Consider the following 109,737-nt stretch of genomic DNA (forward strand, 5'->3'; position numbering starts at 1 on the left):
CCGGCAACACCGCCCGCCGAGGGTGCCGCGCCGGCAACACCGCCAGCCGCAGGCGCCCCGGCAACACCGCCCGCCGAGGGTGCCGCGCCGGCAACACCGCCAGCCGCAGGCGCCGCGCCGGCGGCACCGACCGACGCTGCAGCGACTCCGCCGGCGCCAGCTGCCGCCGCCCCGACGACGCCGGCAGCGGCACCTGCCGAGACCTCACTGCCGGTCGGCCAGAAGGCAATCTTCTATGAAGAGCGCACCAGCACGGCCCAGGGTTCGGCCGAGCCCGGCAGCATCGTCTGGTCGCTGGTGCAGGAATCGCCCGGCGGTGACCTGCCGCCGGAACCGGCGATCCGTGCCGAAGCGACCATCCCCGGCAAGGACATCCAGTTGCGCATGACCATCCGCCGCAACACCGATCAGACGCTGCCGGCCAGCCACATCATCGAGATGATCTTCCTGACGCCGGATGGTTTTGAAGGCGGTGGCGTCGACAACATCCTGCGCGTCGCCATGAAGAGCTCGGAACAGGATGCCGGCAGCCCGCTGATCGGCATTCCGGCCAAGATCGCCGACGGCTTCTTCCTGGTGGCGCTCAACGACACGAAGGCGGACGAAGACGCCAATCTGACCTTGCTCAGGGGCCAGGACTGGATCGACGTGCCGGTGGTCTACAAGACCGGGCGGCGGGCGCTGCTGACCATGGAAAAAGGCATTCCCGGCGAGAAGGTGTTCGACGAGGCGATCAAGGCCTGGCAGGCGAAGACGGCGGGCTGAGGAACGAGTGTCTCGCCCTGGCTGTTGCCTTCGTTCAGAAGCCCTGGAACAGCATGTCGAGCGCGGCGACAATGTCGTCGTGATGTCTGGAAAGGTTTCCCTCTGGGTCCCTCAATTCGGAAGCGCTGAAGGCCGACATAAACTGTGTGACCATCACATGGTCTTTGCCGTTTACAACGAAGGTCGGGTTTAGTCGGCGGCCAGGAAGCGGGGCAATCCTGGGCTGCATCAAAGGAACGACGACCCTCGTGTTCAGTCCTTCAAGAATGTCTGACTGCACATCGAGAAGATAGCCGTCGCTCTCGGTATTTCGATAGAAATCGTAACGTGCCATCAGAACGGCCGGTGTTTAGCCAATGGCAGTCCGTTCCTTGTGACATATTCGTTGGAGCTTTCGATGGCGCCCTTGTTTTCTTCCTGCCATCGACGCGTCTTTTCCGCTGCAATCGCTTTCGCGATACCGGCCTCGGCAGCTCGGGAGATGTTGATACCCAACGCTTTGGCGTCTTTGATCAACTGGGAGTCAATGGACGTGTTGACGGACGTCCTCTGAGTTTTTGGCGTCGATTGAAGCATGGAGGCAACCTCATTTATGCGCATAATATACGCGCATAAATGAGGGCATGCAATCGTCTACCCCTCCATCTCCTCGCGCAGCATCTCCAGCTCCAGCCATTCTTCCTCGAGCGCCGCCAGCGTGGCGCGCTCCTTGTCGAGGGCGGCGATGGTCTTCTGGAACGAGGCCGGATCGCGCTCGTAATAGGCCGGATCGGCGATGTTGTTCTCCAGCCTGGAGATTGAAGCCATCACAGCTTCGATTTTCTTGGGCAGGGATTCCAGCGCGAATTTCTGCTTGAACGACAGCTTTTTCGCCGGCCCCTTTGGCACAGAGGCTTCATTTTTGGTCGTTGCCGACGCGTCACCGGTTTCGGCCTTCGCTCGCGCCTTGCGATCGTCGAGCTTGGTGCCGCCACGCTGCGCCAGCATGTCGGAATAGCCGCCGGCATATTCGATCCAGTGGCCGTCACCGTCCGGTGCAATCAGGCTGGTCACGGTGCGGTCGAGGAAATCGCGATCATGGCTGACCAGGATGACGGTGCCGGCAAAACCGGCGACCAGTTCCTGCAACAGTTCCAGCGTCTCCATGTCGAGGTCGTTGGTCGGCTCATCAAGCACCAGAAGGTTTGCCGGCCGCGCCAAAACGCGGGCCAGCAGCAGACGCGCCCGCTCGCCGCCGGAGAGCTCACGCACCGGGGTGCGCGCCTGTTCCGGCTTGAACAGGAAATCCTTCATGTAGGAAACGACATGGCGCTGCTCGCCATTGATGACAAGGTTTTCACCGCGCCCGTCGGTGAGATATTGCGCCAGCGTTTCTTGCGGATCGACGGCTTCGCGCTTCTGGTCGAGCGTGGCGATTTCCAGATTGGTGCCGAGCCGCACCGAGCCGACATCCGGCTTCATCTCGCCGGTCAGCATCTTGAGCAGCGTCGTCTTGCCGGCGCCGTTCGGCCCGACCAGGCCGACGCGGTCGCCGCGCTGGATGCGGGTCGAAAAGCCCTTGACCACGGTGAGGTCGCCAAAGCTCTTCTCGATGTTTTTCGCCTCGATCACCAGCTTGCCGGATTCGGCGGCGTCGCTGGCCACCATGTTTGCCGCGCCCTCGGCGCCGCGATGGCCGCGAAAGCGCTGGCGCATGGTCTGCAATTCGCCGAGCCGGCGCATGTTGCGCTTGCGCCGCGCCGTCACGCCATAGCGCAGCCAGTGCTCTTCGCGCACGATCTGGCGGCCGAGCTTGTGCTGCTCGCGCTCTTCCTCTTCCAGAACCACGTCGCGCCATTCCTCGAAATGGCCAAAGCCCTTGTCGAGACGGCGGGTCTGGCCGCGGTCGAGCCAGATGGTGGCGCGCGACACGCGCTCGAGAAAGCGGCGATCGTGCGAAATGACCACCAGTGCCGAGGAGGTGCGGGCGAGCTCCTCTTCCAGCCATTCGATCACCGAGAGATCGAGATGGTTGGTCGGCTCATCAAGCAGCAGGATATCAGGCTCCGGCGCCATCACGCGGGCAAGGGCGGCGCGCCTTGCCTCGCCGCCGGAAAGGTCGTTCGGTCGCTCCTCGCCGGACAGACCGAGATGCTCCATCAGATAGGTGGCGCGATAGGGATCGTCGGCGGGTCCCAATCCTGCCTCGACATAGGCGCGGACGCTGGCGAAATCGTCCATGTCAGGCACTTGTGGAAGGTAGCGCACGGTCGCCGACGGTTGGCGGAACACTTCGCCGTCCTGCGGTTCGATCAACCCGGCGGCAATCTTCAAGAGCGTCGACTTGCCGGAGCCGTTGCGGCCGACCAGCGCGATCTTGTCGCCGGCCGATGCCGTCAGCGCAGCGCCGTCGAGCAACGGCGTGCCGCCAAAAGTCAGTTTAATCCCGTCGAGATTGAGAAGCGGCGGCGCCATGTCAGCTTTCTGGAAGAGGGTAGGGGTGAGCAAGCAACAGTGCGCGGCCACCACCCAGTGCAATTTCGAGCCGGCCCTTGACCTCGTTGGAAATGGTCAGCGAGGAGCCGAAGGCAACCTCGACATGGGCGAGCGGCCATTTGGCGCCAGTGACGGTCAGGCCGGACAGATCGGAAAAGCCAAGGATCGAAAACAGCGTGCCGTCGGCATAGTCGAAACCGGCCGTGCCCGGCAGCAACGGGATGCCCTCCTGCGCGCCACTGGTCAGAAGCACCTGCGTACCGGTTTCGGCCAGGTGGATGCTGAGCGCCAGATGCAGGAAAGCATGGTCGGCGCGTTTGCCGCCAAAGGCGCCGGCCAGCACCAGGCTGGTTGCCCCGCGTTCGAGCGCGGCGGCGATGGCCAATTCGCCGTCGGTCTTGTCTTTTTCCGGCGGAAACACCTGGCGGGGCACCGACGCCAGATCGTCCGGCAGATCGGCCGGCACGGAATCGAAATCGCCGACCCAGAGTTCCGGCATCACGCCCAGCATCCTGGCATGGCCGATGCCGGCATCGGCGGCAATGACGCGCGTGCCTTCGACCTGGCGGTCGAGCAGCGGCGTGCGGATGAGATCGCCGCCAAGCAGGATGGTGAATGTGCTCATATCCGGTGGCCCTTACCAGCCCGGCACGAGAAACGGAAGGCGGCAAACTCCCACTTGCGCGGTCGATCGGCCGGGCCTATGTGTCGAAACGCTCTAACGGGGTGCCGGACGCAATCTTCGCGGACCGGCTGAGAGGCAGATTTGCCAACCCGCTGAACCTGATCCGGTTTGTACCGGCGGAGGGATTAGACGTTTCGGATAGCCCGACGCCTCAATTCCTTTCAACGCGAACGAAGGAGGCGCCGATGCGCACGCTTTTTTACTCTCTTGTCTCAGCAACAGTTTTTGCGGCATCTGTTTTTGCCACGTCCGAGCCGGTATCGGCCCAGGAAAAGCTCACCGTCTACACCTATGAGAGCTTTACCGCCGACTGGGGTCCGGGCCCCGCGGTGAAGAAGGAATTCGAGGCCGAATGCGCGTGCATCCTCGACTTCGTCTCGGTCGCCGACGGCGTGGCGCTGCTCAACCGCGTCAAGCTGGAAGGCGCCGCGACCAAGGCCGATATCGTGCTCGGCCTCGACACCAATCTCACCGCCGAGGCCAAGGCCTCCGGCCTGTTTGCGCCGCATGGCGCGGTGTCGGATGTCAACGTGCCCGGCGGCTGGAGCGACGACACTTTCGTGCCGTTCGACTATGGCTATTTCGCCGTCGTCTACGACACCGAAAAGCTAAAAGTCCCGCCCAAGAGCCTGAAGGAATTGGTCGAAGGCAGTGCCGACGAGAAGATCGTCATCCAGGATCCGCGCACCTCGACGCCGGGTCTCGGCCTGCTTTTGTGGGTGAAGTCGGTCTATGGCGACAAGGCGCCGGAAGCCTGGGCCAAGCTCAGGGCAAAGGTGCTGACCGTGACGCCGGGCTGGAGCGAGGCCTATGGCCTGTTCACCAAGGGCGAGGCGCCGATGGTGCTGTCCTACACCACCTCGCCGGCCTACCACGTGGTCGCTGAAAACACCGAGCGCTACCAGGCGGCTTCCTTCGAAGAGGGCGAGTATCTGCAGATCGAGGTTGCCGGCATCACCACGACAGGTGCGAAGAATCCGCTGGCGGAAAAGTTCATCGCCTTCATGACCGGGCCGAAATTCCAGGATGTCATCCCCGAGACCAACTGGATGTTCCCGGCCGGAAAGACCGACAAGCCGCTCAACCCTGCCTTTGACAAACTGGTCAAGCCGGCCAAGACCTTGCTGTTCAGTCCCGAGGAGGTCGCGGCCAACCGCAAGGCCTGGGTGGATGAGTGGCTGGCGGTGATGAGCAAATAGCTTTGTGGCAAGCTGATCGAAGATGATCGCTCTATGGCGCCCCCGTCTGTCCTGCCGGACATCTCCCCCACGAGGGGGGAGATCGGCCGTCATGGCGGCCTTCGCCAATTGCCGAGGTCGCAGGAGTAAGCGGAGCGGTGGAATAGCCAATCTCCCCCCTCGTGGGGGAGATGTCCGGCAGGACAGAGGGGGGCGCGAAGGAACGCAATCCTTTGTAAGTGCCGCAATCCGAAGATTGGCGGTCCAGCGTGCAACGCGCGTCTGATCCCCGCATGATCGCCGGCATCGTCGCGCTCGCCGCAATCGCGCTGCTGATCGGCGGTGCATTTGCCGGGCTGCTCATCGAAGGCGCTCACGATTTCTCGGGCGCATGGGCAGCCTTCGATCCCTATCTCCTGCGTGTCGCCCGCTTCACGCTGTGGCAGGCGGCGCTCTCGACGCTGCTTTCCGTAGTGCCGGCGCTGTTTGTGGCACGCGCGCTGTCGCGGCATCCGCACTTCCTAGGGCGTGGCTTCATCCTGCAGTTGTTCGCCGTGCCGCTGGCGCTGCCGGCCATCGTCGCTGCACTTGGCATTCTCGCCCTTTATGGCCGCGCCGGCTATTTCGCTGGCGTGCTCGGTGCGATCAGCGGCCAAAGCTGGCCCGGGATATATGGCCTGTCCGGCATCTTGGTCGCCCATGTGTTCTTCAACCTGCCGCTCAGCGTGCGGTTGTTCCTCGAGGCGCTGGGGACGGTACCGGCCGACCAGTGGCGGCTGGCCAGCCAGCTTGGCATGGGCGCGGCGCCGGCCTTCCGGCTGATCGAGTGGCCGACATTGCGCGCGGCCCTGCCGGGCGTCGCCGGGCTCGTCTTCATGCTCTGCATCACCTCCTTCACCATCGTGCTGATCCTGGGTGGCGGGCCGGCCGCGACGACGCTGGAGGTCGCCATCTACCAGGCGCTGCGCTTCGATTTCGATCCCGCGCGTGCCGTCACGCTAACGCTGCTGCAGATCGCGCTGACCTTTGCCGTGGTGCTGGCCCTGACGCGGCTTGGCGCCAACATCGTCGGCGACGCCAATCTGCCGGTGGCATCGCGCCGCTATCTTTCGGCTGGTGTGACGGAGACCATGCTAAATGCCACGTTGATCGTCGTTGCTCTGCTGTTCGTCGCCGGACCGATGGCGGCGACAGTGATGTCGGGCCTCGACGCCGATCTCGGCCGTCTCGCCGGCGAAAGTGCGGTGCGGCAGGCGACGCTGACCAGCGCTGTGCTGGCCTTCCTGTCGGCGCTGCTTTCGGTGGCGCTGGCGCTGTCGCTGATCATGGCGCGGCGGGCGTTGTCACTGAGCCGACGCGTTGGCGCCAGAACGCTGCTCGAACACGCCGCCGACACCGGCGCCGGCTTTGTTCTTGTGGTGCCGCCGATCGTCATCGGCGCGGGTTGGTTTTTGGCCCTGCGCACGGTCAGCGATGTCTTTGCCATTGCTCCGATCATGGTCGTGACCGTCAACGCGGTGATGGCGATGCCGTTTGCCCTTCGCGCCGTCCGCCCCGCCTATGATGCGGCGAGCGAACGCCATGAGCGGCTTTGTTTACTGCTCGGCATTTCCGGCTGGAACCGGCTGCGGCTGATCGACTGGCCGTCGCTGCGGCGGCCGCTCGCCACCGGCTTTGCCTTTGCCATGGCGCTGTCGCTTGGCGATCTCGGCGTCATTGCGCTGTTCGGCAGCGATTCCGTGCAGACGCTGCCCTATCTGTTGTTGTCGCGCATGGGCAGCTACCGCACGGCCGACGGCGCTGGCCTGGCGCTGCTGCTTGGCGTGGTTTGTTTGGCGCTGGTGCTGGCGGCAGAGTGGCTCGGACGGGGAGAAAAATCATGACGTCCGCGAACCAGGGCGCCGGCGACGAAAAAGGCGCGGCCGTGCGGTTGGACCAGGTCACGTTCAGCTACGCTGAAGTGCCGTTCTTATTCGACGTCGAGTTCGCGACGTCAAAAATCACCGCCATCATGGGAGCGAGCGGCTCGGGAAAGTCGACACTGCTCAATCTGGTCGCCGGCTTCGAGACACCGCAGTCGGGCCGGGTGCTGATCGGCGGCGCCGATGTCAGCGCCGAACCGCCCTCGGCGCGGCCGGTGTCGATGGTGTTCCAGGAAAACAATCTCTTTGCCCATCTTTCGGTGGAACGCAATGTCGGGCTCGGCCGCTCGCCTTCGCTCAGCCTGACCGAGGCCGACCGCGCCGCAATTGCCGAGGCGCTCAAGCGCGTCGGCCTTGCCGGCAAGGAGAGACGCCTGCCACGCGAACTCTCCGGCGGCGAGCGCCAGCGCGTCGCGCTCGCCCGCGTTTTGGTGCGCGACCGGCCGGTGCTCTTGCTCGACGAGCCTTTCGCCTCGCTCGGCCCGGCGCTGCGCGACGACATGCTCGACCTGGTTGTGGGCGTTCATGCGGAACGGCAGATGACGGTGCTGTTCGTGACCCACCAGCCTGAAGACGCGCGCCGGGTCGGCCAGAACATGGTGTTCCTGGACAATGGTACGGTTGCGGCAACCGGAGCTGCAGCTGATTTCTTTGCCGGGGCTGGCCCCGACGCCTTTCGGCGCTATATCGGCACGGGTCCGGGCGGATCACGAGATGTTGCCCGGAAGCGGACATAATTTACGGCCAAACCGGGTTAAGGCGAAGTGGCGCTTGCTTGCCATGGTCAAGGTAGTGTGGCTAGGTCCGCCCAGTACTGGTCCGGCACAGGCCGTGATTTGCCCCTACAGCGTCGTGTCCATTCGAACGACAAGGATGCTGTAGGTTTTTGATTTTGTGCGTGATCTCCAAGCCGCCGGCGCGAACCTTCGGTTCGGGATCATGTGTTGAGAGCCGAAAGGAAGCCGTTCTGCCGACCGGCACAGACACAGTACGACGCAGTCTGCTGGCGCGCTTTCTCACGCTGGCCGGCTTGGCCGTGGCGCTGGCAAGCTGCCAGATGTTCACGCCTCCGGACGTGCAGGAATCCGGCTTCCAGCCGTCCGACAAGCCGATCACGGTCGACAATGTTGCCGCCAACAGCAAGCTCGCCGAGCTGGCGAAGGCGCAGCACCCGCGCATCCTCGCCACCTATGGTGGTGAATATTCCGATGCCAAACTCGAGCGCATGGTCGCCAAGGTCGTCGGCAGGCTGACGGTGGTGTCGGCCAATCCGACACAGACCTATCGCATCACCATCCTCAATTCGCCCAACGTCAACGCCTTCGCACTGCCGGGCGGCTATCTCTACGTCACCCGTGGCCTGTTGGCGCTGGCCAATGATTCGGCCGAGCTTGCCGCGGTCATCGCTCATGAGATGGGCCACGTCACCGCCAACCATGGCCTGCAGCGCCAGCAGCTGGAGGCCGAGGAAGGGTTGGCAACCAAGGTCGTCTCCGACGTGCTCGGCGACAGTCCGACCGCCAAGGCGGCGCTGATCCGTGGCAAGTTGAAGCTCGCCCAGTTCTCGCGCAACCAAGAGCTGGAGGCCGACGCGATCGGCATCAAGTCGATCGGCGAGGCGGGTTTCGATCCGTTTGCCGCCGGCCGCTTCCTGCAGTCGATGTCGGCCTATACCGATTTCCGTTCGATCAGCGGCGCCACCGACGCCAGCCTCGACTTCCTGGCGACGCACCCCAACACGCCGCAGCGCATCGATCTGGCGCAGCGCCATGCCCGCCAGTTCGGCGCGCCCGGTGTCGGCACGCGTGACCGCGACTCCTTCCTTGCCGGCATAGACGGCCTGCTCTACGGCGACACGCCGGAGGAAGGCTATGTGCGCGGCCAGACCTTCATGCATCCGGGGCTCGGCGTGTCCTTCTCGGTGCCGGACGGTTTCATCATCGACAATTCAGCCGCGGCGGTGACTGCCACCGGCCCCGGCGACATGGCGATCCGCTTCGACGGTGTCGCGATCGACAAGAACCGGCCGCTGACCGACTACATCCGCAGTGGCTGGGTGGCCGGTCTCGTCGACAGCAGCGTCAAGCAGGAGACGATCAACGGCAATGAAGCGGCGACCGCGCATGCTGGTGCCGAAGGCTGGCAGTTCGATATTGCGGTGATCCGTGCCGGCGGCCAGGTCTACCGGCTGCTGACGGCGGCACCATCGGCCAGCACCGCGCTGGACCCGGTGGCGCGCTCGGTCAGCGGCTCGTTCCGCATCCTGAGTGCTGCCGAGAAGGCGGCGCTGAAGCCGTTGCATATCCGCGTCGTCACGGTGCAGCCGGGGCAGACCATGGGATCGCTGTCGGCGCAGATGGTCGGCGTCGATCGCAAGCTCGACCTGTTCCGCGTGCTCAACGCGCTATCACCAGGGGCCGCCGTTTCGGCCGGCGACAAGGTCAAGATCGTCACCGACAAGTAAGAATCGGACGGGCAGGCGGTGCTTTGGCTCGCCAGCGGGTGGTGGCGAAGGTGATTCCACTCACATCGTCTGGTCAGCCGCCAACGACCGCCGCGGTCAGCCAGGGCTGCCGCCGCCGCGTTGTCCGCCACTGCCGTCACCACTGCCACGCCAGGGCACAATGAATGGACCGGGTTCGCTCGGTACCGGTCCGAGAAGTTTCGGGAGGGGCTCCCTTTTGGGCTTGGCGACCTTGGGCGGTTTCGTGCGAATGACCTTTATCTTCGTGATTGTTTTCGTTTCGGGCGTGCAGGCGGCGATCGCCAGGGCATTGCGCCCGGCAGGACCGAGAATGCTCATCGCATAGATGTTCTGCCGTTCGATGCCGGCCCTGAGGAAGGCGACGGCACGGGCCGAGTCGGCGGGCACGCCATTGCGGCCGTCCTTGAAGATCACGGCGAGGTCGTTCATGGCATTGCTATGCCCCATCGCCGCCGCCTTGAGCAGCAGGTCCAATCCCTTGCCGATATCGCGCTTCACGCCGAGGCCATTGAACAAGGACCGTCCCCACGCCGTCATCGCGTAAGGGTCTCCCTTGGCGGACGCTTCTGAGTAGAGGCCATTGGCTTTCGTGGCATCCGCAGGCGTCCCTATTCCGGACGAGGCGATGCGGCCGAGTTCGAAGACGGCCCGGACATGTCCCCGGTCGGCAGCCTCCTGGATCGCCTTGCTGGCTTCGTCGACCTTGCCTGACGCCAGCAAGGCACGGCCCAGTTCGTAGTGGAAGCGGGCGATGTCGGGGTAGGCCTTGACCGCCGCCTGGCAAAGCTCGACCGCGTTGCCGCCGATCTCGTTGGGCAGCAGTCCTGGGACCACACCTTGCAGGTCGAGGGGTTCGCCTGCCGCCTGGTCGCAAGGGTCGACGCTTGGCGACAGCGTCATCGTCGCCCGCTTCGACGAATTGTTGGCTCGGATTTCGAAGCCGATCTCGACGGCAGCTGTCGAACCGACCTGCGGCTCATAACGCAAATCACTGACTTCATTGGCCATCAGGCTCGATTGAGGTGACAGGATGCGGTCCGGCAGCGACAGCGTTCCCGTTGCCGGATAGCTGGCGAGCTTAAGGCTGATGCCTGGATCCTTTGCCGGCAGATCCAGCTTCAGCGGCACCGGGCCTATTCCGACCGGAACCTTGACATCGCGATCCCCGATCGCCTCGGCGGCCCCGGAGACATGGATGCCGCGCTCAAGCACCCGCTGCTTCTGCTCATTCTTGAGCGAGGCGATGATCTGCTTGCCGTCAGCGCCCTCGCCGCTCATGACCCGCAGCACCAGAACGCCTTTGGATTCGCCGCCCCAATCGTCATGCGTGGCGTAGGCCACCGTGTCCACTTGTTCCTGCGCGCCGACGCCCTTGGGAACCTCCATCTTCAGACGCGGCAGATCCTTGCCCTGGATTGGCTGGCCCACTTCGACGGGTTTGCCATCCAGCGTCAGCCGGCCGAGCGTCGGCGGGCTTTCAATGCTGACGGTGACCGCGCCGCCGTCGACGTCGACAGGCTGCGGCAGGTCCAGCGCGACAGGACCGGCGCCGGACGGCACGACCTTCTCCAGCACTGGCGGCAGCGAGGGCCGGGTCACGCGACGCATCAGCACGACGTCGTCGATCAGCGAGGAGTTTTCCCACGGAACCTGCTTGCCATCCGTGGCCTTGACGACATCACGGCGCACCGCGGCCATGACCGTGCGTATCTCCTGGTTCGGCGCCAGTGCCCGGCGCGAGAATGCCGACGAGAAGGGGCTGAGATCGCCGGTTCCGTCATAGGCGATTGCTCCCGGTTCCGTGGCAAAGGCGATCAACGTGTTCTGCGAGCTTTTGACTTGCGCGAGGCCGGTGCCGCCGGTGATGATCAGCTGGTCGCGCAGCCAATAGTCCTTGCGTGGGAACGGATTGTTGCGGCAGGCATCGAGAATGATCACCTGGATCTTGGATTTCGAGCGCAGCTGCTCAAGCACATCATCCAGCTTGACAGCCTGGACCTCGATGTCGGCTGCATCCTTGAGCGAGGCATCGACCGGGATCAGGAAATTCTCGCCGCCGATCTGGAAGCCGTGGCCGGAGTAGTAGACGACGGCCAGATCGGCGCCGTCCGCGGCCGCGAGATAGTTGCGGAACTGCTCCTCGAACTGAAGCCTGGTGACGTCCTTGGCAAGGAACACATCGAAGCCAGCCTGCCGAAAAGTGTTCGACACATCGTCGGCGTCCTTGTCCGGATTGTTGAGAGCGGGAATGTCCCGGTACTCGGAATTGCCGATGACAAAGGCAACCCGCCGATCGGCTCGCGCATCGAATGTCGTGAGGCCCACAAGGACCAAGGCTGCAAGGATCGCGTAGCATCGCAACATGGCAAATCCCCATCCGCTATGACCTGTTCGGTCGCAAGAACGCAATTTGCAGCGGCCGGGTCTGTAAAAGGGGTCACAATCCACAAATATAGAGGAATGCCGCCATGGCGGCGATATATTCTTATTTAATTAAAGTCTTACGTTGACCCTCAGAGACTCCACAGGTGCGTTCAGGCGGCCGTCGCCAGGAACTCCGGGTTCTGCCGCACCAGCGCTATTTTCAGCTTTTCCATGGCGCGCGCCTCGATTTGGCGGACCCGTTCCTTGGAGATGCCGAGCGTCTCGCCGAGCGCTTCGAGCGTCGCGCCCTCGTCGCTCAGCCGGCGTTCCTCGATGATCCTGAGTTCGCGAGCGTTGAGCGCGCCGAGCGCCGTCTTCAGCCAGCCGGACCTGCGTTCGACATCGATGGTGTCGCCAGCGATCTCGTCGGGCAAGGGGTCGTCCGAGATCAGGAAATCCATCCGCTCGGTCGCGCCGGCGTCGTCGGCGAGCGGCGCATTGAGCGAACTATCGGGCGCCGAAAGGCGCGAATCCATCATCGCCACATCGGCTTCGGAAACGCCAAGCGCCACCGACACTTCGCGGTAGAGCGTGGCGTTGGAGATCGGCTCGGCGCCTTGCGCCAGCCGGGCGCGCAACCGCCGCAGGTTGAAGAACAATGCCTTCTGCGCCGAACTGGTGCCGCCGCGCACGATCGACCAGTTGCGCAGGATGTAATCCTGCATCGAAGCGCGGATCCACCAGGTCGCATAGGTCGAAAACCTGACTTCGCGCTCCGGCTCGAAACGCGCCGCCGCTTCCAGCAGGCCGACATGGCCTTCCTGGATCAGGTCGCCGAGCGGCAGGCCATAGTGACGGAATTTGGAGGCCATGGAGATGACCAGCCGCATATGCGCGACGGTGATCTGGTGCAGCGCGTGCTGGTCCTGGTTCTCCTTCCAGCGCAGCGCCAATATGTGCTCCTCGTCGCGCTCGAGATAGGGAGCTTTCATCGCCGTGCGGACCATGGTCCGTCCTGCCGTGTCTTCCATCATGCGCCGCGCTCCCTGTTACGGGCATTGCGGACGGCTTGGCGACCGCGATCCCTGGTCTGGCGTCGGGTGGTTGAAATGGTGACGCCGTGCCCTACAACAGCCAAGAACGTGCCATGCGCGGGATTGGTTCCGCCGCTCATGTCGCGTGGGTTGTGCTGCCGGTAACAAGGTTGCAGCGACCCGAAGCGCGGCTGGTTGGCGCCAGCCGGCATGGTTTTGAGAATTCGGTTCCGGGCGCGGCCGATTTTTGAAATCTGGTTCCTTATTTTGCGGCTCGGCATCTGTCAGTTTCCGGCTCTCACAATGCGCCGGACACCGGCCAAGGACGGGATCACAGAAAAATGAAATGGCTCAACTCACTTGTCATCGCCGGAACGCTGCAGGTTCTGGCTGTCACAACCGGCCACGCCGGTGCCAATCTCGACCAGATCAAGCAGGCCGGCACCATCAAGGTCGGCACGGAAGGCACCTATCCGCCCTTCACCTATCACAATGATGCCGGCGCGCTGGTCGGCTTCGACGTCGAGATCGCCAAGGCGATCGGCGACAAGCTCGGCGTGAAAGTCGAGTTCCTCGAGGGCAAATGGGACGGGTTGATCGCCGGCCTCGACGCCAACCGTTATGACACCGTCATCAACGAAGTCGGCATCACCGACGCCCGCAAGGCGAAGTACGACTTTTCCGATCCCTACATCGCCTCCAAGGCGGTGCTGATCGTGCGCGGCGACGACACCGCCATCAAGGCGTTCCCCGATCTCAAGGGCAAGAAGGTGGCGTCGTCGCTGACCTCGAATTTCGGCAAACTCGCCGAGGCCAACGGCGCCGAACTCGTCGGCACGGACGGCTTCGACCAGTCGATCCAGCTGCTGCTCACCGGCCGTGCCGATGCCACGATCAATGACAGCCTGTCCTTCCTCGACTTCAAGAAGCACAAGCCGGACGCCAATGTGAAGATCTCCGCGCGGCAGGAAAACGCCGAGTATTCCGGCGTCATCGTGCGCAAGGGCGATCCGGAACTGGTGGCAGCGATCAATAAGGCGCTGGCCGACATCAAGGCCGACGGCACCTATAAGAAGATCGCCGACACCTATTTCGGCCAGGACGTGTCGCAGTAACGGCATTCCCGGAGCGGGTTGCTTGCCCGGCCCGATCACAAATAGCGGCGGGCCGTCTTTGATGGCTCGCCGTTTTTCGCTTGATATGACAACCGCATAGTCGCACTGCCAGACTGGGAACGGCAGTTGTGTGAGGGGAGGCGCCGTTCGTGCCGCACTGGCTGCAACTGATGCTGGACTCGTTGCCGACGCTGTTGTGGGCGGCGCTCATCTTCACCGTACCGCTAACGTTGCTGTCTTTCGTCCTCGGCTTGGCTGTCGGCCTGGGCGCAGCACTTGCCAGGCTGTTCGGATCAAGGCCGTTGGTCGCGCTTGTGCGCTTCTACGTCTGGATCTTCCGCGGCACGCCGCTCCTGGTGCAGCTGTTCCTGATCTTCTACGGCCTGCCGTCAGTCGGCATTCTGCTTGATGCCTTCACCGCGGCGCTGATCGGCTTCACGCTCAACATCGGCGCCTACACCTCGGAAATCATCCGCGCGGCCATCGGCTCGGTGCCGAAAGGCCAGTGGGAAGCCGCCTATTCAATGGGCATGACCTGGAGCCAGGCGATGCGGCGCACCATCCTGCCGCAAGCCGGCCGCGTCGCGGTGCCGCCGCTCTCCAACACCTTCATCTCGCTGGTAAAGGATACGTCGCTGGCCGCGGCCATTACTGTGCCGGAAATGTTCCAGGCGGCGCAGCGCATCGTCGCCACCACCTACGAGCCGCTGATCCTCTATGTCGAGGCGGCGATCCTGTATCTGGCGCTGAGCTCGGTTCTCTCAGCCCTGCAGACGCGACTGGAAACCCGGCTTAACCGCTATGGCGGCTTTCTGGAGGCGCGCTCATGATTGGTCTCACCAGCATCGAGAAGCGGTTTGGCGACAACCTTGTGCTAAAGAGCGTCAGCGTCGCCATCGAGGAGGGCAGCGTCACCGCGCTTGTGGGTCCCTCGGGTGGCGGCAAGAGCACGCTTCTGCGCTGCATCAACCTCTTGGAAATCCCGACCTCGGGTACGGTGCGCATCGGTGATGAGACGCTGGAGTTTCGTCCGGGCGTCAAGGTCTCCACGCGGGATATTCAGCGGTTGCGGCTGCAGACCGGCATGGTGTTCCAGAATTTTCAGCTGTTCCCGCATCGCACCGCGATCGAGAATGTCATGGAGGGGCTGGTGACGGTGCTGAAATGGCCGACTGCCAAGGCGCGCGAGCGGGCGCTCGCGCTGCTCGAAAAGGTCGGCATGGCGCACAAGGCCGATGCGTGGCCGGCAACGCTATCAGGCGGCCAGCAACAGCGCGTGGCGATCGCCCGGGCGCTGGCGCCGTCACCGAAAGTGCTGCTCTGCGACGAGCCGACCTCGGCGCTCGATCCGGAACTGGCGCAGGAAGTGGTCGACGTGCTCGGTCAGCTCGCCAGCGAAGGCACGACCATGGTGATGGCGACGCATGATCTGAGGCTCGCCTCCAAGATCGCGCAGGAAGTGGTGTTTCTCGATGCCGGCGTCGTTGTCGAAAAAGGTCCGGCAGCCGTGCTGTTCAGCAATCCGGAACAGCAGCGGACCAAGCGTTTTATCGCGACGCTGAAGCAAGAGGCGGGCGAGGCGTAGGCAATCGCAGGGCCTTCTACCCCCCCCTTGTGGGGAGGTCCGGGTCGGGGGCTGCGCTGCACCCCCACCCCGCTGCTTCGCAGCGACCCTCCCCACAAGGGAGAGGGTTTACCCCAGAAACAAAAAACCCGGCGCCAGGCCGGGTTTTTCATGAATTCTGGGACGAAAGCGATCAGGCAGCTTCTTCCTGTTCGGATTCTTCGTTGTCGGCCTTGGCGCCGCGCTTCGGACCCTTGTTGAGGTTCACCTCGATGAGGCGCACCGCTTCGGTCTCCGACATGCGGTTGACGGCCGCGATCTCGCGCGCCATGCGGTCGAGCGCCGCCTCATAGAGCTGACGCTCGGAATAGGACTGCTCCGGCTGGTTGTCGGCGCGGTAGAGGTCGCGCACCACTTCCGAGATCGAGATCAGGTCGCCGGAATTGATCTTGGCATCATATTCCTGGGCGCGGCGCGACCACATGGTGCGCTTGACGCGGGCGCGGCCCTGAACGACCTTCAGCGCGCGCTCGACATAATCCTCTTCCGACAGCTTGCGCATGCCGATGGAGGTCGCCTTGGCGACCGGCACCTTGAGGCGCATCTTGTCCTTCTGGAAGTCGATGACGAAGAGTTCCAGCTTGTGGCCCGCAACTTCCTGCTCGTCGATCGAGACGATCTGGCCAACGCCGTGCGCCGGATAGACGATGTACTCGCCGGTTTTGAAACCGTGACGCGCCGCGGTGGACTTCTTCTGCGGGGTGATCGTTGCCATTACGCCCTGAACTCCTTCGTTGTGGTACCGGCGTCCTGCCGGCCCGAACTCGCCCGACCGGGATTACCGACCGTTAGCCGCACAACAGGTGAGCCCACCGGAAAAGCCGGGACCGGCAAACCGCACAGAATGCGACCGCCCGCCCCAGATCGCTCTGGTCCGGATTGAGAAACTCACCTTTCAGTGATTTGGGGCGTTTGCGCCATAAATCGACGTTGTGTCACCGGCATGTTGGGCTGATGTAACACAAAAAGTCGGAAGAATCAAGGTTTTGCTGCATTCGCGAAGGCCAAGCACAATCGCTGCCTGTCAAGGCAGTTGATGTGTCACGCCCGTTACGCGGCGTTATGCCGGCCAAACCTGCACTCTCGTCAGTCGCCTTCGCCGGGCTCGGCGGAGAAATACTTCTCGAATTTTCCGGCCTCGCCATCGAAGGATTTGGCGTCTGCCGGCGGCTCCTTCTTGGCGGTGATGTTGGGCCATTTCTCGGCGTATTCGGTGTTGACCTGCAGCCACTTTTCCAGGCCCGGCTCGGTGTCGGGCTTGATCGCGTCGGCCGGGCATTCCGGTTCACAGACGCCACAGTCGATGCACTCGTCGGGATGAATGACGAGCATGTTCTCGCCTTCGTAGAAACAGTCGACCGGACATACCTCGATGCAGTCCATGTACTTGCATTTGATGCAGTTGTCGGTCACGACATAGGTCATCGGTCGGCTCCGGGACGTCCCATTTTTGCTGGGCTTTTTTGGTGAGGTAACGCCTTTGTCCGCCGCTGGCAAGGGCAGCCATTCCTGGCGGCATCAGCGCGCCCGGAATGGAATTCCACAACGTCGCTGCGGCGAAAGCCGGTTGTGGCTCAATCCTCGCCGATCAGCCAGTCAGTCTGGCGGCGTTGCTTCTTGGTTGGACGGCCGCTGCCTGCCTCGCGCAATGCCGGGATCGCGTCCGGCACGGCCTCGTCTTTCGGCACCGGCGGTGGAGACATGTCTTCGTAAAGCAGGCGCGCCTCCTCGGCAGGGCCGCGCCGCGTACCGGTGTTCAGCACCTTCCAGACGAAGATGCGCCGCTCCAGCGTGATGGTCAGGACGTCACCGGGTTTGACCATATCCGATGCCTGCGCTGCTTTGTCGCGATTGATGCGGACGCGTCCGGCGACCACCAGCTTGGCCGCCAGCGAGCGCGATTTCACCGCGCGCGAAAAGAACAGCCATTTGTCGATGCGCTGTCGGTCTCTGGCGACCACTGGGGCAACCATCGGAGCGGACCGAGCCTACTTCTTCAGCTGGTCGCGCAAGGCGGCGAGCTTGGCGAAGGGCGAGTCCGGGTCAAAGCGCACCGGGCGCTCTTCGCGCGGCTTGGGCTGGAAGGCGGGCTTTGCGCCCGGCGCGCCACCCTTGCCCTCCGGTCTGCCACCCTTCCAGTCGGACCTGTTATCGCGGCGATCGGGACGCTCGCCCTGCGGCTTGCCATCGCGGCGCTCTGCGCCTTCGCCTTGCGGCTTCGGCTTGAACTTCGAGCGGTCGAAGCGCGGCTTGCCGGCACCGTCGCGCTGATCGCGGCGTCCCGGATGGGCCGGCCGATCGCCCGGCGCGCCTGCCGGCTGCCCGCCCGCGGCGTCCGCCGGCGCATCATTGCGCGCGGCCTGGCCGTTGCGCGGACGGCCGCGGTTTTCGTGCTGACGATTGCGCGGGCGCTGGTCGAAGCGACCCTGGCGCCACAACAGGATGGGTTTTGGCGCTTCGGCCTCCGGCACAGGCTCGCCGGCGGCGGCTTCCGCCACCACGGCTGGCTCAGCCGCTGTATCTTCGCTCGCGGCCGAAGCCTCGGTTACCGGTTCTGCCGATGCTGCTTCCGCTTCGACGACTTCGACTTCCGCCTCGGGCTCTGCCGGTGCGGCTTCAACCTCGACAGCTTCGGCCTCAGCCGCTGGTTCCGCAGGGGCTTCTGCTGCGGCTTCGGCTACCGGCGGCGCGTCTTCCGCGACCGCAACCGGAGTTTCCGGCTGGGCGTCCGCAACGGCCTCCGCTGCTGCTTCGGCAACAGGCTCCGCGACAGCCTCGGCTGCAACCTCGGTAGCGGCAGCCGCATCAGGCTCCGAACCTTCAGCTGGCGCCTCGACAGCCGTATCGGCAGTCGCGGCTTCTGCCGCCTTGGCCTGCTCGGCGCGGGCAGCCTCTTCCGCCGCCAACTTGGCTGCGGCGGCTTCACGCGCGGCATTGTCCTGCGCTTCGAGCCGCGCCTTCACTTCGGCCGCCGGCTTGGGCTCGGCGCGATAGCCGAGGCCTTTGAGGATCTCTTCCATGTCGTCGGCGGTGGCGCCGAGGATCGACATCATCGGCGGCGTCACCATGAAGGCCTGGCCGTCATAGGCGCCGTCGGGGCGCTGGCCGAGACCGGGCTTCCAGTTGGTCGCCGGACGGATCAGGTCGGCCAGCCGCTCCAGAATGTCGATGCGCACGGCGCGACGGCCGAGATTGCGGTAGCCGGCGAGCTTGTAGAAGGTCTTGTCGAAAGCTGGGTCGATGACCACCGAGGTGCGGCCGGAAGCCAGCGCGTGGACCACGTCGCCAAACCCCGGCTTGTCCTTGCCGTCATTCTTCAGCGCCCACAAAAGCGTCACCAGACCGGCCGGAGCCGGCTTGATCAACGCCGGCACGAAGACATGGTAGGCGCCAAAGCGCACGCCGAGGCGGCGGAGCGCGGCGCGTCCCTCCTGGTCGAGCGACTTCATCTCCTCGGCGATGTCGCGGCGGTTGATGAGGCCGAAATGCTCGACGAGCTGGAAGGCGATGCCGCGGCCGATGCCGGTGATCTGCTCGGCGTTCTTGAGGTCGACCAGCGGCTTCAGCAGGGATTCGATCTGGAAATTGACGAAGCGCTCGGCGCGCGCCGCGACCTTGTCGCGGGCGGGGCCGGTGAGCTGCTCGTCGGCCAGCAGCACGAGGCGCGGCTTCAGGGCTTCGTCGCCCGAAACCAGCGTGCCGATCGGCGCGCCAATCCAGCGCAGCGTGCCGTCCGAGCCGAGCGCGATATCACCATTGGACGAGGCACCGAAGCGTTCGGCGCGCGCCTCGAACTCGGCGGCAAGCGCCTTCTGGGCTGCCGCACGCACGGCCTTGGCGTCTTCGCCGCCGGCGCTCTGGTCGGCGGTGAAGCGGAATCCTTGCAACTCGCCGACATGGTGGCCTTCGACAAGGACGGTTCCGGTTGGGCTGATTTCGGCTTCAGGCATGGTATTTTCTCTAAGGCGCCGCATGAGGACGGAAGTCCTGCGGTCTACGAAGCGTTTCGTCAACCGCTCATGCAGCGCATCCGACAATCTGTCTTCGATTTCGCGCGTCTTTTCCTGCCAGTGTGCCTGATCGGCCAGCCAGCCGGGTCGGTTGGACACGAATGTCCAGGTGCGGATCTCGGCAATACGGTGCGACAGCGTGTCGATGTCGCCCTCGGTGGTGTCGGCGCGGCGCACCTGCTCGGCCATGTAGTTCTCGTCGACATGACCGTGCCTGGCCAGGTCCATGTAGATCGAGGCGATGAGGTCCGAATGCTGGGCCGGCGCGATCTTCCGGTAGTCGGGCAGGGCGCAGGCTTCCCACAGAAGCGCAACGCGTTTGGGGTCGGTGGCCAGCGCCTTTATGTCCTCGTCGCGGGACAAATACTCGAGCGCCTGAGCGTCGACCGCCGGCAGCGCCCGCGTCAGGCCTTCGACCGGCGCGTTGGTCTCGATCGAGCGCTTCAGCGCATCGAGGCTGGCAAAGTCGAAACGGGCAGAGCGCCATTGCAGCACTTTCACCGGATCGAACTCATGTCCTTCGATCCGCTTGACCAGTTCCTCGTCGAGCGGATCGACCTGGCCGGTGACGCCAAAGGTTCCGTCGCGCAGATGCCGGCCGGCACGACCGGCGATCTGGCCGAGTTCGGCCGCCGTCAAATTGCGGTACTGGTAGCCGTCGAATTTGCGGTTCTGGGCGAAGGCGACGTGATCAAGATCGAGGTTGAGGCCCATCCCGATGGCGTCGGTGGCGATCAAGTAGTCGACATCGCCCGACTGGAACAGCGCCACCTGCGCGTTGCGGGTGCGGGGTGACAGAGCGCCGAGCACGACGGCAGCACCGCCCTGCTGGCGGCGGATCAGTTCGGCAATGGCATAGACCTCGTCGGCGGAGAAGGCGACGATCGCCGTGCGCCGGGGCAAACGGGTCAGCTTCTTCGATCCGGCATAGGCGAGATGCGACAGCCGCGGCCGCGTCACCACCGAGACGCCCTTCAGCAGGCGCTGCAGGATGCCATGCATGGTGGCTGCACCGAGCAGCAGCGTCTCCTGGCGGCCGCGCAGATGCAGGATGCGGTCGGTGAAGATGTGGCCGCGTTCGAGATCGCCGGCCAGCTGCACCTCGTCGATGGCAACGAAGGCGGCGTCGGTCTCGCGCGGCATGGCTTCGACGGTACAGACGGAATATCTGGCGCCTGCCGGTTGGATCTTCTCCTCGCCGGTGATGAGCGCCACCTTGTGGGCGCCGACCTTCTCGCAGACGCGGGCATAGACTTCGCGGGCAAGCAGCCTGAGCGGCAGGCCGATAATGCCGCTTTCATGCGCCACCATGCGCTCGATGGCGAGATGGGTTTTGCCGGTGTTGGTCGGGCCGAGCACAGCGGTCACGTCGCGGCCCGACAAGATCAGCGGCTCAGTGTGTTTCGGCTGAATGTTCATCGACCTGGAAATAAGGCTTTCTGCCGTGTTGTCGGGAGCGCGCCTCAATGTGGCGCGTGTGACAGGCGACACATAGGGATTTCACGCGCGAAGCGAAAGCGGAATGTTCCTGCCTGCTGTCCGAAGGTCGCGTTCGAGGGCCGAATCCGTCCGCGGTTAACAGTTGGAACGAGTCTGGAACGAATCGGCGACGAATCAGTGACTCCTGCAGGTTCAGCTTTTGTTCACGGCTACATGTGGATTTTTGACCGGCGAGTCTCACCACATGCTGAATCGCTGGAACTGGCCCGATTCATGCAGGCGAACGCTGATGTTAACCTTTGCCGGGGAAGGATCGGATCCTGGCGGCGGACCTCGCCCAAGATTATGAAATTGTTGATCTTTCCTAACGCGCTTTAATCATTTGGAGGGTGGTTTCAGACTTCGCCGTTAACGTTCCGGTCAAAGCCGGAACGAATCGGCGACGAATCAGCGATGGCCCGATTTTCCCGGTTTGTTCACTCCAATATCTTGTGTTGTGAACAGGTTTTCCACCGAGAATCCACAGGCTTGCTAACAGGTTTCGCACAGGCGGCGCTGTTGCCGTTAACATCTGCGTACCGGAGTGGCACAGATCGGCATCACGTGCTTTGGCCGGTGCAGTCGCTGCACGACGGCCTGACCCGACCAACAATGGTTCTCAGCGTCGGTTTAGGGTGCGTCCTCTCCCGTTGCATAGCGCTGCAATGTCGGGCCGACGTTCAGGATGATTTCGTCGTGGGACAAGGCGACGACGGGCGGAAGCCGCAGCAAGTATCGACACATCGCCAAACCCAGCAGCTGGCTCGAAACGAGCCCGGCCCGTCGACCCGCATCGGCGGCGGCTCCGGCCGACCCAACCACTGGCCACACCTGGTTGGCAAACACCTCGCGCAATTTCTCGGCGGCAAATTCGTTCGAGGTTGCCGAACGCAGCAGAATTGCCATGCCGGGACCGCTGGTCGGACCTTCCCAGATTTCGAGGAAACGTCTGATCAGGGCTTCGCCGACGGCGCTGCGGTCGATCACCTGCAATTCCGGCAATTGCAGATCGACGACCGCTGCCCTGGCGAACAGTTCGTCCTTGCTGCGGAAATAGCGGATCACCATGGCCGGATCGATAGCGGCCTGCGCGGCGACGTCGCGAATGGAGGCGCCCTCATAACCCTGCTCGGCGAACAGGAGCCGTGCGGCTTCGAGGATATGGGTCCGCGTGCGGTCCGACTTGCTGATTTTCATAGGCTGATTCTCGATCATGAACCTCATATGCCAACGACTGTTGACAAATGCAATGGCGTCGATTAAAAAGTCAACACTCGTTGATAAATGGAGAGAGAAATGCTACCCGATACAACAGAAGTGATGATCATTGGCGCCGGCCCGACCGGCATGGCGCTGTCCATCGTGTTGCACCAGGCCGGTGTCGACCACGTTCTGATCGACAGGCTGGAGCAGGGCCTTCAGAGCTCGCGCGCCGGCGTCATTCACGCGCAGACGCTGGAAACGCTGGAGCCTCTCGGCGTGACGCCGCGGCTGGGCGAACTTGCCCTGAAGCTGCAGAAATTTGCCTTCCGCGACCGCAACCGGGCGCTGCTCAACCTCGCTTTCGGCACGCTTCCGTCAAAGCATCCCTATTTGATGATGCTGCCGCAGAACCTGACCGAGCAGGTGTTCGCCGAACGGATCGCCGCCCTGGGCGGAGTCATTCACCGCGCAGTCGAGGCCAAGGCAGTCTTTCAGGACGTTGACGGTGCGCATGTGACGGTGGTTGAGAACGGCCGCGAGAGACTGATATCGGCACGCTACGTCGTTGGCGCCGATGGTATGAACAGCCTGGTGCGCAAGTCCGCCGGCATCGAGTTCGACGGTGCGGCCTATGACGCGTCGTTCGTACTCGCCGACGTTCGTCTCGACTGGCCCGTTGGGCCGACCGAAGTGTCGCTGTTCTTTGCGCCAGCCGGGCTGGTCGTGGTGGCGCCGCTTCCGGACGGGTCGTACCGCATCGTCGCAACAATGGACAACGCACCGGAAAAGCCTGAGGTCGCCGACATCCAGGCGCTGCTCGACAGCCGTGGGCCGACCGGGAAACAGGCCCGGGTGCTTGGCCTGACCTGGAGCTCGCGTTTTCGCGTCCATCACCGCCTGGTCCGCTCGTACCGCAAGGACCGGTTGTTCCTGATGGGCGATGCCGCGCATGTGCACAGCCCGGCTGGCGGGCAAGGCATGAACACCGGCATCGTTGACGCGGTCGTGCTTGGCCAACTGCTAGCCGATGTGGTGAACGGGGTGCGCGCGGAGGTCGAGCTCGACGTCTATGAAACGCTGCGGCGTCCGGCAGCCCAGGAGGTGCTTGGTCTGGCTGGCAGGATGACCGAGATGGCGCTTGCCCGCAGCCCGGTGAAGCGGTTCGTCCGCAACCTGGCGCTTTCGCTGCTGAACCTCAATCCATTCCTGAAGCGTCGCATTGCCTTGAAGCTGTCAGGTCTCAGCCGGGCGCCGCTTGCCCGGCTGCCGGCGCCTTCCCGCCGGCCGGATCTGATCGCCCAGACTAAGCCTGCAGCCAAGCCAGGGCTGAAGCTCGCTGCCTGACGGCTATTGTCAGGCTCGCTGCCTCGTCGCGGGTACCGGCCGTTGGGCCGGTACATCGGTTGTCAGCGAGGGACGCCAAAGCCTCAGGCGAAGTATTGGCCGCCATTGGCAGAAATGGTCGAACCGGTGATGAAGCCGGCCTCGTCGGAGGCGAGGAAGACGACGCAGCGCGCGATCTCCTCGGGTTCACCGAGGCGGCCGACCGGTATCTGCGGGATGATGCGTTCGTTGAGCACTTTTTCGTCGATCGCCTTGACCATCTCGGTTGCGATGTAGCCGGGGCAGATGACGTTGACGGTGATGCCGGCCCGTGCGCCTTCTTGGGCCAGCGCCTTCGAGAAGCCGATGTCGCCGGCCTTGGCGGCGGAATAGTTGACCTGACCGGCCTGGCCCTTCTGGCCGTTGATCGAGGAGATGGTGATGACGCGGCCGAACTTGCGGTCGCGCATGCCGCCCCACAGCGGATGCGTCATGTTGAAGACGCCGGACAAATTGGTGTCGATGACCTCTTTCCACTGTTCGCGTGTCATCTTGTGGAACATGCCATCACGGGTGATGCCGGCATTGTTGACCAGCACGGAAACCGGACCAAGGTCGGCTTCGATCTGCTTGATGCCGGCGCTGCAGGCATCGTAGTCGGCGACCGACCATTTATAGGTCTTGATGCCGGTCTCCGCGCTGAACTTCGCCGCTGCTTCGTCATTGCCGGCATAATTGGCGGCAACGGAATAGCCGGCGTTTTTCAGCGCGATCGATATCGCCGCACCAATGCCGCGCGACCCACCAGTGACGATTGCAACCTTGCTCATGCGCTTCCCCTTTTTGATATCGCCCTGTTGTCGGGCTTTTCAGGCACTGGATAAGGAACGGGCGGCTTGCGCCGCCCGGATAATGCTACAGGGCTTCGATGCACATGGCGACACCCATGCCGCCGCCAATGCACAGTGTGGCAAGGCCCTTCTTGGCGCCGCGGCGACGCATTTCGAAGACCAGCGTGTTGAAAACGCGGGCGCCGGACGCGCCGATCGGGTGGCCGATGGCGATGGCGCCGCCATTGACGTTGACGATCGAGGTATCCCAGCCCATGCCCTTGTTGACGGCACAGGCCTGGGCCGCGAACGCTTCGTTGGCCTCCACAAGGTCGAGGTCCTTGACCGACCAACCGGCCTTCTCCAGCGCCCTCTTCGAGGCGGGAATAGGTCCGGTGCCCATGATCGCCGGATCGACCCCTGCGGTGGCCCAGGACACAATGCGCGCCAGCGGGGCGATGCCGCGCCTGACAGCTTCCGCTTCACTCATCAGCAGGGCGCCGGCAGCGCCGTCATTGATGCCCGACGCGTTGGCGGCGGTCACCGTGCCGTCCTTGTCGAAGGCCGGCTTCAGCTTGGTCATGGCGTCGATCGTGGCGCCGTGGCGGATGTACTCGTCCTGGTCGACAATGGTGTCGCCCTTCTTGCCCTTGATGGTGACGGCGACGATCTCGTCCTGGAACTTGCCGGCCTTCTGCGCGGCCTCGGCCTTGTTCTGGGAGGCCAGTGCGAACTGGTCCTGGTCGTCGCGGGTGATCTGGAACTGGCGAGCGACGTTTTCGGCGGTGTTGCCCATGTGATAGCCGTTGAAGGCGTCCCACAGTCCGTCCTTGATCATGGTGTCGATCAGCTTGAAGTCGCCCATCTTGACGCCGGCGCGCAGGTGCTGGGCATGCGCCGAAAGCGACATCGATTCCTGTCCACCCGCGATGACCAGCTTGGCGTCGCCGGCGGCGATCTGCTGCATGCCGAGCGCAATGGCGCGCAGGCCCGAACCGCAAACCTGATTGAGGCCCCAGGCGGTGGTCTCTATGGGCAGGCCGGCATTGATCGATGCCTGGCGGGCCGGGTTCTGGCCTTGCGCGGCGGTCAGCACCTGTCCGAGGATGACTTCGTCGACCTCGCCCGGTTCGACACCGGCTCGCGACAGCAGCTCCCGGATGACGACGGCACCGAGCTCATGCGCCGGCGTGTTGGCGAAGGCGCCGTTGAAGGAGCCGACGGGGGTGCGCGCCGCACTGGCGACAACGATGGCATTGGCAGCGGACATTTTCTTCTCCAGACTTCGAGCTTGTTTTTTGGCTATGGTTGGAGACTTTTCTTGCCCTTTCCATGATCCAAGTCAAACCGGAAATGGGCATGCCGGCCATGCGCCGCAAGCATGCCGCACGTGCTCACGGCAACGGCACCGCCTTTGCTGCGCAGCATATTGTGCCTGCCATGCAGCATTAATTGATGCCGCACTGCACAAACCACTTGGAATTGTGACGCTTTTGCGCATATCCTCGAAAGAGGCGCAATCGTCACCGGCTGCTTACTCAGGCCAGCCGGGGTCCCGGGGAGGATACTGATGGCCGCGAAAGACGATCCGATCATTATCAAGAAATATGCCAACCGCCGTCTCTACAACACCGGCACCAGCACCTATGTGACGCTCGAGGACCTGGCCGACATGGTCAAGAAGGGCCAGGAGTTCACCGTCCAGGACGCCAAGACCGGCGATGACATCACCCATCCGGTGCTGACCCAGATCATCTTCGAACTGGAGAACAAGGATGGGCAGAACATGCTGCCGATCCCGTTCCTGCGCCAGCTCATCGCCTTTTACGGCGACCAGATGCAGATGATCGTGCCGAGCTTCCTCGAACAGTCGATGATGGCCTTCTCCAAGGAGCAGGAGCGCTTTCGCGAGCAGATGAAGGGCGCGCTGGTCAAATCGCCGCTCGACATGATGAAAATCGCCACGCCGATCAAGGCGCTGGAGGAACAGACGCGGCGCAACATGGAAATGTTCCAGAACGCCATGCGCCTGTTCACGCCATTCCCGCCCGTCGGCTCAAATGGCCCGGCTCCGGCTCCGGCGCCGATCGAGCCGGCTAGGAAGGAAGCGCCGGAAAAATCCGACGACCTTCAGGAGCTGAAGGAACAGATCGCCGCCATGCAGCGCAAGCTCGACACCATGTCGTGAGGTCAAAGCTCGCGGACCGAATGATTTTGCGAGTGATCGAGAATCCCGCAACCCGGAAAGCTATGGCAACTGTCCCTCGTAGCGGGCGCGTGGCCTGATCAGGCTGTTGCTGGTGACCTGTTCGACGGCGTGCGCGGTCCAGCCGATGCTGCGGCCGAGCGCGAACAGGCGGAACGGCGCATCGGGCGGCAGGCGCAGGCTGCGGGTCAACGCCGCCAGGGCGAAATCGATGTTCGGGTGCAAGCCCGTTGCGGCAAAGGCCGCGTCGCGCAGCCGTGAGAACCCACGATCGACCTTGGAGACAGCCAGCAAGGCTTCAGCCCTGGGATCGCCTTCGGGGTAAAGCGGATGGCCAAAGCCAGGCATTGGCCTGTCATGACCAAGCCAGCGCTCGACAGCCGTGTCCGGTCCCAGCCTTTGAGCATCCTCCGCGAGGATCATGACCGCCTCGCCCGCGCCGCCATGGCGCGGTCCCGAAAGCGTGGCGAGGCCGGCCAGCAGGCAAGCGGCAACTGGCGACCCGGTGGACGCGGCGACACGCGCTGCGAAGGTCGATGCATTCAATTCATGATCGGCCAACAGGACGAGCGCCCGGCGGATCAGGGCTGCGCCTGCGGTGTCAACGGACCAGCCCCGCGCCAGTCTTATGTGGAGGGCAGCCGTTCCGGCAACCGCGCCCAACGCTTGCGCGATAACTCCGATGGCGCCAGCCGCATCCTGATGCAGCGAAGCCGGCATGCGTCCGAGCGAAGGCCGGCCCTCGGCTGCCAGCAAAGCCAGTTTGGCGAAGGCAGCCGGCCGGCCGCGTTCCTGGCCGCTGTGAGGGGCCGGCGAAGCGAACGACACAGGGCCATCGGATGCCCATAGCAGCCTTGCCGTGTCCTCCAGCGAGGCCTTCTCGGAGAGCGCAACCGCATCCTGGCCGCGATAGACGAGGCGGCCGTGAACGATGGTCGATATCCCGGTGGCAATCGCCGGCTCACCCCAGGCGATGGCGCTTTCGGCGATGGCCTGGGGCGTTCGCCCGCGCGCCCGGCGGGTCGCCAGCGACGCGATGTCGTCGGCGCGATACTGGCTTCGGCGCGGATCGGCCTGGTCCGGCCGCATGCCGATGCGGCCACGGCTGACATAGGCGTAGAGTGTCTGCGGGCGCACTTTCAGGCGCTCCATCGCCTCTTCCCGGGTCAACCACTCCGACATGTTGACGCTCCGACATATTGATTCACTTGATCAAGATTGATGATTCGATCGCTCACCATTATCTCCAATACGAAATTGGTCAAGGAGACAGCCATGGCAAACGGGCTCGATGACGTGGTGGCGGCGGAGACAGTGCTTTCCGACGTCGATGGTCTTGGCGGTCGTCTCACCATCCGCGGCCATTCGCTGCCGGAACTGGCCAGCCGCTGGCGCTACGCACAGGTGGTTCGCCTGTTGCTCGACGGCTTCTTCGAGGATCTTCCGGGCGATGCGGAACTGGCGGAGAGGATCGGCGAGGCGCGCGTTAACGTCCTCGCGCGGCTTCACCCGATGCTTGCCTCGCTGGCGCCGCTCGACATCTACAGCGCCATGCGCGCCGGCATTGCGATGCTGCCGGACGGCGACACATTGATGGATGCGCTGCGGCTGATCGCGGCACCTGCGGTGCTGACGCCGGCCCTGTTGCGCGCCAAGCTTGGGGCGCCGGCGATCGCCCCCGACCCGCACGCCGATCATGCCGGCGACATGCTGAGGATGCTGACCGGCACTGCCGCGTCACCGGCGCTGGCCACGGCGCTCGACACCTATCTGGTGACCGTCTGCGATCACGGCCTCAACGCATCGACCTTCGCGACGCGCGTGGTGGCATCGACGCAGGCCGGCCTGACATCGTCGGTGCTGGCAGGGCTCGGTGCCCTCAAAGGTCCACTGCATGGCGGGGCGCCTGGACCGGTGATCGAGATGCTGGATGCGATCGATGCGCATGGCGATGCCGCCGGCTGGCTGCGCGCCGAAATTGCGCGCGGCGAACGCATCATGGGTTTCGGTCACCGCATCTACCGGGTGCGTGATCCACGCGCCGACGTGCTGAAAGCGGTTGTGCGGCAACTCGGCGGCCAGGGCGAAACCGGTCGCCGGTTGGCCTTCGCCGAGAAAGTGGAGCAGGCCGCGCTCGACGTGCTCCGGGTCGCCAAGCCGTCGCGCTCGCTGCAGACCAATGTCGAGTTCTACACCGCGCTGCTGCTGGAGGCGGCGGGCTTTCCGAAAGAGGCGTTCAGCAATGTCTTTGCCGCCGGGCGGATGGCCGGCTGGATCGCCCACGCGCGTGAGCAACAGGCGACCGGACGGTTGATCCGGCCGCAGTCGCGCTATGTCGGCCCGGTGCCGGATTTGGTGGCCTGAGCTTCCCAGCGTTCGAAGCCAGCTCTCCGCTTCGAAGTGGAGAGGCTTTTTCTTCATGACCGAAATTTCATGTGATCACGCGACCGTGTTCGTGTTCTTGCCTTGGTCGGGACTTATATGCTGCACTGCAACATTAGTCCGCTGCAGCCGAGCCGCTCCGATTCCCGGACGCAATGAGGTACGCAGCAACCAAATCGACAGGAACGCCATGACGAAGAACGGCAAGGCGGAGGAAACCAAGAAGATCAACATCGCGCTGCAGGGCGGAGGCTCGCACGGCGCTTTTTCCTGGGGCGTGCTCGACCGGCTGCTGGAGGATGGCAGGCTCGACATTTCAGCGGTTTCCGGCACCAGCGCCGGCGCCATGAACGCGGTGGCGCTGGCCGACGGCTTTGTGCGCGGCGGCGTCGAAGGCGCGCGGCAAAAGCTCGACGATTTCTGGCGCGCGGTGGCGGCCAAGGGCCGCTTCAGCCCGGTGCAGCGCATGCCGTGGGATGTCGCCTGGGGCAACTGGTCGATCGAGAACACGCCGGGCTATTTCTTCTTCGACACCATGTCGCGGGTGTTCTCGCCCTATGTCGCCAACCCACTCGGCCTCAACCCGCTGCGCGACGTGGTCGAACAGGAGATCGATTTCGGCAATGTGCGCGCGTGCAAATCGATGGAGTTGTTCATCTCCGCGACCAATGTCGAGACCGGGCAGTTGCGCGTCTTCTCGGACGGCGAGATCGACCTCGACACGGTGATGGCCTCGGCCTGCCTGCCGCAGCTGTTCCAGGCGGTCGAGATCAGGGGCGTGCCCTATTGGGACGGCGGCTATGGCGGCAATCCGGCGCTTTATCCGTTCTTCAAAACGGCGGCGACCGAGGATGTGCTTCTGGTGCAGATCAATCCGGTGGTGCGCGAAGGGACGCCGAAGAGCGCCAACGAAATCCAGAACCGCATCGACGAGATCACCTTCAATGCCGGGCTGCTGCGCGAATTCCGCTCGATCGCCTTCGTCAAGGAACTGATCGCCGCCGGCCGCTTGCCGCATGGCGAATACCGCGACATTCGCATGCACCGCATCGATGCCGACGAGGCGTTCAAGGACCTGTCGGCATCGTCAAAGGTCAATGCCGAATGGGCCTTCCTGGCCTATCTGCGCGACCTCGGCCGCACCGCCGCCAGCGACTGGCTGGAGGAGAATTACGACGCCGTCGGCAAGCGGCCGACGCTCGATCTCTCCGGCGAACTCGATGACGGTTTCAAGCCGGTGCGTGGTCCCGCACCTGGCCGGCGGGTCAAGGAATTTCTGGCGGCGCGCAAAAGGCCCGAGCAGGTACGCCGTCAGGCATAGATCAGTCCGTCAGGACCGGTGTGGCGCAGTGCTTCCCCAGGGGAACCGGGGAAGTGCTGGATTCGGCCCATGGCGCGTTGTAGCTTACCTAGACGTAAACGGGAGGTTGCGATGTTGCAGACCAGACAGGATGCCCTCGGCGCATTGTTCGAGCTGCAGTGCAGGGCATTCGAGAAAGAGCCCTTTCCAGGCTTCGACGTCCGCAAGGATCGCCTCAAGCGCCTGCTGGCGCTCACCGAGCAGCATGAGGCCGAGATATGCTCCGCCATCGACGCCGATTTTGGCGGCCGGTCGGCCGAGGAGACGCGGCTGGCGGAACTGTTCGTCGTCCGCGCCGGGATACGGCATGCACTGGCGCATTTGCGCGGATGGATGCGGGAGCGCCGCGTTGCCACCAGCCTGCCGTTTCTGCCGGGGCGCAACCGCCTTCTCCCACAGCCGGTCGGTGTCGTCGGCATCGTGTCGCCCTGGAACTATCCTTTCCAGCTCGCCATCGCGCCGGCCACTGCCGCATTGGCCGCGGGAAATCGCGTTCTGCTCAAGCCGTCCGAACTGACGCCGCAATTCTCCGCGCTGCTCGACCAACTGGTCGGCAAGCATTTTTCGCCTGACGAGATGAGCGTCGTCATCGGCGATGCCGACGTCGGAAAGACATTCGTATCGATGCCGTTCGATCATTTGCTGTTCACCGGCTCGACCGCAATCGGCCGTCAGGTAGCGCTGGCGGCGGCGGCCAATCTGACGCCGGTCACGCTCGAACTCGGCGGCAAGTCGCCGGCCATCTTCGACGCGTCCTGCGATCTCGATGCGGCGGTGGCCAGTGTCGCCTATGGCAAGCTTCTGAACGCCGGACAGACCTGCATCGCGCCCGACTATCTGCTCGTGCCGCAAGGGCAGAGCGAGGCGGTCGCCGCAAAACTTGCCGCGGCCATGACGCGGCTCTACCCGAGCCTGCGCGACAACCCCGACTATTCGGCCATCATCAGCGAGCGGCATCGTCAGCGCCTTGGCGATATGATCGCCGAGGCCCGCGAGAGCGGCGCCGAAATCATCGAGATCAACCCGGCCGGCGAAGAACTCGGCGCCACCAACCGCAAGATGGCGCCGACCCTGGTCAGAAACGCAGGCGAAAATCTGCGGCTGATGCGCGAAGAGATCTTTGGGCCGGTGCTGCCGATCATCGAATACGGCACGGTCGATGACGCCATCGATCACGTGAACCGGGCGGAGCGTCCGCTGGCGCTGTATTGGTTTGGACGCGATCATGGCAACCGCCAACGGGTCCTGCGGGAAACGATCGCCGGCGGCGTCACGATCAACGATTGCATGCTGCATCTGGTGCAGGAAAGACAGCCCTTCGGCGGTGTTGGCGCCAGTGGCATGGGCGCCTACCACGGCGAATGGGGCTTTCGCACCTTCAGCAAGGAGAAGCCGGTTTTCCTGCAGTCCAAGCTGAGTGCTGGTGGCTTGTTGCGTCCACCCTATGGCAAGACATTCGAGAGGCTTTTCCGTCTGTTGAGGCTGATTACCTGACGGATTCGCCCTTGGTTACTTCACATAGTTGAGAGGTTGCACATCATCCTGACGCCTACTGCCACGAGCATGAAGACCAGAGAAAGCGGGCTGGCAGGCGGCCAGAAGCCTGGGAATGGCGGGTGCGCCTGCCCGGTGGCACCATAACCCATCAACTTTTCTGACTATTTTGCGGTGCAACTTTGATGTAGAAGCGCGCTTCGCCGTTCACGGCAAATTGAACACGGCCTTGCGCGCACCCATATCGGCAGCGCGCCCGAGTAGAAGACGCGGCCTGGCCATGCCCCGCACAGTGGAAAAACGATGATGAAGATCAGGTTTCACAAGCTTGCAGCCGTTGTCGTGCTTGTTGGCTTCGCGGCGTGGGTTGGGACGGGCGTGTTCTCGTCCGTCGGCAGCGCCTCCGTCGACAACAAGCCCAAGGCAGCGGAAGTCGAACAGCCAAAGCCGCCGGTTCGCACCGTCGCCGTGGTGACGCCGCCGCGCGCCACCTATGCCCGCGCCATCCGCATTTCGGGATTGACCGAAGCCGACAAGCGCGCCGTGCTGGCGACGCGGGTGGCTGGCGTCATTGCCGAGTTGCCGGTCAAGCAGGGCCAGCACGTCAAGGCCGGAGATCTGGTGCTGATGCTGGCTGCCGAGGAGAAGATCTCGGCTGTCGACAATGCCAAGCAGCTTCTGGTGCAGCGCCAGGCCGAGCTCGAAGCGGCCTTGCGGCTGATGAAAACCGGCAATCTGCCCAAGCTGCAGCTCGATACCGCCCGCTCCAATTTGACGTTGGCGCAATCACAGCTGGAAGCCATGCAAGCCGAGCTTGACCGCAACGAGGTGAAGGCGCCGTTCGATGGCATCATCGACCGCGTGCCGGTGGAGCTTGGCAGCGCCGTCATGCAGGGCGGCGAGGTCGCCACCATTCTAAGCCTCGATCCCATTGTCGCCCGGGGCGAGGTCAGCGAAAGCGATCTCGGATATTTGAAGATTGGCGATAAGGCGAATGTGCGACTGGTCAGTGGCCAGATCGTCGACGGCACGGTGCGCTATATCAGCCGCGATGCGTCGTCGGCCACCCGTACCTTCCGTATCGAGGTCGCCATCCCCAATGCCGACGGCGCTCTGCCGGCGGGCATGACGGCGGAAATTTCGCTCAGCGCGCAGCCGACCGATGCGGTCATGCTGCCGCGTTCGGTGGTAACGCTCGGCGACAAGGGCGATCTCGGCATCCGCGCCGTCGACAAGAACAACAAGGTCGTCTTTTACCCGATCGATCTTGTTGACGATTCGCCAAAGGGCCTGGTGCTCGGCGGCATTCCCAAGGATGCCCGCATCATTGTGCAGGGACAGGACCTGGTGACCGAAGGCGATACAGTCAACGCCGTCGAAGCCGATCCGGCGATGATCAAGAAGCTGATCGGCGAAGCCACCGGCGCGACCCAGTAAGCGGCGCAACACAACAGGCAACGGGAAACTTTGCGAATGGGTATCGTTGGTTTTGCGATCCGCAATGCGCGGCTCACGCTGTCCTTCATGATCTTCTTCATCGTGGCCGGCGCGCTGTCCTATATGTCCATCCCGAAGGAAGCAGAGCCGGACGTCCAGATTCCGATCATCTATGTCAGCCTGAGCCTGCAGGGAATCTCGCCCGAGGATTCGGAGCGGTTGCTGCTGCGTCCGGTCGAGACGCGCATGAAGAGCCTTTCCAACGTCAAGGAAATGCGCTCGGCCGCCTTCCAGGGCGGCGGCTACGTGCTGGTCGAATTCAACCCCGGCGCCAATCTGTCGACGGCGCTGGAGGATGTCCGCGCCAAGGTTTCGGACGCCAAGCGCGACCTGCCGCAATCGGCCGACGAGCCCACCATCAACGAGGTCAACCTTTCGGAGTTCCCGGTTCTGGTTGTGACTTTGGCGGGCAACGTGCCGGAAAGGGCGCTGACGGCGGCGGCGCGCGACCTGCGTGACCGCATCGAAGAGGTTCCGGGCGTGCTCGAAGCCGATCTCGAAGGCGCGCGCGACGATCTCGTCGAGGTCATCGTCGATCCTGTGAAGCTGTCATCCTATGGACTGCAGCTCGACCAGCTCATCGCCGGTGTCGGCGCCTCCAACAGCCTGGTTGCGGCCGGCAACATCGAGGGCGCCGAAGGAAAATATGCGGTCAAGGTGCCGTCGCTGATCGAGACGCCGGAAGATGTCGCCAACCTGCCGGTGATCGCCGGCCCGAACGCCGTGGTACGCGCCCGCGACATCGCCACCATCCGCTCGACCTACAAGGATGCCGAGACGATCACCCGGCTCAACGGCAAGCCGGCCATCGCCATCGAAGTCAAGAAGCGCATCGGCGCCAACCTCGTCGAAACCGTCGACGCGGTGAAGGCGATCGCCGACGAGTATGCCAAGAAGCTGCCCGAAGGCAGCATCGTTTCCTACAGCCAGGACAAGTCGACATCGATCCGGCAGCTGCTCGGCGACCTGCAGAACCATGTGATGATCGCCGTCATCCTGGTGTTCATCGTCATTCTCTATGCACTGTCCGGCCGTGCCTCGCTGTTGATCGGGCTGGCGATCCCGTCATCGTTCCTGCTCGGCATATTGATGCTGTCGCTGCTCGGCTTCACGGTGAACATCGTCGTGCTGTTCAGCTTGATCCTGGCCGTCGGCATGCTGGTCGACGACGCCATCATCGTCACCGAATTCGCCGAACGGCGAATGACCGAGGGCATGGACAAGAAGGAGGCCTATGCGCTGGCCGCCAACCGCATGGCCGGACCGGTCATCGCCGCGACCATGACGCGCATTGCCGCCTTCTCGCCACTGCTGTTCTGGCCGGGCATCGTCGGCGAGTTCATGAAATACATGCCGATCACGCTGATCGTGACGCTCGGCGCCTCGATGCTCTACGCGCTGGTCTTCACACCGACGCTGGGCGCCATCTTCGGCAAGGCGCACAAGGAGCCGGAACACAAGGACGGCCTGTATATGGGCACTGTCAAGCTTGCCGTGCGCCATCCGATCATAACGCTGCTGCTGACGGTCGCGCTGCTGGTCGGCTCGGTCTACACCTATGTCCAGAAGGGCAATGGCGTCGAATTCTTTCCCAACGTCGAGCCGGACTACGGCCTGCTCTATGTTCATGCGCGCGGCAACCTCTCGCTGGACGAGATGGACGCGGCCGTCGGCCAGGCGGAAAAGCGCATCCTCGGCTGGCCGGGCATCAAGTCCGTCTACACACGCGCCGGCAAGGCGCAGGGATCGGCCAACAACGACGTCGCCGAGGATGTCATCGGCGTCATCCAGTACGAATTCGTCGACTGGCGCCAGCGCAAGCCCGCCAATGACGTGCTTTCCGACCTGCGCGTCGCCATGGCCGGCATTCCCGGCGTCGACGTCGAAGTCAGGGTGCCGGATGCCGGTCCGCCGACCGGCAAGCCGATCCAGGTCCGCCTGTCGGCGACCGACCCTGCCGGCTTGAACGACAAGGCCCGCGAAGTGGCCAAAATGCTGAAGACGGTGCCCGGTGTCATAGACATTTCGGACGGGCTGCCGCCGCCCGGCATCGACTGGGCGCTGAAGGTGGACCGCGCCAAGGCCGCACAATACGGCATCAGCCCGGCCTCGGTCGGCACGGTCGTGCAACTGGTGACAACCGGGCTGAAGCTGTCGGAGTATCGTCCGGCAGGGGCCGACGATGCCGTCGACATCAGACTGCGCCTGCCCGAGGATCGCCGCACGCTGGCGACGCTGGACCAATTGCGGGTGCAAACGGCGCAAGGGTCGGTGCCGATCTCCAATTTCGTCAGCCGCGAACCCGAACTGACGACCGGCATCCTCAACCGCATCGATGCGCAGCGAACGGTCATCGTTCAGGCGAATCTGGCGACCGGCACCCAGCCGGCGGAGGCACAGGCCGAGGTCAAGAAGAAGATGGCCGAGATGGAGCTTCCGGGCATACGCTGGAAGCTCGCCGGCCAGGACGAGGAGTCGGCAAAAGCCTCAGCCTTCCTTGGCAAGGCCTTCGGCGCCGCGATCTTCATGATCTGCATCGTGCTGCTCATGCAGTTCAACAAGTTCACCAGCGTGCTGATGGTGCTGTCCTGCGTGGTCATGTCGACGATCGGCGTGCTGCTCGGGCTGCTGATCACCGGCCAGCCGTTCGGCATCGTCATGTCGGGCATCGGCGTCATCGCCTTGGCCGGCGTGGTGGTGAACAACAACATCGTGCTGATCGACACTTATGACCGGCTGCGCCAAGAAGGCTGGGACAAGATGGACGCCGTGCTGCAGACCTGCCGCGAGCGTGCGCGGCCGGTGGTGCTGACCGCCATGTCGGCCATCCTCGGCGTGCTGCCGATCGCCTTCGGCCTCGGCCTCGAAATCTTCCACCACGAGACGACGATCAACGCCCCGTCGACCCAGTGGTGGATTTCGCTGTCGTCGGCGATCGTCTTCGGCTTGTCCTTCGCCACCATCCTGACGCTGGTGGTGACACCAGCAATGCTGATGGTGTTCACACGCAGCAAGAACAGCCGCTTCTATGCGTTTTTCCGCCGGTTGTTCCGGCGCGACAAGAAGCCCGATGCGGTCGCAGGGCCAAGACCAGGTCCGCTTGACGAACCGGCAATCGCCTTCCCGAAGGCCGCCGAATAGCTGCATTCGATCAGCCAGACAAAAAAGGCCGTCCGGAACAACCGGGCGGCCTTTTGCATTGTCCCCAGGAGCAACGCAAAGCGTTGTCTCCGAGCAGCACGCAAAGCGGGAGCTTCCGATGCCGATCAGCACCATCCTCATCATCGTCCTTGTTCTCGTCCTGATCGGCGCCGTGCCGAGCTGGCCGTACTCGCGATCCTGGGGCTACGGCCCCTCCGGCATCGTCGGCGTCGTCCTGGTGGTGCTTTTGATACTGCTGCTGATGGGCAGGATCTGAGCCCGGACCAACGCAACGACAAGGCCACGCAAGCCGTTGGGCTTGCATGGCCTTGTTCATCAGACGATCCGTCAGGCGGTCTTGCGTCTGTCGACGGTCGCAATGCCGATGTCGTTCAGGGCCTGCGAGACGGCTTCGTCCAGCGGGGTGTGCGGGATTTCGCCGATGATGTCTTCCAGCCGGTCGGAAACCAGCCGGTGCGGTTCGAAGCGCAGATACGACATCGAGACGATTTCGTGCCACATGGCCACGAAGGGGCTGCCGGCGCGCAGCACCCACCAGGGCATGAAAGTCAGTTTCAGCGGACGGCCCAGCGCCTTCTCGGCGGCGGCCTTGATATCGAGATCGGTGACGGCGTGGCCGGGGAAGTTGAGCGCCTCGTAGACGCCAAGCTTGTCGAGATTGCGCGCCAGCCCGACGAAACCCACGGCGAAGTCCGGCAGATAGGCCCATTCATGTACGAGGTTGGCTGGACCGGGCGCCGTATAGAGGCCCTTGTTCATCTTGGCGGCGACGACCAGATCGAACCACGATCCGCTGCCGGTGCCGCCGAAGAAATCGCCGGCGCGCAGAATGATGGTGCGCACCCGGCCGCCATCGGCCTCGCGGCGAAACAGCGCCTCCATGGCGCAGCGGATGCGGCCCTTCTCGGTCGTCGGGTGGAACGGCGTGTCCTCGGTCACCACCTGAGGCATCGGCGAGCCATAGTTGTAGACGGTGCCGGGGAAGAGGTGCAGCGCGCCATTCGCATGACAGGCGGCCATGACGTTTTCGGCCATCGGCAGGCATTTGCCCCAGTCGGTGTAGATCGGATTGAGGCCGTTGAAGATGATGTCGACACCTTGCGTGGCGCGGATCAGCGCCTCACGGTCGAGCGCATCGCCGGCGACGGCGGTGGCGCCCTCGAGTTCGGCTGGCACCTTACCGCTGCGGGTAATAGTGCGGACGTCGAAGCCGGCATCGATGAAGGCTTTGGCGACAACGCGGCCGAGCCGGCCATTGGCACCCAGAATTGCGATCTTGGTCATTGCAAGTACTCCTGATCTGGAATTTTCGTGGACGGCTCGGCAGGCGCGATCAGCGGTTGCCGAAGAGGTCGCCGTTGCTGCTCTGGGCGACCGGCTCGCGGACGTCCGACGTCTCGATCGACGTGGTGACCGTGTTGTCGGTGCTGGCGACCGCCGGCTGGCTGGCACCGTTCGAGCCGAACTTGTCGCTACCGGCAAAAGCGGCATTGGCAGCGATGAGGATGGCGGCGGCGGTGAGAGCGATCTTGGTCATTTCATGTATCTCCTGGTTGGTGTTTGCAGTCCGTTCTGGTGTCTGCATCCGGAATATGATCGCCTCGAATGCGAATGGAAATTGACTGCGAATGGCGTTTTGATATTCATAAATGAATGAGCGACATCGACTGGAACCTGATCAAGAGCTTCGTCACCGTGGCGGAAACCGGCAGCCTGTCGGCTGCCGCGCGAAAGCTGGCGGCTAGCCAGCCGACGCTCGGCCGTCACATCGGTGAGCTCGAACAGGCGCTGGGCGTCACGCTGTTCCGGCGCGGGCGCCGCGGCTATGCGCTGACGGAGGCGGGCAGCACGCTGTTCGAGCGCGGCAAGGCGGTGAGCGAGCAGGCGAGCGCCTTTTCACTGTTGGCGCTGGGTTCGGTCGAGGCGATCGAGGGCACGGTGCGCATTGCCGCCAGCGAGGTGGTGGCGGCCTATGTGCTACCGGAGATGACGGCACGGTTGGGCGTCGAGGAGCCCGGCATCGAGGTCGAGATCGTCGCGTCGAACCAGGTCGAGAACCTGTTGCGCCGCGATGCCGATATCGCCATTCGCATGGTCAAGCCGGCGCAAAACGAGCTGGTGGCGCGCAAGGTCAGCGACATTGCGCTCTGCGCCTGTGCGGCGAAATCCTATCTAGAAAGGGTTGGTCGTCCGCTCAAGCCAGCCGACCTTGTCGGCCACGCCTTGATCGGCTTCGACCGCAGCGACGAGATTATCAGAGGCTTTGCCGAATTCGGCGTCTCGCTCAGCCGCAGCGCCTTCCGCTTCAGGGCCGACAACCAGATCGTGCTGTGGGAAGCGGTGCGGGCCGGGAACGGCATCGGTTTCGGCCAGGAGCCGCTCATCGACCGCGATCCGCTGGTGGAGAAGGTGCTGCCAGGCCTCAAGCTGCCAACGCTGCCGGTGTGGCTGGCCATGCACCGCGATGTGCGCACCAGCGTGCGCATCCGTCGCGTCGCGGATTTTCTCTACGAGGAACTGAAGCGCTATTCGGCCGGAGCCGGAGCGAACTCGGCGCGGTGAGCCAGTCCGGCCATCAGCAGGACGATGACCAGCAGCCCCGACAAAGCGACGAAGATCGGACCGAAGCTTGAGTGCTCGGCAACGAAGCCGATCGCCGACGGCGCCACCAGAATGCCGGAATAGCCCATGGTGGTAACGACGCTCATGCCGGTGCCCGAAGACATGCCTTCCTGATTGCCGCCGGCGGAAAAGATGATCGGCACCATGTTGGCGATGCCGAAGCCGCAAAAGGCAAAAGCCGCGATGGCGAGCCAGGGCGACGGCGCCAGACCAGCGACCAGCATGCCGGCGGCGGCGACAAGCGCCGAGACGCGGAGCGTCATCACCGCGCCGAAGCGGTTGCGCACGCCGTCGCCGAGGAAGCGCATGAGCGCCATGACGCCAGAAAAGGCGGCGTAGGCGAGGCCGGCAACGGCCAGGTCGGCACCGAGTTCCTGGCGAAGATACAACGCCGCCCAGTCGAGCACCGCACTCTCGGAGATCATCGTTAGCAGCGCCATCAGCCCGACCAGATAGACCAGCGGATTTGCCGGCAGCGTGAATTTATGAGGCTCGGCAACCTCGGGCTTATCTTCGACGATCAGATGGCGGACCGCTACCGCGAGCACGGCAAAGGCAATCGCCGTCACCACAACTGCGTGGGCCAGATGCCCGTAGTTCTGGATGGCGAAGCCGCCAAGCGCCCCGCCGGCAAAACCGCCGAGGCTCCAGAAGCCGTGCGAGGACGACATGATCGCGCGGGAAAGCCTTCTTTCCACAACCACCGCATTGGAATTCATGGCGACATCCATGCCGCCGATCAGGCCGCCGAAGATGAACATGGCGATGGCCGCCAGCGGCACATTGGGCGCCAGCGCGACGACCAGCAGGCCGAAGCTGCCGCACAGGCCGAACCAACGCAGCACGGTGCGCGAACCATGCCTGGAGATCAGATGGCCGCACCAGGTCATGGCCGCGACAGCGCCGGCGCCAAACAAAAGGATCAGCAGGCCGAGCGTGAATTTGGAGATGTCGAGCCGGGTCAGGAAAACCGGGATCTGCGGCGCCCAGCTGCCGGTCAAAAAACCATTGGCGAGGAAGATGCTTGCGACGGCCCATCGCCCGCGAATGGCGCTCTGCATGACGTTTTGCGCGTCCATAAGGTCGAATCCGCTGCGGAATTGGCATTGCGCGGCAAATTAGATCGATTCAATTTTCAGTCAAGCGCTGGTTGCCGAAAGCTTAGGCCAAGCTGGGGTCAGTGATCCTTGGGCCGCCGCGCCTCGAATTCGGCCTTCTTGGCGTCGGAGGCGTCAAGCTGGTTGAGCGCCCGCCATTCGGCATAGGGCATGCCGTAGACGATTTCCCGCGATTGATCCTTGCTGAGATCGACGCCCTCGGCCCCCGCTGCATCGCGATACCAGTTGGACAGGCAGTTGCGGCAGAAGCCAGCGAGGTTCATCAAATCGATGTTCTGCACGTCGCTGCGCTCGCGCAGATGCGCCAGCAGCCGGCGGAAGGCGGCGGCTTCGAAATCGCGTTGCTGCTCGTCGCTGAGTTCGGTCATCATAAACCTCCTTACAGCGGCCCGGTGCGCGAGCCGAAGATTTTCACCTGGTGTATATCGGGACGACGATCGATCGCGTCAACGATCGGCGCCAGCCGTTCGGCCCAGGCGAGCGCGCCCTTCTGATCTGATATCAGGTCCTGGCGGATCTCGATCAGCACATGGGCAAACCCGTTGACGATGGCATGCTTGAACATGGTGTCGCCACGCAGAGCGCCGTCATAAGGTTCGTTGTCGCCGACGATGAGGGTTTTGTCCTCGGCCAGCATGTCGATCAGCGGCCGCGCCACACGGTCGTCGAGGTCCCACAATATGCCGACGTGCCAGGGTCGTTCGATGCTCTGCATGACCGGCGTGAAGGAATGCACCGAGAAGATGAAAGGCGCCTTCGCGGAGGCCTGCGCTACCGAGGCGATCATGGCGCCGACCGCGTCATGGTAGGGCCGGTAGAAGCGGTCCAGCCGCCGTTCCCGCTCTTCGGCAGCGATGGGATAGTTCCCCGGCACGACGGTGCCGTCATAGAGCTGCCGAATCAGCGTCGGGTCGTCCTCGCCGCGATTGGGGTCGATCAGCAGTCGCGAAAAATTGGCGATCAGCGCCGGCACGCCGAGCAGCGCCGCCAATTCACGCGTCACGGCTTCAACGCCGATGTCATAGGCGATGTGACGCTCGAACTCCGCCGAGGGCAGGCCGAGGCTGCCATACTCCTCGGGCAGGTCGCGCCGGGCGTGGTCGGCCAGCAGCACGATGCCGCGCTTGCGGTCGCCTTCGACGATATCGAAAGGCGCGAAAACTGTGGATCGGGTCATTGGCTGGAAATGGTCTGTTCGCTGGCTTCCGGGGAGGGTGGTATCGTCATTCCACGAAGAGGACGCTGGCGCAATGCCGTTGTTTGGCCACGGTTTCTGCGAAAATCCGACAAAAGGCGGCAGACCGCGCGCCGGGGGCGTTTCTAAATCGATTGGAATTGGACAGAACGGCGCGTTGACATGCGCCCGGACTTTTCCGAAAAGGGGCGTTGAGAGATGCACATGTGGTTGTTGAGGGGTTTCAGGATGGGTTCCGCCGGCAGGCCGCGCATGCGCACCGCCTTCGCCATGCCGCTCCTGGTCCTCACGGTTGGCTTGTCGGCGATGGTTGCGGCCTCGCCCGCCCGCGCCGACTTCCGCGTCTGCAACGCCACGCAGAACCTGGTCGGCGTCGGCATCGGCTACCGCGCCAAGGCCGGCTGGATCACCGAGGGCTGGTGGCACATCGAAGGATCGAGCTGCAAGACACTGATCGAAGGGCCGCTGTCATCAAGGTTTTACTATCTTTATGCAGAAGACGCCGAGCGCGGCGGGCGCTGGGACGGTCCGATCAACATGTGCGTGGCCGAAAAAGAGTTCAAGATCGCCGGCGTAACCGATTGCGTCGCCCGGGGCTTCCAGCGCGCCGGATTCCAGGAATATGACACGGGTGAACAGGCAAGCTGGATGGTCCAGCTGACCGATGAGCCCGCAACGGGAGGCGCCCCACCCGCCCCGGGAACAAACAGTCAATGAGACGTAGCCGCAAGGTCAAGATCCTCGCCACCATCGGTCCGGCCTCCTCGTCCGAGGAGATGCTGAAGAAGCTTTTCGAAGCCGGCGCCGATGTGTTCCGCATCAATATGAGCCACACCGATCACGATCTGATGCGCACGCTTGTCGGCCGCATCCGCACGGTCGAGGAAGCGGTCGGCCGTCCGATCGGCATCCTCGCCGACCTGCAGGGACCCAAATTGCGCGTCGGCAAGTTCGCCAACGGCAAGGAGGTGCTGACCGTCGGCCAGACCTTCACGCTCGACAACAATCCGGAACCCGGCACGTCGACAAGGGTCTATCTGCCGCATCCCGAAATCCTGAGCTCGGTCGAGGCCGGCCATCGCCTGTTGATCGATGACGGCAAGCTCGAATTGAAGGCGGTAAAGAGCGACGGCAAGGCCATCGTCTGCACCGTCATTGCCGGCACCACCATTTCCGACAAGAAGGGCGTCAGCCTGCCCGACACCGATCTGCCGGTCGGGGCGCTGACCGACAAGGACCGCAAGGACCTTGATGCGGTGCTGGCGACCGGTGTCGACTGGGTGGCGCTGTCGTTCGTGCAGCGGCCAGAGGATCTGGCCGAGGCGCGCAAGATCGCGCGCGGCCGGGCGCTGATCATGGCCAAGATCGAAAAGCCGCAGGCGGTCGCCCGGCTGGCCGAGATCATCGAACTCTCGGACGCGCTGATGGTCGCGCGCGGCGATCTCGGCGTCGAGATGCCGCTCGAAGCCGTGCCCGGCATCCAGAAGCAGATCACGCGTGCGGCGCGCCGCGCCGGCAAGCCGGTGGTTGTCGCCACGCAGATGCTGGAATCGATGATCACAGCACCCGTGCCGACCCGCGCCGAAGTCTCCGACGTATCGATCGCCGTGTTCGAAGGTGCCGACGCCGTCATGCTCTCGGCTGAATCCGCCGCCGGCGCCTATCCGGTCGAAGCGGTGGCGATGATGGACCGCATCGCCACCAAGGTCGAAACCGATCCCACCTATGCCGGCATCATCAACGCGCAGCGCTCGGAGCCGGAAGCGACCGGCGCCGACGCCATCTCGCTTGCCGCCCGCGAAATCGCCGAGACGCTGAAACTGTCGGCGATCATCACCTACACGGCGTCAGGCACCACCGGCCTGCGCGCCGCGCGTGAGCGGCCGCAGGTGCCGATCGTGGCGCTGTCGCCGATCCTCAACACGGCGCGACGGCTGTCACTGCTGTGGGGCACGCATTGCGTGGTCTCGCCCGATGCCAGCGACCTCGACGACATGGTCGACCGCGCCTGCCGCATCGCTCTCGAGGAAGGGTTCGGCAAGCCCGGCGACCGCGTCATCATCACGGCCGGTGTGCCGTTGCGCACGCCCGGTTCGACCAACATGCTGCGCATCGCCTATATCGGCTCGGACTCGCACGCCGGCCACTAGGTCGGCGCGAGTTCGGCCTCAGGCACTTTGAGGTCGGCGCATTTGCCGGCGCCATCTGCATCGCCGGCGATCCGTGCTTCCACGGTCTTGGCCATCGCCTGCAGGTCGATGTCCTTGCCGGCCACCTTTTCGATCGCGCCGACGACCAGATCGGGCGCGATCCAGTCGGGCTTGTGGCCGAGATTGTGGACCCAGACCAGTTCGGCGCCGGGGATGTCACGCACCAGACCGACCGAATGGATCGTGGCGTAGACCACCTTGTCGCGATCGCCTGAGATAACCACGGTCGGCGCGGTGATCTCGCGGTAGTGTGGCGAGGCGGCAAGCGCATAGCGATAGAGCCCGGCGACATCGGTGGCGTTGGCGCGGAAGGCCTTGGGCCTGAGCACCAACGGGATCGAAGCCCGCTCGACATAGCTGGCCGGCACCTTGTTAGGGGAAAAGACGCAGGTGGTCGCGTCGTCCATCTGCAGCGTTCCAGCCGGATAGGTCAGCGTTTCGGAAAACAGCCAGCCGACAACCGGAAGGGTCGTCAGATTGTAATACCAGGAGGTCGCGCCGCCCGGCCAGGGATGGCTGACGGGCGAGATGAAGACGAGGCCGAGTGTCCTGTCCTGGTGTTCGCGGCCAAAGGCTGTTGTCACGGCGCCGCCGAAGGAATGGCCGACGATGATAGCTTGCCTGATGCCGAGATGGTCCATCAATGCCGCGACGGTGTTGGCCTGCGCCGACGGGGTCTCGTTGTTGCCCGCGCCGCGCCCGGACCAGCCAAAGCCCGGGCGGTCGAAGAAAACCATTTCGGCGCGACCCTCGAGCAAGGGCCGCAGCGGCAGCATCTGATCCCTGAGATTGGCACTGGCGCCATGGATGAAGATGATCGGCGGCAGCTCGGCATTTTCCGGCGCCGGAACATGGACATAATGGATGCGGGCGCCATCGATGTCGACGAATTCGCCGCCTGGCGGATTACGGCGTTCGATCAGCCAAGAGCCGGCACGGGTAACCCCGACAAGCGTAAGGACAAGCGCCATGAGGAATGCGAGCGCGGCGTAGATCAGGTTCATGGGGGAAATACGGGCCGGAGTGGAATTAGTTCTGGAGTAGGGGAGTAGGGGAGTAGGGGAGTAGGGGAGTAGGGGAGTAGGGGAGTAGGGGAGTAGGGGAGTAGGGGGCATGTGTTCCCAGTGCAATCTCTACTTCCTTATTCCCCTACTCCCATATTCCCTTACTCCCCTATCAGATGCCTTCGCCGGCAAGCTCTTCTGAAAGCGTGGCGACCTGATCCTGGGCGCTGCGCATCATCGGATAGATGCCCAGCACCTTCTGCCAGGCTTCAAGCGCCGATTGCTTGTGGCCGGTCGCCGCCATGATCTGCGCCAGGCCCGAAAGCGCGCCGAAATGGCGTGGTTCCAACTGCAGCGTGTGGTCGATGTCGGACATCGACTTTCCAAAATTCTTCATCATGTAGTGCACGGTGGCGCGCCGGTTCCAGCCTTCGGCGTAGGTTGGCTGCAAGGTCACCACCTGATCGAGGAAATCGAGCGCGACGTCGAATTTCTGGTTCTCGATCGCCTTTTGCGACCACAGCATCATCAGGTCAATCGACGCGCTGCCGGATTGGAACCATTCGCCCCAGATGTGCCCGGCAATGCGCTCGGCGGCCTTTTCGTTGCGTTCGCGCTTCAGGTCGGCGAACAGCTGGTCGAGCCTGGCTGCCTTGGTCTCGGCAACCGGAGGATCGACCGGGTCGTCCGCCCAGGCGGGCAAGACGGCGCTGGAGAGGAAAAGGGCGGTTAGAAATGCAAAAAGAATCCGCATCGCCGGAATCTAACCCCGGACGGCGGATCGTCAAACTGAAATTAGCGTGAAAGGGCCGGCAAGCCAGCAATAAACATCATGCGGGCGGAGGCAGAGAGCCTCCGGCCGAAAACTCAGCCCTGGCGCGCCTTGTAGCGCGGAGCGGTCTTGTTGATGATGTAGACGCGGCCCTTGCGGCGAACCAGCTGGTTGTCGCGGTGACGCGCCTTCAGCGCCTTGAGCGAATTCTTGATCTTCATGGTCTTGCCCGTCGGTCTGGGCCCATCCCGGGCCGAATTATTAAGGCGCGCTCGGAAAGCGCGCCTTGAACTTGTGCGTGGCTCATAAACGAGGAGCCTTGTCCGTGTCAACCGCAAGCGTGCTCATAGACGACGCGAATGCATCGCACCATCAAATATCTACCATCGGCGCCTTGAGGCATTGCGCCGTCTGGGCCCGGCTGGAATGATGCCGAAGCCGCGAAGTGATTTGGGGACCATCATGCGCCGAATTTTTCTGACCGCCTGTCTTGTCGTCCTGGCGTCGGCCGCGCGTGCGGAAGATTGCGACCGCAGCGACGACAGCCAGCAGATGATGACCATCTGTGCCAGCGAAGATTTCAGCGCGGCCGATGCGAAGCTCAACGAGACCTACCAGAACCTCGTCAGCGGAAGTGACGCCAACACCGGGAACCTGCTGCAGAGCGCGCAACGCGCCTGGATCGTCTTTCGCGACGCGGAGTGCCAATACGCCACTGCGGGCAGTGAAGACGGCTCCATCCATCCGATGGAGGTTTCGGCATGCCTGACACGGTTGACCAACGACCGCATCAATCAGCTTACCGCCGCTACGAATTGCGACGACGGCGATGCGAGCTGCGCCAGCCCCGACGAGGACGAGGGCGACATCCAATAAGATGGTTTAGCCGCGGCGGCTGATCCGGGTGAAATGGCCCATCTTGCGGCCGGGGCGCGCCTCGGCCTTGCCGTAGAGATGCAGCATCAGATCGGGCTCGGCGAGCAGGGCGGGAACGCGCAAGATATCGTCGCCGATAAGGTTTTCCATGACGCAGTCCGAATGCCGGCCGGGGTTGCCGAGCGGCAGGCCGGCGACGGCGCGGATATGCTGCTCGAACTGCGAGACGACGCAGGCGGCTTCCGTCCAATGGCCGGAATTGTGGACGCGCGGCGCAATTTCATTGGCCAGCAGCGAGCCGTCGGCGAGAACGAAAAACTCGACGCCGATGACGCCGATATAGTCGAGCGCCGCGAGTATCTTTGCCGCCGCCGCTTGCGCCGCCGTGGCCGTCTCAAGTTTTACCCCAGCTGGCAAGGTCGAGCTGTGCAGGATGCCGTGGCGGTGGACATTCTCGGCTGGATCATAGGCGGCGACAGCGCCGTCCAGCCCACGCGCTGCGATCACTGAAATCTCGCGCTCGAAGGCGACGAAGGCCTCGAGGATCAGCGGTACGCTGCCCATCGCCTCGCAGGTGCCGGCAAAGCCGCCCGCTTCCATGTTGCGGAAGACGCGCTGGCCCTTGCCGTCATAGCCCATGCGCCGCGTCTTCAGGATGCCGCTGCCGTCGAATTTCCTCAATGCCACCGTCAGTTCGTCGTCATTGTCGACCGGGCAGAAATCAGCGGTGGGGATGCCGATGCCGTTGAGGAATTTTTTCTCGGCGACACGGTCCTGTGCCACCTCCAGCGCGCGCGCCGGCGGGTAAACCGGAACCGTTGCGGCAAGTGCGCTGGCGGCCGCGACCGGAACGTTTTCGAATTCGTAGGTGACGACGGCGCTCACCGCTGCCAGTTCTGCCAGAGCGGTTGCATCGTCATAGGCGGCTGTGATCTGCCGGTTGGCGACCTGTGCCGCCGGACAATCCGCTTGCGGCTCCAGCACCACCGTGCGGTAGCCGAGGCGAGCCGCTGCCATGGCCAGCATACGGCCGAGCTGGCCGCCGCCGATGATGCCGATGGTCGACCCCGCCGGCAGGCTCACGGCGCGTCCGTCGGTTCGGCGGCGACCTTGGCGGTCTGCGCGGCACGCCAGGCATCGAGCCGGGTGGCGAGCTTGTCGTCGTAGAGCGCCAGCACAGCCGCGGCCAGCAGGGCGGCGTTGGCGGCACCGGCCTTGCCGATGGCCAGCGTGCCGACCGGAATGCCGGCTGGCATCTGGACGATGGAGAGCAGCGAGTCCTTTCCGGACAGCGCCTTCGATTCCACTGGAACGCCGAACACCGGCAATGGCGTCATCGCCGCGGTCATGCCCGGCAGATGGGCAGCACCGCCGGCACCGGCAATGATCACCTTGTAGCCGGCCGCCTTGGCGCCCTTGGCGAAGTCATACAGCCGGTCGGGCGTGCGATGGGCCGAGATGATCAGCCGATGATGCGGGATGCCCAGCGCCTCCAGCGTTTCGGCGGCATGGCGCATCGTCGCCCAATCGGACTGGCTGCCCATGATGATGGCGACGTCGGCGCGGTGATCGTTCAAGCTTTTGCTCCCCGGCGGCAAAGGCGCGCATTAGCGGAATTCGCGCAAAGCCGCAAGGAACAAGCACTTGCCGGCCGAGACAAAGGGGTTGCGGGATCAGTCGACCTTGACGACGAAGTGCTTGGTCACCGGCTCGATGATTTTCCATGTGCCCTTGAAATCGGCTTCGACCACGAAAGCATCGCCGGGGCCGACTTCGACGGGCGTGCCGCCATCGGGGGTGATGATGATGCGGCCGGCGATCATGTGCACGAACTCATAGTCACTGTAGGTCGCGTGCCAGGTGCCAGGCGTCGCCTGCCATGTGCCTGAGAGAACCTTGCCGTCGGCGGTGGTGTGCTGGACGGCGGTCTTCATGGTCGGCTTGCCCTCGACCACGACCCAGCCCGCGAGATCGCCGGCCTCGGCATTGTCGACGGCGCCGAATTTGAGGATGGTCTTGTTTGTCATGGTCAGGCTCCGTTGCCGGCATTGGCTGCCGCGTGATAGCCGATGCACCCGGCGCGGGCAACGCGGATGCGATGCCTCCAACCGGTCCAGCCGGCCAGTTTAGTCCGGCCAGCGCAAGGCGCCGGAAGACTCCTTGCGGGGGGACTTCATGGCGTCCTTGGGACGGTCAGCTGCGCTCAACACCGCGCGCAGCCTTTCGGCGACGATCTCCGCCTCGCCGGGGTGCAGATTGCAGGGGTCGAGGAAGAAGTGGCCGCGCTCGACCTCGTGGTTGCGGACGATGATCGGCGGCGAGCCCGCGGCAAGCGCCGAGGCAAGGCCGGCGGCGCTGAAGCGGCTCTCGGGTGAGACAAAGATCTGCAGCCGGTCGAGCGGGTTGGCTGTCGGATCGGGAATGATGATCGCGGCGATGCCGGGCAGCCCTTGCAGTGCGTCTTTCCAAAGACGCAGCGCTGCGTCCTCGCGCTGGCGGATGCCGGCATGGTCGCGTTTTTCCCAGGCTTCCAGAGCCGCCATGGTGCCGGCAATGCTTTCCTTGCCGACCTTCATGGCGCGGGCCACGCCTCGGTTCTGCAGATAGGCGGTGCGCACCAGATCCTTGCGCCCGGTGACGATGCCGCTGGTCGGTCCTGAGAGGAATTTGTGGCCGCTGTAGACGACGATATCGGCGCCGCGCGCGAGGAATCTGCGCAAATCGTATTCCGAGGCGGCGTCTACGATCACCGGCACGCCCTTGGCGTGGCAGATCTCGCAGAATTCCTCGAGCGACAGCATGCCATACTGCACCGTGTGGTGGGCAACGACGTAGAGTGCCGCCGCCGTGCGCTCGTTGATCGCCTCGCGCACGTGATAATCCTGCGTCACGCTGACCGTGCCGGCAGGTATCACCTTGGCGCCGGCCACCCGTACTGACTGGTCGATGGGCGCGCCGTAATTGACGATATGGCCAAGCTGGATGACGACTTCGGACTTCAGCCCTTCGGTATCGTCGGGCAACCGTTCGATCGCCAGCAAATTGGTGCCGGTCATTGCCCCGGCGATGGCCATGGTGATGCCGCTGGCACAGCATGCGGTGATGAAGCCGGCCTCGCCGCCGGTGAGGCGGGCAATGACCGTGCTTGCGGCACGTTGCAGGTCGTCCATCTCCACCCATTGCGAGGCGATTTCCGCCATCGCGCTGATCGCTTCCGGGACGATGATCGAGGCGCCGAGCGTCGTCATCGTGCCGGAGACGTTGATGATCGGTCGCAGGCCGAGCCGTTCGCGGATCGTGGTGTTGGAGCCGTTAGCGGAATAGGTTTTCATCTCGGCAGATCCATTTCCAAAAAGTCAGGCGGCGATCTCGACGACCGCCTCGATTTCGACTGTGATGTTGCCCGGCAGCGAGCCGACGCCGATCGCCGAGCGGGCGTGGCCACCGATAGTATCGAAAACAGCGGCGAAAAGATCGGAGCAGCCATTGACCACCTTAGGGTGGTCGCTGAACGTCGGGACGGCATTGACGAAGCCAAGCAGCTTGACGATGCGCACAATGCGGCCGAGATCGCCGGCCGCGGCGTGCATGACGGCGAGCAGGTTCAAGCCGGTGAGACGGGCATGGCCATAGGCTTCTTCCACCGTGACGTCGTCGCCGACCTTACCGGTGCAAAGCGTGCCATCGGCGCGCAACGGCCCCTGGCCGGAAAGGAAGATCAGCCGTCCGCTCTCGGCATGGGTGACGAAATTGGCGATCGGTGTCGGCGGCTTGGGCAGCGTCAGGCCCAGTTCGGCGAGCCGGATGTAAGGCGTCATAAAAGGGCTCCTTGCAACAGCTTGCGCTGCCGATGTCAAAAATGCGAGGCGCGGAACCGCGCCAGGAAGCTGCGAAGACGTTCGTTCTCGAACCCCTCGGCCAGGATTTCGGCAGGCGGGCCTACGGCGCTGACGCCGCCATCGGCCATGAAGACGATGCGGCTCGAGGCGTCGCGGGCAAAGGCCATTTCGTGCGTGACCATCAGCATCGTCATGCCGTCCTCGGCCAGGCTGCGCACGACTTCGAGCACCTCGCCGACGAGTTCGGGATCGAGCGCCGAAGTGATCTCATCGAGCAGCAGGATTTTTGGCTCCATCGCCACGGCGCGGGCAATGCCGACGCGCTGCTGCTGGCCGCCGGAAAGCTCGGCCGGCAGGCTGTCGGCCTTGTGGGCGAGGCCGACCCGGCCGAGCCAATGTTCGGCAATGGAACGCGCCTCGGCTTCGCTTTTTCCCCGCACCTTGCGCAGGCCAAGCATGATGTTGCCGGCTGCCGTCAGATGCGGAAACAGGTTGAAGCTCTGGAACACCATGCCGGTCTCGGCGCGCATGGCGGCGAGATCACGTTCGCTGCGGCGCTGGCGTGTTCCCGTCTCGCGATAGCCGACTTCCTTGCCGTCGATGCGGATCGAGCCGCTGTCATAGCTTTCGAGGAAGTTGACGCAGCGCAGCAGCGTGGTCTTGCCGCTGCCGGAAGGGCCGATGACGGTCACCACCTCGCCGCGCGTCACCTCAAGGCTGACGGAGCGCAGCACCGCGACGGAACCGAAGGCCTTGGAGACATCGCGGACTTCAAGCAGAGCGGGGCTGGCGTTTGTGGCGTCGGACATCATGCTATTCCCGAATGAAGGAGAAACGCCGCTCGAGCCGCCGGCTGGCGAGCGAAAGCGCGTAATTGACGGCGAAATAGATGAGCGCGCCGAGGATATAGAGCGGCATCGCCTCATAGGTGCGGCCGATGACCTGGTTGATCGCCTGCATCAGGTCGGTGATGCCGAGCAGCGAGACTAGGGCGCTGCCCTTGACCGCATCGGTGACGCCATTGATCCAGGGCGGCAGGAAGCGCCTGAAGGCCTGCGGAAAGATGACGTAGGTGAGACGTTGGCGAAAGGTCAGCCCGATCGCCATCGCCGCTTCGGATTGCCCCTTCGGGATGGAGCCGACCGCGCCTCGGAGATATTCGATGACTTGCGCCGTCTTGAACAGGGTGAGCGCCAGCACGGCAGCCCAGAAGGACTCCAGATGGATGCCGACTGCAGGCAGGCCGTAGTAGACGAAGAAGATCAGCACCAGGATCGGAATGCCGCGGATGGTGTCGCTGAAGATACGCACCGCCCAGCGTAAGGGTGCTGGACCGTAGACAAGGCCGACGCCCATCGCCACGCCGGCCCCAAGTGAAAAGACGACGACCAGCAGCGACACCCACAAGGTCAGGGCGAAGCCCTGGGCGAGGAACGGCAGAGCGTAGAGGATCTGGGTGAGCATGTCAGCGTGCCGCCCTGAACCGGCGCTCGACGAGGCGCAACGCGAACAGCAGTGCGTAGCCGGTCAACAGGTACATCGCCGTTGTGACAAGGTAGACCTCGACGATGCGGAAGGTGTTGAAGTTGATCCATTGCGCGCCGTAGGTGAGTTCGGGCACCGAAATGACCGACGCGATCGACGTGTCCTTGAACAGCGATATGAAGGTGTTGGAAAGCGCCGGCAAGGTTATGCGCAGCATCGTCGGCAGGCGCACATGCAGCAGCCTTTGCCAGGGCGTCAGGCCGATCGCCTTGCCGGCGTCGAGCTGTCCGCGCGGCACGGCTTCGAGTCCTGAGCGGAACACCTCGACCAGATAGGCACCGCTATAGAGCGACAGCGTGGCGACGAACGAGGTCTGGGCGTTGTAGGCGAGATCGATGACCGTCGGCAGGCCATAGAAGACCAGATAGACCAGCAGGATCAGCGGCACGTTGCGGATGAATTCGACATAGGCGGCGATGATCGACCGTACGATGCGCCCGGCCGAAACGTACCAGACCGCCAGAACGAGCCCGATGACGATGCCGATCGCGATCGAGATGACGGCGAGTTCGAGACTGAGCAGCAATCCGCCCCAGAGCTTGTCGAAATGCCGCCAGATCAGGTTGAAGTTGAGGGCATAGCCCATGCGTCTGCCTCAATATCCAGCATGGCATCACGCTGTCGAGGAGAAGGAGGCGGAAGGGCGTTTGCTTGCCCCTCCGCCGGCTTTTGTCAGATGACCGGAAAACCGGGATGCCGCGCCGGCGGCTCCAGCCCGAAATAGTCCTTGAATGCCGCGTCGTAGAGCGCCGTTTCATGACCGAACATTGCGGTCGCGAAGGTCGTGTTGACGAAGGTCAGCCAGTCGAGATCGCCCTGCCGGAGTGCGGCTCCATAGAGCATCGAGAACCAGCTCTTGCCGGCATCGAAGTACTTGTCGGGATTGCGCGAGGCGAGCCAGCGGACCGTCGAGAGATCGACGGCGGCAGCGTCGACGCGCTTCGATTCCAGTGCCTGCAGCACGTTGGCCTGTGTGTCGATCTGCATCACCTGCGACTGTGGCAGGACGAGATGGACATTCTGCTCGGCATCGACGTTCTGCAGGATGGAAATCCGTGTCGCCGAACCGCCGGCGAGCAGCTTGTCGAATGTCTTGTTCTCGGCGGTCGGAAGCGTCAGCAGCGCGACGCCCTCGACATAGTAGGGCCGGGAAAAATTGATCAACTGCGAGCGTTGGGCGGTCATGGTCATGAACTGGATGGTGATGTCGACCTTGTTGGTGGTGACATTCGGAATCCGCTGCGCCGGGTCCTGCATGACGAACTCGACCTTGGTCGGGTCGTCAAAAAGCCCCTTGGCGAGAATGTGCCCCATGGTGATGTCCATGCCGACGAGTTCGCCGGCATCGTTCTCAAAATGCCAGGGTGCGTTGGTGCTACCGGTGCCGACGATCACCTTGCCGCGATCGAGAACGGTGCGCAGGAGGCTGTCGGGTGCTGCCTGGGCAGCCGCTTTCTTGACATCGACCGCGGTTGCCGCGCTCATCACGCCGGCCGTTGCCAGCCCGGCCATTCCCAGTTTCAGAAAATCACGTCTCTTGGATGTGTCGTTCACTGCGACCTCCTTTTCGTGTGTATTCCCCTTTTTCAGACACATGCGTCTGTTGATTTCGCGATTTGTCTCTTACAAAAGACACATGTATCCTATACAAGACAGATATTAACACGAGGAATCGACAATGCAAGATGGCAATGGCTTGGCAGCCGTTTCGGATATCGGTCAGGACGAAGACAGGGATGCCGCCCAGCCCTATCCGGGCGATGTGGCGGTTTCAGGCTCCCGCGAGAAGGGCCTCACCCGGGTGCTGCAGATTCTGCAGTTCCTGCACACGACCCAGCGCGCCATCGGTATCGGCGACCTCGCCAAGGGCGTGAACGCGCCGCGCTCGACGACCTATACGCTGGTGCGCTCGCTGGTCGATGCCGGCCTGCTGGAATTGGCCGGCGACGGTAATCGCGTCTATTTCGGCAAGAAGCTTTATCTCTACGGAATGGATTATGTGAGGGGCAACGACCTGCTCAGGCGAGGGCGCCAGGAGGTCGACAATCTGTCGCGCGAGACCGGCGAGACCTCTGAACTGTGCATGCTGCAAAGCGGCCGTTACACGATCGTCCATTCAAGCCCGGGCACCAGGCCGTTCCGCATCAGCTCGGCGACAGGCCTGCAGATACCGCTGCCCTGGACCGCTTCGGGGCGGCTGCTGCTGGCAGGTTTTGAGCGAGCCGTGATCGAAGGCATGGTGTCCGAAGACGACCTCGTGCTGCCGGATGGCCGCAAGCTGAAGCTGGACGATTTTATCGCCGATATCGCCGTCGCCGAGACCACAGGCTATTGCGTCACGTCAGGCCTCGTTGACGCCTACACCAAATGCCTGGCCGCGCCTGTGCTTTCGGTGTCCGGCAAGGTCGAGGCGACGATGTGCCTGGTGGTTCCGATCGATACCTCAAAGGAGAAGACCGGCGAGCTCATCACCCTGTTGCGTGAACGCGCAAGGAAGCTTTCGATCGCCGGATAGCCCCCTTGTTCGGGCGCAGCCGGCAAGCGCCGTTCAGGCAATGATGTCTGGGATGATCTTGTCTTCCAGCGCCATCAGCCGGTCCTTCAGGAACAGCTTCTTCTTCTTCATGCGCTGGATCTGAAGGGGATCACAGCCCATGGCGATCATCGCATTGATGGCCGCATCGAAATCGGCGTGTTCTTGCTTCAGCCGAGAATATTCGAGGCGGACATCAGCCTGTTCCTGGTCGGACATTATCTACCGTCTGCACGTCTGCGGCGCCCAAAATGGGCCTGATTGGGCGGGACCGGCATCATTTTGCTAGCCGGCGCGCAGCCCATATCACATTTCACATTGTCGTGGAATGCTACCACGCAGCATTCGACATCAATGCCGGATGGTGGCAGACTGTCACCGTGCCGTCACAGAAGCGAGCCTGCGGTGGACGCCTTGGCGGCTGCAATCGAGGAAAACCATGAAAGGGAGAACCAATCATGTCTCTTGCTTCCCATCTTGATGAGTTGCAGCGGAAACACGGCGACATCGAACGCGAAATCGATGATGCAATGAACCATCCATCGGTCGACGACCTCGAAATCGTGAATCTCAAGCGGCGCAAGCTGGCACTCAAGGACGAGATTGAAAAACTGAAAGCGACGAAACCGACGACACATTGACGCTCCACAGCTGAGATAGCCGCTTCACGCGGTGAATTGTCTTGCCGGCGGCAGGTGCTGTCGCCGGAAGCGGTTGTGTTTGGCAGCAAATTTCCAAAATCGATGCTTCTGGCTGCGCCCCGCAATGCGGTTCCTGCCATGATTGCGTGAGCGATTTGATCGCCCAGTGGCGACCTGTCGCCATTGACAAGCCATCTTTGCTCCTCCACCTCATGCCCGGACCTCGGCGCGATGCGCGGACAACTGTTGGAGCGTCTTTGGCGTCGACGTGGACGCACGTCGCTCCAGAGATAAAAGGCGGCCGGCCATGACCGGATATTTCTCTTCTCCCTTCCCGCGCCGGACATCGGTCGGCGTCGATGTCGGCGGTGTGATCGTCGGCGGCGGTGCACCGGTCGTCGTGCAGTCGATGACCAACACCGACACCGCCGATATCGACCAGACGGTCGCGCAAGTTGCGGCGCTGCATCGCGCCGGCTCCGAGATCGTGCGCATCACCGTCGATCGTGACGAGAGCGCGGCCGCCGTGCCGGCCATTCGCGATCGCTTGCAGCGGCTCGGCATCAACGTGCCGCTGGTCGGCGATTTTCACTATATCGGCCACAAGCTCCTGGCCGACCATCCGGCCTGCGCAGAAGCGCTGGCCAAATATCGCATCAATCCGGGCAATGTCGGCTTCAAGGACAAGAAGGACCGGCAGTTCGCGGCGATTGTCGAGATGGCGATCAAACACGACAAGCCGGTGCGCATCGGCGTCAATTGGGGCTCGCTCGACCAGGAGTTGCTGACCCGGCTGATGGACGACAACCAGGCTAAGGGTTTTCCGCTGACCGCGCAGGAAGTCACGCGCGAAGCGATCGTGCAGTCGGCGATCCTGTCGGCGGAGATGGCCGAAGAGATCGGCCTCGGCCGCGAAAAAATCATCCTGTCGGCCAAGGTCAGTGGCGTGCAGGATTTGATCGCCGTCTACACCGAGCTCGCCACCCGCTCCAACCACGCGCTGCATCTTGGCCTGACCGAGGCCGGCATGGGCTCGAAAGGCATCGTCGCCTCGTCGGCCGCCATGGGCATCCTTTTGCAGCAAGGTATTGGCGATACCATCCGTATCTCGCTGACGCCGGAGCCGAATGGCGACCGCACGCGCGAGGTGCAGGTGTCGCAGGAGCTTTTGCAGACCATGGGTTTCAGGCAGTTCGTGCCGATCGTTGCCGCCTGTCCCGGCTGCGGCCGCACGACCTCGACCGTGTTCCAGGAACTGGCGCAGAACATCCAGGCCGATTTGCGCAAGAACATGCCTGCGTGGCGCGAAAAATACCCAGGCGTCGAAAACCTCAAGGTCGCGGTGATGGGCTGCATCGTCAACGGCCCCGGCGAATCCAAGCACGCCGATATCGGCATTTCGCTGCCCGGCACCGGCGAGACGCCGACGGCGCCGGTATTCGTCGACGGCAAGAAGGCAGCGACGCTGCGCGGCCCGTCGATCGCCGCCGACTTCGAGAAGATGGTTGCCGATTACATCGAGCAGCGGTTTGGACAGCACGGCAAGGCCGCAGCGGAATGAGCCCATGCCGAAAATTCACTCCGGCGGCCACCTGAAGGCGTCTTCTGCGCTTCCGGTGCTCACGGACCGAATGTCCGCTCCGCGCGTCGCGAGGGCGACCCCGAAGCCACCATCATCTGGCTCACCGGAGCGATTTTCAACACGGGCTCAGCGTTTGGCGCACGTCCTCGCGCTTATTGTTTCCTTGGTTTCTATCTGGCTTCTGGGGAGCAACGGGGCTCAGGCCGATCCACCGCAATCCGCCGCCAAAAGATTGATCGGCCGGGTCTGCGACCTGATCGAGACCCAGGCCGACCAGAACGGCCTGCCAAGGGACTTCTTCGCCCGGCTGATCTGGAAGGAGAGCCGCTTCGATCCGAACGCGGTCAGCCCAGTTGGCGCCGAGGGCATTGCCCAGTTCATGCCGGGCACCGCCAAGATGCGTGGCCTCGCCAATTCCTTCGACATTGCTCAGGCGATCCCGGCTTCGGCGAAATACCTCGCTGAAATGAAAACCGGTTTCGGCAATCTCGGCCTGGCGGCTGCCGCCTACAATGCCGGTGAGAGCCGGGTGTCGCGCTGGCTTGATACCGGCGGCTTTCTGCCGATGGAGACCGAGAGCTATGTCTTCGACATTATGGGCGAGCCGGCCGACAAGTTCACCGACACCGCTTATGCCGGCACCATCCAGCCGCTCGACAAGAAAGCCCCCTTCGCCGTCGCCTGCCGCAAGCTGCCGGTGATCATGTCCTCGACCGTGGCGATGGCGTCGATCAACATCAAGCCGTGGGGCGTCCAGGTCGCCGGCAATTTCCGCCGCGGGGCGGCGATCAATCAATGGATCAGGGTCAGGAGCCGGTTTCCGGCTCTGCTTGGCGGCCATGATCCTGTCGTCAGCCGGGTGCGCACGCCGATCGGCCGGCGCGGCATCTATGCGGTTCGCATCGGCGTCGACGATCGCGCCGCCGCCAACGTCATCTGCCAGAAACTGCAGAGCATCGGCGGTGCGTGTATTGTTGTGCGCAATCGGTAGAGCTTCCGAAGGCGCGTTGCAGATGACCGCTAAAATTATCCTCCGGCGTCGGCAGTGCCGGCAAAGATTCCAGCTATAGGTTGCCATGACCGACCGCCTCTACAGCGACCCCGACCTCGTCCAGTTCTACGACATCGAAAACGAGCGCGGCGTTGATTTCGACTATTGCGTCCGCTTCGCCCAAGGTGCTCGCTCGGTTCTCGATCTCGGCTGCGGCACCGGGCAACTGGCCGCGGCACTTGCCGATGGGCGCAGCGTCACCGGCGTCGATCCCGCCTCGGCAATGCTCGATATTGCGCGCCGCAGAGCGGGTGGCGACAGCGTCGACTGGGTCGAGGCCGATGCGCGAAATGTACGGCTCGGACGGCGCTTCGACCTGGTGCTTTTGACCGGGCATGCGTTCCAGGTGTTTCTCACGATGGGAGATCGCGAGGCGGTGATTGGCACCATCGCGGCGCATCTTGTTCCCGGCGGCCGCTTCATCTTCGACACGCGCAATCCCGCGGTCGAGGAATGGCTGGAATGGACGCCAGAACGATCGCACCGGATGCTGGATCATGTCGGACTGGGCACGATCAAGGCATGGAACGATGTCCGGCGCGATGCCACCACCGGCGTCGTCACCTATTCGACCCAATATGACATTTTGGGCCGCAAAGAGATTCTGAGCGCCGAATCGAGAATCGCGTTCCCGGCAAAGGAAGAACTTGCCGGTTTGATCGATGAGGCGGGCCTGACCGTCGAGAAATGGCTCGGCAGCTGGCTTGGCGAGCCCTATGGTCCGACATCGCCGGAGATCATCCCGATCGGCCGGCTGCGCTGACGGGCTATGCCGTCTTCGCCACCACCGTCTCGCTGAGCCAGGTGCCGATCTTGCTGCCGAGGCGATCGGGCGAAACCGGCTTGGGCAGATAATCGTCCATGCCGGCTTCGATGCATTTGTCGCGATCGCCCTTCAGCGCGTGCGCGGTGACGCCGATGATCGGTGTGTGGCTGCCAGTCGTGGCCTCGATCGCCCTGATGGCGCGGGTCGCCTCGTAGCCGTTCATCTCCGGCATGGAGACGTCCATCAGCACCAGCTTGGGGCGAAGCGCTCGATACATCTCGACCGCCGTGCGGCCGTTGCCGGCGATGCGGTAGCTCAGGCCGAGACCGTTGAGGATCTGGCCGAAGACCAGCTGGTTCACGTCATTGTCCTCGGCAATGAGGATATCGATGGGTCCGTTCGGCGTGGCGGTCGATTCCGGTGCGACCGATGCCGGCATTGCCGGCCCGCGGATGACGGTAAAGGCAGGCGGCGCTACCTGGGGGATGACCGGTTCGCGAACGAACTGTGCCTTGCCGACCTGGGCGCGGGCCCTCTGGATGACCGATATGACGGTGCCGAGCAGGATGGCCGAGCGGGCCGGCTTGGTCAGATGCGCGGCGATGCCGAAATCGATGACCATCCTGCCGAAATCGATCTGGTCGACCGAGGTTAGCAGCACGACCGGAATGGCGGACAGGCGGCTGTCCGAGGCAATGGCTCTGGCGACATCGGCGCCGTTCATGCCGGGCATCTGGTAGTCGAGGATGATGCAGTCGACCGCGGCGCCCAACTGGTTGGCGCGATCGAGGAAGGCCAAGCCGACGGCGCCGCTTTCGGCGGCCGCGCAGTCGAAGCTCCAGCTTCGCAGCTGCTCGAGCAGGATCTCGCGGTTGACCGGATTGTCGTCGATGACCAGCACGCGGGCGCCGGTGACGTCGACCGGCACGATCTCGTCGCGTGCATCCTGTTGATGCGAGGGCACCGGCACGGCGAACCAGAAGACAGAGCCACGGCCGATCTCGCTTTCGACGCCGATCTTGCCGCCCATCAGATCGACGAGGCGGGCGGCGATGGCGAGGCCGAGGCCAGTGCCTTCATGGCGGCGCGTCGACGAGCCGTCGACCTGAGCGAATTTTTCGAACACGTTCTGCAGCTTCTCGGCCGGAATGCCGATGCCGGTGTCTTCGACGCGCACTTTGAGCTGGACCAGGCCGGCGACGATTTCGCCGCCGACATCGATCAGCACATGGCCCTTTTCGGTGAACTTCACCGCATTGCCGAGCAGATTGGTGACGATCTGCCGGAACCGTCCGGCGTCGCCGACGACAAAGGCCGGCAGGCGCGGGTCGACACGCACGATCAGCTCGAGGTTCTTCTCGGCTACGCGCGCCGACACCAGGGTGGCGACATCCTCGACCGCTTCAGCAAGGCGGAAAGGGGCCGGGTCGAGCGTCAGCTGGCCGGCGTTGATCTTCGAGAAATCGAGGATGTCGTTGATGATGGTGAGCAGCGCATTGCCGGATTTGACGATGACATCGGTGAAGGTCTTCTGGCGCGGGGTCAGTTCGGTCTTGGCGAGCAGCTCGGCCATGCCCAGCACGCCGTTCATCGGCGTGCGGATCTCATGGCTCATATTGGCCAGAAATTCCGATTTGGCGCGATCGGCGGCCTCGGCCTTGAACAGGGATTCGGCGGATTCGGCGAAGGCGCGGCGGATCGCCTTTTCCATCGGCCGGAAAATCCACAGGGCAGAGACGGCAAGCACGGCGAACAAAAGCCCGCTCGCCCACAACAGCAACCGGTCGCCGGAGGCATCAGCCAGATGGCGCTCGTCGTCCATGGCGGTGCGAACGCGGACCAGCATCGGCTGGGCAAACAGATCGTTCTGGTTGCGGATCTCGCGATAGCTCCATTCATCGGCCTTCTGCGCCACCGACATCAGGTTGAAGTTGCGCACCATGTCGCGTGTCGACCAGAACAGATCGCCGTTGACGGAGGCGGATTCGAGTTCGTTGACGGTTTTGCTGGAGAGGCGCGGCTTGATCGCGGCAATCTGGGCGGTCAGCGTTTCGATCTCGCCGGTCAGGCGTTCGGAATGGCCGCGCGCCGATGCGGCGAGACCATCGCGCGTTTCCGCCCGCCAGGCGGTGCCGGTCGTCTCGGCGAAGCTGGTGGCGTTGCGCAGATCGCGGGTGAAGATGACGAGGTTGCTGCTCAGCGCATCGATGTCGTGACGGAAGGAGTTTACGCGGTTGAGCGCAAACATCACGGCAGCGGAAGCCAGCGCAAAGATCAGCAATCCCGAGAGATAGCGGATGCGGATCGAGCGAATGAAGAAAGAATATTCCGGCATGCGCAACCCCAACACATACGCATCATTTTAATCGCCGGGATTACGCTTCATTTACATTAAAATTTCGTTCGTGCGGGGCGGGGCAAATCAGTAACTGACCGCCCTAGGATGCCTTCCCATCCTCAGGCGGCCGGATCAGCCTGCGCGCGGCATCTGCTCCTGCCGCGAGGATGCGATCCGACAATTCGGTCCCTGCCGCCGCGCGGGCCAGCTGAAGCGCGCCGATGAGGGTCGCAAAGACACCCAGCGCCACGCCTTCCGGGTCCTTGCCCTGCGGCAGCGCGGCAGACACCTGCCGCACCTGGGTCAGGAAGCGCTCGGTATAGACCTCGCGCGTTTCAGGCGGCTGGCGCGCAATCTCCGGCAGCAGCGCGGCGGACGCGCAGCCCTTGTCCGGGTTGTCCCGGTGCTCGGCCGACAGATACGCCTGAATGGTCATTTCCGGACCGCCCGAAGCCAACAACTCCTGAATTTGCTGCGACTGGGCATCCAGGGCCGCTGCCACGCTTTCGCGGATGAGCTCCGCCTTTGATTGGAAGTGCGGGTAGAAGGCTCCGTTCGTCAGCCCGGCGTCGCCCATGATGGTTGCCAGTCCAGACGCGGCGATGCCGTCACTCCTAAAACGCTGGGCGGCGACCTCCACAATCCGATCGCGGGATGCGTCCTTCCGGCCCTTTTCGTAGCGCATGGCGGCGTTTCCTTTCTGCTATTGCATTATGCACGTAATGTGATATTATGATCGTAATTCAACCAATGGCAAAAAGCTAGCCCTCATGCATCTGGAGTATCAAATGAGTGTCCTTTCAGGAAGAACCGCGATCGTTACCGGAGCCTCTTCGGGCATCGGCCGCGCCACAGCCGAAGCCCTGGCGCGGGCAGGACATACCGTCTTCGGGACAAGCCGTAGGGCGATAAGCAACGGCCCGGCGCAGGTGTCCATGCTGACATGCGACGTGACCGATGGCGACTCCGTCAGCGCCCTCGTTGCAACCGTGCTGGCGCAGACCGGGCGGATCGACCTTTTGGTCAACAATGCCGGTGTCGGCATGCTTGGCGGTGCCGAGGAATCCTCGGTCGCACAGGTGCAGTCCCTGTTCGACGTCAATCTGTTCGGCGTCATGCGCATGATCAACGCTGTGTTGCCGTCGATGCGGCGGCGCGGCCAAGGGCGGATCATCAACATCGGCTCGATTCTGGGATTGGTACCCGCGCCATACTCAGCGCATTACTCGGCGGTCAAGCACGCGCTCGAGGGCTATTCGGAATCGCTCGACCATGAGGTGCGCGCCTTCAATATTCGCGTCTCGATCATCGAGCCGGCATACGTGCGTACCGTCTTCGACCAGAACGGCATTGAGCCGGATTCGGTGTTGAAAGAATACGATCAGGCCCGAGCCGGGGTCGAAGCGCTACTTCGCGATGTCATGCCCAAAGCCGATCGGCCGGAAGTGGTGGCGGATGTGGTCGTCAAGGCGGCGACCGATGCCCGTCCGCGGCGACGCTATACCGCGGGCAAGGCTGCGCGCCAAGTCAGCATGCTGCGCCGCTTCGCCCCCGCGGAGATGTTCGACAAGACCTTGCGCAAGCAGTTCCGCCTGCCGGTCTGAACCACAGCGAGGAGTTCACGCAGATGAGACTGGCAACGACACAATTGGTCAGGCGCCACAGCACGGAGGTGTCAAACATGGCACATATAGTCAATCAGTCGTCCCATTCACGGCTATCGTTCCAGGATGCGCCAACGCGCACCGTCGATGTCGGCGGCACGGCATTCGTTTACCGGGAACTCGGGCCCAGGACCGGCGTGCCGGTCATCCTCCTCAACCATCTGGGCGCTCAGCTGGACAATTTTGATCCACGCATCGTCGATGGTCTCGCCGCGACCCGGCGGGTGATTGCCTTCGACAACAGAGGCATCGGTGCTTCGGCTGGCAAAACGCCGTCAACCATCTCCGGGATGGCGCGCGATGCCGTCGCCTTCATCCGGGCGTTGGGGTTCGAAGAAGTCGACCTCTTCGGCTTTTCACTTGGCGGCTTCGTGGCGCAGGAGATTGTGCTGACCGAGCCCGGGCTTGTGCGCAAACTCATCCTCACCGGCACCGGGCCGGCCGGCGGTCAAGGCATCGACAAGGTGACGCCGCTGACGATCGTGGACATGATCAAGGGGGCGCTGACTTTTCGGGATGCGAAATACTATCTCTTCTTCACAAGGACGGCGAATGGCCGTCGTGCCGCGAACGCCTTTCTGGAGCGGCTGAAAGAGCGCAAGAGCAACCGTGACAAGGCGATTTCGCTGAGCGCGTTCGGCGCGCAACTGAAAGCGATCAAGGCCTATGGGCTGCAAACGCCGCAAGATTTGAGCACCATCCGCATTCCTACTTTTGTTGCGAATGGCGATCACGACAGGATGGTGCCGAGCAGCAATACCCACGATCTCGCCCGGCGTATCCCTGGAGCACAACTGATCATCTACCCGGATGCCGGGCATGGCGGGATTTTCCAGAATTACGCCGATTTCGTCCCGAAGGCCCTGTCCTTCCTCGAGGGCTGAGACCTTCCCCCTGGGCGGCTCTGCCGCCAAAGACGCCGGTTTGTTTCATCCTGGAACACCGATAGACATTTTCAGAAAGTTACTGCCATGAAGGCATTCGTTGTCGACAAATACAACAAGAAGGGCGTTCTGCGGCTGGCCGAGATGCCGGAGCCGGAGCTCGGGAACAAGGATGTCCTGGTCGAGGTCCATGCCGCAGGCGTGAACCTTCTGGACTCCAAGCTCAAGACCGGCGAGTTCAAGCTAATCCTGCCCTATCGCCGGCCCTTCATCCTGGGCCACGACGTGGCTGGGACGGTCGTCAGGGTGGGCTCAAAGGTCCGCAAATTCAAACCCGGCGACGATGTCTATGCGCGGCCGCGCGACGGCCGGATCGGGACATTTGCTGAGTTCATCGCAATCGATGAGGCCGACGTGGCCCTGAAGCCCAAAAACCTCAGCATGGAAGAAGCGGCTTCCATTCCCCTTGTCGGCCTGACTGCATGGCAGGTGCTGATCGAGAGGGCAGGCTTGAAGAAGGGCCAAAAGGTCTTCATCCAGGCTGGCTCCGGCGGCTTCGGGACATTCGCCATCCAGCTGGCAAAGCATCTCGGCGCGAAGGTTGCGACGACCGCAAGCGCGGCGAGCACCGATCTGGTCAAGGGACTCGGCGCCGATGTCGTCGTCGACTACAGGAAAGACGACTTCGAGAAGATCCTGTCCGGCTACGACGTCGTGGTGAACAGCCAGGACGCCAGGACGCTTGAGAAATCCCTGACTGTGCTCAAACCGGGCGGCAAGCTGATCTCCATTTCCGGTCCGCCGGATCCCGAATTTGCCAGGAAGCAGGGGCTGAACGTGGTGCTGAGGCTGGTGCTGCGCCTGCTGAGCCGCGGTATCCGGGCCAAAGCCAGGCGCCGGGGCGTCGGGTATTCGTTCCTGTTCATGTGGGCGCAAGGTGACCAACTGGGCAACATCACGTCCCTCATCGAATCCGGAGCGATCCGCCCGGTTGTCGACAGGGTCTTTCCCTTTGAAGCGACCAACGAGGCTCTGGCCTACGTCGAGACAGGACGCGCCAAGGGCAAGGTCGTCATCAAGGTCAAATAGCGCACGCCTTCCCTTTCCGCTGGCAGCACGTCACGAAGCCGACGCGGCGACCTTGGGGCGTCCGAACTCGACGTCCCAGCTGCGCTCCTGGGGTGCAGCTTCGCCGCTGAGCCCGAGTTTGGGGAACAGCAGTTCGGCGACGTTGAACGCCTCTTCCAGGTGCGGGTAGGCGGACGCGATGATCGTTTCGATGCCGATCTCCTGATACTCGCGAATGCGCGCGGCAACATTGTCGGGGTTGCCGACCAGCGCGGTTCCGGCGCCGCCGCGCACCAGCCCAGGTCCCGCCCACAGGTTCGGGCCGACAACCAATTTGTCGCGCCGGCCCTGGTGCAGCGCCGACATGCGCTTCTGCCCAACGGATTCAGAGATGTGGACAAACCCCTTCTGCGCTTCGGCGATCAGGTCGTCGGTGACGTGGCTGATCAGCCGGTCAGCGGCGGCCCAGGCCTCGTCCTCCGTTTCGCGTACGATCAGATGAATGCGAAGGCCGAAGCGGATCGTGCGGCCTTGCGCTGCCGCTGCCTGTCTGACGCGGTCGATCTTTTCGGCAAGTTGGTCCACCGGTTCGCCCCAGCTCAGATAGGCGTCCACATGCTTGGCGGCGATCGCAATGCCGGCGTCGGAAGAGCCGCCGAACCAAAGTGGCGGGTGGGGTTTCTGGACCGGCGGGAAGGAGATGTCGGTGCCGTGCGCGGACAGGTACTTGCCCTCGAAATCGGCCGGCTCACCCGAAAGGATCCGCCGCCATATGGTCAGGAACTCGTCAGTCTGCGCGTAGCGCTCGTCATGGCTGAGCTTGTTGCCGTCGCCTGCGAGGTCGGCAGGATCGGCACCGGTGACGACGTTGAGCAGGACGCGGCCGCCGGAGATGCGGTCCAGTGTGGCCGCATGACGCGCAAACAGCGCCGGTGTTCCGCTGCCCGGCCGAAGTGCGACGAGGAACTTCAGCCGCTCGGTCAGCGGGATCAACCCGGCCGCCACGATCCAGGCGTCCTCGCAGCTCGTTCCGGTGGGCAAGAGCACGCCTTTGAAGCCAAGTCGGTCGGCCGCCTGGGCGATCTCCTTGAGATATCCGAAGCTTGCCGGGCGGTGCCGCTGGTCAGTGCCGAGATACGGCCCGTCGCCATGAGTCGGCAGGTACCAGTAGAGGTCGAGTGGCTTGCTGGACATAGGATTGTTCTTTCAGCGATGAGGGGCGGCAAGCGTCAGAGCTTGCCCTTCCAGGGGATGAGGCGATGCTCCAGCCAGCGCATGCCGCTGGTGAAGGCGAAGGCCAGCACAGCGATGACGATGAGGCCGACGAAGACGACGTCGGTGGCGAGGAAATTGGCGGCCGACATGATCATGTAGCCAAGGCCTGACTGGGCTGCGATCAGCTCGGCGGCGACCAGCGTCGACAAGCCGGCGCCGATGGCAATCTTCAGGCCGGTCAGGATTTCCGGCAATGCCGACGGCAGGATGATGCTGGTGAACAGTTGCAGGCGGCTGGCGCCAAGCGAAAGTGCTGCGTTGATCCGTTCAGCGGGCACGGACCGGACACCGGCCTGTGCGGCAAAGCAGATCGGGGCGAAGGTCGACAGCGACAGCAGCACGATCTTGGAGGTCTCGCCGATGCCCAGCCAGATGATCAGCAGCGGCAGGTAGGCCAGCGGCGGCAAGCCCCAGTAGAGGTCGATCGGAACGCTGAAGATGCCCTTGACCCAGCGGTTGAGCCCCATCAGCAGGCCGAGCGGAATGCCCAGGAAAATGCCGACGCCGAGCGCCGCGGCGATGCGGCCAAGGCTGGCCAGCGTGTGCTCGAGGAGCGTCCCGTTGGCATAACCGTCGACCCAGACAGCGCTGAACTGGGTCAGCACCTCGGCCGGTGACGGCAGGAACAGCGGCGACGCCCATTCGAAATGTGCGGCGAGGAACCACAAGGCAATCAGCGACGCCAGCGTGACCAGGCTGATGCCGAGCGTGCTTGTCGATGCGGACCGGCGCGGCTGAGCGGACAGTCTGCGCCGGGTCGTTGAAGGCCGAAATGAAGTCGGGGAGCTGGCGGCAAGCGTCATTGCAAGTTTCCTGTTCGGGGCAAGGTTCCTGTACGGGCGGCTTCCGGCTGGTGGATGAGCGAGCGGATTTCCTGCCGCAGTTCGATGAAACGAGGGTGGGACTGGATCGGCCCGATGTCGCCACTCTCGGCGAACTCGCGAACGAAGTTGGCGTCGAACCGGGCAACGATGCGACCGGGCCTCGGCGACATCACGACGATGGTGGTGCCGAGCGTCAGGGCTTCCTCGATGGAATGGGTGATGAACAGGATCTGCTTGCCGGTCTTGGCCCAGACCGAGGCCAGAAGCTGCTGCATCGTCTCGCGCGTCAGGCTGTCGAGGGCGCCGAACGGCTCGTCCATCAGCAGGATCTTCGGATCGGTGGCCAGCGCTCGAGCGATGCCGACGCGCTGGCGCATGCCGCCGGACAGTTCATAGGGCGGCTTTTCGGCGAAATCGGCGAGCCCGACCAGTTCCAGCAGACGCCTTGACCGCTCATGGCGCTCGCTGCGCCGCACGCCCCGGTATTTCAGGCCGAGAGCGACATTGTCCAGCACATTGGCCCAGGGCAGCAAGGTGTCCTTCTGGAAGACGACGCCACGATCGCCGCCGGGCGCGACGATCTGTTTTCCGTCCAGCGTGATCGTGCCTTCGGTGAGCGGCAGGAAGCCGGCGATCGCGTTGAGCAATGTCGACTTGCCGCACCCGGAAGCTCCAACCGCGACAACGATGGAATCAGGAGCGATGTCGAGCGAGACGTGATCAAGCGCGTGCACGTACTGACCGTCCGAGGCGGGGAAGGTGACGCTGGTATCGCGGATTCGAAGCATGGTAGCCTCCAAGCAGTCTGGCTGGCGGGAATTCCGCCAGCCAGAACCTGAATGTTGTCAGGGGATTTCTAGTTCGAAGCCTTGGCAGCGTCGGCATATTCCGGGTCGGCGGCTGCGGCGTAGCTGTCCTTGATGGCGGTGATCTTCTTCTGGTCCTTCAGGAAGCCTGCGGTGTCCTTGAGGATTTTCGCAACGGCGCCCTTCTCACCACCGCCCAGCCATTTGTCGGACACCTGCTCGTCGAGCGGCGGAACCACCGTCGTCTTCAACTGCTCCGAATTTTCGGCCGCCGTGCCGCCCTGCAGGCCGGCGATCAGCTTGGCGTTCTCGGACTCCGGTCCCCACGCGGCCGGGTTGCTCAGATAGGCCGTGTTGTAGCCGTCGATCAGCCGGACATACTGCCCGAGGAAGTCAGGATTGGCCTTGGCGAAATCGCCGGTCACCACCAGTGCGCCGAAGGTCGGCGCGCCACGATCGGCGACCTGGCCGGCGGTGAGCAGGACCTTGCCATCCTTCTTGAGTTCGGAGAGTGCCGGATCCCAGACGAAGGCCCCATCGATGTCGCCGCGCTTCCAGGCGGCGACGATTTCGGGCTGCGGAATGGCGATGACCTGGGTTTCCTTCTCCGAAATGCCTTCCTGCTTGAGGACGGCGAGAAGCTGGTAGTGGTCGGTCGATACCGGTGCTGCGGCAAGCTTCTTGCCGCGCAGGTCGGCCGGCGACTTGATATCGGGCCGCACCACGAGGGCTTCGCCGTCACGGGAGACCGAGGAGATGTAGAACGCCTTCACGTCGAGGCCTCTGCTGACGGCAGCGGCGAACGGGCTCGATCCGACGTCGCCGATCTGGACGTCGCCGGATGCTATTGCCGCGAAAATGTCGGCGCCGGAATTGAAGCGGCGGAATTCGATATCCCAGCCGGTCTTCTTGGCAAGATCGCCATTGGCGATGCCGAGATTGTAGGGGTTGGCGCCGGTCTGATAGGCGATGACGACTTTCTTATCGGCGGCAAGGGCTGCGGCGGAAGTGGCCGCCAAAGTAAGCCCGACAAGGGCAGCGGAAATCAGGTTTCTCATGGCATTTAATCCTTTTGAACTGAGGGCAAATCCCTCGATTGCCCGCTCGGGCCAAGAGCGTCGGATTAAAGTCCACTTAACTTATAGACTTAGATAGAAATGGAATTCTGAAAATCAGCTCGCGCTTAAAAAAGAATTCGGATTGGACGGCAGGCTGCCACTCCAGGATTGTTGCCCACGCAAAATGCTTGCGGGTCTTATGTCTGGAAAAAGCGCCCGCAAAGGGCAATCATAGACGGCTTCGACGGACGGTTCCCGACGTCCATCTCCCTTTGTCGCTTTGGTCGCGCACTGGCGCTCCGGCCATCGCTTCTCACGGAGTGAGAGGATTTCCTTGCAGGAGGTGTAGCGAAGAGGCCGAAGCACTTTGCAACGGCAAGGACGGAAGGTTGGAGAATATATGATCCCAATGAAGTTGAGCCACTTTCGTAAGCCTATCCGGCACGGAATCCTTCAATCGGTCTTCGAACCCAGGAAAAGCCTCGACCTGCAGATAAACATCGTTCTCCGCGAGCAGCCGCCGCATTCCAGCAAGTACCCGCGCCTCACTTCCTTCCACGTCGATTTTGACGAACAGGATCGCGTCTTTGACATCCAACAGTTCGTCAAGGGCGACTGCCTGGACGAGCTCGGAGTCTTCGCTGGATTCCTGTATCAGAGCGGAGCCGCGATTGCCGTCTGCAATCGACGTGCTGCGCTGCAATCTCGCAGTGCCCGGTGAGTCCAGAACGGCCGCCTTGATACGCTTGATGTCGTAGCTGGCTCCGTTGAGAAACATCTGCGCTTCCAACTGCGCGAAGTTGTTTGCGTCCGGCTCGAAGCAAAGTATCTCGTCAAACACTCCCAGGCGCCACATCTTGAGGCTGTACAGGCCCCAATATGCGCCGACATCGATAAACAGTTTGCGTCGCGGGTTGTCTTTGAGGGCTCGTGCCGCGTCGATCATCAGGCCGATTTGTGTGGACTCCCAAGCCCCATGGTCCAACATCTCCCTGTCGACCAGCGAGGAAGGGTCGAGCAGCAGCCGAAGATCGCCCCGTTGCACAACGGAGGCCCCGTCGCGCCGATATTGTTCGGACACGATCCCTCCAAGACGTCGCGCCTCTTGCTCCGCAGCGCGAAGGTCGCGACGAAGTCGTCTCACATGAGGGATGCGTTCGAGTGCCCATTTTGCAAAGGCGGGGGTCCTCATCGTCGGTTGCCAATTTCCATTCGGAAAGCTTACAGGCGACGCAGATTGCGTGGCAAATGATATCCGCCAGCGCTGCAATCAGGCCCCACCGGTGGCGCAACGCAGACAATTCTAAAACCGGTCTTCCGACGATCTAACCGGGGCTCTGTCTCAGTTGTTGCGGGCCGCCACGAATTTTGCCGCAGCTTTGAGCAGAACCGCCTGTTCGCCATAGGGTTCGAGCAGCGCATGGGCCTGGTCGACGAGGCCGTGGAGCTGCTGACGCGCCCATTTGGCGCCATGCAACGCGACCAGCGTTGCCTTGCCGGCGGCGGCATCCTTGCCGGTGGCCTTGCCCATCTGGCTGATGTCAGCCGTCAGGTCGAGCAGGTCGTCGGCAAGCTGAAAGGCAAGGCCGATCGCCGAGCCGAATTCGGCCAGCCGGTCGCGGTCTTCGCGTGGCGCGCCGGCGATGATGGCGCCCGCCTCGCAGGCAAAACGGATCAGCGCGCCGGTCTTCATGGCCTGCAGCCGGATGATGCCGGCCTCGTCGGGCCTGATACGCTCGGCTTCGAGGTCGAGCATCTGGCCGCCGACCATGCTGCCGGCGCCGGCGGCACGCGCCAGCGCCAGCACCAGCGCTGCCCGGCGCTCCGCCGGCAGTGCCGTCGCCTCGTCGGCAAGGATGTCGAAGGCAAGCGTCAGCAAGGCGTCGCCGGCAAGGATGGCGGTGGCCTCGTCGAAAGCCTTGTGCACGGTCGGCTGGCCGCGGCGCAGATCGTCATCGTCCATGGACGGCAGATCGTCATGGATCAGCGAGTAGCAATGCACGCATTCGAGTGCTGCCGCCACGCGAAGTGCCGCCTCGCCATCGGCGGCAAACAAGGCGGCACTTTCCATGACCAGGAAGGGGCGCAGGCGCTTACCGCCGTTCAGCACACCGTGGCGCATCGCCGCCATCAGGCGTTCCGGGCGAGCGATCTCGCCGGAAAGCGTGCGTGCGTCGAGAAGCCGCCGCAGCAGCGCCTCCAGCGCGCCTGCGCGCGCGCCAAGCAGCGTTTCGAAGGCGATTTGGTCGTCTTTCGTCATAGCCGGGAGCGGTAGCCGACACTCAGACGTTGCGCAAGAAGCCAAGCGCCATTATGCCGGAGCAGGGGTGTAGCACGGGTTGAGCGGCTTGGCGGAACCGATCGTCGATCAAGAAATCGAAGGGCTGGACATGGCGGCGAGACCGAAAGGCGGCAACCGCATCGGTCTCAAACGCTGGGTCCGGCGCGGCATTGTCGTGGCTGCTGTGCTGGCGCTGATCCCGACGGTGCTGACCTTCCTCTACATGCCGTCCTTCGTGCATCCGGTGTCGACATTGATGCTGAAGGATCTGGCGACGTTTTCCGGCTACGACCGACGCTGGGTTTCGATCGACGATGTGGCGCCAGTGCTGGCCAATTCGGTGATCATGTCGGAGGACGGGCAGTTCTGTTTCCATCGCGGCGTTGATTTTGGCGAGTTGCGCGGCGTCGTCGACGACGCGCTGGCCGGCGAGATGACGCGCGGCGCGTCGACCATCACTATGCAGACGGTGAAGAACCTCTATCTGTGGTCGCGGCCGCTTGGCTCTGTGCGCAAGGTGGTCGAACTGCCGCTGGCGGTCTATTTCGATGCGGTGCTGTCGAAACGGCGGATCATGGAAATCTATCTCAACATCGCCGAATGGGGACCGGGCATCTATGGCATCGAGGCCGCCGCCCAGCATCATTTCGGTGTCTCGGCAAAACAGCTGACACGGCGCCAGGCGGCACTGCTGGCCGTCAGTCTGCCCAACCCGATCACCCGCAACCCGGCCAAGCCTGGACCAGGGCTGAGACGGCTGGCGGCGCTGATCGAGCGGCGCGCCGGAAGGTCCGGCGCCTATGTCGGCTGTCTTCACTAGTCTGCCGGCTTCAAAAAAATTCGGCGCAGTGCTGGCCAAAACCACATCAGGCGTGTATAGGCACCCGACTTCTTCAGATTTCGGCCCTGACACGGCCCTTTCACGAGGGCGGGCGGGGCTTTTTGACCATGTAGTGGAGCATATCCATGGCCGTTCCGAAACGCAAAACCTCTCCGTCCAAGCGCGGCATGCGCCGCTCGGCCGACGCCCTCAAGGCCCCGACCTATGTCGAGGACAAGAATTCCGGCGAAATGCGCCGTCCCCACCATATCGACCTGAAGACCGGCATGTATCGCGGTCGCCAGGTGTTGACGCCCAAGGAAAGCTGAGACCAGCTTTCTCGAAGGTTTGAGTTCTAAAGGACCGGCCAGTGGCCGGTCTTTTTGCGTTTAAAGCGCTGATCGCTGAGCTGAATGGGGCGTGAGCGTGCGGCCAGCTCTACGGATGTAGGCCGGGCTCAGCTGACACCGTTGTTTCGCGCGGTTTCTTTCCGTGTTTGCGGTTGCCGACGAAAATTCTTGACGGCGGGCGCCGGGCGCATACTACAGAAGGCAGTCCAACCCGGAGCCGCCTGATGTTCGGTGCCATTCCGCTGCTGATCGTGCCTTTCGTGCTCTACAATCTCGGGCTTCTGGGAATATTCGGCAGCGGCGACGATCCGTGGGCGAGCGAAATCTTCTCGTTCAAGATGATGTCGGGCGGTGTGTTCTCGATGACGCTCGGCGACCTGATGGTGCTGATCGGGCTGGTCTTCCTGTTCCTCGAAATGGTGAAGTCGGTGCGCACCACAAACGCCTCGATCATGGACCATCTTTTGTCGACGCTGGTCTTCGTCGCCTTCCTGGTCGAGTTCCTGCTGGTGAAGGGCGCGGCGCACTCCGTCTTCTTCACGCTGATGCTCATCGCGCTGTTCGATGTGCTTGCCGGCTTCTCCGTCTCGATGCGGTCAGCCAGCAGGGATATCAATCTCAATTAGGCTGCATTGATATTCAGGTGATGCCGGCCTGCGAAGGGCGGCTTCCTGCGCTTCCGGTACTCACGTACCCAAATGTACGCTCCGTTCCGGTTCTCGGAATCCACCCTTCTCGACTCGGCCTGACCTGAATCTCAACGCACCCTCGCCCCCAATGCTGAAGCCTCAGCCGGGATCTGCGGTGAAACCGGCGGCCTCGATGCCGGCGATGGCGGCGGCCTCGTCATTGTCCGAGGTGTCGCCGGAAATGCCGACAGCGCCGATGACGGTACCCGCCTTGTCGCGGATCAGCACACCGCCGACGACCGGCAGCACGCGTCCGCCCGACACGTCGGAGATGCCCGCGACCAGATGCGGGCGTTCCTTGGCGAAAGCCTCGACGCGGCGCGAGCCCATGCCGATGGCGAGCGCGCCATAGGCTTTGCCGGCCGACATTTGCGGGCGCAGGAACGAGGCGCCGTCCTGGCGCTGGAAGGCAACCAGATGGGCGCCGGCGTCGAGCACCGAGACGCCCAACGGCTTGAACTTCAATTCTGCACCCTTGGCAAAGGCGGCATCGATGATTTGCTTGGCTTTGTCGAGCGTCAGGGCGGTCATGGCAGTCTCCTGTTGGAACACGTGATTCATTGACCGGGAGCGGGAGGAATGAAATCCCGGTTACGGTTGAAATTGCTTCGCGTGAAGAGGCGTAGTGGAAGGCGTCTGGATCACGCCCTTGGCAGGCACCGTCCTGATATGGCGTCGCCGCCCTGTCGCTTCCAGAACTGCTGCAGGAGACCGGGGTTTTCTAGGCGGTTTTTTTCTTGGCGCGCGCCGGCTTCTTGACCGGGGCCGCAGGCGCATTGGCGAGGTCTTCGGCTTCCTTGGCGAGACGGAGCGCCCTGAGCTTATTGGTCTTGGCCTGGCGGGCATCGCTCTCGGCGACATATTCCGCCATCGCCTTCTGGCGGACCGTAGCTGCTTCTTCCTGCTTCTTGAAACGCGAATCGGCCCGCGCGCGGGCAGTGTCCTTAGAGTTCTCAACCAAGTGCGTTTTCCAATCCCGTAAATTATGATTTTCAGGCACTTGATAGCAGAGCCGGCCTGCAAATAGCAAAATAAGTTGGTCAGGAGCCCGGGTGGCGCCCGGCCGCCTGTGCCTTGCGGGCGACCACGGCCTCGTATGCAGCCTGCAAGGTGGCGCGGACGGTAGGGCTGGCCGACGCCTTGGCAGGTGTCCCCAGATGGTCGTGGCGCAACTCATCCATAAACCGCTCCCAGAGTGGCGGACCGCCTTGTTCCAGAAGCTCGGCGCGGATCGAAAGCTCCTCGCTCACCGGCAGCCAGACACGACCCCAGGCGCCGAGATGCGCCAGGATCGGCACCAGCGTTATCGCCATTTCAGTCAGGCTGTAGATTGCCTTCTGCTTGTGGCTGGGATCGTCGGCCTTGGTCAGCATGCCCAATTCCATCAGCCGCTTCAGCCGGTCGGCGAGGATGTTGGAGGCGATGCCTTCCATCGAGCCGTTGAGCAGTTCGCGAAAATGGCGTTTCCCGCCGAAAATCATGTCGCGAAGGATGATCAGACTCCAGCGGTCGCCAAACACCTCCAGCGACAGATTGATCGGGCATCCGGACCGGTGATCGAGGCTCATGCGACTCTCCAGAAAAAACCGGTTGCATTATCGTATCAGTTTCATTATCGTGCAACCGATTGCAAAATGCAATCAGTTTAAATGATGGAGAGGAGATTCCCATGGCCAAGGCTCAAGCACCCGAAATCAAGTCGCAGACGTTTGGCGATCCCAAGGATCCGGCGCTGCTGCTGATCATGGGCGCCATGGCTTCGATGCTGTGGTGGCCGGAGGCGCTTTGCCGGAAGCTCGCCGGCGAAGGTCGTTTCGTGATCCGCTATGACAACCGCGACACCGGCCTGTCGACCAAATATGCGCCGGGCGCCTACACATTCGACGACATGGCCGACGATGCTATTCGTGTTCTCGACACCCATGGGATCCGTAGGGCGCATGTGGTCGGCATGTCGATGGGCGGCAGGATCGCGCAGATTGTGGCGTTGAAACACCCGTCGCGTGTCCTCTCGCTGACGGTGATCAGCAGTTCGCCGGTAGGGATCGACACGTCGCATCTGCCCGGGACGACCGAGGCCTATATGAAGCACTCGGCCGCAGGCGCAGAAGTCGACTGGTCGAACCGCGACCAGGTGGTCGGCTTCGTCGTCAAGGACGCGCAGGCGATCGCCAGCACCGTGCATCCCTTCGACGAGGCGGAGACGCGGGTGTTCGTCGAGCAGGATTACGACCGGTCCGGCGGCTTTTTGAGCGCGACCAATCATTTCATGCTGAATGGCGGCGAGGACTGGAAAGGGCGCCTGCACGAGATCAAGGCCCCGCTCCTCGTCCTCCACGGGACGTCAGATCCGATCTTTCCGGTCGAGCACGGCGCAGCCCTTGCTGAAGCCGTGCCCGGCGGACGGCTTGTCCGCATCAAGGGTGGTGGCCACGAGCTGCACCCCCAGGACTGGGCGACATTCGTCGCCGCCATCGTCGCCCACACTCAACCCAAATAAGTGCCCGAGCCGGACCTTGACACCAAACGGTCCCGGCAATAGTTAAGTAAATGCTTCAGTGTTATTCCGCCAGATCTGCAACCACGAAAAGACGAGCAAGACCATGTCCCTGACGATGCATCTCCATCCGCTGGCGTCCTTCTGCTGGAAGCCGCTGATCGCGCTTTACGAGAACGGCACGCCGTTTGCCGCCGTGATCGTCGATCTCGGCGATGAGCAATCACGCGCGGCCTTCCTGAGGATATCGCCGACCGGCAAGATGCCGGCACTGCGCGACGATGCGCGCGACCGCACGATGCTGGAATCGACCATCGTCATCGAATATCTGGCCGCGCACTATCCCGGTCCTGTCGACCTCGTTCCCGCCGACATCGACCTGGCGCTGGCGGTCCGCCAGGCCGATCGCTTTTACGATTTCTACGTGCAGGCGCCGATGCAGAAGATCGTCGCCGACAGGCTGCGGCCGCAGGACAAGACCGACCCGTTCGGGGTCGAGGAGGCGCGCGCGCAATTGCGCAAGGCCTACGCCATCATCGAGCAGGAGATGCAATCAAGGACCTGGGCGACCGGCGAGAGCTTCACCATGGCCGATTGCGCCGCGGCACCGGCATTGTTCTACGCCAACAAGGTCGAGCCGCTGGGTGACAAATACCCGGCTGTGAAGCGCTATCACGACCGGTTGCTGCAGCGCCCATCGGTCGCCCGCGTCATCGAGGAAGCGCAGCCCTACTTCAAATTATTTCCCTACAACAACGGTTGAGGCGAACGCCGATGCTGCACGATCCCGCCCAGCTCGACCTGATGTTCCAAGCGCTTGCCGACCCGGCGCGGCGCAGCATGGTCGAGCGGCTGTCGCGTGGCCCGGCCTCGGTCAGCCAGCTGGCAGAGCCATTGGCAATGTCGCTGTCGGCGGTCGTCCAGCACCTTAATGTGCTCGAGGCCAGCGGCCTCGTGCGCACGGAAAAACTCGGCCGGGTGCGCACCTGCCAGATCGAGCCGAAGGCGCTGCGGAGTGCCGAGCACTGGATCAACGAACGGCGCCTGACCTGGGAGCGCCGACTCGACCGGCTGGGCGAGTTCCTGGCGCAGGCCAAAGACGAAAGCTGAAGGAGACCATGATGACCGTCGTCCATTCCACCATTGTGCTCGAACGCGTCTACGATGCCCCACCAGCCCGCGTGTTCGCCGCTTGGTCCGACCCGGCCGCCTTGCTGCGCTGGGGCTCGCCCGGTGAGGGTTGGACAAGCAGCTTCGACCGTTTCGAATTCGAGGTGGGTGGCACGCAGATCTGCCGTTTCGGTCCAAGGGGTCGCGACAGCTACGTCAATGAAACGCGCTATCTCGATATCGTGCATGGCCAACGGATCGTCTCAGCGGGCGACATGACCCTTGGCGACAAGCGCCTGTTCGTCGGCCTGCTCACGGTCGAGGTCGCAACGGAAGGAAAGGCTTGCCGGTTGGTCATGACCGAGCAAGGCGCCTTTCTCGATGGCCATGATCTGCCTGAAAACCATCAGGCGGGATGGCAACAGATGCTCGACAATCTGGGCGCGGAGCTGTTGCGCGTGACCGCCCTGGGCTGAACCGGAAATCTCCTCAAATTGGAAAAAAGATGAAGCTCTATTGTGGCATTGGCCCGAATTCGTATCGCGTTCGCATTTTCATGGCCGAGAAGGGCATCGGCATCGAGCGTGTCGATGTCGATCTGACAAAGGGCGAGCATAAAGCCCCCTCCTTCCTTGAGCTCAATTCGCTCGGCCAGATTCCTGTTCTTGGGCTCGACGACGGCACGGTGATCACCGAAAGCGTTGCGATCTGCCGGTATCTTGAGGCACTTCATCCGACGCCTGCGCTGTTTGGTCCGGATGCCGTCAGCCAAGGCCGCATCGAGATGTGGAACCGGCGCGCCGAGATCGAACTCTTCGGAACCATAGGCAACATAGCGCTGCACTCAGATCCGATGTTCGCCGATCGTGTGGTTCAGTTTCCGGCCTTTGCCGACGCGCAGCGTGGTTCCGTCCTGGCCAAATGGGCATGGCTAGACCGTGAGATCGCGGACGGCCGCTTGTTTCTCGCTGGAGAACAATTCTCCGTTGCCGACATCACGGCTGCGGTGGCGGCATGGCTTGGAGATTTCTTCGAAGCCCCGATCCCAGAGTTGCTCGGCAATGTGCATCGCTGGCGCGAGCGCGTGCGCAGGCGCCCGAGTTGGAATGCTTAGCGTCAAATCCCGTCACAGGGAACTATCGAGGAGTCCAGCATGACCGAACGATCCGTCGTCCATTCCACCTTCGTCATCGAACGCTTCTATCCGGCAGCGCCATCGAAGGTCTATTTCGCGCTCAGCAATCCGACCGCCAAGCGGGCATGGTTCGCCGATCCTGACAGTCCGAACCCCAGCAGGCACGAGATGGACTTCCGCGTCGGCGGCAAGGAAATCAATGCCGGCGGGCCAAAGGACGGGCCGATCTATGTCTACAACGCCGTCTACCAGGACATCGTGCCGAATGAGCGCATCGTCTACAGCTACGATATGCTGTTCGGCGAGGTTCGGATCTCGGTGTCGCTGGCAACGATCGAACTTCGCCCGGAAGGCAAGGGCACGCGGCTGGTCTTGACCGAGCAAGGCGTCTTTCTCGACGGTCATGACAAGTCGGCCACCCGCGAACATGGCACAGGCGTGCTGCTCGATATGCTGGGCGCAGCGCTGGCCGCCGAGGGCTGAGAGGCGAGCGCCTTAGCTACCCGGCGTTCCGAGCTGCTCGGCTTCCCAGAACTGGTCGAGCCAGATGTTGAGTTTGAGGAAGCCGGCATTGCTGACCGTATAGACGCGGCGTGTGCCTTCGGCCTTGGCGTTGACCAGCCCGGCCTCGAGCAGCACCTTCAGATGTTGCGAAACGGCCGGGCGAGATACGGGCAGCCCGGCGGCCAGCTCATTGACGGTCTTCGGCCCGCGCCGGAGCTCTTCGAGAAGATGGCGCCGATTGGGATCGGCAATCGCCAGGAAGGCGTCGGAAAAGATCATGCCTCATTTGTGAGGCAAAGTTTTCCGAATCTCAACCATTGGTTTCATCTTTTCTGCGCGGGTCGAGCCGCAATGCCTCCGGCGTGACCGAGCGATCGGCCGGTTGCGTCTTGAACGCATCGCGGTTTTCGATCGGCACCGGAGCGCGGCGGCTGATGCGCAGCAGCGTGTAGCCGGCCAGGCTGAGATGGGCGAGCGCGGTCGCCAGGAACAGGCCTTCGGGACGCATACAGCCCATCAGGGCAGCGGCCAGCAGCGGACCGATCATGGTGCCGAAGCCATAGAGCAGCAGCAGGCCGCCCGACACCTTGACGAAATCCTCGGCGCGGGCGTGGTCGTTGGCATGCGCCACGGCAATCGAATAGAGCGTGTAGGCGAAGGCGCCATAGCAGCCAGTGAAGACCAGGACGAAGACCGCCGAGCGCGGTTCGAACAGGAAGATGGCCAGCGCAAACAGCGCCGAACCGAAGGCTGCTCCCGCCAGCACGAAGCGGCGATCGGTCTTGTCGGAAAGACGTCCGGCCGGAAGCTGCATGGCCGCACCCGCGACGACCACCAGGCTCATCATCAGCGCAATCTCGGGGGTGGAAATGCCGATGCGGGCGCCATAGACGGCGCCCAGCGTGCCCCAGGCACCATTGGCAATACCGATCAACAGGCAGGCGATCGCCGATACCGGCGAATTCTTATAAAGGCCTTTGACGTCGAGTGAGACGTCCTGCAGCGGCTTGGGGTGCGAAGCCGTCGAAACGGCGGTCGGGATCAACGACAGGCAAAACAGGATGCCGGTGATCATGAACAGCGAGGCGGACTTCACGTCGCCGCCGGCGACGATCATCTGGCCGCCCATGATCGAGGCGTAGGTGACCATCATGTAAAGGCCGAAGACGGTGCCGCGGTTCTCGTTGGTGGCCTTCTCGTTCAGCCAGCTTTCGATGACCATGAAGGCGCCGGCCATGGTGAAACCGGTGAAGGCGCGCAGCAGGATCCAGAAATATTCGTCGATGATCAGGCCGGTGAGCAGCGCGACAATGGCACCCGACGCGGCAAAGGCGCCAAAAGCCCTGACATGGCCGGCGCGGCGCACGATGCGCGGCGCAAAGAAGCAGCCGGTGACGAAGCCGCCGGCCCAGGCCGTGCCCATCAGGCCGAGCGATGCCGTCGAGAAGCCTTCGAGCTGGCCGCGCAACGGCAACAACAGGCCGTGCAGCCCCGATGCCGCCAGCAGGAAAGCGGTGCCGCGCAGCAGCGAAAGGATCGGTCGGTAGGTTGCAAACATTTTTGGATCCGGCTGGGGTTACGGGGCAGGTCTGAAGACAGTCGTATTCGGGCTTTTCGGCGGCGCTTGCGCCAGCTCTCGGGAATTATCCGCGGCGAAACAGTGCTTCAGCGGCCGACTTGGTGGTGTCCTTGCTCTTGAGTTCAGCTTCCAGCCGGGCAATCTCGTCACGCAGGATGCCGATCCGCTCGGACAGTTCGCTAAGCGAAAGCAACGACAGATCCTGCCCGATCTCGTGCGGTCGTGCCTTCTTTTTGGGTTCGTCGTCGAAGATCGCCATCGTCGCTCCTCCCTGATTTGGCCATTTGCCTGATTTGGCAATGAGCATACATAGGGCAAGGGCGTGGATGCAAACAGCCGGCCACAAGCAGGCGAAGCAAGACGGGAAATTTCATGGCGAGCGGACAGAGAATTCCGGCCAGGATGACGGCCATCGCGATCACGGAGCCCGGCGGGCCACGTGTGCTGAAGCCGGAGACGCGCGACGTGCCGATGCCGGGTCCGGGCGAAATCCTGATTCGGGTGCGTGCGGCCGGCGTCAATCGGCCGGATGTGCAGCAACGCAAGGGCGCCTATCCGCCACCGCCCGGCGCATCGGATCTGCCGGGCCTTGAGGCATCGGGCGAGGTGGCTGCGCTTGGCGACGAGATATCGCGCTGGCGTGTCGGCGACCGGGTCTGCGCGCTGACGCCCGGCGGTGGCTACGCCGAGTATGTCAAGGTTCCCGCCGGCAGCGTGCTGCCGCTGCCCGCCGGTTTCACCCACACCGAAGCGGCGGCGGTGCCGGAAAACTACTTCACCGTCTGGCACAATGTGTTCGAGCGCGGCGGCCTGAAAAAGGGCGAGACATTGCTCGTCCATGGCGGCTCATCCGGCATTGGCACCACGGCGATCCAGCTTGCCTCGGCATTTGGCGCCTATGTCATCACCACCGCCGGCAACGAGGACAAATGCGATGCCTGCCTGAAGATCGGCGCCGACCGGGCGATCAATTACCGCGAGGAGGATTTCGTCGCCGCGGTCAAGGAGGCCACCGGCGGCAAGGGCGCCAATGTCATCCTGGACATGGTCGGCGGCGACTATGTGGCGCGCAATTACGAGGCCGCCGCGATCGAAGGCCGCATCGTCCAGATCGCCGTGCAAGGCGGGGCGGTGGCGAGCGCCGATTTCTCGAAGATCATGGTCAAGCGGCTGACCCATACCGGCTCGACGCTGCGGCCGCGCACCGTCGAGTTCAAGGCGGCACTGGCCGCCGCGCTGGAAGCCCAGGTGTGGCCATTGCTCGGCACGCGCAGGATAGCGCCAGTCATGGACATGATCTTTCCGCTCAGCGAAGCCTGGCGGGCGCATGAGCGGATGGAGGACGGCGATCATATCGGCAAGATCGTGCTCGACGTCGGCTAGGCCGTATCGGTATTGAGGTGAGGCAGGCCTGCAAATGGCGGCTTCCTGCGCTTCCGGCCTTCGCCGGCCGAAGCACCAATGATTGGTCGTGGCAGTTAAGGCTACGGCCGGCGTAGGCCGGTGCTCACGTACCAAAAGTACGCTCCGCTCCGGTTCTCGGCAGCCACCCAGTTTGGTCGCTTCGCGCCCGTCTTCGACTCCGACTCGGCCTGACCTGAATCTCGACGCGCCCTGGCGTGCGGTCGCCCAGACAAGCTGAAGAAAGGCTTAATGCTGCAATGCACAATTGCATTGCGGCCATGCAAAAGCGTCTGTTCAATTCGTGGGCAGCGATGCCTATCTAAGCGTCATCGAAACGAATTGATCCAACAAATGGAGGACTACCATGAACCCGATCCGCGCTTACCGTAACTGGCGTATGTACAATGAAACCGTGCGCGAGCTGAACAAGCTCAACGCCCGTCAGCTCAACGATCTCGGCATCAACCGCGCCGACATCGAGGCAATCGCCCGCAAGGCGATCTGATTTCGAGCCTGGTCCGGTTCGAAAACCGGACCATGCTTTAGAAGCCAGAGCCGCAGCAGACGCTTTGCCGTCGCCGGTTCCGAACCCGCTGGACCCTGTCCGGCGGGTTTTGTCTTTTCAGCTGTTGGGTTCATGGCTTTGGCCGGTCCCGGATTGTGCTGACGCCGCCTTTGCCGCGCGCCCTCCCAAAACCGTTGCGATTTGACCTGAGAGCGGTTATACAGACCGCGAATTTCCCATTTTGGTGGCTCTAAACCACCGCCCGCGCGGGAACGCGGGCGAACGAGAAGGATTTTTGCAATGGCCAATACGCTGCTGATGCCCAAGGCGACCGCCGTCTGGCTGGTCGACAACACCGCGCTGTCCTTCGAGCAGATCGCGCAGTTCTGCGGGCTGCATCCGCTCGAGGTCAAGGCAATCGCCGACGGCGAATCGGCGCAAGGCATCAAGGGCATGGATCCGATCATGACCGGCCAGCTGAGCCGCGATGAGATCGCGCGCGCCGAGAAGGACCCGAATCAGCGCCTGAAGCTGTCGGATCCCAAGGTGCGAGTGCCGGAATCCAAGCGCAAGGGTCCGCGCTACACGCCGCTGTCGAAGCGCCAGGACCGGCCCAACGCCATCCTCTGGCTGGTGCGCAACCACCCCGAACTGAAAGACGCGCAGATCTCGCGCCTGGTCGGCACCACCAAATCGACGATCGATCAGATCCGCGACCGGAAGCACTGGAATTCGGCCAATCTGCAGCCGATGGACCCGGTGACGCTGGGTCTCGCCTCGCAGATCGACCTCGACATGGAAGTCAACCGCGCCTCGCGTGGCCGCGAGCAGCCGCAGCCGGTTGGCGACACGCTGCTGCCGGCGGCCTTGACCGAACGGCTGGTGCCGGCGCCCGAGAAGCCGAAGGACGAGGACGCCGAACTCGACGCCAATGCCGTCTTCGCCAAGCTTTCGGCGCTGAAGTCGAAGAACCCGGATCCGGACGAGGAAGAGTAGGAAGCGGTCGACCGCAGGCCGATCCAGCATAGCAAAAAGCCCGCTTCGAGCGGGCTTTTTTATTGCCAGGATTCTTACGGTTTCAGGTTCGCGCCGCGCGGTCCGGCGCCATGCCGTAGTCTTCTGAGCGCTCCACCGCCCGATAGAAATCGGTCAGCTGCTTGCCGCGTTCCGGCTTGAAGTTGCGGCCGGCGATGACCACCGAGGCGAGGCGATCGATGCGGAAGGCGCGGAAATCGTCGCGCATCTCGCACCAGGCGACCAATGTCCACACCTTGCCCCAGAACCACAGGCCAAGCGGCCGGATATCGCGCGCGGTGCCGCGGCCGGCCTCGTCGGAATAGTCGATGGTCAGCACCTGACGCTTTTCGACGGCGCGCTCGATCAGGTCGATTGCTTCCCGTGCGGCATCACTCACCACCCACATCGGCGTGTGGATCTCGGTGCGGGCGATGCGATCCTTCTCGGCGTCGGGCAGCACGGCGCCGATCTTGACCAGCGCCTCCTCGGCGGCCCGCGCCATGGCGGCGCCCCCAAAGGCGCGCACCATGCGGGCGCCGGCGACCAGCGCGACGATCTCGTCACGCGTAAACATCAGCGGCGGAAGGTCGAAACCCTCCCTCATCATGTAGCCGACGCCGGCCTCGCCGTCGATCGGCACCCCGGTCGACTGCAGGTCGGCGATGTCGCGATAGATGGTACGCTCGGAAACCTCGAGCCACGTGCCCAGTTTCTGGGCGGTGACCAGACGGCCACCGCGCAGATGCTGCACGATCTGGAAGAGCCTGTCGGCGCGGCGCATCGTATGGTCCCTTGTTTCTATGCACGTCGTGACCCCAAAACCGGTTCCCGTTTTTGGGCGGCACGCATTATGGTTCCAGCCCTTCGCTCTTGCGCTGCGCGGCAACGAATGCCGTGCCGAAGGACAATTTCTTGGTTGTCGGCGTGTTCGCGTCGAGCACTCGCCAGAATGGCGCAATGTCATTCAACGTCATGCCGCGCTCGAGATCCTCGTTGGCAGCTTCGGCGACAGTGCGCAGATGATAGCCGATGGTGACCGGACATGTCACTTCGGCACCGTGCTCGATGGCGAGCGCGGTGCGCAGGGCACGGACATCCATGTCCACGCCTTTGGGAATTGTACGGATGAACTCATCAACCTGCCTTGCCGTCGGCACCAGCATCGGTTGACCTTCGACGACGTCCGCCATCGTGCGCGGCGTCGGCCTGACGACGTGAGTGCCGGGTGCGTTCAACTTGTCGTTCCAGCCTTTCACCATTCCGGTTGCCCCCCTCTAGACGAACAGCCCAAAGCTGTTGCCGTCCGGGTCGAGGCAATAGGCGAATGTGCCGGCCGGGATTGAGATCGCCGGCGAGACGACCTGGCCGCCATTCTCGGTCACCCGTGCCATCGCGTCTTCAATCGGTGCTGCGACCGACAGATGGATGGTCGGCCCGGTTCCGGGGACAGCCGGTTTTCCGGGATAGACGTGCCCGGACGCCAATCGTTCTTGTGCACTGAACATGGCTATCGGATTGGGACCGCTCTCTTCGAGGGTCAGATCGTTCTGCAGCACCGAGGCGTAGAAGGTGCGCGCCCGATCCATGTCAGTGACCGGTATTTCGAACCATGCCGATGCTTTTGCGGGAATGAAGGCCATATCTCTCTCCTGACATCGCTGCACTATGGCACGCGGCTCCTGACACCATACTGTCAGGAGCCTTCAGCATGCTCTTTGGCCAGCCGGCCAAACATTTCGATGAAAAGGACATTGCTGTTCGGGCACCGCTTGCTCCATCCCATGCGCGCCGAGCCTGTCATGTGGGCGTTGTGACGCCCACATCCAACAGTCGTGGCGAAAAAACTCAATTGCCGCGGATGTGGCGGCCTTCAAACATATCCGGCCAACCAATGTCCTTGCGGACGTCCGGCGGCAGCGAATTCATGAAGCGCTGGGTGCGGATCTCGTTGCGCATCGTCCGGATCTTGCCGACATAGTGCTGGACGCTGCGAAGAATTGTTGAACCGTTCATGGCGACTCTCCTCTGTTTTGATGAGAGCATCATCGCACACCCCTCCTGACAGCAGTCTGTCAGGAGCTTTCAGGGCCTTTGACGATCCTTGCTGCTTGTGCTGGCCTTGCGTTTGAGGCGTACCGATTGTTCGCTATCAGTGTCGACCAAGGTGGAGGTCGTTCAGTCTCCAGCGACGGACTGTCGGCGTTTGCGGCCTTCAGCAATAGGGCTGGCGTTCTGATATGGGAGGAGAACAATTTTCCATAAGAACAGGTCCACGACCTGGGGAGACGACCATGAGCCTGCAACTGACAGGAATTCACCATCTGACCGCAATCACCGCCAATGCGCCCAGGAACCTTCATTTCTACACAAAGGTCTTGGGTTTGCGGCTGGTCAAGAAGACGGTGAACCAGGACGACACGTCGGCCTATCATCTTTTCTATGCCGATGGAGAGGCGACGCCGGGCAGCGACCTTACCTTCTTCGACTGGCCGGTCGGGCGCGAACGCCGAGGCACCCACAGCATCATCCGCACAGGCCTGCGGGTGGGCAGCGCCGAAAGCCTTGCCTGGTGGAAAGAACGCCTGGCCGGCGAAAACATCGCGACTGGAGAGATCGGCGATATTGGCGGCACCCTGTCGCTGGATTTCGAGGACCCCGAGGGCCAGCGCCTGCGTCTTGTCAGCGATGGCGGCGCGGGTGACAGCCACCCTTGGTCGCAAAGCCCGGTGCCGGCCGCGCACCAGATACGCGGGCTCGGGCCGATCGTGATCAGCGTTCCCGATATCACCAACACCGAGGCGGTGCTGACCAGGGTGATGAACATGCGCAAAGGGCGCGACTATGCCTCGCCGGACGGCCAGGGGCAGGTCCACGTCTTCGAAATGGGCCAGGGTGGGCCGGCGGCGGAGCTTCATGTCGCGGTGCAGCCGGGTCTTTCGCCGGCCGGCCAAGGTGCGGGTGCCGTCCATCACGTCGCCTTCCGGGCGCCGGACCAGGCAACGTTGCATCAATGGACGGCGCGGCTGGCGGAGTTCCGCCTGCCGTCAAGCGGCGAGGTCGAGCGTTACTACTTCCGCTCGCTCTACTTCCGCGAACCGAACGGCATCCTGTTCGAGATCGCCACCGACGGACCGGGCTTCACCGCCGACGAGCCGCTGGAGACGCTGGGCGAGAAGCTGGCCTTGCCGCCGTTCCTCGAGCCGAAGCGCGCCGCGATCGAGGCCGGCCTCAAGCCGCTGGCCTAGCGTCTGCCAGGCCAGGCGAAGGAGCGCTTTGACAGCCGGCCCTGATGCTGGTCAAAGGCGGCATGTCGAAACTCCTCGCCCTCGTCATCATCGCCATGATGGCCATCCAACTGATCAAGCCGCTCGGTTGGCCGGGGCTGAAGCGGCGCAGCGATTTCTGGAAGCTGGCCCTGCTGGCGATGGCGGCGATCTCGATCACGGCTGTGCTGGGGCATTGGACCTGAGAGTGGCCGGCCGGCCGTTCATTCGGCGATCACCAGCCCAACGAGATGTTCCGCCCAGGCGCGGTAACCGGCCTCCGATGCGTGAAATCCATCCGACGCGAAGCCGGCCTCGGGGTCGGGGATCGGTAGGCGTGGCGCCGGCACCGCGCCGCGCTCGAAGCAAAGGCGCTCGCCCATGCGGTTCATCTCACTGGCGCGGATCTCGAGGATCTTGCCGAGCAGCGACGGCATTGCCGGCGCACGGGTGAACTCCAGCACCGGCGACCAGACCACGCGCGCCTCCGGCCATTTGGCGCGTAGCGCATAGAGCAGACCGCCAAACTCCTTCTTGAAGCGCGGCACCGAATGAAAATTCTTGGTGTCGTTGGTGCCGATGGCCAGCACGATATGCGTCCACGGATCGGCCGACAGGTTGGGCAGCACGTGGTCGCGGATCTGGCCCGAAGTTGCCGAATTGAAGCCCGCCGCCCGCCAGCGCACGGCGCGGCCGGTGCGTTGCGAGATCAGCGCTGCCAGCTGCGCGGCAAGTCCATTCTCCGAATTGCCGATGCCGACCGAGGCTGCCGAGGAATCGCCCAGCACCAGAAGCGAGATCGTTGGCGCCTTGCCCTTGATATCGTGCATGACCGGGCCTTGCGCCGGCAGCATGCGCGTGGTGCGGCGGCGCACGCCAAGCCCTTGCCAGATGTAGACCGGGAAGGCGAGCCAGGTGAGGAGGGCGAGAAGGCGCACAGCGAAGACCTTGGGACAATCAAAGATGTGCACTTAGCGCATCCGACCTCGCGGGTGAACGACCTTGTTCCGGCCGGTGTCAGCCTTTGCTGTCGTGGCAGCAGCCGTCGCCTTGTGTTCCTGACCTGTCGCCATACTCATCGTGCAACCGCACCCAGTCCATCAGGCTGTGATAGGGACCGGTCTCGTTGCGGCCTTTCGGTGTCATGTCGAGATAGTGATAGGCGCCGATGAGCGGATCGCCGCCCCTGGAGCGCAACATGAAGGTCAGGAAGATGTCGCCTTTCTCGTCCCTGTAGAACACGCTGCAGCCGGCAAGATCCTTCGATGTCCGGGGGCGTGTCTCGAAATTGTAAGTGGTGTCGCCGGCTGCGATCTGCTTGTCGGTGAAGGAAACCTGCATGTCGAAGTTGAAGTCCGAGGCGTAGGCCGACAGCCAGTCGAACTTCCAGCCCATGCGCTGCTTGTAGGGAAGCAGCTCGGCCAGCGGCGCACGCGACACCACGACCAGGGACACATCGTGGTTCCGCAGATGGTGGTTGGCGCCGTCGATGTGGTCGGCAAGGAAGGAACAGCGCTCGCAGCGGTAGTCGGCGCCCGGTCCGAACATGAAGTGGTAGACGATCAGCTGGCTTTTGCCGGCGAACAGGTCGGCCAGCCGCTTCGGTCCCTGTTCGGCCTCGAAGACATAGTCCTTGCGGATTTTCAGCCACGGCAATTCGCGGCGCTCGGCGGCGATGCGATCGCGAAACCGCGTCAATTCCTTCTCGCGCGCCAGATGCGCCTTGTGGGCCTCGAACCAGTCTTCCCGCGAAACGACCTTGTTGCGATGCATGAACTTCTCCCTGTCATTCACCCCAAGGACGTTCGAGATCGGCGCAAACCGACATTGCCGCCAGCTTTCCCAGACAGGAGATAGGCATGCCGCCGCAGTGCCCCAAGCCGGGCGGCGGCAAAACAAAACCCGGGCGCATCGGCCCGGGTTCGGATCAAGATAAATGCGGTGGGATCAGGCAGCCTTTTCCAGGGCCGCCTGCCATTTTCCGAGCGCCGCCAGATGGTTCATGCGGGCGCGGTGGGCGAAGGCGGCCTGGCCGGCAGCGATGTTCGACGCCTTGCCGCTCCAGGCCTTTTGCGGCGCCGCCTGCAGCGCGCGGCCATAGGAGAAGGTCAGCTTCCACGGATGCGGGCCGATGGCATTGATGGCGTTGAGGTTGGCGGTCGCTTCCTCGTCCTCCTGGCCGCCGGAGAGGAAAGCAATGCCCGGCACCGCGGAAGGCACCGTCTGGCGGAACAGCTTTATGGTCTTTTCCGCGACTTCCTCGGGACTGCTCACCTTGCCCGATTTCTTGCCCGCGAGCACCATGTTCGGCTTCAGGATGGTGCCTTCCAGCGCGACGCCGGCCGCATGGAGCTCGTCATAGAGCTTGATCAGCGTCGCCTTGGATATCGCATAGCAAGTGTCGATGTCGTGGGCGCCGTCCATCAACACTTCGGGCTCGACGATCGGCACGATGCCGGCCTCCTGGCAAAGTGCTGCGTAGCGGGCGAGCGCGTGGGCATTGGAGGCGATCGAATTTGTGGAGGGCACGCCCTTGCCGGTGTCGATATCGATCACCGCGCGCCATTTGGCGAAGCGGGCGCCGAGCTTGTAATAGTCGGCGAGGCGCTCGCGCAGGCCGTCGAGACCCTCGGTGACGGTGTCGCCGGGAAAGCCGGCCAGCGGCTTGGCGCCGGCATCGACCTTGATGCCGGGGATCGCGCCGGCAGCCTTGATGATGTCGACCAGCGGCGTGCCGTCGGCGGCCTTCTGGCGGATGGTTTCGTCATAGAGGATGACGCCGGAGATGTATTTGGTCATCGCATCCTTGGCGCGGAACATCATCTCGCGGTAGTCGCGGCGGCTATCGGCGGTGGATTCGACGCCGATGACGTCAAAGCGCTTCTTGATGGTGCCGGAGCTTTCGTCGGCGGCCAGCAGGCCCTTGCCATCGGCCACGATCGCGGCGGCAATGTCTTCGAGACGTTCGCTCATGCTGCTTCTCCTGAAACGGTTTTCCGCGCCAACGGAACTCTACCGCCAAAGGAATGGCGCCGGAAAGCGTGAATCGCTTGAAAGCCGCCGGCCCCCTGTTCGCTCGCGGAGTGTTGACCGGCTCAGCGCTTCAAGACGTCGACGCCGGGCAGCGGCTTGCCTTCCATCCATTCCAGGAATGCGCCGCCGGCGGTCGAGACATAGGTGAAGTCGTCGGCGACGCCGGCATGGTTGAGCGCCGCCACCGTATCGCCACCGCCGGCGACCGAGACCAGCTTTCCGGCCTTGGTGCGCGCCGCCGCATGCTTGGCCGCCGCCACCGTCGCATGGTCGAAGGGCTCGATCTCGAAGGCGCCGAGCGGCCCGTTCCAGACCAGCGTCGCCGCACGGTCGATCCATTCGGCAATGGTTTTCACGGTCTTTTCGCCGACATCGAGGATCATGCCGTCGGCTGGCACCGCCGCTATGGCGACGGTTTCGCTAGCAGCGCCCGCCTTGAATTCCCTGGCGACGACGCCGTCGACCGGCAGGATGATGGCGCAGCCGGCCTCGGCTGCCTCGATCATGATCTGCTTGGCGGTCGGGGCCAGATCATGCTCGCACAGCGATTTGCCGACATCGGTGCCGCGCGCGGCAAGGAAGGTGTTGGCCATGCCGCCGCCGATGACCAGCGCGTCGACCTTTTTCACCAGATTCATCAACAGGTCGATCTTGCTCGAAACCTTGGCGCCACCGACGATTGCGACAACGGGGCGGACGGGATTGCCGAGGCCCTTTTCCAGCGCGTCGAGCTCAGCCTGCATGGTGCGTCCGGCGAAGGCCGGCAGCAGATGCGCCAGCCCTTCGGTCGACGAATGGGCGCGGTGCGCGGCGGAAAAGGCGTCATTGACGAAGATGTCGCCATTGGCAGCCAGCTTTTCGGTGAAGGCCGGATCGTTCTTCTCCTCGGCCTTGTAGAAGCGGGTGTTTTCGAGCAGCAGCACGTCGCCCTTGTTCATGGCGGCAACGGCGCTCGCTGCCTTGTCGCCGATACAGTCCGCAGCAAAGCCAACGGGACGGCCGAGCACGTCGGCAGTCGCCTTGGCGATCGGCTCCAGCGAGAATTCGGGCGAGGGACCGTCCTTGGGCCGGCCGAAATGGGCGAGCAGGATGACCTTGGCGCCTTGGCCGGACAATTCGGCGATGGTCGGCGCGATGCGCTCGATGCGGGTGGCGTCGGTGATCTTGCCGTTGGCGACGGGAACGTTGAGGTCGACGCGCACCAGCACGCGCTTGCCGGAGATGTTGCCGATATCGTCGAGTGTCTTGAAGCCGGCCATGCTGGTCCCTTTCGCGAAAAATCGCCGGGACCATACCCCGCACCGTCGACGATGCAAGACCTGCGACGGGGCGAGGCGGAAAATATGATCCGGCATTTGGGGTCGGGAGCGGTCAGCTCTCGCTCTGTGTCTTTTCCACCACCGGTTCCGGGGCTGGTTCCACCTCGGCCTCGCGGTCGGCAATCTGCTTTTCACCGGGCTTGCGCCAATTGCGGACAATGGCGGAGAGCCGGTCGCGGATTTCGCCGGCACTCAGGAAGACCGGCACCCGCGCCACCGGCGCGGTCGGCTCGAAGGACAGGCCGAGGCCCATGATCTTGCCCTTGTCGTCGACGTCGCGGACGATCAGCTCGATCGGGCCAATCAGCACCCGGTCGGCATATTCGGCATTGCCGCCAAGCCGCGCCGTCACCAAGGCGCCGACGGTGAGCTTTTGCTCTGCCTCGGTCAGGCCCGGTGCATAGGCGGCCTCCAGTTCGGCCGCGGAGCGCGCTGGATCGACGGCGAAGGCGCCGAAGAAATCCACATCCTCGGGATCGACCACGGCGCGGCTGGCGAACAATTTGTCGAGCAGGCGTGGATAGCGGTCCGGCACGAAGATGTAGACTTGGTCGCCGGCGGCCAGCCGGCCCATGTCCTGAAAACGCATCGAGCGCCCGTCGCGCAACACCAACGAGGGCCGCGCCCAGCGCGGAATGCGCTCTCCGCGCGCCACCGGGCTGCCCGGTGCGACGCGGTAGGCAAGCAGTTCGTGATGGGCAGAGCCCGGCAGTTCGAGTTCCACCTTGTCCAGCGGTCCGAGGCGGGCCGGCACGATCAGGCCAAGACGGCGCGCCAACGGTCCGACGGTCCAGCCCTGGAAGACCAGCGACACCAGCACGATGATGAAGGCGGTGTTGAAGATCAGGCGGCCGTTCTCGAGGCCGCCAAGCAGCGGCGTGATGGCGAGCAAGATGGAGACGGCGCCGCGCAGGCCGACCCAGGAGACGAAGGCGACCTCGGGGCGCGGCAGGCGAAACGGGATCAGACACAGCCAGACAGCCAGCGGCCGGGCGATGAAGATCAGGAACAGGCCGAGCAGCACCGCCGGCACCATGATCGCCGGAAACTGCGATGGCGTCGCGAACAGGCCGAGGATCAGGAACATGATGATCTGCGCCAGCCACGACATGCCGTCCTGGAAGCGCTTGAGAATGGTGACGGCGCGGATGTCGGAATTGCCGGCAACCAGGCCGGCGAGATAGACCGCCAGAAAGCCCGAGCCGCCGATGGCGCCGGCGGCGGCGAACACCATCAGCGACAAGGTCAGCACGAAGATCGGCAGCAGGCCGTGATCGAGATTGAGCCGGTCGACGAGGCGCACGATGGCCATGCCGCCGAGAATGCCGACGACGGCGCCAAGCCCCATGTTGAGCAGGAAGCCGAGGACGAGGTTGGTGACCAGAACCTTGGCTTCGGGGTCGGCGTGGGCGGCGATGATCTCGACCAGCGTGATGGTCAGGAAGATGGCGATCGGGTCATTGGTGCCGGATTCGACTTCGAGCGTGGCGCGCACGCGTTCGCGCAGATTGATCTCGCCGGCGCGCAACAGGAAGAACACTGCGGCGGCGTCGGTCGAGGCGACGGCGGCACCGAGCAGGAAGGATTCCAGCCAGGTAAGATCGAGCATATAGTAGGCAGCGGCGCCGAACAGGCCGGTGGTCAACAGGACGCCGACGGTCGCCAACGACAACGCCGGCCCCGCCGCCTGCCGCAAGGCGTTGAGCGGCGTGCCGAAACCGGAATCGAACAGAATGACGGCGAGCGCCAGTGAGCCGGCAAAATAAGCCAGCCGCGCATTGTCGAACTGGATGCCGAGGCCATCGGTTCCGGTGGCCAGGCCGATGCACAAAAACAAGAGCAGGAGGGGAGCGCCGAAGCGGAAGGCGATCAGGCTCGAAAACGCGGCGGCAAGGACAAGCGCAGTGCCGACCAGCGTGACGAGATAGATCGCATGCTCCATCCGTGATTTGCCCCTCGAATTCCTCTTTCTCCCGATTTACGGGAGAGTGGGGCGAAGGCATGGCCAGCGCAAGGCGGGAGGGTGGCTTTTTGCCCTATGCCGCTGATTTTCAGGTATTTTGGCGCTCAGGGCTTCTCCTGAGCCGGTCTAGCGAAAAACGCCCGGACAAAGCCGGGCGTTTCCTGTCACGAGACGATGGTTTCGCGATCAGCCGATGGTCTTGCCGAAGGCCACTGCGGTGTCGGACATGCGGTTGGAGAAGCCCCACTCATTGTCGTACCAGGACAGCACCGAAACGAAGTTGCCGTCCATGACCTTGGTCTGGTCGAGCGCCATGATCGAGGACCGCGGATCATGGTTGAAGTCGATCGAGACGTTCGGATGATGGGTGACGCCGAGGATACCCTTGAGCTTGCCGTTGGAGGCGGCGATGACCGCTTCGTTGATTTCCTGGACGGTGGTCGCGCGCTTGGCGATGAACTTGAAATCGACGACCGAGACGTTCGGGGTCGGCACGCGGATCGAGATACCGTCGAGCTTGCCCTTGAGGTCGGGCAGGACGAGGCCGATCGCCTTGGCGGCACCGGTCGAGGTCGGGATCTGCGACAGAGCGGCAGCGCGGGCGCGGTAGAGATCCTTGTGCATGGTGTCCAGCGTCGGCTGGTCGCCCGTGTAGGAGTGGATCGTCGTCATCATGCCCTTCTCGATGCCGACGGTCTCGTGCAGCACCGCTGCCAGTGGCGCCAGGCAGTTGGTGGTGCACGACGCGTTCGAGATGATGATGTGGTCCTTGGTCAGCTTGTCGTGGTTGATGCCGTAGACGACGGTGAGATCGGCACCGTCGGCAGGTGCGGAGACCAGCACGCGCTTGGCGCCGGCGGTCAGGTGCGCGGCGGCCTTGTCGCGGGCGGTGAAGATGCCGGTGCATTCGAGCGCGATGTCGATGCCGAGTTCCTTCCACGGCAGCTGCGTCGGATCCTTGATCGCGGTGACCTTGAACTTTTCCTTGCCGACGGTGATCTGGTCGCCATCGACAGTCACTTCATGCGGGAAGCGGCCGTGCACGCTGTCGTAACGCAGGAGATGCGCGTTGGTCTCGACCGGGCCGAGATCGTTGACGGCGATGACATCGATGTCCTTACGGCCGGATTCGTGGATGGCGCGCAGGATGTTGCGGCCGATGCGGCCGAATCCGTTGATGGCTACTCTGACGGTCATTTTTCTCTCCCTGGGAGCTGGAAGGCTGACGATGGGTCCGCAGCTTCATAGCGGCGGACGGACAAAGAATCCAGCCGCAGCGACGTGGATTTAAATCGATTAGGTTGGGCCAGCCCCGCGAAACCGTCTTACCCGATTTCGCGGGGGCTTAGTTCTTTACTTAGCGTGCAGGCGGGTTTCCGCCGCCTTGGCAGCCGCTTCGGCGGTGATGCCGAAATGCGGATAAAGCTGTTCGATCGTGCCGGAAGCGCCGAAGCCGGTCATGCCGATGAAGATGCCGTCGGAACCGATCAGATGATCCCAGCCCTGGCGGATGCCCGCTTCGATCGCCATCTTGATGGGGGCGTTGCCGATCGTCTTCTTGCGGTAGTCGGCGCTCTGCTGGTCGAACAGTTCGAAGCAGGGAACCGAGACGACGCGGGTCGGATGGCCGTGTTTTTCCAGCAAGTCACGGGCAGCGACCGCGATCTCGACCTCGGAGCCCGACGCAAAGATGGTCACCGCCGCTTCACCGCTGGCGGCGACGAGCTCATAGGCGCCCTGGCGGCTGAGGTTCTTGGCGACGAATTCGGTGCGCACCGTCGGCAGGTTCTGCCGGGTCAGCGCCAGCGTCGAAGGCGTTTTTTCCGCTTCGATGGCCAACTGCCAACATTCGGCGGTTTCGACCGCGTCGGCCGGACGGAAGAAATTGTGGTTCGGGATGGCGCGCAATGCGGCCATGTGCTCGACCGGTTGGTGGGTCGGGCCGTCTTCGCCCAGACCAATGGAATCATGGGTCATGACGAAGATCGAGCGGATGCCCATCAGCGAGGCAAGCCGCATCGCCGGACGCGCATAGTCGGAGAAGCACAGGAAGGTGCCGCCATAGGCGATAAGGCCGCCATGCAGCGTCAGGCCGTTGATCGCGGCGGCCATGCCATGCTCGCGGATGCCGTAGTGGACATAGCGCTGGCCGTAATCGTCGGCTGTGATGTTCTTGGTCTGGCTGGTCTTGGTGTTGTTGGAACCGGTCAGGTCGGCAGAACCACTGATGGCCTCAGGCACCGCGCCGTTGATGACTTCCAGCGCCATCTCCGACGATTTGCGGGTGGCGACCTTCGGCTTGTCGGCCGCAAGCTTCTTCTTGTAGTCGGCGATGACGGCGTCGAAATTCGACGGCAGCTTGCCTGCGATGCGACGTTCGAATTCAGCCTTCAACTTGGCGTCGGCCTTGGCCAGGCGGCCTTCCCAGTCGGTGCGGGCCTTGACGCCGGTCTTGCCGGCGCCGCGCCAGGCGTCGAGGATGTCGGCCGGAATCTCGAAGGGGGGCGAATCCCAGTTGAAGAACTTGCGCGCGCCGGCGATCTCGTCGGCGCCGAGCGGCGAGCCGTGTGCCTTGTTGGTGCCGGCCTTGGTCGGTGCGCCGAAGCCGATGGTCGTCTTGCAGGCGATCATGGTCGGCTTGTCGGAATGGCGGGCCGCCTCGATGGCGTAGGCGATGGCTTCCGGATCGGTGCCGTCGATGTGGCTGGCGTTCCAGCCCGAGGCCTGGAAGCGGGCGACCTGGTCGGTGTTGTCGGCCAAGGAGACGGGACCGTCGATCGAGATGTTGTTGTTGTCCCAGAAGACGATCAGCTTGTTGAGCTTGAGATGGCCGGCAAGCGCGATGGCTTCCTGGGAAATGCCTTCCATCAGGCAGCCGTCGCCGGCCAGCACATAGGTGTAGTGGTTGACGAGGTCGTTGCCGAAGGCGGCGTTCATGATGCGCTCACCGAGCGCGAAGCCGACCGAATTGGCGAGACCCTGGCCGAGCGGGCCGGTCGTCGTCTCGATGCCGGCGGCGTGGCCGTATTCGGGATGCCCCGCCGTCTTCGATCCCAGCTGGCGGAAGCTCTTGATCTGGTCGATCGTGATGTCCTCGTAGCCGGTGAGGTAGAGCAGCGAATAGAGCAGCATCGAACCGTGGCCGGCCGACAGGATGAAGCGGTCGCGGTCGGCCCAGTGCGGGGCCTTGGCGTCATATTTCAGGAAGCGCGTGAACAGCACCGTGGCGATGTCGGCGCAGCCCATGGGCAGGCCGGGGTGGCCCGACTGGGCCTTCTCGACCGCATCCATGGAAAGAAAACGGATCGCATTGGCCATCCGGTCATGTTGTTCACGCGAGGTCATGCTTCCTCCAATATGGGGGGTTGGGGCCTTGGGAGAGCCCTTGAAAAGGGTGCGCGACACATAGCAGGCGCGGCTTTTTAGTCAACAAATCGGTGCGCTTTTGCCGGTCTCGTGATGGTGGGTGTCCCGGTACATTAGCGTTAGCGGGGGACAGTCGCGAGAGCTTTGTTGACGTCGCCTTCACACGGCGCCTAATGTTTCCCAGATAACGCGTTCTGAATGCGAATGATTCGGTGATGGGCAGGGCACAGGACTAAGGCCATGACCGGGGAAACGACACTCAAGGAAGTCATCGCCAGGCTGGGTAAAGCCATCGAGGGGCTGGAAAACGCGGTCGCGGCCAAGCTCGAGCATGAGCGGGATTATTCCGAATCCGAGGCCGAGGTGCAGCGCATGAACGCCGACCGTTCACGGCTGGCGCAGGAACTCGACAATTCCGAAGCCCGCGCCGAACGGCTGGAAGACGCCAACAAGGAAGTGTCGCGCCGACTGGTGACCGCCATGGAAACCATCCGCGCGGTGCTAGACAGGTAGGCTCATGGCACAAGTCACGGTTTCCATCGACGGCAAGCAATATCGGATGGCCTGCGACGAAGGCCAGGAAGAGCACCTGATCGATCTTGCCGAGCGCTTCGACCGCTATGTCTCGCATCTGAAGGATTCGTTTGGCGAGATCGGCGACCAGCGGCTGACCGTCATGGCGGGCATCATGGTCATGGACGAGCTGTCGGAACTGCAAAAACGCGTCAAGGGCATGGAAAGCGAAGTGCTGACGCTGCGCAAGACGCGCGACGACGCGCTGACCAAAGCCGACAAGAACGACAGCGTGCTGACCGGCGCGCTTGGCGCGCTCGCCCAGCGCATGGAAGACCTGGCGACGTCGCTGGCGGTGAAGAAAGCCTGAGCCGCAGAAAATCCTGTCGCCGACTGCCGGCAGGGGCGAAAAATTTTCGCCCGCCGATGGCAATGCCTACCCTCTGAGCGTTTGATCGATGCCGTCATGGTGCTAGGATCGATTGCCGGCGCCGGCCGGTATTTCACAAGGGGTAGGGTCATGAGTGTTCGTATCAACGATATCGCGCCGGATTTCACGGCGGAGACCACGCAAGGCACGATCAACTTCCATGAATGGATCGGCGACGGCTGGGCTGTGCTGTTCAGCCATCCGAAGAATTTCACGCCGGTCTGCACCACCGAGCTCGGCACGATGGCCGGGCTGGAAGGCGAGTTCAAGAAACGCAACGTCAAGATCATCGGCATCTCGGTCGATCCGGTCGCGAGCCATGACAAGTGGCAGGCCGACATCAAGACGGCGACCGGCCAGACGGTGAATTATCCGCTGATCGGCGACAAGGAGCTCAAGGTCGCCAAGCTCTATGAGATGCTGCCGGCGGGCGCCGGCGAAACCTCGGAAGGGCGCACGCCGGCCGACAACGCCACGGTGCGCTCGGTCTACGTCATCGGGCCGGACAAGAAGATCAAGCTGGTGCTGACCTATCCGATGACCACCGGCCGCAATTTCGATGAGATCCTGCGCGTCATCGATTCCATCCAGCTGACGGCCAAGCACCAGGTGGCCACGCCGGCGAACTGGAAGCAGGGCGAGGATGTCATCATCACCGCCGCCGTCTCCAACGAGGACGCGATCAAGCGTTTTGGCGCCTATGAGACGATCCTGCCGTATCTCAGGAAGACCAAGCAGCCTACCGCCTAGATTCAGGTGATGCCGGCCTGCAAATGGCGGTTTCCTGCGCTTCCGGTGCTCACGTACGAAAAGTACGCTCCGCTCCGGTTCTCGGAAGCCACCATTTTCGGCTCGGCCTGACCTGAATCTCGTCACGCCCTGGAGCGAGCGACAAAAAAACGGCGGCGCCAGATTCTGGCGCCGCCGTTTTGTTATTGCTTAATGCGCGGTGGCTTTACGCCGCCGGCTGTACCTCGATGGTGCGCAGTGCCTGCATCTGGCGCTTGGCCGCGGCCTTGACCGCGTCCTGCACCTTCTCGAAGGCGCGCACCTCGATCTGGCGCACGCGCTCGCGGCTGATATCGAACTCGGCCGACAGCTCTTCCAGCGTCAGCGGCTCCTCGGCGAGGCGGCGTGCTTCGAAGATGCGCCGTTCGCGCTCGTTGAGCACGGCAAGAGCGCCCGACAGCATGCCGCGCCGGTTTTCCAGCTCGTCCTGCTCGATCAGCATCTCTTCCTGGCTTTCGTGGTCGTCGACCAGCCAGTCCTGCCATTCGCCGGATTCGCCTTCGCTGGCGCGGATCGGCGCGTTGAGCGAAGCGTCGCCCGACAGGCGGCGGTTCATCGACACCACTTCGGCTTCTGACACGTTCAGCCTTGTCGCGATCTCGGTGATCTGGTCGGGCTTCAAATCGCCGTCGTCGAGCGCCTGGATCTTGCCCTTCACCTTGCGAAGGTTGAAGAACAGGCGCTTCTGGTTGGCGGTTGTGCCCATCTTGACCAGGCTCCACGAGCGCAGGATGTACTCCTGGATCGAGGCCTTGATCCACCACATGGCGTATGTCGCGAGGCGGAAGCCGCGCTCGGGTTCGAATTTCTTGACGGCCTGCATCAGGCCGACATTGCCTTCCGAGATCACTTCACCGATCGGCAGGCCGTAGCCGCGATAGCCCATGGCGATTTTGGCAACGAGCCGAAGGTGGCTGGTGACGAGCTTGTGCGCAGCCGTGGTGTCCTCATGCTCGGCGTAACGCTTGGCGAGCATGTACTCTTCCTGCGGCTGCAGCATCGGAAAGCGGCGGATTTCTTCCAGGTAGCGGCTGAGGCCGCCTTCGCCGGAAACAATACTGGGTAATGACTGGGCCATGATAGCGCCCCCTCTCTCTTGGAGTGATGCCCCCGAAACGCGGCGGGCATGTGACGCGAACGCCAAAAGGCTCATCCGCGACAACGAATTCATATAGGAACAAAACCAGAAAAGACAGGCATTTGTTCAACACGAAACAGTGTGTCACGCCAAAGTGAACAATGCCGCTCAGGTTTTAGGAGACCGTTCAGAGTTTGCGAAAGCCGCCGACGAGTTCCTCCATGTCCCCCGGTATCGGCGCCTCGAACCTCATCGATAAATGGGTAGTGGGGTGCCGAAATGCAAGGAGGCGGGCATGCAAAGCCTGTCGTGGAAATGCCTTCACCAAGGCCTTCAACGGTTCGGGCAGCCGGTTGGCCTTGGTGCGAAAGGCTTGCCCATAATCGGGATCGCCGACGACGGGATGGCCGATATGCGCCATGTGGACGCGGATCTGGTGGGTGCGGCCGGTCTCCAGCCGGCATTCGACCATGCTCGCCGTGGCGAATTCCTGCTGCTGTTCGCCAAAACGCTCCAGCACGATGAAATGGGTGATGGCGTGGCGGGCGTCGTCGCGCCCCGCCGGCACCACGGCGCGGCGCACGCGGTCGGCGGCACGGCCTAGCGGCGCATCGACCTTTCCGGTCGGCCTCGTCGGTATGCCCCAGACCAGCGCCAGATAGGCGCGTTCGAGGTCGCCGGTCAGGCCGTGGTCGGCAAAGGCTTCCGACAACGCCTTGTGCGCGCGATCGGTCTTGGCGACGACCATGACGCCGCTGGTTTCCTTGTCGAGCCGGTGCACGATGCCTGGCCGCCTGACGCCGCCAATGCCGGAAAGACTGTCGCCGCAGTGATGGATCAGCGCGTTGACCAGCGTGCCGGTCCAGTTGCCGGCGCCGGGATGCACGACCAGCCCGGCCGGCTTGTTGATGACGATCAGTTCGGCGTCTTCGTAAAGCACATCCAGCGCGATCGCCTCGCCTTGCGGTTCGGCCGGCTCCGGTTCCGGCGTCACAACCGACACGCGCTCGCCGGCGGCCATCTTGCGCTTGGTCTCGTCGACCGGCTTGCCGTTGACGCTGACCGCGCCCTGCTTGATCAACATCTGCACCCGGCTGCGCGACATGTCCGGGCCGAGTTGGCCGGCCAGCCATTGGTCGAGCCGCTGGCCGGCCGCGTCAGCGCCGGCTTCCAGCGTGATCGGCGCGGCCTCTATGAATTGCTGGGTCTCTTCGCTATGAGCGCTCATCGAAAAAATTCCGGAATTTTTGCCATGGCCAGGCCGCTTGCCGACGAAGACCAGGAAAAACCGCTCGACCCCGAGGTCGAAAGCGTGCGGAAGAAACTCCTGCGCTTCATGGCCATCAATCTCGGCCTGCTGTTGCTCGCCCTTATGGTGGTGATCGGAGCGCTTGTCTACAAAGCCCGCAATGCGCCTGCCGTCAGCCCGCCACTGGCCAGCGACATCCAGGTGCCTGCCGGTGAGCCGCTGACCGGCGACATCGTGCTGCCGGTCGGCACGAAAATCGTCAGCCAGTCGCTGTCCGGCGACCGCATCTCGATCGACGCAGAGCTTGCGGACGGCGGCCGCACCATCTTTGTCTATGACATCAATGAGCGCCGCATCGTCGGCCGCTTTGCAATCCGCAACAAATAGCGGGCCGCAAATGCAGCAAACAAGTTTGCAGCAGATATGACCGGGTTTGCCGAGAGCCGTCGCATCGCCACCGTCACGCTCGTCGTCGCCGATTATGACGAGGCGATCGCCTGGTATGTCGGCAGGCTTGGCTTTGCGCTGACCGACGACATCGATCTCGGTGACGGCAAGCGCTGGGTGACGGTGACGCCGTCGACCGGACAAGGCGCGCGGCTGCTGCTGGCCGAGGCCGCGGACGATGTGCAGAAAAGCCGCATCGGCAACCAGACGGGCGGCCGGGTTTTCCTGTTCCTCGAAACCGACGACTTTGCCCGCGACCACGCAGCGATGCTCGAAAACGGCGTCGAGTTCCATGAGACGCCACGCCACGAGCCCTATGGCACCGTGGCGGTTTTCGCCGACCTCTACGGCAATCTCTGGGACCTGATCGAGCCGAAACGCCAGGCCTGAAACGGCCCGGATTCTACGGACGGCTGATTGTCCCGAAGCCCCGTTGCTTTTTCTCAGCCGTCAGCCTATATCGCCGGTTCTTGAACGCGCCCATCGTCTAGCGGTCAGGACACCGCCCTCTCACGGCGGGAACAGGGGTTCGATTCCCCTTGGGCGTACCAAGCAAATCAATCACTTAGGCCGACTGGGTTGTAAACCGTCAAATAACGGTCAAATATGCCTTCCGTACGAGCCCCGTTTTGGCGCTTTGCGACAGCACCCGGCTACCAGCGCGGCTTCCGCGATAACACCATAGGCGTCGGCGATCTGTCTGTTAGCTTATGGGCGGCGGACTAGTTCCGCCAGGCCGGCGCCCTCCCCAATAGGCACCCCAACCCGCCCTTGCGGCGCCGGCCATCTCTCCCCTAGCGAAATCGTCAATCGCGCCCTTGCTGGGGCGAAGCTTGCGCTGCATCCTCGGCGCAACGCGAGGGGGCGCTAAGTATGGGCGAAAGGGCAAGGGTTGTGGTCGTCGCTGTCGTCGCACTCGGCCTTGTCTGGATCTTCAAGGGCCATGACAGGAGCCCGATCGCGTCCAGCGGCGCTGCCTCGGGCGTCAATGCCGGAGTCTACGAAGGCTGCGCCAAGATCAACGCGAAAGCCGTCCTTGCTTCATGGGATAGCACGATCGACAGCATTAGGCGCAGCGAGGCAACCGATTTCAGCGGCCCTCAAATGTTCGTCCAAGTCTCGACCGAAAGATGGAGTGCTGCCGGCCGTGACGGGCAACTGAGCATCGCGGTCGCTGCGTACTGCGAGGTCGCCGATTCGCATGGCAAGGGCGTAGCCATCATAAAGGGAAGCCTTGATGAGAAACTCGGCGGCGTCGTTGACGGCAACTACATGAGCCCATGATCTTAAAGGGCTATCTCTTCGGCTTCGGCGTGATCTCCTCGATCTGCGTCTTTTACGCCGATCTCCTCGGGCTTCCGCGATCACGCCATACGCTAACGTCGTCCCGCAGTTCACAATACAACTACAAGCGGTCGATTCCTTAGGGATGTTAGCCGCCATCAGAGGTCCGTCGCGTGGGGGCACGCGGCGGACCTTTCATTGATGATCAGGGGACTATGTTTTCAGCGCCGTTAGCGGCGCGCTTATGCGCTACTCCACCCTTGGGTTGCGTCCTTCGGCCATTTGGTTGTGTTCCAGCTATATTAGCAGGAGCGTATATAGCAGTCAGCCGGCACCGCCGCCTGAGCCCCCCGGCTAGGCCCGGTATTTGCTGGCCCCCCCCGCTGGCGAGTGCCGGGCCGCTTCTGTCATCCCCGTCTTTGGCCTTGCCGTAGGCGTTCGGGCTGGTATCCGGCGTGTAGATCAGACCGACTCTCTTGCTGCCGCACTTGGCGCATTTGAGCTTTGGAATGAGGTCATCCGCCATGGCTGGCGCCTCTCGGCCGAAGCGGTCGCTCAGCTTCACTAGGTCGAGCTTTTGGCTATGGTTGCAGGGTGCATGATGGCAGTGCGCCGTCACCGCCATCTTGGCGTCGATCAACGTTTGGAACGTCCAGTCCTTGCCCATGCGTGCCAATATGCCCCCTGCGAGGCGTCACCTGTGTTCGTTTGCCCTGCTGACTTTACGCCTGAGCTGCTTATCCACCCAGTCCTGAATTGGTCGGTCGGGGTTGCGACTACGCCAAGAAGACGGCGCACCCCGATTTGACCCTACATGGAGTGCCAAATCTGTGAGCGACGGGAATGTCTTCTTGACCCCGTCGATTGTTACGGTAATCGGAATCAAAACCCCGCTCGCCATTGCCGTTACTCCTCGCTGCTTTATGGCCGCGATTCAATTAGCTTGCGCTTAAATGGTTCCCCGAAATGAAAAACCCGCCAGGAGGTCGAGGGGGACCACTGGCGGGTCTCTTTGCCCGCGCGCTTGCGAGATCGACGCGGGCCGACCGCGACTGTGAAGCACCTGCGCGGCGAGAAAGACCTTCGGCTCTCACGGCTGCGGTTTACGCGACGACCCTTAGCCGACACCTTCCAGATTGACCGGCGCCGCAACCTCCTCGATGGTCTCCCACCGCCGCGACCGGGCGGACCGCAGCACCGCGTCCACCACGGCGTCGGCCGCAAGGCCATCTCGAAAGTTGGGCACAACCTTCTCTCCAGTGCGAAGGCCGCTAAGGAAGTCGGCGACCTGATGTACGAATGTGTGTTCGTAACCGATCTGGAGGCCCGGCACCCACCAGGCCTTCATGTATGGATGGTCGCTGTCGGACACGTGGATCGTACGCCAGCCGCGAAGGGCGCCTTCGTCATGGTGGCTGAAGTACTGAAGCCGGTGCAGGTCGTGCAAATCCCATGCGATCGAGCCGTGTTCGCCGTTCACTTCCAGCGTAAAAAGCGCCTTGTGGCCGCGCGCGAAGCGGGTCGCCTCGAAACTTGCGAGCGAGCCGTTGGCAAACCGGGCAAGGAAAAGGCCGGCGTCCTCCGCCGTGACGGCTTCGCGCTTGCCGCTCAGCGTATGCATGCGTTCACGGATGAAAACCTCGGTCATGCCGCACACCTCGGCAAACGGCCCGACGAGCCAAAGTGCCGCATCGATACAGTGGGCAAGCAGATCGCCCGTGACGCCGCTCCCTGAGCGGCTGGCGTCGAGCCGCCACGTACCCGGCCCGCCTTGTGGCAGATCCGCCGACATGGTCCAGTCCTGCAGGAACTTGAAGCGGCTGTGGAAGATCTGGCCGAGCCGCCCTTCCTCGACCATCTGCTTGGCCAGCGCCAGCGCGGGCACCCGCCGGTAATTATACCAGACCATATTGGCGACGCCCGCACGCTCCACCACCTCGACCATGCGCCGCGCCTCGGCGAGCGTGGTTCCGAGCGGTTTTTCGCACGCCACCATCTTACCGGCTTTCGCGGCGGCCATCGCTATCTCGGCATGGGTGTCATTCGGACTGGCGATGTCGATAAGATCGATGTCGTCGCGCTCGACCAGTTTGCGCCAATCGGTCACATGCGAGCCGAAACCCCATTGGGCGGCAAAATCCCGGGCCTTGGCTTCGTCGCGTGAGCAGACCGCCACCAATTCCGCACCCGCTTCCTCGGGAAAAAAGCGCCGCACCTGATGATAGGCATTAGAATGGGTACGGCCCATGAAGCCGGTGCCAACGAGCCCAACCCTCAAGCCCCGGTTTGACGGCACGTCATTCTCCCAAAACTCCCATGGCAACTATTTCGACGTCAACCATACTGCAACATGGGGCGTTTTCCCAAGGCTCGATAGTTTCAGCGTTGCTGACCGTTTTCATTCTGCCAGACCCCAATCTGGTTACTCCAGACCCTTCCCGCTGGCTCACCGTCTTTTGTTTCAGGATTGCCAAAGTACCGAACGGCACAGTCCTTACACCGCCTGAAGTGCCGCTTTTTGGCGCCCCGTCAGGTTCAGAGGAAGCCCGCCTCAGATAGTTCGCCCCCATCCGAGGCGGGCTGTAGAAGCTGTTAGAGGACAGCTTCCGGGCCTTGGCCACGGGGAGTAAACGCCAAGGGTGGATCAGAAACTACAGCATACGAAGAATGTTCCAGCCTGAACGCGCCACCGTGAAGAAGCGGGCTAAGCAGCGGCTAAACTTTTCCGTGGTGTCAATTGTCGCCGTCGACGCCTGCAGTGTACCGGCAACCGTTGTGCTCCCACGCGTCGCGCCCTTGGCTGCTCGATTCGGACCAGCCGAGGCTATGTTCCGCGTCGGATCCCTCTTCGTCGTCGCTGCTATCCCCTTCCCTGTCGTCGGAGCCGACGACTTCGGCGCCGCCTGCCAGATACGGTTCGAGATCCGGGTCTGGCTCTACAAAGTCGAGGAGGGAAATCAGCCGCTCAATCTCATCTTCGATCGAGCGCCGGACGATCGGGTCCGATAGGCGAACGTGCGCGTTCACAGTCTTCCCCCCCCCCTTGATGTCTTGGTGGCTCTCAAGCGCCCGCGTCCCTGACCGGACCGAGCGCGTTCGCCAAGTGATCAGAAAGGCCCGCCAGGCGTGGAACAGGGGTTCGATTCCCCTTGGGCGTACCAAGCAAATCAATACCTTAGCTTTCTCACTGCCCTCGGCCCGGCGAGGCTCCGTGGCGGATCACGATGGCGTTGCGGTGCGTTCCTATCCCCGCAGGTGTGGCCTTAAGTCGCAAACGATTGGCTTCAGAAGCAGGGCGTCGGGGTTCACTGAAGGCGCAATCGACACCATATAACGATCCACAGCCTCCAAAACGAGAGAAGCTCGCCCGTACGCGGTTGTATTGCGGCCGTCAGCCGGCGTCGGCTTATGAACCAGGAACCTGAAAACCATCATGTCTAAAAAAATCGGACTAACTTCGAGAGACGTTCCCCTCATTCAGCTGGGCGTCTTTCAGTGCCGCTTCCCGGTGAGCGAAGACCGGTCAGTGCCCGGCGGGTACCGTTTTTGCGCGGGGCCGACTTCGCCGGATCGCGTGTACTGCGATCACCACCACACCATTGTGACCGCGGTGGACCCTCGTCGAGTCCGTCCGGCCCGTCCGGGTCTCCAGTTGGCTCAACGACGCGCCGCGTAGGTTACGTTTTGGTGTGTTGAGCCCTCCGCTCGTGGCGGTGGGCGTTGCTTCGTCGCCTATGGTGTTGTCCCCTCAAATCCAATCGGCGACCCCATTTCAGTCAACGAAGCGCGTCCTGTCAGACTTGAGGACGGCCTCAGCGAAGTCGGGCATTTCCAAACCTTGGCGCACCTGGGCCTCAAGAACCTGCTCGGCCGCCCTGACGGCGGCGAGCCGCGCCAGCACTGTCTTGGCCTCCAGGCGGGGCACCACGGCGACGCCATCGCGGTCGCCGACCAATATGTCTCCCGGCGAGATCGCCACTCCTCCCAGCACCACCGGAAATCCGACGGTGCCCGGACCATTGCGCGCCGGCGAGTTCGCGATGACCCCGGCACAGTAGACCGGCAACCCGACTGCCTCGATTCCGACGACATCGCGCACCAGGCCGTCGGTGATGAAGCCGGCGAGCCCCTTGTTGCGCGCCATGCCGAGCACGAGATCCCCGGTTACCGCCGCACCGGCAAAGCTGTCGGTGGCCGCAACGATGATATCGCCACTTACGGCGACATCCAGCGCGCCAAACACCGCTAGATTGTCGGCGGGGCCGCAGTGACAGGTCACCGCGACACCGACCAGCACAGCACCACTTGGCGTTAGTGGTTTGATCGCATGGTGCAAGGCCCCGCGGCCGCCCATGGCGTCGACGATTTGGCTGACGGGCACGCCGGAAAAGGCACGGATGATTTCTGCTGCAGGCCGCTCGAAACGGCGCTTGATGGTGAGCAGCGGCGGGTCTTCAATCATGTGGCGGCCTCGTAGCCTGGAGGAACGAAAGACAGTCCGGCCCGAGGTCGCGCAGGCTCCGCGCCCCCATCAGCGCCATGACCCGGTCGATCTCTTTGCGATAGAGTTCGAGCACGTGTCGCACACCGTGCTGGCCGGCGACCGCAAGCCCCCACAGTTGCGGCCGGCCGATCAGACAGCAGGAAGCGCCGAGCGCCAATGCCTTCACGACGTCCGAGCCTCGCCTGATACCACCGTCAACCAGCACCGGGATGCGACCGTCGACAGCCGCGGCGATTGCCGGCAGCGCGTCCAGCGACGCGGCCGCGCCGTCGAGCTGGCGTCCGCCGTGATTGGAGACGATGACGCCGTCGATTCCGCGCGCCACGGCCTCGGTGGCTTCGGCGGGATGCAGGATGCCCTTCAGCAACAACGGTCCGGACCAGACAGTGCGCAGCCAGTCGATGTCGGCCCAGGAGAGCCCGGGGTCGAGCAGTGCGGCCATGCGGCCCGCCAGCGCACCGACCGTGGCCGTCTCGCCGGGGCGCGCGTAGTTTCCGAAGGTCAGTTTTGGAAGTCGAGTGCGCATACGCAGCAGCCACGCCGCCTTGGTGGCGGCAGCCAGCGTCCCGGCCACGCCGAAGCGCGGCGGGATGGCAAAACCGTTGCGGATGTCGCGTTCCCGGTGTCCGAGCATCTGATTGTCGATGGTCAGCACCAGCGCGTCGTAGCTTGAGGCACTTGCCCGATCCACCATTTCGCGGGTGAAGCCGCGATCGGTATAGACGAATACCTGCATCCACCGCGGGCTGGTTCCGGTGGCCGCTATGTCCTCCAGCGTGCAGACCGAGCCGTGGCTGGCGCAGTAGAAGGTGCCAGCGGCCGCTGCGGCTCGGGCTGCCGCGCACTCGCCGTCGGGCCAGAACAGGCCGGCCAGGCCGGTTGGCGCGATGCCGATTGGGATGGCAAGCTTCGCGCCAAAGAGGTCAAGAGAGAGATCCCGTGTCGCTGCCCCGTTGAGCGGTCGCGGCAGAAGGGCAACCTCGTTGAAAGCCTGCTCGTTGCGGCGCAGCGTTCGCTCATCCTCGGCGCCGCCGTCGGCGAAGTCGAACACCGGGCGCGGCAAAGTCCGCCGTGCGGCGTCGCGGACCGCGGCCACGCTGTACAGGCGCTTCAGCGCCGCCGGCGAAGCAGGCGATACCGCAACGCCGGCACCGCCGTTGGCCTTAGCGCCTGTGTTCGGGGCGGTCGAGGAGTTGCTCACGGTTTCCTGCCGCCGATGCGACCGTGGTGCGTCGGTCCGCCGCCTCCCGGAACACGCACGTAGCAGAGCGTGCCCCCGAAGGAAGGGTCGCTGCCGGTCGCCAGCACGCCGGCATTTGTCACCCAAAGCGTCTCGCCCGAGAAAACGCAGTTGGTCGTTGCCTTGCCGCAGACGAAGAAACCCTCCGCCGTTCCGTCCGGCCTGAGCACATGAATGCCGTTTGCGGCAATATCCGTGACATAGAGGCGGCCGTCCGCACCGACCTTCAGCCCGTCAGGGATCGGATTGGCCCCAGGCAAGCGGCCAAGGTCTTCGACGCAGCCATCCGGACGCTGCCGCTTGATGCGCCCTGTATAGGACTCACCCCAGACGATCGAGCCGTCGGCCTCGATCGCCACTCCATTCGGGAAGGTTGGCTCGTCGAAGCCGAGAGCGAGGTACGCATTGCCATCGGGGTTGACGGCAAAGATGTAGCTGGGGTCCGGATTCCCAGGGTTGTACGTGCCGGGATCGCTGAAGATGAGCCGGCCATCGGCGGCAAATACGAGGTCGTTTGGACCATTGAGCCGAATGCCCGCAACTTCGGCCAGCAGGATTTCCGGCTTTCCGCCTTCGGCAACGCGCTGGATCGATGGCGTCGTCATCTCCGCGGCCCGCCAGGGTCCGGTCGTGCCGCCGTTCTGGCAGACATAGAGCAGGCCATCCGATCCGAGAATGCAGGCATTGGGCGCTCCCGCAACATAAGCGAACTGGCGAGCGGTTCCGTCAGGATCGATGGCGGTCAGCTGGCTGCGATAGCTTTCAACGATGACAACGCGCCCATCAGGCAGCACAGTCGGGCCCTCGGGCCAGCCGAGGCCAGTCGCGACAAGCTCGACCGCCAGCTGTTCAACCTCGTTCATCGCGCGATCTCCAGACCGGCAGCCTACCAAGATTTGTCTGATATAATCCAGCCGGACGATCTGGCGGTCATCCGGATCCGGCAAGTCGGGCGCTGCAGGATCTCAAAACATCGTGCTCGGATCGTCGCTTCTGGCGCAGCGCTGCCAATTGATTTAGCATCGCTGCAAAAGCCACGAGCCAAAGGCTCGGGACGGCGCGCAGAACGCCGGGGAACGGATCGGGAAGCTGCCAGGCAGGCACATCCGCCGCACGCATGACGTGGTCGGCGATGGCGTGCGGCGGCCATAGATCGACGCTCGTCGCAAGGGACGAGGCAGGGAGGGAGACCAATGCAGAAACTGCAATCGCAGGGCGTCCATCACATCACGCTGGTCGGCGCCGGGCGCCAGACTTCGATTGATTTCTGGGAGGGCGTGCTGGGCATGCCGTTCATCTTCGAGCAGCCCAATCTCGACAAAGCCAAGGAGAGCCATCTCTATTTCGATCCAGGCGACGGAAGGCTGATCACCATCTTCACCGATGAGAGCCGCACGGCGGTCAAGCGGCGCACTCCGACCGATCCGGGTTGTGTCCACCACATCGCCTTTTCGGTGTCGCGCGTCACCTTCCTGCAGGCGGTCGCCCGGCTCGACGAACGCGCCATCAAGCACAGCGGCGTCAAGGATCGCGGCTTCATGGATTCGATCTATTTCGAGGATCCGCTCGGCCTGCTGATCGAGCTCGCCTCCTACCGTTTCGAGCCGCCGGTGGGCTTCACCCATGCCGACGTGTTGATGGAGGCACACAAGATCCGCGTCGCGCGTGGTGACTACAATATTGCGGAAGTGCATCTCGCCGACGCGATCCAGGCGTTGGTAGAGCGTTCCCGCGCAACCTTGTCGGACGACCGGGCACCGAAGAACCCATACTGACGACGAGCCAAACAAAAGGGAGGAACACAATGGCCAAGACAGCGACGAAGAGTGCGAAGAAACCTGCGGCCAAGGCAGCCGCCAAACCCGCAGCGAAAGCGGCCGCAAAGCCGGCGGCCAAGGCAGCCGCCAAACCGGCGCCGAAAGCCAAGGCTAAATCACCGAAAAAGCCGGCGCTGAAGCTCAGCATTCTGAAGCCCAGCGTCAACAACATGACCGTTCGGGTGTTTGCACGCGCGGCCGGGTTCGACGCTGCCGAGACCGACGCCTGGGGCCACACACGCTCGCCTGAGTATCTGGCACGCAACCCGGCGCATCTGACGCCGATGATCGAGGACAAGGGCCTGCCGCGCGGCGTGCTGTGGGAAAGCTGCGCCATCATGCAGTATCTCGCCAACAAGCATGGGCTGGACAAATTCTACCCCAAGGCGCCGGCCAAGCGGGCGATGGTCGACAGCGCCATGTTCTACCTGATCGGCACGCTCTACCCCTATGTGGCGCGCGCCACCTATCCGGCGCTCGGCTTTGCGCAGTATGCGGGTGAGGTCGGTCACAGCGATGCCCACCCCGACAGCAAATCGCAAGCCCAGAAGGCAGCGATGGCTGCGATCGCCGAGCCGCTGGAGGTGTTTCACAGCTTCTTCCGGGACGGCAAGCCGTTCATCGGCGGCCAGCACCCGTCAATCGCCGACATCCGCCTGGCGTCGACGCTCGAGTTCCTGGCCGTCATCGACTACGCGCTGCCCAAATGGGCCAAGGAGTACATCGCGGCGATCGAGAAGAAACTCGGCAAGGCCTATGCCGAGCCGGCCGGCGACGTGCGCGGCTACATCGCCTATGTGAAATCACAGGCCAAGGCAGTGAGTTAAGGTTTCGTTAACCAAAGCCCTGTCTACTCAAGGCAATTCACCTCAACCTGTGACCACGGATGTACTGGCGCGGATGTCGAGGTGGAAGGAAAGGTCGGCCCCGCGCCGGCCTTTTTGCTTTGCAGGGCTCTCGCCCCGTGAGCGCTTTCGCCAAGCCGGCTCGAGGGATACAGGCAGCGTGTTTACGCCGCAGTTCCCCAGGCCGACTGAAGCAAAAAGCCCGCTCGTTTCCGGGCGGGCTGTTCAAGTGCGGGTCAGCGTCGCTGGTGCGGACAGTCCTAGACTACGGGGGACTGTTTGGTAGCCGCGGTGACGTTTGACAGCTTTTCTCGCTTCTGAAGCATCGGCTTCTCGTAGGTTTTCTTCATGATTTTCCCCCGGGGCAAATGATGGTGCGAGTGGTCATGTTCCACTGAAGACTGGATCGAATTTCTACCGAAAATGTTACGTCCGGACAACA

114 protein-coding genes, 1 tRNA gene, 1 pseudogene and 1 riboswitch are annotated in these 109,737 nt (G+C 63.3%); of the genes and pseudogenes, 51 read left to right on the forward strand and 65 right to left on the reverse strand.

Annotated features, from left to right (window positions below; all coding sequences use genetic code 11):
* Positions 1-765: pseudogene (locus tag AC1DXN_RS19580) on the forward strand (hypothetical protein); the annotation flags it as partial.
* 34 nt (positions 766-799) lie between these two features.
* On the opposite strand, the gene AC1DXN_RS19585 reads toward AC1DXN_RS19580, so the two are convergent.
* From AC1DXN_RS19585 to AC1DXN_RS19600, 4 genes are read right to left on the reverse strand one after another with little or no spacing between them, the layout of a single operon-like run.
* Complete coding sequence (locus tag AC1DXN_RS19585; protein WP_477246152.1) at positions 800-1,099, reverse strand: CcdB family protein; 300 nt, start codon at positions 1,097-1,099, stop codon at positions 800-802.
* Positions 1,099-1,341: a type II toxin-antitoxin system CcdA family antitoxin gene (locus AC1DXN_RS19590; RefSeq protein WP_477246154.1), complete on the reverse strand. Its 243-nt coding sequence runs from the start codon at positions 1,339-1,341 to the stop codon at positions 1,099-1,101. The genes AC1DXN_RS19585 and AC1DXN_RS19590 overlap by 1 nt, the downstream gene beginning before the upstream one ends.
* A gap of 57 nt (positions 1,342-1,398) precedes the next feature.
* Complete coding sequence (locus tag AC1DXN_RS19595; protein WP_477270679.1) at positions 1,399-3,219, reverse strand: ABC-F family ATP-binding cassette domain-containing protein; 1,821 nt, start codon at positions 3,217-3,219, stop codon at positions 1,399-1,401.
* Position 3,220: 1 nt separating this feature from the next.
* The gene (locus AC1DXN_RS19600; protein WP_477270681.1) at positions 3,221-3,865 is read right to left on the reverse strand and encodes a thiamine diphosphokinase; all 645 of its coding nucleotides are present in this window, start codon (positions 3,863-3,865) and stop codon (positions 3,221-3,223) included.
* Positions 3,866-3,952: 87 nt separating this feature from the next.
* Positions 3,953-4,067, forward strand: a riboswitch (TPP riboswitch).
* 43 nt (positions 4,068-4,110) lie between these two features.
* Here AC1DXN_RS19600 and thiB point away from each other — a divergent pair.
* From thiB to AC1DXN_RS19620, 4 genes are all read left to right on the forward strand, one after another.
* On the forward strand, positions 4,111-5,124 hold the full coding sequence (thiB, locus tag AC1DXN_RS19605) for a thiamine ABC transporter substrate binding subunit (RefSeq protein WP_477270683.1): 1,014 nt from the start codon (positions 4,111-4,113) through the stop codon (positions 5,122-5,124).
* A 272-nt stretch (positions 5,125-5,396) separates the two neighbouring features.
* A complete protein-coding gene (thiP, locus tag AC1DXN_RS19610; RefSeq protein WP_477271473.1) occupies positions 5,397-6,986 on the forward strand; it encodes a thiamine/thiamine pyrophosphate ABC transporter permease in 1,590 nt (529 codons plus the stop codon).
* Positions 6,983-7,762, forward strand: coding sequence for a thiamine ABC transporter ATP-binding protein (thiQ, locus tag AC1DXN_RS19615; RefSeq protein WP_477270685.1), 780 nt, complete (start codon positions 6,983-6,985; stop codon positions 7,760-7,762). The genes thiP and thiQ overlap by 4 nt, the downstream gene beginning before the upstream one ends.
* Before the next feature lie 320 nt (positions 7,763-8,082).
* Positions 8,083-9,489: a M48 family metalloprotease gene (locus tag AC1DXN_RS19620; RefSeq protein ID WP_477270687.1), complete on the forward strand. Its 1,407-nt coding sequence runs from the start codon at positions 8,083-8,085 to the stop codon at positions 9,487-9,489.
* 96 nt (positions 9,490-9,585) lie between these two features.
* Here the strand turns inward: AC1DXN_RS19620 and AC1DXN_RS19625 are convergent, their stop codons facing one another.
* From AC1DXN_RS19625 to AC1DXN_RS19635, 3 genes are all read right to left on the reverse strand, one after another.
* Positions 9,586-11,874 (reverse strand): caspase family protein, encoded by a 2,289-nt coding sequence (locus AC1DXN_RS19625; RefSeq protein WP_477270689.1) that lies wholly within the window; start codon positions 11,872-11,874, stop codon positions 9,586-9,588.
* 170 nt (positions 11,875-12,044) lie between these two features.
* Positions 12,045-12,908: an RNA polymerase factor sigma-32 gene (locus AC1DXN_RS19630; protein ID WP_477246166.1), complete on the reverse strand. Its 864-nt coding sequence runs from the start codon at positions 12,906-12,908 to the stop codon at positions 12,045-12,047.
* Positions 12,905-13,189: a hypothetical protein gene (locus AC1DXN_RS19635; protein WP_477246167.1), complete on the reverse strand. Its 285-nt coding sequence runs from the start codon at positions 13,187-13,189 to the stop codon at positions 12,905-12,907. The genes AC1DXN_RS19630 and AC1DXN_RS19635 overlap by 4 nt, the downstream gene beginning before the upstream one ends.
* 60 nt (positions 13,190-13,249) lie before the next feature.
* On the opposite strand from AC1DXN_RS19635, the gene AC1DXN_RS19640 reads away from it, so the two are divergent.
* From AC1DXN_RS19640 to AC1DXN_RS19650, 3 genes are all read left to right on the forward strand, one after another.
* Entirely contained in the window at positions 13,250-14,023 is a 774-nt protein-coding gene (locus AC1DXN_RS19640) for an amino acid ABC transporter substrate-binding protein (protein WP_477270691.1), read from the forward strand.
* Between the two features lie 149 nt (positions 14,024-14,172).
* Positions 14,173-14,853 carry an amino acid ABC transporter permease gene (locus tag AC1DXN_RS19645; RefSeq protein WP_477270693.1) on the forward strand — a complete coding sequence of 227 codons (681 nt, stop codon included), beginning with the start codon at positions 14,173-14,175 and terminating at the stop codon, positions 14,851-14,853.
* A complete protein-coding gene (locus tag AC1DXN_RS19650) occupies positions 14,850-15,608 on the forward strand; it encodes an amino acid ABC transporter ATP-binding protein (RefSeq protein WP_477246173.1) in 759 nt (252 codons plus the stop codon). Before AC1DXN_RS19645 ends, AC1DXN_RS19650 begins: the two co-directional genes overlap by 4 nt.
* A 172-nt stretch (positions 15,609-15,780) precedes the next feature.
* On the opposite strand, the gene AC1DXN_RS19655 is transcribed toward AC1DXN_RS19650, so the two are convergent.
* From AC1DXN_RS19655 to AC1DXN_RS19675, 5 genes are all read right to left on the reverse strand, one after another.
* Entirely contained in the window at positions 15,781-16,362 is a 582-nt protein-coding gene (locus AC1DXN_RS19655) for a CarD family transcriptional regulator (protein ID WP_112559634.1), read from the reverse strand.
* A 371-nt stretch (positions 16,363-16,733) separates the two neighbouring features.
* On the reverse strand, positions 16,734-17,072 hold the full coding sequence (gene fdxA / locus AC1DXN_RS19660; protein ID WP_258606784.1) for a ferredoxin FdxA: 339 nt from the start codon (positions 17,070-17,072) through the stop codon (positions 16,734-16,736).
* 149 nt (positions 17,073-17,221) lie between these two features.
* Entirely contained in the window at positions 17,222-17,608 is a 387-nt protein-coding gene (locus tag AC1DXN_RS19665) for an RNA-binding S4 domain-containing protein (RefSeq protein WP_477246175.1), read from the reverse strand.
* A 27-nt stretch (positions 17,609-17,635) separates the two neighbouring features.
* A complete protein-coding gene (locus AC1DXN_RS19670; protein WP_477271475.1) occupies positions 17,636-21,076 on the reverse strand; it encodes a helicase-related protein in 3,441 nt (1,146 codons plus the stop codon).
* Between the two features lie 690 nt (positions 21,077-21,766).
* A complete protein-coding gene (locus AC1DXN_RS19675; protein WP_477270694.1) occupies positions 21,767-22,333 on the reverse strand; it encodes a TetR/AcrR family transcriptional regulator in 567 nt (188 codons plus the stop codon).
* 99 nt (positions 22,334-22,432) lie between these two features.
* Here AC1DXN_RS19675 and AC1DXN_RS19680 point away from each other — a divergent pair, with 99 nt between their 5' ends.
* On the forward strand, positions 22,433-23,683 hold the full coding sequence (locus AC1DXN_RS19680) for an FAD-dependent monooxygenase (RefSeq protein ID WP_477270696.1): 1,251 nt from the start codon (positions 22,433-22,435) through the stop codon (positions 23,681-23,683).
* Between the two features lie 83 nt (positions 23,684-23,766).
* On the opposite strand, the gene phbB is transcribed toward AC1DXN_RS19680, so the two are convergent.
* Both phbB and AC1DXN_RS19690 read right to left on the reverse strand, forming a co-directional pair.
* Positions 23,767-24,492: an acetoacetyl-CoA reductase gene (gene phbB / locus AC1DXN_RS19685; RefSeq protein ID WP_477246183.1), complete on the reverse strand. Its 726-nt coding sequence runs from the start codon at positions 24,490-24,492 to the stop codon at positions 23,767-23,769.
* Between the two features lie 85 nt (positions 24,493-24,577).
* Positions 24,578-25,762, reverse strand: a complete 1,185-nt coding sequence (locus AC1DXN_RS19690; protein WP_477270698.1) for an acetyl-CoA C-acetyltransferase — start codon at positions 25,760-25,762, stop codon at positions 24,578-24,580.
* A 300-nt stretch (positions 25,763-26,062) separates the two neighbouring features.
* Here AC1DXN_RS19690 and phaR point away from each other — a divergent pair, with 300 nt between their 5' ends.
* Positions 26,063-26,680, forward strand: coding sequence for a polyhydroxyalkanoate synthesis repressor PhaR (gene phaR / locus AC1DXN_RS19695; protein ID WP_477270700.1), 618 nt, complete (start codon positions 26,063-26,065; stop codon positions 26,678-26,680).
* A gap of 60 nt (positions 26,681-26,740) precedes the next feature.
* On the opposite strand, the gene AC1DXN_RS19700 is transcribed toward phaR, so the two are convergent.
* On the reverse strand, positions 26,741-27,880 hold the full coding sequence (locus AC1DXN_RS19700; protein WP_477270702.1) for a citrate synthase family protein: 1,140 nt from the start codon (positions 27,878-27,880) through the stop codon (positions 26,741-26,743).
* A gap of 93 nt (positions 27,881-27,973) precedes the next feature.
* On the opposite strand from AC1DXN_RS19700, the gene AC1DXN_RS19705 reads away from it, so the two are divergent.
* From AC1DXN_RS19705 to AC1DXN_RS19730, 6 genes are all read left to right on the forward strand, one after another.
* Positions 27,974-29,062 carry a citrate synthase/methylcitrate synthase gene (locus tag AC1DXN_RS19705; RefSeq protein ID WP_477270704.1) on the forward strand — a complete coding sequence of 363 codons (1,089 nt, stop codon included), beginning with the start codon at positions 27,974-27,976 and terminating at the stop codon, positions 29,060-29,062.
* Positions 29,063-29,270: 208 nt separating this feature from the next.
* Positions 29,271-30,401, forward strand: a complete 1,131-nt coding sequence (locus AC1DXN_RS19710; protein ID WP_477270706.1) for a patatin-like phospholipase family protein — start codon at positions 29,271-29,273, stop codon at positions 30,399-30,401.
* Between the two features lie 111 nt (positions 30,402-30,512).
* Complete coding sequence (locus tag AC1DXN_RS19715; RefSeq protein ID WP_477270709.1) at positions 30,513-31,934, forward strand: coniferyl aldehyde dehydrogenase; 1,422 nt, start codon at positions 30,513-30,515, stop codon at positions 31,932-31,934.
* A gap of 303 nt (positions 31,935-32,237) precedes the next feature.
* A complete protein-coding gene (locus AC1DXN_RS19720) occupies positions 32,238-33,371 on the forward strand; it encodes an efflux RND transporter periplasmic adaptor subunit (protein ID WP_477246197.1) in 1,134 nt (377 codons plus the stop codon).
* A 36-nt stretch (positions 33,372-33,407) separates the two neighbouring features.
* Positions 33,408-36,572, forward strand: a complete 3,165-nt coding sequence (locus tag AC1DXN_RS19725; RefSeq protein WP_477270711.1) for an efflux RND transporter permease subunit — start codon at positions 33,408-33,410, stop codon at positions 36,570-36,572.
* A gap of 118 nt (positions 36,573-36,690) precedes the next feature.
* The gene (locus AC1DXN_RS19730) at positions 36,691-36,849 is read left to right on the forward strand and encodes a DUF3309 family protein (RefSeq protein ID WP_477270713.1); all 159 of its coding nucleotides are present in this window, start codon (positions 36,691-36,693) and stop codon (positions 36,847-36,849) included.
* Positions 36,850-36,920: 71 nt separating this feature from the next.
* On the opposite strand, the gene AC1DXN_RS19735 is transcribed toward AC1DXN_RS19730, so the two are convergent.
* Together AC1DXN_RS19735 and AC1DXN_RS19740 are read right to left on the reverse strand one after the other, a co-directional pair.
* Positions 36,921-37,877: an SDR family oxidoreductase gene (locus AC1DXN_RS19735; RefSeq protein WP_477270715.1), complete on the reverse strand. Its 957-nt coding sequence runs from the start codon at positions 37,875-37,877 to the stop codon at positions 36,921-36,923.
* A gap of 49 nt (positions 37,878-37,926) precedes the next feature.
* Entirely contained in the window at positions 37,927-38,130 is a 204-nt protein-coding gene (locus AC1DXN_RS19740) for a DUF680 domain-containing protein (RefSeq protein WP_477270717.1), read from the reverse strand.
* Between the two features lie 116 nt (positions 38,131-38,246).
* Here AC1DXN_RS19740 and AC1DXN_RS19745 point away from each other — a divergent pair, with 116 nt between their 5' ends.
* Entirely contained in the window at positions 38,247-39,155 is a 909-nt protein-coding gene (locus tag AC1DXN_RS19745; protein ID WP_477270719.1) for a LysR family transcriptional regulator, read from the forward strand.
* On the opposite strand, the gene AC1DXN_RS19750 is transcribed toward AC1DXN_RS19745, so the two are convergent.
* The 3 genes from AC1DXN_RS19750 to AC1DXN_RS19760 all read right to left on the reverse strand — a co-directional run bounded on the left by AC1DXN_RS19750 (position 39,119) and on the right by AC1DXN_RS19760 (position 41,510).
* Complete coding sequence (locus AC1DXN_RS19750; RefSeq protein WP_477270721.1) at positions 39,119-40,294, reverse strand: MFS transporter; 1,176 nt, start codon at positions 40,292-40,294, stop codon at positions 39,119-39,121. The two genes, AC1DXN_RS19745 and AC1DXN_RS19750, sit on opposite strands and share 37 nt — an antisense overlap.
* A gap of 98 nt (positions 40,295-40,392) precedes the next feature.
* Positions 40,393-40,701, reverse strand: a complete 309-nt coding sequence (locus AC1DXN_RS19755; RefSeq protein ID WP_477270723.1) for a DUF1244 domain-containing protein — start codon at positions 40,699-40,701, stop codon at positions 40,393-40,395.
* An 11-nt stretch (positions 40,702-40,712) separates the two neighbouring features.
* A complete protein-coding gene (locus tag AC1DXN_RS19760; protein WP_477270725.1) occupies positions 40,713-41,510 on the reverse strand; it encodes an N-formylglutamate amidohydrolase in 798 nt (265 codons plus the stop codon).
* Positions 41,511-41,798: 288 nt separating this feature from the next.
* Between AC1DXN_RS19760 and AC1DXN_RS19765 the strand changes: the two genes are divergently transcribed.
* A complete protein-coding gene (locus tag AC1DXN_RS19765; RefSeq protein ID WP_477421644.1) occupies positions 41,799-42,245 on the forward strand; it encodes a DUF1036 domain-containing protein in 447 nt (148 codons plus the stop codon).
* Entirely contained in the window at positions 42,242-43,678 is a 1,437-nt protein-coding gene (pyk, locus tag AC1DXN_RS19770; RefSeq protein ID WP_477246212.1) for a pyruvate kinase, read from the forward strand. The genes AC1DXN_RS19765 and pyk overlap by 4 nt, the downstream gene beginning before the upstream one ends.
* On the opposite strand, the gene AC1DXN_RS19775 is transcribed toward pyk, so the two are convergent.
* From AC1DXN_RS19775 to ykgO, 3 genes are all read right to left on the reverse strand, one after another.
* The gene (locus AC1DXN_RS19775) at positions 43,675-44,742 is read right to left on the reverse strand and encodes an alpha/beta fold hydrolase (protein ID WP_477270727.1); all 1,068 of its coding nucleotides are present in this window, start codon (positions 44,740-44,742) and stop codon (positions 43,675-43,677) included. The two genes, pyk and AC1DXN_RS19775, sit on opposite strands and share 4 nt — an antisense overlap.
* 172 nt (positions 44,743-44,914) lie before the next feature.
* Positions 44,915-45,496, reverse strand: a complete 582-nt coding sequence (locus AC1DXN_RS19780; RefSeq protein ID WP_477270729.1) for a tetratricopeptide repeat protein — start codon at positions 45,494-45,496, stop codon at positions 44,915-44,917.
* Between the two features lie 113 nt (positions 45,497-45,609).
* Complete coding sequence (ykgO, locus tag AC1DXN_RS19785; protein ID WP_006327841.1) at positions 45,610-45,735, reverse strand: type B 50S ribosomal protein L36; 126 nt, start codon at positions 45,733-45,735, stop codon at positions 45,610-45,612.
* A gap of 205 nt (positions 45,736-45,940) precedes the next feature.
* Here ykgO and AC1DXN_RS19790 point away from each other — a divergent pair, with 205 nt between their 5' ends.
* Positions 45,941-46,390 (forward strand): lysozyme inhibitor LprI family protein, encoded by a 450-nt coding sequence (locus tag AC1DXN_RS19790; protein ID WP_477270731.1) that lies wholly within the window; start codon positions 45,941-45,943, stop codon positions 46,388-46,390.
* Between the two features lie 6 nt (positions 46,391-46,396).
* On the opposite strand, the gene AC1DXN_RS19795 is transcribed toward AC1DXN_RS19790, so the two are convergent.
* The 9 genes from AC1DXN_RS19795 to AC1DXN_RS19835 all read right to left on the reverse strand — a co-directional run bounded on the left by AC1DXN_RS19795 (position 46,397) and on the right by AC1DXN_RS19835 (position 53,328).
* The gene (locus AC1DXN_RS19795) at positions 46,397-47,473 is read right to left on the reverse strand and encodes a 5-(carboxyamino)imidazole ribonucleotide synthase (RefSeq protein ID WP_477270733.1); all 1,077 of its coding nucleotides are present in this window, start codon (positions 47,471-47,473) and stop codon (positions 46,397-46,399) included.
* Positions 47,470-47,967 (reverse strand): 5-(carboxyamino)imidazole ribonucleotide mutase, encoded by a 498-nt coding sequence (gene purE, locus AC1DXN_RS19800; protein ID WP_477270735.1) that lies wholly within the window; start codon positions 47,965-47,967, stop codon positions 47,470-47,472. The genes AC1DXN_RS19795 and purE overlap by 4 nt, the downstream gene beginning before the upstream one ends.
* Positions 47,968-48,063: 96 nt before the next feature.
* Positions 48,064-48,417: a cupin domain-containing protein gene (locus tag AC1DXN_RS19805; RefSeq protein ID WP_477270737.1), complete on the reverse strand. Its 354-nt coding sequence runs from the start codon at positions 48,415-48,417 to the stop codon at positions 48,064-48,066.
* 99 nt (positions 48,418-48,516) lie between these two features.
* Positions 48,517-49,722 (reverse strand): aminotransferase class V-fold PLP-dependent enzyme, encoded by a 1,206-nt coding sequence (locus tag AC1DXN_RS19810; RefSeq protein WP_477246225.1) that lies wholly within the window; start codon positions 49,720-49,722, stop codon positions 48,517-48,519.
* Positions 49,723-49,746: 24 nt separating this feature from the next.
* Positions 49,747-50,208 (reverse strand): RidA family protein, encoded by a 462-nt coding sequence (locus AC1DXN_RS19815; RefSeq protein ID WP_477270739.1) that lies wholly within the window; start codon positions 50,206-50,208, stop codon positions 49,747-49,749.
* A 35-nt stretch (positions 50,209-50,243) separates the two neighbouring features.
* Entirely contained in the window at positions 50,244-51,038 is a 795-nt protein-coding gene (locus AC1DXN_RS19820; protein ID WP_477270741.1) for an amino acid ABC transporter ATP-binding protein, read from the reverse strand.
* 4 nt (positions 51,039-51,042) lie between these two features.
* Entirely contained in the window at positions 51,043-51,693 is a 651-nt protein-coding gene (locus AC1DXN_RS19825; RefSeq protein WP_477246230.1) for an amino acid ABC transporter permease, read from the reverse strand.
* Position 51,694: 1 nt separating this feature from the next.
* Positions 51,695-52,360, reverse strand: a complete 666-nt coding sequence (locus AC1DXN_RS19830; protein ID WP_477246232.1) for an amino acid ABC transporter permease — start codon at positions 52,358-52,360, stop codon at positions 51,695-51,697.
* 86 nt (positions 52,361-52,446) lie between these two features.
* On the reverse strand, positions 52,447-53,328 hold the full coding sequence (locus AC1DXN_RS19835) for a transporter substrate-binding domain-containing protein (RefSeq protein ID WP_477246234.1): 882 nt from the start codon (positions 53,326-53,328) through the stop codon (positions 52,447-52,449).
* Positions 53,329-53,452: 124 nt separating this feature from the next.
* Between AC1DXN_RS19835 and AC1DXN_RS19840 the strand changes: the two genes are divergently transcribed.
* Complete coding sequence (locus AC1DXN_RS19840; RefSeq protein ID WP_477270743.1) at positions 53,453-54,289, forward strand: IclR family transcriptional regulator; 837 nt, start codon at positions 53,453-53,455, stop codon at positions 54,287-54,289.
* A gap of 33 nt (positions 54,290-54,322) precedes the next feature.
* On the opposite strand, the gene AC1DXN_RS19845 is transcribed toward AC1DXN_RS19840, so the two are convergent.
* Positions 54,323-54,526 (reverse strand): YdcH family protein, encoded by a 204-nt coding sequence (locus AC1DXN_RS19845; protein WP_477246237.1) that lies wholly within the window; start codon positions 54,524-54,526, stop codon positions 54,323-54,325.
* A 239-nt stretch (positions 54,527-54,765) separates the two neighbouring features.
* Here AC1DXN_RS19845 and AC1DXN_RS19850 point away from each other — a divergent pair, with 239 nt between their 5' ends.
* The 4 genes from AC1DXN_RS19850 to AC1DXN_RS19865 all read left to right on the forward strand — a co-directional run bounded on the left by AC1DXN_RS19850 (position 54,766) and on the right by AC1DXN_RS19865 (position 58,344).
* Positions 54,766-54,948 (forward strand): YdcH family protein, encoded by a 183-nt coding sequence (locus AC1DXN_RS19850; RefSeq protein WP_477246239.1) that lies wholly within the window; start codon positions 54,766-54,768, stop codon positions 54,946-54,948.
* Between the two features lie 307 nt (positions 54,949-55,255).
* Positions 55,256-56,509 carry a flavodoxin-dependent (E)-4-hydroxy-3-methylbut-2-enyl-diphosphate synthase gene (gene ispG / locus AC1DXN_RS19855; protein WP_477270745.1) on the forward strand — a complete coding sequence of 418 codons (1,254 nt, stop codon included), beginning with the start codon at positions 55,256-55,258 and terminating at the stop codon, positions 56,507-56,509.
* A 202-nt stretch (positions 56,510-56,711) separates the two neighbouring features.
* On the forward strand, positions 56,712-57,521 hold the full coding sequence (locus AC1DXN_RS19860; RefSeq protein ID WP_477246619.1) for a transglycosylase SLT domain-containing protein: 810 nt from the start codon (positions 56,712-56,714) through the stop codon (positions 57,519-57,521).
* An 85-nt stretch (positions 57,522-57,606) separates the two neighbouring features.
* Positions 57,607-58,344 carry a class I SAM-dependent methyltransferase gene (locus tag AC1DXN_RS19865; RefSeq protein ID WP_477270747.1) on the forward strand — a complete coding sequence of 246 codons (738 nt, stop codon included), beginning with the start codon at positions 57,607-57,609 and terminating at the stop codon, positions 58,342-58,344.
* A gap of 4 nt (positions 58,345-58,348) precedes the next feature.
* On the opposite strand, the gene AC1DXN_RS19870 is transcribed toward AC1DXN_RS19865, so the two are convergent.
* Positions 58,349-60,682 (reverse strand): response regulator, encoded by a 2,334-nt coding sequence (locus AC1DXN_RS19870; RefSeq protein ID WP_477270749.1) that lies wholly within the window; start codon positions 60,680-60,682, stop codon positions 58,349-58,351.
* Positions 60,683-60,785: 103 nt separating this feature from the next.
* Positions 60,786-61,370, reverse strand: a complete 585-nt coding sequence (locus tag AC1DXN_RS19875) for a TetR/AcrR family transcriptional regulator (protein WP_477246247.1) — start codon at positions 61,368-61,370, stop codon at positions 60,786-60,788.
* A gap of 103 nt (positions 61,371-61,473) precedes the next feature.
* On the opposite strand from AC1DXN_RS19875, the gene AC1DXN_RS19880 reads away from it, so the two are divergent.
* The 3 genes from AC1DXN_RS19880 to AC1DXN_RS19890 all read left to right on the forward strand — a co-directional run bounded on the left by AC1DXN_RS19880 (position 61,474) and on the right by AC1DXN_RS19890 (position 64,322).
* Positions 61,474-62,289 carry an oxidoreductase gene (locus AC1DXN_RS19880; RefSeq protein WP_477270751.1) on the forward strand — a complete coding sequence of 272 codons (816 nt, stop codon included), beginning with the start codon at positions 61,474-61,476 and terminating at the stop codon, positions 62,287-62,289.
* A 77-nt stretch (positions 62,290-62,366) separates the two neighbouring features.
* Complete coding sequence (locus AC1DXN_RS19885; RefSeq protein ID WP_477270753.1) at positions 62,367-63,233, forward strand: alpha/beta fold hydrolase; 867 nt, start codon at positions 62,367-62,369, stop codon at positions 63,231-63,233.
* 87 nt (positions 63,234-63,320) lie between these two features.
* The gene (locus tag AC1DXN_RS19890; RefSeq protein WP_477270755.1) at positions 63,321-64,322 is read left to right on the forward strand and encodes an NADP-dependent oxidoreductase; all 1,002 of its coding nucleotides are present in this window, start codon (positions 63,321-63,323) and stop codon (positions 64,320-64,322) included.
* Between the two features lie 30 nt (positions 64,323-64,352).
* Here the strand turns inward: AC1DXN_RS19890 and ssuD are convergent, their stop codons facing one another.
* From ssuD to AC1DXN_RS19920, 6 genes are all read right to left on the reverse strand, one after another.
* On the reverse strand, positions 64,353-65,495 hold the full coding sequence (gene ssuD, locus AC1DXN_RS19895) for an FMNH2-dependent alkanesulfonate monooxygenase (RefSeq protein WP_477270757.1): 1,143 nt from the start codon (positions 65,493-65,495) through the stop codon (positions 64,353-64,355).
* A gap of 35 nt (positions 65,496-65,530) precedes the next feature.
* Positions 65,531-66,379 carry an ABC transporter permease subunit gene (locus AC1DXN_RS19900; RefSeq protein ID WP_477270759.1) on the reverse strand — a complete coding sequence of 283 codons (849 nt, stop codon included), beginning with the start codon at positions 66,377-66,379 and terminating at the stop codon, positions 65,531-65,533.
* The gene (locus tag AC1DXN_RS19905) at positions 66,376-67,188 is read right to left on the reverse strand and encodes a taurine ABC transporter ATP-binding protein (RefSeq protein WP_477270761.1); all 813 of its coding nucleotides are present in this window, start codon (positions 67,186-67,188) and stop codon (positions 66,376-66,378) included. Before AC1DXN_RS19905 ends, AC1DXN_RS19900 begins: the two co-directional genes overlap by 4 nt.
* 68 nt (positions 67,189-67,256) lie before the next feature.
* Positions 67,257-68,264, reverse strand: a complete 1,008-nt coding sequence (tauA, locus tag AC1DXN_RS19910) for a taurine ABC transporter substrate-binding protein (protein ID WP_477421631.1) — start codon at positions 68,262-68,264, stop codon at positions 67,257-67,259.
* Positions 68,265-68,577: 313 nt separating this feature from the next.
* Entirely contained in the window at positions 68,578-69,345 is a 768-nt protein-coding gene (locus AC1DXN_RS19915; RefSeq protein WP_477246262.1) for an FkbM family methyltransferase, read from the reverse strand.
* A 261-nt stretch (positions 69,346-69,606) separates the two neighbouring features.
* Complete coding sequence (locus tag AC1DXN_RS19920) at positions 69,607-70,524, reverse strand: polyprenyl synthetase family protein (protein ID WP_477270765.1); 918 nt, start codon at positions 70,522-70,524, stop codon at positions 69,607-69,609.
* 79 nt (positions 70,525-70,603) lie between these two features.
* Between AC1DXN_RS19920 and AC1DXN_RS19925 the strand changes: the two genes are divergently transcribed.
* From AC1DXN_RS19925 to AC1DXN_RS19935, 3 genes are all read left to right on the forward strand, one after another.
* Entirely contained in the window at positions 70,604-71,365 is a 762-nt protein-coding gene (locus AC1DXN_RS19925; RefSeq protein ID WP_477246265.1) for a biosynthetic peptidoglycan transglycosylase, read from the forward strand.
* 146 nt (positions 71,366-71,511) lie between these two features.
* Entirely contained in the window at positions 71,512-71,694 is a 183-nt protein-coding gene (gene rpmF, locus AC1DXN_RS19930; protein ID WP_008834724.1) for a 50S ribosomal protein L32, read from the forward strand.
* 245 nt (positions 71,695-71,939) lie between these two features.
* Positions 71,940-72,341 (forward strand): hypothetical protein, encoded by a 402-nt coding sequence (locus tag AC1DXN_RS19935; RefSeq protein ID WP_477246266.1) that lies wholly within the window; start codon positions 71,940-71,942, stop codon positions 72,339-72,341.
* A 162-nt stretch (positions 72,342-72,503) separates the two neighbouring features.
* On the opposite strand, the gene AC1DXN_RS19940 is transcribed toward AC1DXN_RS19935, so the two are convergent.
* The 3 genes from AC1DXN_RS19940 to AC1DXN_RS19950 form a co-directional block, all read right to left on the reverse strand.
* Positions 72,504-72,935 (reverse strand): GlcG/HbpS family heme-binding protein, encoded by a 432-nt coding sequence (locus tag AC1DXN_RS19940; protein ID WP_477270767.1) that lies wholly within the window; start codon positions 72,933-72,935, stop codon positions 72,504-72,506.
* A 190-nt stretch (positions 72,936-73,125) separates the two neighbouring features.
* Positions 73,126-73,365: a hypothetical protein gene (locus AC1DXN_RS19945; RefSeq protein WP_477270769.1), complete on the reverse strand. Its 240-nt coding sequence runs from the start codon at positions 73,363-73,365 to the stop codon at positions 73,126-73,128.
* Between the two features lie 79 nt (positions 73,366-73,444).
* Positions 73,445-73,972 carry a winged helix-turn-helix transcriptional regulator gene (locus AC1DXN_RS19950; RefSeq protein ID WP_477270771.1) on the reverse strand — a complete coding sequence of 176 codons (528 nt, stop codon included), beginning with the start codon at positions 73,970-73,972 and terminating at the stop codon, positions 73,445-73,447.
* A 101-nt stretch (positions 73,973-74,073) separates the two neighbouring features.
* On the opposite strand from AC1DXN_RS19950, the gene AC1DXN_RS19955 reads away from it, so the two are divergent.
* From AC1DXN_RS19955 to AC1DXN_RS19980, 6 genes are all read left to right on the forward strand, one after another.
* Positions 74,074-74,904 carry an alpha/beta fold hydrolase gene (locus tag AC1DXN_RS19955; RefSeq protein ID WP_477270773.1) on the forward strand — a complete coding sequence of 277 codons (831 nt, stop codon included), beginning with the start codon at positions 74,074-74,076 and terminating at the stop codon, positions 74,902-74,904.
* Positions 74,905-75,007: 103 nt separating this feature from the next.
* Positions 75,008-75,664: a glutathione S-transferase family protein gene (locus tag AC1DXN_RS19960; RefSeq protein WP_477270775.1), complete on the forward strand. Its 657-nt coding sequence runs from the start codon at positions 75,008-75,010 to the stop codon at positions 75,662-75,664.
* Between the two features lie 11 nt (positions 75,665-75,675).
* A complete protein-coding gene (locus tag AC1DXN_RS19965) occupies positions 75,676-76,011 on the forward strand; it encodes an ArsR/SmtB family transcription factor (RefSeq protein WP_477270776.1) in 336 nt (111 codons plus the stop codon).
* Positions 76,012-76,019: 8 nt separating this feature from the next.
* Positions 76,020-76,487 (forward strand): SRPBCC family protein, encoded by a 468-nt coding sequence (locus AC1DXN_RS19970; RefSeq protein WP_477421633.1) that lies wholly within the window; start codon positions 76,020-76,022, stop codon positions 76,485-76,487.
* Positions 76,488-76,516: 29 nt separating this feature from the next.
* On the forward strand, positions 76,517-77,125 hold the full coding sequence (locus AC1DXN_RS19975) for a glutathione S-transferase family protein (RefSeq protein WP_477271479.1): 609 nt from the start codon (positions 76,517-76,519) through the stop codon (positions 77,123-77,125).
* A gap of 39 nt (positions 77,126-77,164) precedes the next feature.
* The gene (locus AC1DXN_RS19980) at positions 77,165-77,629 is read left to right on the forward strand and encodes an SRPBCC family protein (protein ID WP_477270780.1); all 465 of its coding nucleotides are present in this window, start codon (positions 77,165-77,167) and stop codon (positions 77,627-77,629) included.
* Positions 77,630-77,641: 12 nt separating this feature from the next.
* Here the strand turns inward: AC1DXN_RS19980 and AC1DXN_RS19985 are convergent, their stop codons facing one another.
* From AC1DXN_RS19985 to AC1DXN_RS19995, 3 genes are all read right to left on the reverse strand, one after another.
* On the reverse strand, positions 77,642-77,929 hold the full coding sequence (locus tag AC1DXN_RS19985) for an ArsR/SmtB family transcription factor (protein ID WP_477270782.1): 288 nt from the start codon (positions 77,927-77,929) through the stop codon (positions 77,642-77,644).
* Positions 77,930-77,960: 31 nt separating this feature from the next.
* Positions 77,961-79,208 (reverse strand): MFS transporter, encoded by a 1,248-nt coding sequence (locus AC1DXN_RS19990; protein WP_477270784.1) that lies wholly within the window; start codon positions 79,206-79,208, stop codon positions 77,961-77,963.
* 85 nt (positions 79,209-79,293) lie between these two features.
* Positions 79,294-79,488 (reverse strand): DUF1192 family protein, encoded by a 195-nt coding sequence (locus tag AC1DXN_RS19995; RefSeq protein WP_477246286.1) that lies wholly within the window; start codon positions 79,486-79,488, stop codon positions 79,294-79,296.
* Between the two features lie 113 nt (positions 79,489-79,601).
* On the opposite strand from AC1DXN_RS19995, the gene AC1DXN_RS20000 reads away from it, so the two are divergent.
* The 3 genes from AC1DXN_RS20000 (at position 79,602) to AC1DXN_RS20010 (ending at position 82,134) form a co-directional block, all read left to right on the forward strand.
* Complete coding sequence (locus AC1DXN_RS20000) at positions 79,602-80,612, forward strand: NAD(P)H-quinone oxidoreductase (protein WP_477270786.1); 1,011 nt, start codon at positions 79,602-79,604, stop codon at positions 80,610-80,612.
* A gap of 385 nt (positions 80,613-80,997) precedes the next feature.
* Positions 80,998-81,138: a DUF1127 domain-containing protein gene (locus AC1DXN_RS20005; RefSeq protein ID WP_477246290.1), complete on the forward strand. Its 141-nt coding sequence runs from the start codon at positions 80,998-81,000 to the stop codon at positions 81,136-81,138.
* A 300-nt stretch (positions 81,139-81,438) separates the two neighbouring features.
* A complete protein-coding gene (locus AC1DXN_RS20010; RefSeq protein ID WP_477246292.1) occupies positions 81,439-82,134 on the forward strand; it encodes a DUF1013 domain-containing protein in 696 nt (231 codons plus the stop codon).
* A gap of 82 nt (positions 82,135-82,216) precedes the next feature.
* Here the strand turns inward: AC1DXN_RS20010 and AC1DXN_RS20015 are convergent, their stop codons facing one another.
* From AC1DXN_RS20015 to AC1DXN_RS20030, 4 genes are all read right to left on the reverse strand, one after another.
* Positions 82,217-82,936, reverse strand: a complete 720-nt coding sequence (locus AC1DXN_RS20015) for a helix-turn-helix transcriptional regulator (protein ID WP_477246294.1) — start codon at positions 82,934-82,936, stop codon at positions 82,217-82,219.
* 67 nt (positions 82,937-83,003) lie between these two features.
* On the reverse strand, positions 83,004-83,414 hold the full coding sequence (locus tag AC1DXN_RS20020) for a hypothetical protein (RefSeq protein WP_477270788.1): 411 nt from the start codon (positions 83,412-83,414) through the stop codon (positions 83,004-83,006).
* 15 nt (positions 83,415-83,429) lie between these two features.
* Complete coding sequence (locus tag AC1DXN_RS20025) at positions 83,430-83,795, reverse strand: VOC family protein (RefSeq protein ID WP_477270790.1); 366 nt, start codon at positions 83,793-83,795, stop codon at positions 83,430-83,432.
* Positions 83,796-84,000: 205 nt separating this feature from the next.
* Positions 84,001-84,168: a hypothetical protein gene (locus AC1DXN_RS20030; RefSeq protein ID WP_477246300.1), complete on the reverse strand. Its 168-nt coding sequence runs from the start codon at positions 84,166-84,168 to the stop codon at positions 84,001-84,003.
* Between the two features lie 278 nt (positions 84,169-84,446).
* Between AC1DXN_RS20030 and AC1DXN_RS20035 the strand changes: the two genes are divergently transcribed.
* Both AC1DXN_RS20035 and AC1DXN_RS20040 read left to right on the forward strand, forming a co-directional pair.
* Complete coding sequence (locus tag AC1DXN_RS20035; protein WP_477270792.1) at positions 84,447-85,400, forward strand: ring-cleaving dioxygenase; 954 nt, start codon at positions 84,447-84,449, stop codon at positions 85,398-85,400.
* Positions 85,401-85,462: 62 nt separating this feature from the next.
* Positions 85,463-85,624 carry a hypothetical protein gene (locus tag AC1DXN_RS20040; protein ID WP_195177932.1) on the forward strand — a complete coding sequence of 54 codons (162 nt, stop codon included), beginning with the start codon at positions 85,463-85,465 and terminating at the stop codon, positions 85,622-85,624.
* A gap of 18 nt (positions 85,625-85,642) precedes the next feature.
* Here the strand turns inward: AC1DXN_RS20040 and AC1DXN_RS20045 are convergent, their stop codons facing one another.
* The 7 genes from AC1DXN_RS20045 to tkt form a co-directional block, all read right to left on the reverse strand.
* Entirely contained in the window at positions 85,643-86,356 is a 714-nt protein-coding gene (locus AC1DXN_RS20045; protein ID WP_477271481.1) for an SGNH/GDSL hydrolase family protein, read from the reverse strand.
* A 79-nt stretch (positions 86,357-86,435) separates the two neighbouring features.
* Positions 86,436-87,191, reverse strand: a complete 756-nt coding sequence (locus AC1DXN_RS20050; protein WP_477270794.1) for a DUF899 domain-containing protein — start codon at positions 87,189-87,191, stop codon at positions 86,436-86,438.
* 174 nt (positions 87,192-87,365) lie between these two features.
* The gene (locus AC1DXN_RS20055; protein ID WP_477270796.1) at positions 87,366-88,391 is read right to left on the reverse strand and encodes a class I fructose-bisphosphate aldolase; all 1,026 of its coding nucleotides are present in this window, start codon (positions 88,389-88,391) and stop codon (positions 87,366-87,368) included.
* A 122-nt stretch (positions 88,392-88,513) separates the two neighbouring features.
* Positions 88,514-89,710, reverse strand: a complete 1,197-nt coding sequence (locus tag AC1DXN_RS20060) for a phosphoglycerate kinase (protein ID WP_477270798.1) — start codon at positions 89,708-89,710, stop codon at positions 88,514-88,516.
* A gap of 112 nt (positions 89,711-89,822) precedes the next feature.
* Positions 89,823-91,712 (reverse strand): potassium/proton antiporter, encoded by a 1,890-nt coding sequence (locus AC1DXN_RS20065; protein WP_477421635.1) that lies wholly within the window; start codon positions 91,710-91,712, stop codon positions 89,823-89,825.
* Positions 91,713-91,919: 207 nt separating this feature from the next.
* Positions 91,920-92,930: a type I glyceraldehyde-3-phosphate dehydrogenase gene (gene gap, locus AC1DXN_RS20070; RefSeq protein ID WP_477270802.1), complete on the reverse strand. Its 1,011-nt coding sequence runs from the start codon at positions 92,928-92,930 to the stop codon at positions 91,920-91,922.
* 156 nt (positions 92,931-93,086) lie between these two features.
* Entirely contained in the window at positions 93,087-95,078 is a 1,992-nt protein-coding gene (gene tkt / locus AC1DXN_RS20075) for a transketolase (RefSeq protein WP_477270804.1), read from the reverse strand.
* A gap of 261 nt (positions 95,079-95,339) precedes the next feature.
* Between tkt and AC1DXN_RS20080 the strand changes: the two genes are divergently transcribed.
* The 3 genes from AC1DXN_RS20080 to AC1DXN_RS20090 all read left to right on the forward strand — a co-directional run bounded on the left by AC1DXN_RS20080 (position 95,340) and on the right by AC1DXN_RS20090 (position 96,792).
* Positions 95,340-95,612: a DUF4164 domain-containing protein gene (locus tag AC1DXN_RS20080; RefSeq protein WP_477246318.1), complete on the forward strand. Its 273-nt coding sequence runs from the start codon at positions 95,340-95,342 to the stop codon at positions 95,610-95,612.
* 4 nt (positions 95,613-95,616) lie between these two features.
* Complete coding sequence (locus tag AC1DXN_RS20085) at positions 95,617-95,982, forward strand: cell division protein ZapA (RefSeq protein WP_258606986.1); 366 nt, start codon at positions 95,617-95,619, stop codon at positions 95,980-95,982.
* Positions 95,983-96,132: 150 nt separating this feature from the next.
* The gene (locus AC1DXN_RS20090) at positions 96,133-96,792 is read left to right on the forward strand and encodes a peroxiredoxin (protein ID WP_477246320.1); all 660 of its coding nucleotides are present in this window, start codon (positions 96,133-96,135) and stop codon (positions 96,790-96,792) included.
* Positions 96,793-96,997: 205 nt separating this feature from the next.
* Here the strand turns inward: AC1DXN_RS20090 and rpoH are convergent, their stop codons facing one another.
* Together rpoH and AC1DXN_RS20100 are read right to left on the reverse strand one after the other, a co-directional pair.
* The gene (gene rpoH, locus AC1DXN_RS20095) at positions 96,998-97,909 is read right to left on the reverse strand and encodes an RNA polymerase sigma factor RpoH (protein WP_477246322.1); all 912 of its coding nucleotides are present in this window, start codon (positions 97,907-97,909) and stop codon (positions 96,998-97,000) included.
* 187 nt (positions 97,910-98,096) lie between these two features.
* A complete protein-coding gene (locus tag AC1DXN_RS20100; RefSeq protein ID WP_477270806.1) occupies positions 98,097-99,137 on the reverse strand; it encodes an RluA family pseudouridine synthase in 1,041 nt (346 codons plus the stop codon).
* A 24-nt stretch (positions 99,138-99,161) separates the two neighbouring features.
* Here AC1DXN_RS20100 and AC1DXN_RS20105 point away from each other — a divergent pair, with 24 nt between their 5' ends.
* The 4 genes from AC1DXN_RS20105 to AC1DXN_RS20120 all read left to right on the forward strand — a co-directional run bounded on the left by AC1DXN_RS20105 (position 99,162) and on the right by AC1DXN_RS20120 (position 100,889).
* A complete protein-coding gene (locus AC1DXN_RS20105; protein WP_477270808.1) occupies positions 99,162-99,545 on the forward strand; it encodes a fimbrial protein in 384 nt (127 codons plus the stop codon).
* 36 nt (positions 99,546-99,581) lie between these two features.
* Positions 99,582-99,995, forward strand: a complete 414-nt coding sequence (locus AC1DXN_RS20110) for a VOC family protein (protein ID WP_477270810.1) — start codon at positions 99,582-99,584, stop codon at positions 99,993-99,995.
* A gap of 86 nt (positions 99,996-100,081) precedes the next feature.
* Positions 100,082-100,156: transfer RNA gene (locus tag AC1DXN_RS20115), tRNA-Glu, on the forward strand.
* Positions 100,157-100,478: 322 nt separating this feature from the next.
* Positions 100,479-100,889 (forward strand): hypothetical protein, encoded by a 411-nt coding sequence (locus AC1DXN_RS20120; RefSeq protein WP_477270812.1) that lies wholly within the window; start codon positions 100,479-100,481, stop codon positions 100,887-100,889.
* 1,117 nt (positions 100,890-102,006) lie between these two features.
* Here the strand turns inward: AC1DXN_RS20120 and AC1DXN_RS20125 are convergent.
* From AC1DXN_RS20125 to AC1DXN_RS20145, 5 genes are all read right to left on the reverse strand, one after another.
* Positions 102,007-103,185: a Gfo/Idh/MocA family protein gene (locus AC1DXN_RS20125; RefSeq protein WP_477246331.1), complete on the reverse strand. Its 1,179-nt coding sequence runs from the start codon at positions 103,183-103,185 to the stop codon at positions 102,007-102,009.
* A gap of 437 nt (positions 103,186-103,622) precedes the next feature.
* Positions 103,623-103,916: a hypothetical protein gene (locus tag AC1DXN_RS20130; RefSeq protein ID WP_477270814.1), complete on the reverse strand. Its 294-nt coding sequence runs from the start codon at positions 103,914-103,916 to the stop codon at positions 103,623-103,625.
* Between the two features lie 745 nt (positions 103,917-104,661).
* Positions 104,662-105,351 carry an RraA family protein gene (locus AC1DXN_RS20135; RefSeq protein ID WP_477270816.1) on the reverse strand — a complete coding sequence of 230 codons (690 nt, stop codon included), beginning with the start codon at positions 105,349-105,351 and terminating at the stop codon, positions 104,662-104,664.
* Positions 105,344-106,594: an alpha-hydroxy acid oxidase gene (locus tag AC1DXN_RS20140; RefSeq protein WP_477270818.1), complete on the reverse strand. Its 1,251-nt coding sequence runs from the start codon at positions 106,592-106,594 to the stop codon at positions 105,344-105,346. Before AC1DXN_RS20140 ends, AC1DXN_RS20135 begins: the two co-directional genes overlap by 8 nt.
* Positions 106,591-107,496 carry an SMP-30/gluconolactonase/LRE family protein gene (locus tag AC1DXN_RS20145; protein WP_477270820.1) on the reverse strand — a complete coding sequence of 302 codons (906 nt, stop codon included), beginning with the start codon at positions 107,494-107,496 and terminating at the stop codon, positions 106,591-106,593. The genes AC1DXN_RS20140 and AC1DXN_RS20145 overlap by 4 nt, the downstream gene beginning before the upstream one ends.
* Before the next feature lie 330 nt (positions 107,497-107,826).
* Here AC1DXN_RS20145 and AC1DXN_RS20150 point away from each other — a divergent pair, with 330 nt between their 5' ends.
* Both AC1DXN_RS20150 and AC1DXN_RS20155 read left to right on the forward strand, forming a co-directional pair.
* Positions 107,827-108,408, forward strand: coding sequence for a VOC family protein (locus AC1DXN_RS20150; protein ID WP_477270821.1), 582 nt, complete (start codon positions 107,827-107,829; stop codon positions 108,406-108,408).
* Between the two features lie 29 nt (positions 108,409-108,437).
* Positions 108,438-109,277 carry a glutathione S-transferase family protein gene (locus AC1DXN_RS20155; RefSeq protein WP_477270823.1) on the forward strand — a complete coding sequence of 280 codons (840 nt, stop codon included), beginning with the start codon at positions 108,438-108,440 and terminating at the stop codon, positions 109,275-109,277.
* Positions 109,278-109,737 lie beyond the last annotated feature (460 nt).

It is taken from the genome of Mesorhizobium sp. P2_H9, assembly GCF_056403215.1.

Excerpts from the sequence above, each read along its gene's own strand:
- AC1DXN_RS19585 (WP_477246152.1), bottom strand. The coding sequence starts at position 1,099 with ATGGCACGTTACGATTTCTATCGAAATACCGAGAGCGACGGCTATCTT.
- AC1DXN_RS19590 (WP_477246154.1), bottom strand. The coding sequence starts at position 1,341 with ATGCTTCAATCGACGCCAAAAACTCAGAGGACGTCCGTCAACACGTCC.
- AC1DXN_RS19595 (WP_477270679.1), bottom strand. The coding sequence starts at position 3,219 with ATGGCGCCGCCGCTTCTCAATCTCGACGGGATTAAACTGACTTTTGGC.
- AC1DXN_RS19600 (WP_477270681.1), bottom strand. The coding sequence starts at position 3,865 with ATGAGCACATTCACCATCCTGCTTGGCGGCGATCTCATCCGCACGCCG.
- thiB (WP_477270683.1), top strand. The coding sequence starts at position 4,111 with ATGCGCACGCTTTTTTACTCTCTTGTCTCAGCAACAGTTTTTGCGGCA.
- thiP (WP_477271473.1), top strand. The coding sequence starts at position 5,397 with ATGATCGCCGGCATCGTCGCGCTCGCCGCAATCGCGCTGCTGATCGGC.
- thiQ (WP_477270685.1), top strand. The coding sequence starts at position 6,983 with ATGACGTCCGCGAACCAGGGCGCCGGCGACGAAAAAGGCGCGGCCGTG.
- AC1DXN_RS19620 (WP_477270687.1), top strand. The coding sequence starts at position 8,083 with ATGTTCACGCCTCCGGACGTGCAGGAATCCGGCTTCCAGCCGTCCGAC.
- AC1DXN_RS19625 (WP_477270689.1), bottom strand. The coding sequence starts at position 11,874 with ATGTTGCGATGCTACGCGATCCTTGCAGCCTTGGTCCTTGTGGGCCTC.
- AC1DXN_RS19630 (WP_477246166.1), bottom strand. The coding sequence starts at position 12,908 with ATGATGGAAGACACGGCAGGACGGACCATGGTCCGCACGGCGATGAAA.
- AC1DXN_RS19635 (WP_477246167.1), bottom strand. The coding sequence starts at position 13,189 with ATGCCGAGCCGCAAAATAAGGAACCAGATTTCAAAAATCGGCCGCGCC.
- AC1DXN_RS19640 (WP_477270691.1), top strand. The coding sequence starts at position 13,250 with ATGAAATGGCTCAACTCACTTGTCATCGCCGGAACGCTGCAGGTTCTG.
- AC1DXN_RS19650 (WP_477246173.1), top strand. The coding sequence starts at position 14,850 with ATGATTGGTCTCACCAGCATCGAGAAGCGGTTTGGCGACAACCTTGTG.
- AC1DXN_RS19655 (WP_112559634.1), bottom strand. The coding sequence starts at position 16,362 with ATGGCAACGATCACCCCGCAGAAGAAGTCCACCGCGGCGCGTCACGGT.
- fdxA (WP_258606784.1), bottom strand. The coding sequence starts at position 17,072 with ATGACCTATGTCGTGACCGACAACTGCATCAAATGCAAGTACATGGAC.
- AC1DXN_RS19670 (WP_477271475.1), bottom strand. The coding sequence starts at position 21,076 with ATGAACATTCAGCCGAAACACACTGAGCCGCTGATCTTGTCGGGCCGC.
- AC1DXN_RS19675 (WP_477270694.1), bottom strand. The coding sequence starts at position 22,333 with ATGAAAATCAGCAAGTCGGACCGCACGCGGACCCATATCCTCGAAGCC.
- AC1DXN_RS19680 (WP_477270696.1), top strand. The coding sequence starts at position 22,433 with ATGCTACCCGATACAACAGAAGTGATGATCATTGGCGCCGGCCCGACC.
- phbB (WP_477246183.1), bottom strand. The coding sequence starts at position 24,492 with ATGAGCAAGGTTGCAATCGTCACTGGTGGGTCGCGCGGCATTGGTGCG.
- AC1DXN_RS19690 (WP_477270698.1), bottom strand. The coding sequence starts at position 25,762 with ATGTCCGCTGCCAATGCCATCGTTGTCGCCAGTGCGGCGCGCACCCCC.
- phaR (WP_477270700.1), top strand. The coding sequence starts at position 26,063 with ATGGCCGCGAAAGACGATCCGATCATTATCAAGAAATATGCCAACCGC.
- AC1DXN_RS19700 (WP_477270702.1), bottom strand. The coding sequence starts at position 27,880 with ATGTCGGAGTGGTTGACCCGGGAAGAGGCGATGGAGCGCCTGAAAGTG.
- AC1DXN_RS19705 (WP_477270704.1), top strand. The coding sequence starts at position 27,974 with ATGGCAAACGGGCTCGATGACGTGGTGGCGGCGGAGACAGTGCTTTCC.
- AC1DXN_RS19710 (WP_477270706.1), top strand. The coding sequence starts at position 29,271 with ATGACGAAGAACGGCAAGGCGGAGGAAACCAAGAAGATCAACATCGCG.
- AC1DXN_RS19715 (WP_477270709.1), top strand. The coding sequence starts at position 30,513 with ATGTTGCAGACCAGACAGGATGCCCTCGGCGCATTGTTCGAGCTGCAG.
- AC1DXN_RS19720 (WP_477246197.1), top strand. The coding sequence starts at position 32,238 with ATGATGAAGATCAGGTTTCACAAGCTTGCAGCCGTTGTCGTGCTTGTT.
- AC1DXN_RS19725 (WP_477270711.1), top strand. The coding sequence starts at position 33,408 with ATGGGTATCGTTGGTTTTGCGATCCGCAATGCGCGGCTCACGCTGTCC.
- AC1DXN_RS19730 (WP_477270713.1), top strand. The coding sequence starts at position 36,691 with ATGCCGATCAGCACCATCCTCATCATCGTCCTTGTTCTCGTCCTGATC.
- AC1DXN_RS19735 (WP_477270715.1), bottom strand. The coding sequence starts at position 37,877 with ATGACCAAGATCGCAATTCTGGGTGCCAATGGCCGGCTCGGCCGCGTT.
- AC1DXN_RS19740 (WP_477270717.1), bottom strand. The coding sequence starts at position 38,130 with ATGACCAAGATCGCTCTCACCGCCGCCGCCATCCTCATCGCTGCCAAT.
- AC1DXN_RS19745 (WP_477270719.1), top strand. The coding sequence starts at position 38,247 with ATGAGCGACATCGACTGGAACCTGATCAAGAGCTTCGTCACCGTGGCG.
- AC1DXN_RS19750 (WP_477270721.1), bottom strand. The coding sequence starts at position 40,294 with ATGGACGCGCAAAACGTCATGCAGAGCGCCATTCGCGGGCGATGGGCC.
- AC1DXN_RS19755 (WP_477270723.1), bottom strand. The coding sequence starts at position 40,701 with ATGACCGAACTCAGCGACGAGCAGCAACGCGATTTCGAAGCCGCCGCC.
- AC1DXN_RS19760 (WP_477270725.1), bottom strand. The coding sequence starts at position 41,510 with ATGACCCGATCCACAGTTTTCGCGCCTTTCGATATCGTCGAAGGCGAC.
- AC1DXN_RS19765 (WP_477421644.1), top strand. The coding sequence starts at position 41,799 with ATGCCGCTCCTGGTCCTCACGGTTGGCTTGTCGGCGATGGTTGCGGCC.
- pyk (WP_477246212.1), top strand. The coding sequence starts at position 42,242 with ATGAGACGTAGCCGCAAGGTCAAGATCCTCGCCACCATCGGTCCGGCC.
- AC1DXN_RS19775 (WP_477270727.1), bottom strand. The coding sequence starts at position 44,742 with ATGAACCTGATCTACGCCGCGCTCGCATTCCTCATGGCGCTTGTCCTT.
- AC1DXN_RS19780 (WP_477270729.1), bottom strand. The coding sequence starts at position 45,496 with ATGCGGATTCTTTTTGCATTTCTAACCGCCCTTTTCCTCTCCAGCGCC.
- ykgO (WP_006327841.1), bottom strand. The coding sequence starts at position 45,735 with ATGAAGATCAAGAATTCGCTCAAGGCGCTGAAGGCGCGTCACCGCGAC.
- AC1DXN_RS19790 (WP_477270731.1), top strand. The coding sequence starts at position 45,941 with ATGATGCCGAAGCCGCGAAGTGATTTGGGGACCATCATGCGCCGAATT.
- AC1DXN_RS19805 (WP_477270737.1), bottom strand. The coding sequence starts at position 48,417 with ATGACAAACAAGACCATCCTCAAATTCGGCGCCGTCGACAATGCCGAG.
- AC1DXN_RS19810 (WP_477246225.1), bottom strand. The coding sequence starts at position 49,722 with ATGAAAACCTATTCCGCTAACGGCTCCAACACCACGATCCGCGAACGG.
- AC1DXN_RS19815 (WP_477270739.1), bottom strand. The coding sequence starts at position 50,208 with ATGACGCCTTACATCCGGCTCGCCGAACTGGGCCTGACGCTGCCCAAG.
- AC1DXN_RS19820 (WP_477270741.1), bottom strand. The coding sequence starts at position 51,038 with ATGTCCGACGCCACAAACGCCAGCCCCGCTCTGCTTGAAGTCCGCGAT.
- AC1DXN_RS19825 (WP_477246230.1), bottom strand. The coding sequence starts at position 51,693 with ATGCTCACCCAGATCCTCTACGCTCTGCCGTTCCTCGCCCAGGGCTTC.
- AC1DXN_RS19830 (WP_477246232.1), bottom strand. The coding sequence starts at position 52,360 with ATGGGCTATGCCCTCAACTTCAACCTGATCTGGCGGCATTTCGACAAG.
- AC1DXN_RS19840 (WP_477270743.1), top strand. The coding sequence starts at position 53,453 with ATGCAAGATGGCAATGGCTTGGCAGCCGTTTCGGATATCGGTCAGGAC.
- AC1DXN_RS19845 (WP_477246237.1), bottom strand. The coding sequence starts at position 54,526 with ATGTCCGACCAGGAACAGGCTGATGTCCGCCTCGAATATTCTCGGCTG.
- AC1DXN_RS19850 (WP_477246239.1), top strand. The coding sequence starts at position 54,766 with ATGTCTCTTGCTTCCCATCTTGATGAGTTGCAGCGGAAACACGGCGAC.
- ispG (WP_477270745.1), top strand. The coding sequence starts at position 55,256 with ATGACCGGATATTTCTCTTCTCCCTTCCCGCGCCGGACATCGGTCGGC.
- AC1DXN_RS19865 (WP_477270747.1), top strand. The coding sequence starts at position 57,607 with ATGACCGACCGCCTCTACAGCGACCCCGACCTCGTCCAGTTCTACGAC.
- AC1DXN_RS19870 (WP_477270749.1), bottom strand. The coding sequence starts at position 60,682 with ATGCCGGAATATTCTTTCTTCATTCGCTCGATCCGCATCCGCTATCTC.
- AC1DXN_RS19875 (WP_477246247.1), bottom strand. The coding sequence starts at position 61,370 with ATGCGCTACGAAAAGGGCCGGAAGGACGCATCCCGCGATCGGATTGTG.
- AC1DXN_RS19880 (WP_477270751.1), top strand. The coding sequence starts at position 61,474 with ATGAGTGTCCTTTCAGGAAGAACCGCGATCGTTACCGGAGCCTCTTCG.
- AC1DXN_RS19885 (WP_477270753.1), top strand. The coding sequence starts at position 62,367 with ATGGCACATATAGTCAATCAGTCGTCCCATTCACGGCTATCGTTCCAG.
- AC1DXN_RS19890 (WP_477270755.1), top strand. The coding sequence starts at position 63,321 with ATGAAGGCATTCGTTGTCGACAAATACAACAAGAAGGGCGTTCTGCGG.
- ssuD (WP_477270757.1), bottom strand. The coding sequence starts at position 65,495 with ATGTCCAGCAAGCCACTCGACCTCTACTGGTACCTGCCGACTCATGGC.
- AC1DXN_RS19900 (WP_477270759.1), bottom strand. The coding sequence starts at position 66,379 with ATGACGCTTGCCGCCAGCTCCCCGACTTCATTTCGGCCTTCAACGACC.
- AC1DXN_RS19905 (WP_477270761.1), bottom strand. The coding sequence starts at position 67,188 with ATGCTTCGAATCCGCGATACCAGCGTCACCTTCCCCGCCTCGGACGGT.
- tauA (WP_477421631.1), bottom strand. The coding sequence starts at position 68,264 with ATGAGAAACCTGATTTCCGCTGCCCTTGTCGGGCTTACTTTGGCGGCC.
- AC1DXN_RS19920 (WP_477270765.1), bottom strand. The coding sequence starts at position 70,524 with ATGACGAAAGACGACCAAATCGCCTTCGAAACGCTGCTTGGCGCGCGC.
- rpmF (WP_008834724.1), top strand. The coding sequence starts at position 71,512 with ATGGCCGTTCCGAAACGCAAAACCTCTCCGTCCAAGCGCGGCATGCGC.
- AC1DXN_RS19935 (WP_477246266.1), top strand. The coding sequence starts at position 71,940 with ATGTTCGGTGCCATTCCGCTGCTGATCGTGCCTTTCGTGCTCTACAAT.
- AC1DXN_RS19940 (WP_477270767.1), bottom strand. The coding sequence starts at position 72,935 with ATGACCGCCCTGACGCTCGACAAAGCCAAGCAAATCATCGATGCCGCC.
- AC1DXN_RS19950 (WP_477270771.1), bottom strand. The coding sequence starts at position 73,972 with ATGAGCCTCGATCACCGGTCCGGATGCCCGATCAATCTGTCGCTGGAG.
- AC1DXN_RS19955 (WP_477270773.1), top strand. The coding sequence starts at position 74,074 with ATGGCCAAGGCTCAAGCACCCGAAATCAAGTCGCAGACGTTTGGCGAT.
- AC1DXN_RS19960 (WP_477270775.1), top strand. The coding sequence starts at position 75,008 with ATGTCCCTGACGATGCATCTCCATCCGCTGGCGTCCTTCTGCTGGAAG.
- AC1DXN_RS19965 (WP_477270776.1), top strand. The coding sequence starts at position 75,676 with ATGCTGCACGATCCCGCCCAGCTCGACCTGATGTTCCAAGCGCTTGCC.
- AC1DXN_RS19970 (WP_477421633.1), top strand. The coding sequence starts at position 76,020 with ATGATGACCGTCGTCCATTCCACCATTGTGCTCGAACGCGTCTACGAT.
- AC1DXN_RS19975 (WP_477271479.1), top strand. The coding sequence starts at position 76,517 with ATGAAGCTCTATTGTGGCATTGGCCCGAATTCGTATCGCGTTCGCATT.
- AC1DXN_RS19980 (WP_477270780.1), top strand. The coding sequence starts at position 77,165 with ATGACCGAACGATCCGTCGTCCATTCCACCTTCGTCATCGAACGCTTC.
- AC1DXN_RS19985 (WP_477270782.1), bottom strand. The coding sequence starts at position 77,929 with ATGATCTTTTCCGACGCCTTCCTGGCGATTGCCGATCCCAATCGGCGC.
- AC1DXN_RS19990 (WP_477270784.1), bottom strand. The coding sequence starts at position 79,208 with ATGTTTGCAACCTACCGACCGATCCTTTCGCTGCTGCGCGGCACCGCT.
- AC1DXN_RS19995 (WP_477246286.1), bottom strand. The coding sequence starts at position 79,488 with ATGGCGATCTTCGACGACGAACCCAAAAAGAAGGCACGACCGCACGAG.
- AC1DXN_RS20000 (WP_477270786.1), top strand. The coding sequence starts at position 79,602 with ATGGCGAGCGGACAGAGAATTCCGGCCAGGATGACGGCCATCGCGATC.
- AC1DXN_RS20005 (WP_477246290.1), top strand. The coding sequence starts at position 80,998 with ATGAACCCGATCCGCGCTTACCGTAACTGGCGTATGTACAATGAAACC.
- AC1DXN_RS20010 (WP_477246292.1), top strand. The coding sequence starts at position 81,439 with ATGGCCAATACGCTGCTGATGCCCAAGGCGACCGCCGTCTGGCTGGTC.
- AC1DXN_RS20015 (WP_477246294.1), bottom strand. The coding sequence starts at position 82,936 with ATGCGCCGCGCCGACAGGCTCTTCCAGATCGTGCAGCATCTGCGCGGT.
- AC1DXN_RS20020 (WP_477270788.1), bottom strand. The coding sequence starts at position 83,414 with ATGGTGAAAGGCTGGAACGACAAGTTGAACGCACCCGGCACTCACGTC.
- AC1DXN_RS20025 (WP_477270790.1), bottom strand. The coding sequence starts at position 83,795 with ATGGCCTTCATTCCCGCAAAAGCATCGGCATGGTTCGAAATACCGGTC.
- AC1DXN_RS20030 (WP_477246300.1), bottom strand. The coding sequence starts at position 84,168 with ATGAACGGTTCAACAATTCTTCGCAGCGTCCAGCACTATGTCGGCAAG.
- AC1DXN_RS20035 (WP_477270792.1), top strand. The coding sequence starts at position 84,447 with ATGAGCCTGCAACTGACAGGAATTCACCATCTGACCGCAATCACCGCC.
- AC1DXN_RS20040 (WP_195177932.1), top strand. The coding sequence starts at position 85,463 with ATGTCGAAACTCCTCGCCCTCGTCATCATCGCCATGATGGCCATCCAA.
- AC1DXN_RS20050 (WP_477270794.1), bottom strand. The coding sequence starts at position 87,191 with ATGCATCGCAACAAGGTCGTTTCGCGGGAAGACTGGTTCGAGGCCCAC.
- AC1DXN_RS20055 (WP_477270796.1), bottom strand. The coding sequence starts at position 88,391 with ATGAGCGAACGTCTCGAAGACATTGCCGCCGCGATCGTGGCCGATGGC.
- AC1DXN_RS20060 (WP_477270798.1), bottom strand. The coding sequence starts at position 89,710 with ATGGCCGGCTTCAAGACACTCGACGATATCGGCAACATCTCCGGCAAG.
- AC1DXN_RS20065 (WP_477421635.1), bottom strand. The coding sequence starts at position 91,712 with ATGGAGCATGCGATCTATCTCGTCACGCTGGTCGGCACTGCGCTTGTC.
- gap (WP_477270802.1), bottom strand. The coding sequence starts at position 92,930 with ATGACCGTCAGAGTAGCCATCAACGGATTCGGCCGCATCGGCCGCAAC.
- tkt (WP_477270804.1), bottom strand. The coding sequence starts at position 95,078 with ATGACCTCGCGTGAACAACATGACCGGATGGCCAATGCGATCCGTTTT.
- AC1DXN_RS20080 (WP_477246318.1), top strand. The coding sequence starts at position 95,340 with ATGACCGGGGAAACGACACTCAAGGAAGTCATCGCCAGGCTGGGTAAA.
- AC1DXN_RS20085 (WP_258606986.1), top strand. The coding sequence starts at position 95,617 with ATGGCACAAGTCACGGTTTCCATCGACGGCAAGCAATATCGGATGGCC.
- AC1DXN_RS20090 (WP_477246320.1), top strand. The coding sequence starts at position 96,133 with ATGAGTGTTCGTATCAACGATATCGCGCCGGATTTCACGGCGGAGACC.
- rpoH (WP_477246322.1), bottom strand. The coding sequence starts at position 97,909 with ATGGCCCAGTCATTACCCAGTATTGTTTCCGGCGAAGGCGGCCTCAGC.
- AC1DXN_RS20100 (WP_477270806.1), bottom strand. The coding sequence starts at position 99,137 with ATGAGCGCTCATAGCGAAGAGACCCAGCAATTCATAGAGGCCGCGCCG.
- AC1DXN_RS20105 (WP_477270808.1), top strand. The coding sequence starts at position 99,162 with ATGGCCAGGCCGCTTGCCGACGAAGACCAGGAAAAACCGCTCGACCCC.
- AC1DXN_RS20110 (WP_477270810.1), top strand. The coding sequence starts at position 99,582 with ATGACCGGGTTTGCCGAGAGCCGTCGCATCGCCACCGTCACGCTCGTC.
- AC1DXN_RS20120 (WP_477270812.1), top strand. The coding sequence starts at position 100,479 with ATGGGCGAAAGGGCAAGGGTTGTGGTCGTCGCTGTCGTCGCACTCGGC.
- AC1DXN_RS20135 (WP_477270816.1), bottom strand. The coding sequence starts at position 105,351 with ATGATTGAAGACCCGCCGCTGCTCACCATCAAGCGCCGTTTCGAGCGG.
- AC1DXN_RS20145 (WP_477270820.1), bottom strand. The coding sequence starts at position 107,496 with ATGAACGAGGTTGAACAGCTGGCGGTCGAGCTTGTCGCGACTGGCCTC.
- AC1DXN_RS20150 (WP_477270821.1), top strand. The coding sequence starts at position 107,827 with ATGCAGAAACTGCAATCGCAGGGCGTCCATCACATCACGCTGGTCGGC.
- AC1DXN_RS20155 (WP_477270823.1), top strand. The coding sequence starts at position 108,438 with ATGGCCAAGACAGCGACGAAGAGTGCGAAGAAACCTGCGGCCAAGGCA.